A 115,343-nucleotide genomic window follows, 5' to 3' on the forward strand; every position below is an offset into this window, starting at 1 on the left:
TCCAGCGCCGCGTTGTACAGGACCCGGTGGTCCTCCAGACAGGCGGCCAGCGCGATCTGCTGGTGGCGGGTGGGGCGCAGCAGGAACTTATAGGATCTACGCACGGCCGCTCACCGGGACGCCGATCAACTCCTCACCGTTGGCCCGGAGCACCTCCGCACGGCGCACCGTGACGCGCTCCCCCAGGACCGGGCGGCGGCACCTGGGGCGGTACGCGCCGCGGCATTCGAGGGCAGACGCCGTGCTGGAAAAGGGACGCACCCGAGGAGCCACCCGGTCAATGTAACGGCATTGCCCGCCTCAGGTCCGGGGAAAGACCGGAAAGACATCCCGGCGGGGACGGCATTCCCCCGCCGCCTGAAGGCGACGGCCCCCTGCCGAGGCTTTGATAGAGATCTTTGATCTGATCCGGACCTGATCATTGCCCGGCGGGGGAATCACCCCTCACATGAGAACCGTCAAGATCGTGTCCGCGGTCGCGGCATTCGCCTTCGGGACCGCGCTGCCCACGACCGGAGCCCCGGCCTCGAAAAGCTCCCCCGTCCCCGGCGGCGGGTCTTCTCTGACGCTCACCCTCTCGGTCGGCGGCGGCCCGGCCAGGAGCGTCTCCCTCCAGTGCGACCAGGAAGGCGGCAGCCACCCGGACCTGTCCACGGCCTGCGGCCTGGTCCGCAAGGTCGACGGCGACCTGTCGAAGCTCACCTATGACATCGACATGATCTGTCCCGACGAGCACGTCCCCCACACGGTGGGCGCCCGGGGCACCTGGCAGGGCAGGCCCGTCTGGTTCGACAAGACCTACGACAACCGCTGCGAGATGACCGCCCTCACCGGCTCCCTGTTCTATTTCTGAGGCCCCTCCAGGTTCTGCTCTTCCAAGGTCCGAGGCCTTTCCGGGCCGTGACGGCCGGTGCGCCGTCTTCCCGCACTCCGGCCCCGCTCACGCGGGCTACACGCCCCGGGCCGATCCGGCCTCCCACCCGCCGTCCATGGCCGGATGCGTCAGCCGGCTGTGGCTGTAGCCGTACGTGGCGTAGACCACGACACCGATGATCATCCATATGACGAACCTGAGCCAGGTCTCCACCGGGAGGTTGAGCATCAGGTAGAGGCAGGCCAGCACCGACAGGATCGGGATCAGCGGCACCAGCGGGGTGCGGAAGGAACGCGGGAGATCGGGACGGGTGCGGCGTAGGATGACGACCGCGATCGAGACGATCACGAACGCGAAGAGCGTGCCGATGTTGACCAGCTCGGCGATCGTCGACAGCGGCACCAGCCCGGCCAGGAGTGCCACCACGAGGCCCATCAGGATGGTGATCCGGTACGGCGTGCCGAACTTCGGGTGGACTATCGACAGCCAGCGCGGCAGCAGGCTGTCCCGGGACATCGCGAACACCACCCTCGACATGCCCAGCATGAGGATCATCACGACGGTGGTGAGACCCGCCAGCGCGCCGATGCTGATGAGCGTCGCCGCCCAGTTCTGGCCGACCGCCTTGAAGGCGTCCGCCAGCGGCGCGGCCTCGCTGAGCTGTGAGTAGGGCTGCATGCCGACGACGACCAGGGAGACCGCGACGTACAGCACGGTGCAGATGGCGAGCGAGGCGATGATGCCGATCGGCAGGTCACGCTGCGGGTTGCGGGTCTCCTCGGCGGCGGTGGCGACCACGTCGAAACCGATGTAGGCGAAGAACACGATCGCCGCGGCGCTGAAGATGCCCAGCACGCCGTACGCGACGGGGGAGACCCCGAACAGCACCTGGATCAGCGGCGCTGACAGGCCCGCCACGGCGGGGGTCTGCTTCGCGGGCGGGATGAACGGGGTGTAGTTGTCGGGGCTGATGAAGAACAACCCCGCCGCGATGACCAGGAGGACCACCGCGACCTTGATGGTGACGATGATCAGGTTGAATCGGGAGGAGAGCTTGATCCCGGCGACCAGGACCGCGGTGAGGGCCAGCACGACCAGCGCCGCGGGCAGGTTGAAGACCGAGCCCTCCCCGGCGATCGCGGCAGGCAGTTTGATCCCCATGGTCGACAGCAACGAGTTCAGGTAGCCCGACCAGCCGACCGCGACGACCGCGGCGCCGAGCATCATCTCCAGCATCAGGTCCCAGCCGATGATCCAGGCGGGGAACTCACCGAGCGTGGCGAAGGCGAAGGTATAGGCCGACCCCGCCACCGGCACGGTGGAGGCGAACTCCGCGTAGCAGAGCGCGGCCAGCGCGCAGACGATTCCGGCGGCCACGAACGACAGGGCCACCGCCGGTCCCGCCAGGTCCCTGGCGACCCTGCCGGTGAGCACGAAGATGCCGGTGCCCACGATGACGCCGATGCCGAAGACGGTCAGGTCGAGCGCGGAGAGTTCCCTGCGCAGCCGATGCTCGGGCTCTTCGGTGTCCCGGACCGATTGTTCTACCGACTTGACCCGGAAAACGCTCATGGGATCCCCCTTGACCAGCCGGAGTCGCTATCCCCCATGGCTCAGGTCATGCCCACCCGATCTACTGCTGAACGGCGAAGTAGGGGTTCTTTCGGGGAAAGTCCCGATGTCCTTGCCACCGCCGGGCGACAGCATGGAGCAATGCTCTTGGACATGCTGGGCCAGCTGGACCCATATCTGGTCGGCGCGGTGCTGCTGACGGTGCTCGCGCTGGACGGTTCCCTGCTGATCGGGGTCGTGCTCCCCGGGGACGCGACGATCGCCGTGGCGGGAGCCGCGTTGACGGGACCCGCCGAGATCGCGGTGACGGCGGTGGGCGGGGTGATCGGGTGCTGGCTGGGCGCCACCGGCGGGTGGCTGATCGGCCGCCGGTACGGCTCACGCGTGCGCCACAGCAAGGTCGGCCGGTGGATCGGCGAACACCGCTGGGCCCGGGCCGAGCGGATCGCCACGGGCACGGGCAGCGGCCCCGCCCTCGCCGCCGCCTACTTCCTGCCTGTGATCAACTCGCTGACCCCGGTCATCGCCGGGACCTTCGGCATGCCCTACAGCCGGTTCATCCGCTGGGCGCTGGCCGGCAGCGCGGCCTGGGTGACCACCTATCTGACGCTCGGCTCCTACGCGGGCGAGTTTCTCCGGCGCAACGAGCACCTGATCGTGCCGATCGCCGGTTGCGTCGCCCTTCTGGCCGCGGGGCTCATCATGATCAATATGCGGGCCCGCGCGGCCAGGAGGGCGGCGATCAGCGAGCCGGGTGGTTCTCGAGCACCGGAGACCGCTTCGCCACCGCTTCGGTGATCTCTCGGGCGATGTCCTGCGCGGTCAGGCCGATCTCGCTGAGGATCTTCGCCCGCTTGGCGTGGTCCAGGAACCGCTGCGGGATGCCGTAGGTGCGGATCGGAACGTCCACGTCGGCGTCGCGCAGCATCCGGGCGACCGCGTCACCGACGCCGCCCACCCGGCCGTTGTCCTCGACCACAACGACGAGCTTGTGCGCGCCGGCGGCCAGTACCAGCGCCTCGTCCAGCGGCTTGACCCAGCGCGGGTCCACCACGGTCGTCGAGATCCCCTGGGCGTCCAGCAGCCCGGCGGCCTCCAGGCACAGCTCGGCCATCGGGCCGACGGACACGAGCAGCACGTCGGCGTCGCCCGCGCGCAGCACGTCCATCCCGCCGAGCTGCCCGACCGCCTCGATCTCCGCGGCCACCGGCCCCTTGGGGTAGCGGACGACGGTGGGGCCGTCGTCGACCTCCACGGCCTCGGCCAGCAGCTCGCGCAGGCGCGGCTCGTCACGCGGGACCGCGACGGACAGGCCCGGGATGACCTGCAGGATCGAAAGGTCCCACATGCCGTTGTGGCTGGCGCCGTCGTCACCGGTGACGCCCGCGCGGTCGAGCACGACCGTGACCGGCAGCCTGTGCAGGGCGACGTCCATCAGGAGCTGGTCGAAGGCGCGGTTGAGGAAGGTCGCGTAGACCGCCACCACGGGGTGGAGCCCGCCAAGCGCCAGACCGGCGGCGCTGGTCAGGGCGTGCTGCTCGGCGATGCCGACGTCATAGAGGCGGTCGGGATAGGCCTCGGAGAACGGGATCAGGCCGGTCGGGCCGAGCATCGCGGCGGTGATCGCCACGATGTCCTGCCGCTCGGCGCCCAGCCGTACGATCTCCTCGCTGAACACGTTGGTCCAGCCGTGCGGCTTGGGCTTCTCCTCGCCGGTCAGCGGGTCGAAGACGCCGGGCGAGTGGAAGCAGTCCTCGTTGTGGTTCTCGGCGAAGGAGTAGCCGAAGCCCTTCTTGGTGAGCACGTGCACGATGACCGGGCGGCGGAACGCGCGGGCCTTGCGCAGCGCCGTCTCCACGGCCTGCTCGTCGTGCCCGTCGACCAGCCCGATGTATTTCAGGCCGAGGTCCTCGAACATGACCTGCGGGGCCAGGATGTCCTTGAGACCCTTCTTCACGCCGTGCAGCGCGTCGTAGACCGGCGGGCCGATCACCGGCACCTTCGCCAGGTTGTCCTTGACGAACTCCAGCACGTCCTCGTAGCGCTGGGTGGCGCGCAGCGAGGACAGGTGTGAGGCGAGCCCGCCGATGGTCGGCGAGTAGGAGCGGCCGTTGTCGTTGACCACGATGATGAGCGGCAGGTCCTTGTGGGCCGCGATGTTGTTGAGCGCCTCCCAGGCCATGCCCCCGGTGAGCGCTCCGTCGCCGATCACCGCGACGACCGTGCGGTCGCTCTCGCGGCGCAGCTTGTAGGCCTTGGCCAGGCCGTCGGCGTACGACAGCGCGGTGGAGGCGTGGGAGTTCTCGATGATGTCGTGCTCGGACTCGGCCTGGCTGGGATAACCCGAGAGGCCGCCCTCCTGGCGGAGCATGTCGAACTGCCCGGCGCGCCCGGTGAGCATCTTGTGGACGTAGGCCTGGTGGCCGGTGTCCCACAGGATCCGGTCGCGCGGCGAGTCGAAGACCCGGTGCAGGGCGATCGTCAGCTCGACCACACCGAGGTTGGGCCCCAGGTGGCCACCGTTGCGTGCCGTGGAGCTGACCAGCAGGTCCCGGATCTCGGCGGCGAGCCGTGGCAGCTCGTCCACCCCCAGCAGCTTGAGGTCCCGTGGTCCCTTGACCGACTCCAGAAGACTCTCAGGCCGCCCGGTCCGCTCGCTCACGGATTCATCCCCTCTGTCCAGTCAGCATCAGCCCGAGTCTAGTTCGCGGGACGGGCGCCCCTTTCAAGGAAGGAGATTCCGCACGTTTTATTAACACTTGCACTAACCTTTGCCACACCATGAGCACTCTCCCCTTTAGACAACTTTCGTCACTCGCTGTTGCTTCTCTGGCGTTCTCCCTGATGACGGGCGTCGGCGCCGCCGACGCCGCCACTCCGTCGACCGCCGGGGTCGCCGCCTCGGCGTCCACGGCCTCTGTGACGGCCTCCGCCACGAACTCCGTCTCGAACTCCGTCTCGAAGCAGGCGCCACCGCGCGGCCGCCTCGCCGCGACGGCCAGCCCCCTCTACCGGACCGGGACGCTCAACGCGTCGTGCGCGGCCGGACAGATCCGCGCGGGGAGCGCGGCCTCCTACCGGAACTTCATGACCCAGGTCAACCGCTGCCTCAACCTGGCGTGGAAGACCCAGTTCAGGAAGGCCAAGCTGCCCTTCGCCCAGCCCGTTCTCCGCTTCACCACCACCAAGGTGGGCAGCCCCTGCGGCCGCTGGCCCAGCGGCGCGGGCGGTTACTACTGCTCCACCAACCGCACCATCTACATCGGCGTCTTCCGCGACGTCCTGAAGAACCCGTTCGGCCCCAACCACGTCCAGTTCATGGCCCACGAGTACGCACACCACGTGCAGCAGCTCGGCGGCATCATGAGCTACTACGGCCAGAGCACGTGGCGCGCCAGGACCTCCACCAAGCTCGCCTTCTCCCGCCGCATCGAGTTGCAGGCCGACTGCCTGGGCTCCGCCTTCCTGCGCCAGGTCGCCGACGACGTGTCGCTGGAGCAGGAGCAGTGGGACTCGATGGTCGAGTGGACCGCCCGCAACGGCCACAAGACCTGGCCCACCAACGACCACGGCAAGGGCCCCAGCCAGGCCTACTGGATGAACCGCGGCTTCAACTCGGGCTCGCCGTCCGCGTGCAACACCTGGACCGCCTCCGCCCGCTCCGTCGCCTGACCTTTTTCCACCGGCTCCATCAAGCTCTTTCCACCGGTTCCATCAGGCTCGCCATATGCGGCCGTGCCCTCAGGGCACGGCCGCATATCGGCTTTACCCCGGCTTTACACCTCTATAGGGTGCGTAATCATGATCATGCGTACCCCTCTCGCCGCGCTGCTGTCCGGCGTGCTCGCGAGCCTGCTGTTCGCCGGTACGGCCGGCGCGAGCGTCACCGGCACGGGCGCCGGCCGTACCGAGGCGGGCGCCGGCCATACCGGGGCGGGCGTCACCGGGGCGGGCGTCACTGGCACTGGCGCGGGTGTCACCGGCGCGGGCAGCGTCGGCGCGGGCGCGACCCGGCAGGCCGGGCCGGTGCCCACGGGCAACGCGGCCCTGACCGACAACCCGATCTACAAGACGGGGAAGCTGGAACTCAGGACCTGCGAGGAGCAGCCCACCATCCCCGACGACCTCGACAGCTCACGCGTCTACCTCGAGTTCGTGATGGAGTGCCTCGACCAGAGCTGGCGGGACCAGTTCTCCAAGGCGAAGCTCCCGTTCTCCAAGCCCAGACTTGTGACGACCTCTCGCATCGGCGTCCCCACAGGCTGCGGCAAGTTCCCCAAGGGCGCCCAGGCGGTCTACTGCCCGTACAACAAGAAGATCACCTTCCTCCTCGACCAGGGGATCCTCTCCGAGTCGACCGAGCTGTTCCTGCTCGAGGTGATCGCCCACGAGTACGGTCACCACGTGCAGCAGCTCTCCGGGATCATGGATGCCGTCGACGGCCGGAAGTACAAGAACGAGAAGGCCTACCTCCCCGAGCTCCGCAAGATCGAACTCCAGGCCGAGTGCTTCAGCGGCGCCTTCATCGGCAGCATCTGGCAGTCCCTGAACCGTCGCCAGTCCGACTTCACCTACGTCCTGCGCGCCGCCTACGACACCTCCAGCCACGGCAAGGCCAAGAACATCGCCTACTGGCTGACCCAGGGCTTCAACCAGGAGGGCCCCGGCGCCTGCAACACCTTCTCCGCCCCCAAGTCCAAGGTCTCCTGACCCCGCCCGCTCCCGTGGGCCGCTCTTAGCCACTGAAGGCCATCTGTAGCCGCTGAGAGCCACCTGTCGCCGCCCCACAGCCGCGCGACAGGTGGCTCTTTTCATCTGACAGGACGGCCCGCTTTCTCCCGGGGAGAACGGTCCTCCCCCGCCCGGGGCGACGACCGCCATTCACAGCTTGAACACAAGTGGCGACAGATCATCGACTCTGCGTAGTGTGATCTCACCACCTGGCCCTCCACGCCTCACACCAGGACTGGTCCCCCACTCAACGGCGAGGAGAAGAACGCGTTGAACACGACAGACATACGCATGAAGGCCCTGGAAGCCGATGTGGCCGTGCTCAACATACGCACCAAGGAGAACAGGACGATGAACTCGGCGATGTTCGAGGTGCTCGACGATCTGCGCACGATGACGGCAGAGCTCCGAACGGAGATGACGGAGCTCCGGGCAAGCACTGCGGTACTGCACGAGGGTCAAGCCGAACTACGCAAGGGGCAGGAGGAGCTCCGGATCATCACCACCAAGCTATGGGCCGGGCAGGACGAACTCCGTATGGACATGGCCTCGGTCAAGCGATCCACCGGAAACCTGGAGACCTCTATGAAGCGGGTCGAAGGTGACGTGGCCGAACTCAAAGCAGGCCACATCGAACTCCGCAACCTGGTCGCCGGCCTGATCAAGTAACCCCCGAAGACCGTCGGCGCCCTCGGGCCCAGGGCGCCGACGGTTTCCTTCCCACCTCCACGTGTCCCACGTGAGAGCAGGCTCAAGCCGTCCGTCGCCACCCACGACCATACGACGGGTGGTCCTTCTCACCCAGAGAGACAGTTGCCCCCTCCCCGGGATGACAGTCGCCATGCCGAACCCGAATGCGAGTGGCGACAGATCATCGACTCTGCGTAATGTGATCCCACCACCTGGCCCTCCACGCCTCACACCAGGACTGGTCCCCCGCACTCAACGGCGAGGAGAAGAACGCGTTGAACACGAAGCCGGAAACACGGATGCAGGTCCTGGAGCGTGACGTCGCCGTCCTCCGCGCGGAATCCCTGGAGCACAAAGCCACTTCGGCGGCGATCCTCGTCGTCCTCGACGACCTCCGGACGATCACGCGCGAACTCCAAAAGGGCCAAGCCGAGCTCAGTGTCGGACAGGAGGAGCTCCGGGCCGGGCAAGACGAGCTGCGGGCCGAGATCCGAGCAGGCCAGGCCGAGCTGCGGGGAGAAATCGCCATAGTCAAGCGCTCCGTCGGAAACCTGGAGACCTCGATGAAGCGGGTCGAAGGTGACGTGGCCGAACTCAAGGCCGGCCACATCGAGCTGCGCAACCTGGTCTCCGGCCTGATCAAGTAACCCCCGAAGACCGTCGGCGCCCTCAGAGCCCGGGGGCGCCGACACTTTCCCCTTTTCCGTTTCTCACGCAAGAGCCAACTCAAGCCGCCCGTCACTCCACAGATGCATAACGGCGAGCCACTTCTGTTCCGCTTGGCCCACGGCCTCGGGGCATCCACCACTGTCTCGATAACCTTCGGCAATCCGCTCACGGGACCGCGGAGCACGTTCGAAGACTGGCCTGGCCAAGCGCCCAGGCCAGAGAAGAAGGCGCCATCGGATGAACGCAACCTCATGCTTCCGCCATGTTCCTAAAAGGATCGTTGACCAGCCACATCCGATCGATTAGAGCAGGCAGCTGGAGGGTGCCTAATCTGGGGAGATGGCATTCATCCCACGCCACGTAACGGCCACAACAGCACTGGCTCTGCTCAGCGTGACCGGTGTCGGCATGGCAACGGCTGCGGCGTCCCCGTCGGCGGACCCCTCCCCCAGCCCATCGCAAGCGTTCACCGCCACGGTGACGCCGGTGTCCCCGGATCAGCTGCGCCATTCCTGGCGCCGAGGATGCCCGGTGCACCCCGACAACCTCAGAATGATCAAGATGACCTACTGGGGTTTCGACGACAGGCCCCACATGGGAGAGCTGGTGGTCAACAAGTCAGTGACCGACCAGGTCGTCTCGGTCTTCAAGAAGCTGTACGGCCAGCGCTTCCCGATACGGCAGATGCGGCTGGTGGACGTCTACAAGGGCAGCGACGACGCCTCCATGGCGGCGGACAACACCTCGGCCTTCAACTGCCGGAACGTCAAGACCACCGGCTCATGGTCACAGCACGCCTACGGCCTGGCGATCGATGTCAACCCCCGGGAGAATCCCTACATCCATCCCTATCCAGGCGGCACCATCGAGCCCCCGAACGGCAAGGACTATGTCCGGCGGCCTCTGAACCGGCAGGGGGTCATCAACCCCGGTGACGACGTGGTGAGCGCGTTCAAGAAGGCCGGCTGGGGCTGGGGTGGCTCCTGGTCGAGCGAGAAGGACTACCAGCACTTCTCCACGAACGCACGGTGACGCCTTCGTCATGAGATCTCCCGATGCCGTGCCACGGAGGGAACCACTGATGACCGCTTCGACGGCATGGGACCCCGCCTCCCGACGAGCTCAGCCGGACACGAACCTGGGCTGAACCTCACCGAATGACGCGTCAAGCGTGTCTAACGTGGGTGACGCTCTGACCTGGCGCTGAGCTGCGCTGCGACCTCCGCCGGACGGAGTGGGGCACTATGCCGACCTGCATCTCGCCTGGTTAGCGTGAGCTGTATGAACAACATGGACAACGCTGATCGGAGAGCGGCTGCGGACCCGAGAATGGCTTCCGTCCGTGTGAGTGCCGTTCTGCTTACACTCATCATGACTTTCAGCGGGCCTTCCAGTGCCCTCGCCATGTCCTCCCCTGAGGCTGCTCTGCCACCCCCGTCGCCGGACCGACAGCTCATCACCGTGACAGCCGACTCCTACGGGGAGACCACCGCCACACTGATCGCCTACACCGCAGAGAACGACCGCTGGGTGAAGACCTACGGGCCATGGACAGCGAACCTCGGCAAGAGCGGCATCGCCCCGCCAGGCCAGAAGCGAGAGGGCGACGGGCGCACCCCGTCAGGCACGTACGGGTTCGACTTCATGTTCGGAGTCAAGCCCGACCCCGGCGTGAAATTCCCCTACCGGCAGGCGTTCTCCTACGACAAGTGGAGTGACGACCCCACCAGCCCTCTCTACAACCAGTGGGTGGACTCCCGCCACGCCAATCCGGGGGCCAGTTCCGAGAACATGATGAACCCCCCTGCCTACGACTACGGCGCCGTGATCGACTACAACACCAAGAACCGCACCCCCCACCTGGGCAGCGCGATCTTCCTCCACGTCAGCACCGGCGGCCCCACCGCCGGCTGCGTCAGCCTGCCGGTCGACGAACTACTGCAGCTGCTGCGCTGGATGGACCCGAAACACTCCCCACAGATAGACATCAAAGTCGCATAACGCAGGAGCGATGACTCATCACACGTCAACGGAAGCTTCGAGCGTAGTTACTGTCGTACACCTTGGCGCCTCAGCGGAGGACAGGCAGCTCTTGATCGAAGCTCTCCCGGGTCCGGCCTCTGGCCGCCCAGTTCGACACGTTGCGGTCCTACGTGCTGCCACAAACCACCTCGGCAGCGCCGATCGAGAAGAGAATGAGAGCCGTATGGACCTGACCGGCGCCCAATAGCGCAAGAGCAGCCTCAGCAACGGCAACGGCGACAACTGAGTCAAGGCTGCCCTCAGCCTCCCCGGCGTCATAGCCATCCACGACAGCAAAACCCACAGGCCCCCTCTTCATCCCCGAGATCTGAGCCGACTTCCTAACCAAATCAAAACCAATACTGTTTAAGAACGCCTGCTGCAGGACCCCGCGTGACCTGCCAAGCCGAGAAGACCGCAGCGTACTTAGAACTGATCAGAAACACTCAAGTCAGCTGGGCGCACGGCAGCAAATCCCGATATCATCGCCGATTGGAATGAAGAGCAATATAGATCAAAGCACCCCGCGGGTTAGAGGGTTACCTTGTAACCGAGCATCTGAAGCCAGCAGACCGGTTGGCTAGCGCAACAACAGGCATCAATATAGCGATACAGAAATAGATGTGAACCTATCCGTGATCAAGGAGTTGCTCGGCCACGCCTTCGTCGACCGTCCCGAACCGTAGCCGTCAGAAAACGATCATGACTGCTATAGCCGTCAACTTAGCCGTCAAACAAGGTTCGGCACCCCGAGTGAGAGCGTCATCAACCCTCGACAAGTCACATCCAAGCAGGCCGGAAGGCACCTCTTCCCGTAATCTCACATTCCGTCACCGAACTCGCTGCCGCCGATGAAACGCTCAAGCCGGCCCCGGCTGTGGCCCGACAACCCCTACTGCCCGAATCCGGCATGCCGAGAAAACGTTATTTGGTCAGGAGGACTCTTTAATAAGCTCAAGGGCCTCACTTAAGCCACTCTCTGCGATAATTTTTCGCTCTCCAGTAGAGGCGACAACTTCACGCTCAAGGATTTCAGACACAATTGGACAAAATTCCGCCATCCCTCCCAACAGGAAAACAATTCCCCGAAATTCTTCTCCCATAGCACCCGTCGCAGCATCTTCAATAAGTGAAAGCGTCCCTATTATCCTATTGCGACAATAGTCATCAATTTTTAACTCATCCCCATCGATGAATACTGTACGACCATGCGATGCTCCCCTGAATATTGCATCGAGCAAGTACCACGCTTCAGCCGAAAGATCTCCCCTTCTTTCGAGTTCGATAAGGATAACGTCCACAACTCCTGCGGCGGCAGAGTACAGGCTGCCTTGATTCACCACTTCGCAATACAGACTACCGTGAGCCGACCTGCGCTCCTCGGGTCGCGCGGAAAAGATCCCATCGATCAATATGGGCACCATTTTTCCATCCCCCGTCAATGTGCCCAACCGTGACCAATCCCACTCCACTAGCGCCCCCATGGACCATTCTCTTGAGCTGGAACGTTATCGGGAAACTGACTTTCGTCGATCCGCCCTTGACATCTAGAGCAAACTTTCGCATCTTGGCGCCTGTTTGGCCATTGTGGATGACCGTATCGAATGTCCGCGGGATCAGATCCTTGGCGAACTAGAGCATCACGAGCAATGTCTTCTGCACAAAAGTTACCAGCCTTCGACTGCTTCTTTCCTACGGCCCAACGCCCAGTATTGCAGTCAACCGCACCTACGATCATTGCATATTTATTGATCTGGCTCTTCGTCTTTCCGCCGTTGTGCCAATCATCTAGAACCGCATCACGTCGTCGGTCTGCTTCGTCGAAGCATTCCTGGTCACTGAGGCCTCCATCGTTGTGGACCAGGACGGCTTGGTCGCCTGCTACCACATGGTAGGTGTGGAGGTCCTCGACTGTCAGGTTGTGGACGCGTTGGGTGGCGGTCCACTTCTTGGTGGCGGTGATCTGCACGAAGGTGCCAGCACTGGTCCGCAAGACCATGCCAGGCAGAAGCTTGCTCGCCTTGACCCATGTGCGGAGGTTGGCGACCCAGAACGGATGACCGTCGGTCGCGACCACGGCTGCGCCGTCGTCGGCTGACCCGTCAGCGGCGCTGACGACGATCCGGACAAGGTGCTTCTTCCCGTTACCGGTGATCAGATGACTGACGCGCTTCGCGGCGGTCCGGCCGGTGTCCGCGTCACCGGCGATCACTTGATCGCCGATCTCCACATCCTCGATCGGCTTCGTGGTCCCGTCGGCCATGAGCACCTTGGTGCCCGGGACGAAGCTGTTGCGAGGATTGCACGACACAGGAGGAGGCGGGGGGACATCCGGATATCCATCGGGATCGATATCGGCATCCGGGAAGGGGAAGGTTTGGGGACGCGCCGTACCGTTACCTAGAGATTTATCAGAACCAGGCACGCACCCGAACACCGATGTGGAGTAAAGAAAGCCAACGGTGCTGCAGGTGTCTCCGCTGCCACAGCTGCCGGGATTCCACTGTTCGCAAGGAATTCCCGTGTTGCTGTTATCGCCGACGTCAACGACATCAACTCCCACATGGCCCTTGTTGCTCTTAGTGCAGGGACCGTATGTGCATTGGAAGTCGATAATTTCCTGTGGCGGATCCAGATCATTCGTTATGTTGTTCGGATCGTTTTTGAATTCTTTGCTGTTCGGGTCAAAGTCTGGCTTATATGGCGGCGGCTTCGGCTTCGGCTTCGGCGGAGGGCCACAATTCACTCGGCATGGACTTGGGTTAGTACCCGTAGTGGAGTTGGTGTTCGTGGAGGGCTTGGTGTTCGTGGGAGGCTTGGTGTTCGTGGGAGGCTTGGTGTTCGCGGGAGGCTTGGTGTTCGGGGAAGGCTTGGTATTCGGGGAAGGCTTGGTGCCACCCGGGTCTTTATCTTTACTTGACCCTACAGGGGGCGGCGGCCCAGGCACCTTCTTAGGCTTAGGAGGGGAAGCGGGGGGTGCTGCCGAGGGCTTGCGGGACTCATAGGCATTCTTCGCCGCAGTCGCAGCCGCTCCAACTGCGAGCACACCCGTGGCGACCAACAGCCCCTCGGCGATTCCTGCAAGCGGGATAACCAGTAGGAACACGAGATGTCCGCTGGGGTCGATGCCGGTGAGAGGGCTGGCGTTAGCGTAGGTGTAGCGGTTGGCTTGGATGGACGGACTGGGGCTGAGGGTCCAGTCGTCGCGGGAGGTGAAGGCGCCAGTACCAGGCTGGTACCAGCGGGCGTGCATGTTGACCTTGCCGGTGTCCGGGTCGGTGTACTCGCCCTGGTAGCCCAGGGTGCGCTGGGTGCCGGAGCGGTGGGTGACCTCGCCGAACGGGTCGTAGGCGACCGAGTCGGCCAGTGCGGTGCCGGAGAAGGTGGCGACCATATCCCCGTGCAGGTCGGACATCACGCCAAGCGCGGGGCCGCCGCCTTCCTGCAGACTGAGCAGGCCACCGAAGGGGTCGCGGCCGTACTTGGCCTGGACGGCGCCGACGGCGTCGGTAACGGCAACGATGTCATTCTCCAGCCCGGAGTAGACGAACCGCTGCTGGCTTGCTCCCCTGGTGCGCGAGGTCATCCGACCGAGCGCGTCGTAACCATAAGTGGCATCGCCGTCGGAGACGAGGCGGTCGAAAGCGTCGAAGGCGAGGCCTCGAGTGACGCCGCCCCTGGTCTCCGAAGCCAGGGTGCCCCGGGGGTGTAGGTGTAGTCGACACCACCGCCGGACAGCAGCCGGTTGCGCTCGTCATAGACGAAGGTCTTGCTCCCGGCCTTGATCCGGTTGCCGGCGTCGTCCCAGGCGTAGTCGGTGGTCGTGCCATCCGGGCCGGTCCAGGAGGTCAGCCGTCCGGCGTGGTCGTAGCCGTAGGTGTTGCTGCCCGCCCCGGCCGTGCCGAAGGTGGTCTTGGAGGTGAGGTTGTCGTCCTTGTCCCACCCATAGACGATCTTCGATAGCTCGGTACCGCTGCTGTTCTTCAGCGTCTGTGAGGTGAGCCGGTCGACGGCGTCGTAGGCGTACGACTGAGCATTGGTCGGGCTGGCCGAGGTCCGGCTGGTGAGCCGGTCGGCGTTGTCATAGCCGTAGGTCCAGGTGCGCCCCGTCACCGGGTCGGTGGCGGTCTTGAGCCGGCTGGCGTCGTCCCAGGTGTAGTCCGCCGTGCCGCCCGAGTCGATACGCCGGGTGGGATTACCCAACCCGTCATAGGTATAGGCGGCGACCTGGTTGGTCGCCTTGGACACCTTGGTCAGCAGGCTGCGGTCGTTGTAGTCCAGGGTGTAGTCACCGATCGCGGCCGGGCGGCCCGCCGCGTCGTAGCTGTAGATGCGCTCGGGGGTGGCCACCGACGCGCCGGTGCCGGTCTCCTTGACCATTCGGCCCAGGTGGTCGAAGGTGCGGTCGATGCGCACCCCGCCGGGCTGCAATGTGGAGAGTGTATTGCCCGCCGCGTCGTAGACATTCGTCCAAGTTCGGTCGGCGGCACTGGGATGAGCGGTGGTGACCGGTTCGATGACCGATTCGACCAGGCCGAGGGTGTTGTAGGTGGTCCAGACGGGATTGCCTCGGCCGTCGGTGGTTCGGGTGCGCGCGCCGGTGGCGTCGTAGCCGAACGTGGTGGTGATCGACGTGGTCGCGGAGACCGGCTCGATGAGCGAGGTCATCCGGCCTAGCGCGTCAAACGTGCGCCGGGTGATGTGCCCCTCGCCGGAAGTGTGGCTGGTCGGGTTACCCGCCGGGTCGTAGCCGAACCCGAATGTCCGAACGGTGGCCCCGGCGCTGTCGAAGTCCTTGGCAGCGATCTGCCGTCCGGCGAGGTCGTAGTCAGCCTCGGTGGCGTTGCCCAGTGGGTCGGTCACCTTCGCCGTACGACCGAGGAAGTCATAGCCAACGGTGGACGTGTGTGTGAGTGGGTCGGTGATGGCGGTGACCTGCCCGGCAGCGTTGACCGTGTAGCTGGTGGTCTTGTTACCGGGAGCGATGCTCTTGGTCAGGTTGTCCGCGGTGTCGTAGGTGAATGTGGCGATGAACGTCGCGGTGGTGGGTTTGCGCTCGATCTGCGTTTCGGTGATCATGCGGCCGAGGTCGTCGTAGGTCGCCTCAACCCGGGCGCCGGTCGGATCGATCGCGGCGAGCTTCTCACCCAGTAGGTCGTATTCCGACACCCACTGACCGCCCGGCCCGTCCGGGCCGGGGTCGGTCACCCGCACCGCGTTGCCAAGCGCGTCATACTCCAGCGAGGTGACGTAACCTCGCTGGTCAGTGACCTTGGTTGTGCGGCCGGCCACGTCGTAATCGAAGCTGACCTTGGGAGTGACCGCGTCGCCGCCTGGCGGAGTATAGGAGGGGAAGGTGGCAGAAGTCAGATGTCCGGCCTTGTCGAAGGCTGAGGTGACCGTCCGTCCTTCCGCATCCATGACCTGGGTGAGAAGGCCTGCGCTGTTGTAGCCGTATGTCACCATGGGCCGGCCGTCGGCAGCGGATCCAGCCTTTTCGATCTTCACCTGCGGGGACTTCGTCTCCACGAGCCTGCCCGTGATGTCGTAGCGCATCGTGGTGGTGAAGTCGGATGCGATAGCGCCAGAGGCGTTGCCTCGGGGGTCGGTCGTCGCGGTGGGTATGCCGCGGTCGTCGTAGGCCCAGGTGGAGATCAGGTCCTCGTCACCGTTCTCCACGGTCTGCCTGGTCACCTGGTTCAGGGTGTTGTAGGCATACGAGGTGGACTCGGTCCGGGTGCTGCCCGCACCGGTGAAGGTCTCCTTGGTGACGTTTCCGGCCGCGTCGTACTCGAAGGCGGTCTTGCGCTTGAGTGTCACCGGGTCGAACGTGGTAGAGGTCAGGCGGCCGGCGGCGTCGTAGACATAGTCGGCGGTGGCCTTGCCGCCACCCGTCACCTGCTTGGTGATGTTGCCAGCCGCGTCGTAGGTGTTGGCCTCGACCACCACATCGGCCGGGGTGGTCGAGCCGTTCAGCCGCACGTCGTCGGCGATCGTCTGTGACAGGCGGTTGTCGGTGAAGTATGTATAGGAGGTCTTACGACCCATCGCGTCGGCCTGGGTGGCCAACCGACCTGCTGGGTCATAAGAGCGGGACTCCAGCACCACATCCTTGGCGGCCTGCGGGTTGACCGGGCTGCCGGTCCAGTTCTTGAGCGTCGTGGAGGTCAGCTCGCCGCGCTTGGTGTAGCCGTAAGTGAAGACGGTCCCCACCGGATCGGTCGTCGACGTCAGAGCGCCGGTGGCGTCCCAGACAGAGCGGGCCACCCCGCCCTCCGGGCCGGCGACCGTCTCCACCCGGCCAGAGGTGTCGTAGGTGTAGGTGGTCGTGCGCATGGGATCGCCGCCGGTCAGGTCGGCCAGGCTCTCGGTGAGCATGTTGCCGTCGGCGTCATAGGTGTAAGTCGCCTTGGCGGTGTGGGTGACGTTGGTGATCTCGTTCTTCACCCCGGGGCCGGTCTGCGTGAGCCGGCGTCCGACGCCGTCGTAGGTGAAGGTCGAGGTCACCCCATTGGGGTTGGCCTCGGAGACCTCCGTACGGGAGGTCACCCGGCCCAGTGCGTCATGGGCGAACTTGACGGTCAGCCCGGCCGGGTTGGTCTGCTCGGCCAGGTCCCCGGCCGCGCTGTAGCGGTAGGTGGTCTCGTTGCCCTTGGCGTCCTTTTGCGACTTCACCAGCCCGGCCGGGGTGGTCCCGCCGCCGATCGCGGGCTCGGTGCCGTCGGTGTATGTGAAGGTGGCCGAGCGGCCGCTGGGGAAGTCCGGGGTCGCCGGAGTGCTCACCTTCGCCATATCACCGCGGGTGGTGTGCTCCCACGTTGTCGCGTAGGTGTTGTCGGTGGCATTGGCCGAACGCGCGTCCCGGGAAGTGACCATCTGGTCGTTGCGCGGGTCGAACTCGTCAGCGCTGTTGCGGTAGAACGCCTGGTAGCTGGTCTGGCAGTTGCCCGCCGCCCGGCAGGTCTTGACCGCGGTGACGTTGCCCCGGGTGTCGTTGACCTTCTCGGTGACGTTGTTGTTCGGGTCGGTGACCTTGGCCAGGAACCCACCGGTGTCGTATTCGAACGAGGTGACCTTGCCGAGCTGGTCGGTCTGGCTCACGGGCCGGTAGCCGCGCCAGGCATCGTGGACGTAGCTGAGCGTGTTGGTGTTCGGGTCGGTCACGGTGACCGTCGACTTGCCCGTGGACGGGGCGTACACCGGGGCGCCGATCTTCCAGGTGCCACCGTGCTGGTCGACATGGGTGGTGATCCGCTCGGTGCCCGCGTCGTAGGTGTTGGTCGCCCACACCCGCCCGGACGGGAGCGTGATCTTCGTGAGCTTGTTCGGGGCCTCGGCCCGTGCCGCATAGTGCAGCGCGACCTCGGCCGCGGTAAGGGGTTTGTCGTAGATCGCCACCTCATCAAGGAGGCCGCGGAACGGGAATTCCTGCGTGCCGGTCCCGGTAGGCAGGCCCGGAGCCGACCCTCGCGTGATGATGCCGTTGCCGACCTCGGCGTATGGACGCCAGGTGTCCACCTGCTCGGTCAGCGTGCCGATCTGCTGGCCATCCAGATAAAGGATCTGCTTGTCTCCCGCAACGGTCATCGTCACGTGGTGCCATTGGTTGTCGTTCACCGCACCCGATGAGGACATGGGGGAGCCAGCCGCTTTGAACGAGCCATGCAGCTTGCCGTCGACGCCGACATACAGCATCGGTCCCTCAAGCAGGTACTGGTCGTCCATCGATGAGGCCGACATCAGCACACCGGAGCCGGTGGTCTTGAACCACATCTCCAGCGACACCTGATCCCCCACACGCGCCAGAGCATGATCCGGCAGGCTCACCACTGCGCCGTTGAGCTCCACCGCCGTATCGGTGGTTCCCGCCAGAGCGCCGGGCTTGCCGTACAGCACCTGCCCGTTGGACCCGATCACCTCATACGACGCGTTGCCTGCCCCCGTCCCGAGGGAAGCCGCAACCGGCGTTCCCGTTGTCTCGCCCAGCCGCCAGTACCCGTATGGCTCGGTGTCCTGGGCAATGCCGCGATACAGCGAGCCGCTGTCATAGGCATACCGGGTGCAGTTGGGCGCGGTCACCGGCGCGCACACCGCCGTCAGCTTGTCACCGTCATAGTGATAGGTCCACGTCACCGGGGCCCCGTCCACCAGGTCGCTGGACACGCTCGCCACGTGCGCGCCGTTCCAGGTGAACGTCAGCGACCGGCCACCCGATGCTGTGATCTTCTCCAGCTTGCCGCCTGTCCCATAGGTGAGATCCTGTGCGCGACCATGCTGGTCCGTCACCTTGGTCAGGCGGCCCTGGGCATCGAACACATACGACACCGACGCCTTGTCCATCAACCGCCAGCCCCCGCCGGCCACCTCGGCCAGGGTGGCGTACATGCCCGGTGGCGGCTGGAAGCTGCCCTCGCCGTTGGCGGCGAACCGCACCCGGCGTCCGTCGGGGTAGGTCACCAGCGCCGACACCAGTTCCCCGCGCACCTCCCGGAGGAGCTTCATGTCCCAGCGGGTCGACCAGCCCGCACCGAAGATCCCATCGGTGCGCGGATCCATGCTGTTGTAGGAGCGCGTCACCGCCAGCGGCGGCCCGGCCGTGGCCACCGACAAATCGGTGGCCGAGGTGGTGTAGTTGCCCGCCAGCTGGTGGAACTCCTGGCCGTTGACCCCGCGCGCGGCCAGCTGCGAGCCGATCACCGGCTGGCGCACCCCGGTCGTGAAGGAGATCGCCGGTGAGGTCGTCTTCAGGCCGTTGGAGGTGTCGGTGACGGTCACCGTCCACCAGTACTGCTTGCTCCAGGCCAGCTTGCCTGCCGGAACCTTCCAGGCTTTCTTGTTGATCCAGTCACCGGGTAGCACACCGGAAGAGGCGCAGCCGGTCCCGGTCATTCCCTCGTTGTCACAGATCTTGAAGTCGAAGTTGATCGGCGTGCTGTACGAGTCGTTGCTGCGTGCGTCCGCCCGAAGCGTCGGCGTCCGCGACTCCACCAGCGCCTCGTCAGCCGGGATCACGTCATAAACCGACGGGGACTGGTGGTATGAGCACGGCCCCTGGTTCGTCCACGCCCTATCCCAGTCCGGCGGCGTCCCTATCGTGCTGTTGAAGCCGGTGACCTTCCACAATTGCGCGTCGTAGTAGACGACGTCCCCGTAGCCGTAGCGCCGGGTCGAATCCCAATGCGGATAGTTCTCACACCAGACGGTCGACGTCGACACCGCGGCACTACCTGTGGCGTCGACCACCCCTTGGCGCTCGGCCCGCTGCGCATCCGACGGCACCGAGCCATCGTCCTTAGTCGTCACGGTTCGGGCGCCCTGGCCGGTGAAACGCTTCTCGACCGGCAGAGCACCTTTACGCTGCCGAGGATCCTGCTCGGGCTCTTTGGGCACCTCCACCGACGTCGCCGTCGCCGCGGAATCGACCAGCGACGCAAGCCCCTCCGCCGACCCGGTCAGCTGCTTCGGAGAGTCAGGACTGCCTTGAGCCAACGCGACCGGCCGTACGGCAGCGGTGACCGGAACCGCTTGAAACAGAAGTAAGCCTGGCATCAGAGCCGTAGTGAGTGCCACCGTCAGCCAGGTCTTCCGGCCTGACGAACGCGTCCACGACAAACTACGGCGCATACGCCGTCGCCCTCCGAACAAGTCAGCGCGACGGCGAACGCCTTCGCATTGCCCGTCCCACGAGGCCCGGAGAGGCCGGAACCAGCGGTTCAGGGCGTGCTACTCACAAACGATCAGAAGGTACACATAGAACGCTCCAAACCACAAGATCCACATAAATGACAAATAAAGCAATTTACGGAATGAGTATTCGTAAATTTACATTCCGTGCACAATATTACCGACAGTGACCAGGTGGAAGATTAGTGCGATCGTGACATAAATGGCTGACCTTCCAAGCTCTCCTTCTGACATTCCGGCGGCGGGGTGGTGGCGGGACTTGCGCGGCCGTTCCCGGAAATGGCTGCGAGTGGTCTTTCAGGAGGTGACGTGGAGGACCAGTTTGCCGCGGGTACGGCCCTGCTCTCCGCGCTGGTGTGCCACCGCCGCCTGGGCCAGGGGAAGGACGTCTTCGACTTCGACCGTGACCTCGCCCTGGTCGATAAGGCTTGCGATCCGGGTCAGCGCGGGGCCGTCGGGTTCGACCAGGAACGGGGTGGCGTTCAGGCCGCGCGTGTGGGCGTGGTCGAGCAGTTCGGGTGAGACGCCGGAGGGGACGGCCACGAGCAGGCCGCCGGGGCGCAGGACGTCGAGGGAGCGGGTGCTGGTGGCGTCGTGCTCGTCGCCGACCAGGTCGATGACGACGTCGACGTCCCGGACGGCGTCCTCGAAGCGGCCGGTGGTGTAGTCGATCAGCTCGTCGGCGCCGAGATCGCGCAGCCACTCGTGCTTGGCGGCGCTGGCGGTGCCGATCACATGGGCGCCCAGGTGGCGGGCGAACTGGACGGCCAGGTGGCCGACCCCGCCTGCGGCGGCGTGGATCAGCACCCGCTGGCCGGGCTGGACCTGCGCGGTGTCGACCAGGGCCTGCCAGGCGGTCAGCGCGGCCAGCGGCACACCACCGGCCTGGTCGTGGCCGATGCCCGCGGGCTTGCGGGCGAACTGCCGGGCCGGGGCGGTGACGTACTCGGCGTAGGCTCCGGCCTGGCGGGGGAACCACGGCATGCCGTACACCTCGTCGCCGGGTTTGAAGACGGTCACACCGAACCCGATCTCCTCCACCACCCCCGACACGTCCCAGCCGAGAACGAACGGGGGCTCGCCCAGCACCCCGGCCATGCCTCCACCGGCGCGGGTCTTCCAGTCGACCGGGTTGACCCCGGCCGAGTGCACCCGCACCAGGATCTCGGTCGGCAGCGGCCGGGGCCGGGGAAGCTCGACCAGATGCAGGACCTCCGATCCGCCGAAGGTGTCCTGACTGATCGCGCGCATGGTGGGCGTAGACGTGGACATGATGCTCCCTTGGTTTCAGGTGCTCGTAGAACCTTGGTTCCAGGTGCTCACAGGACCTGGTTTCAGGTGCTCGCAGGGCCGTGGAATGGCCTGCCGAGCCGGACGACCTGCAAGCTATCTGCAGGGAGGTACTAACTTGCAAGAGCTATTACTATCTTTTGGGTAGTACGAGCGAGGGCAGAGGAAGTGCCGTTCATGGTCATGAGCTGTGCCACGGGCAATCACGATCACCACGATGTCTACGCCGCGCAGTGCCCCTGCCGGGACGTTCTCGACCTGCTGGCCAACAAGTGGTCGGCGCTGGCGATCGGCGCACTGGAGGACGGCCCGCAACGTTTCGGCGCGCTGCAGCGGCAGCTGCAGGGGGTTAGTCCCAAGGTGCTGACCCAGACCCTGCGCCGTCTTGAGGACAGCGGTTTCGTCGACCGCACCATCTACCCTGCCGTTCCCCTGCACGTGGAGTACTCGCTCACCGAGTTGGGGCGCGGCGTCGCCATCCCGCTGGCCCAGCTTCGCACCTGGGTTGAGGAGCACCTCGACGAGATTCAGCCCGCCTAGCGAGCCTGATCGCGCCACTCCCCTTCCGGCGTGCTGCGGCTCGCGGGGCCTCTTCCGGCGCACTGTGGCTTGTGGTCCTCTTCCGGGGGTGCGCCTTGTGGGACTCTTCCAAGGTTGTGACTCGGGGGAAGCCGGAGGCGGCGGGGTTGATCTCGCGCTTGTGGTGACAGGCTCGAAAATGAGAACAGCTCGGCCCGTTTGTTCTCCTTGCTTCCCGCTCGACCTGAGAATTGGAGCACTCCTATGTCGTTGGATCTCGGCCGTTTTCCGCGAACCTCCTTGGGCACCTGGCCCACGCCGCTGGAGGAGGCGCCTCGGCTCAGTGAGCGGCTGGGCCGGCGGGTGCTGCTCAAACGCGACGACGTCAACGGGCTCGGCGGCGGGGGGAACAAGCTTCGCAAGCTGGAGTTTCTGCTCGGGCGTGCCCTCGCCGACGGCGTGGACACCGTCATCACCTTCGGCGCGCTGCAGACCAACCACGGGCGCCAGACCGCGGCCGCCTGCGCCCGCCTGGGCCTGCGCTGCCTGCTCATCCTGGTCACGTCGGTTCCGCGCACCGGCGAGGCGTACGAACGCTCCGGAAACATCCTGCTCGACGAGCTCCTCGGCGCGGAGGTGCACATCTGCCCCGACAAGGACGCGGCGGCCGAGGCCTATTTCCGCCTGCTCCAGGCGGAGGAAGCGGAGGGCAGGCGGGTGGCCACGTTCCCGATCGGCGGATCCGACGCGCTGGGCAGTCTCGGCTACGTCGCCGCCGCCGAGGAACTGATCGGCCAGCTCCGGGGAGCCGGTGTCGACACCGCGCGGATCGTCGTCCCCCTCGGCAGCGCGGGCACCGCCGCGGGCCTGATCGTGGGCGCCGGCGCCCTGGGGTGGCCGGGTGTCATCGAGCCGGTCTGCGTGCTGCAGCCCGCCCCGGCCGCCGAGGCCGAGCTACGCACGCTGGCCGCCGACGCCGCGGCGCTGCTGGAGATCGCGCCGCCCGCCTTCGACCGGGTCGACGTCCACGATCGCATGCTGGGCCCGGGGTACGGTGTCCCGACCGATCAGGTGTGGCAGGCCCTGAAGCTGTTCGCCCGCGCTGAGGGCGTCATGCTCGATCCCGTCTACACCGGCAAGGCCGCGGCCGCCTTGCTGAGCCTCCCCCCAAGCGACCAGTCTGACGAACCCATCGTCTTCATTCACACCGGCGGCCTGCCCGGCCTGTTCGGCTATGCACCCGAACTGCGAAAGGAGCTTCACAGCTGACGGCCACCAGCTCGATTCCACCCGGCCGGCCGGCCGAACCGGATGCCGGTGTGGGTGGCATGGCGGACGCGCACCAGTGGCATGGCGGACGCGCACCAGTGGCATGGCGGACGCGCGCCGGTGGCATGGCGCATGCGCGCCGGTCTCGCCGAGACGGCCCTATCGGAGGCTTCCGATCAGCAGGGAATCTCGGTGAACGTCAGATAGCCGCTCCGCACACCCCAGGTGGAGGCGTTGCCGTCGCAGTCTTCGTACTTGCCGCCGACCACTGTGGTGTGAGCGGAGTCGGAGTAGTACGTGGTGTTGCAGGTGTAGCCGAGCTGGCAGACCCTGGCCTGCGCGGGCGCGCCGGGGATGACGGCGAAGGCGGTGACGGCGAGGGTTGCGGCGAGGAGCGCGCGACGAATCATGAGGGAGCCTTCCTGATCGCGGAAGCGGTGTGGGGGGCTCTCGCCCGCCGGGCGAGAGCGGCGCGACACCCGGATCATCCGTCGCCGCAGGCAGAGACGCAAGAAGTGCTCGCATTCGCCGCAGAACGCCGATGAGCGGCCCCGCCCCTGCCGCTTTTCCAGCGGAAGCCGTACACCACGACCATGGGCGTGAGCCGGTTCCCTGATGCCCGAGATGAAGCCCCTCCACAGGCGGGTGAGGGCCGTCTACGAGGCGATCGCCGCGCGGGCGCGGGCCGCCCGGACCGCGGCGGACAGCGTGGCGATGTCGTAGGCGCCGTGGTGGCGGCGTCCGTTGAGGAAGAACGTCGGCGTGCCGGATACGCCGCTCAGGTCGGCGGAGTCGACGTCCTCGGCGATCCGGGGGGCGGTGGCGCGGGTCCGCAGGTCGCGGCGGAAGCGTTCGACGTCGAGGCCGAGAGCTTCGGCGTGGCGGACCAGGTCGGGCGGCCGGAGAGCACCCTGGTGTTCCAGCAACCGGTCGTGCATCGGCCAGAACGCCCCCTGTACGGCCGCCGCCTCGGCTGCCTCGGCGGCCAGCTGCGCGTTCGGGTGGACGTCGTTGAGCGGAAGATGCCGCCAGACGTAGCGGAGGTCGCCGAAGTCGGCGAGCAGGTCGCGGATGACGGATTCCGCCCGGCCGCAGTGGGGGCATTCGAAGTCGCCGTACTCGACCATCGTCACGGGCGCGTCCGCGGGCCCGCGCACGTGGTCGCGGCGTGGGTCCACCGGCGCGGCCAGGTCGATGATGGCCTCGGCCGTACCGAACAGCGCGCGGATCCGCAGGCGCTTCGGCAGAAGCGCGGTCACCCGGGCGACCACCCAGGTCACGGCGGACGCGCAGGCCGCCGCACCGAGCACGCCGATCTTCGCCTCTTCGAGCTGGGCGCCGCCGAAGGCCTTGCTCGCGATGAGCAGGGACACGGTGAACCCCACACCGGAGATCGCGCCGCCGGCCGCGACGGCGGCCCAGCCCACCGGCGGGCGCAGCCGTCCGCGGCTCAGCCGGGTGACGAGCCATGAGGTGCCGGCGATCCCGATCGGCTTGCCCAGGACGTAGCCGAACAGGATCCCGAGCGTGATCGGCGAGGTGAGCGCGCGTGCGAGGAGGTCGCCGTTGATCTCGATCCCGGCGTTGGAGAGTGCGAACAGCGGCACGATCACGTAGCTGGTCCACGGATGGTAGAGCTGTTGCAGCCGCTCGTTCGGCGAGATCGCCGACGCGAGCCCCAGCCGCGCCGAACGCTCGAGCTCCGGGGTCGGCTGCTCGCGGAACAACCGGAACAGGCCGCTCGCGCGTTCGAGGTCGGCGCGTGCCGCCGGGTAGGCGTAGGTCAGCAGTCCCATCGCCAGGCCGACGACGAGCGGATCGACTCCGGACTTGAACAGCGCCACCCACGTGACAGCGCCGAGCAGCGCGTACACCAGCCCGCGGTGCACGCCGGCCGCGCGCACGAGCAGGACCACGCCGAAGATCCCGAGCGCGGCCATGAGCGCCGGCAGCTCGATGTGACCGCTATAGACGATCACGATGACCATGAGCGCGACGATGTCGTCGACGACGGTGACGGTGAGCATGAAGACGCGCAGGCGCTCCGGGAAGTGCGATCCGACGAGCGCGAGCAGCCCGAGCGCGAACGCCGTGTCGGTCGACATCGCCGTGCCCCAGCCGTGCGCGGAGGGGAGACCGGCGTTCACCCCGAGGTAGATCGCGACGGGGACGGCCATCCCGCCGACGCCCGCGAGGACCGGCAGCGCGGCCCGCCGCCGCTCGCGCAGCTCGCCCATGTCGAACTCGCGGCGGGCCTCAAGCCCGATGACGAAGAAGAAGAACGTCATCAGCCCGTTGTTCACCCACTCGCGCAGCTCCTGCGACACACCGGAACCGCCGACGCTGATCGACAGCCGTGTCCGCCAGACGGCCTCGTAGGACGACGGATCGATGTTCACCCATGCCAGCGCGGTGAGCGCGGCGGCCAGCAGCACCGCCGCGCTGCCGGTCTCGGTGCGGAGGAACTCGCGCAGCGGCGTCTGGAGACTGCGCGTCCACGCGGTCCGCCCGGAAAAGGACCCGGAACCGGAAAAGGATGGGCCGGGCGCCTGCGGTTCCGTCATTCCGCAATTGTGTCCCACCTGCGAGAACATCCCCGCGGGGCCCTGCCGTCATGAGTCCCGGCCGGGCACCTGGGAGAGGCTCAGGAGCCCGCGCGGGTGAGGACTTCCAGGGGGTCGGCGAGGACCTGGGCGAAGGCCAGTTCGGCGGCGCCCACCAGGGTGGCGTCGTCGCCGAGGGCCGAGGTGCGCAGGCGCAGGTCGGCGCGTGACGGGGGAAGGGCGTCGACGGCGAGGCGGCTGCGGACCTGGGCGGCGGAGCCGAGGTAGACCTCCCTGAGCATGCCGCCGAAGACGACCATCTCGGGGTTGAAGACGTTGACGAGGTTGGCGACGCCCAGGCCGAGCCAGTCGCCGACGCGGCTCAGCGCCGCCTGGGCGACGATGTCGCCCCGGTCGGCGGCGTCGACCACGGCGCGGACGGCCTCCCGGCCCGTCTGGGAGCCGATCCGTCCGGCGGCGTCCAGCACGGCCCGCTCCCCCACCTCGGCCTCCAGGCAGCCGAGCGAGCCGCATCCGCAGGGGCGGCCCTTGGGGTTGACGACCATGTGGCCGACCTCGCCGCCGAAGCCCTGGTGCCCGCCGAGCAGCTGGCCGTTGACGATCACGCCGCCGCCGATGCCCACGTCTCCGTGGAGGTAGACGAGGTCGCGGCAGCCGACGCCGACCCCGCGGCTGTGTTCGGCGAGGGCAGCGAGGTTGGCGTCGTTTCCCACCGCCACCGGCAGGCCGAGGCCCAGCCGCTTGGTCATCTCCTCGGCGAACGGCACGTCCACCGAGCCCATGTTCGGCCCGAACCTGATGACGCCGTCGCCTCGGCCCACTCCCCCGGAGAAGGCCGCGCCCACTCCGACGCACACCGTGTCCGGCCGTGTCTTGCGGTGCATCTGCCGGGCGAAACCGGCGAGCGGCCCGACGATCTCGTCCAGTGAGAAGGGGCCGCGGCGCCGTACGGTCTCCCGCCGGTCCAGGACCACGCCGCCCAGGCCGACGCGGGCGGCGATCATCCGGTCGACGCCCACGTCGAAGGCGAAGACGTAGACCCGCGCCGATTCCGGGCGCACGACGAGGGACGGGCGCCCGGCCCTGCCGGTCTCCTTGGGAAGCTCCTCCCGCACCAGGCCGGCCGCGGTCAGGTCGGCGGTCAGGGCCATGATGGTGCTGCGGTTGAGCCCCATCCGGCTGGTGAGCTCGGCCCGCGAGGTCGGACCGCCCAGGTGCACATGGCGGAGCAAGGCGCCGAGGTTGTGGCGCCTGATCTCCTCTTGAGAGGGGCCAGCCCGCATCGCTTGGGGTTCCTTCGAGGGTCGGGATCACAGACGGAGAGTCAGGGTCGCAGATTACCTAACCCCTGCGGTGCGCTGACCCTGCCTTTGACCGCGGACGGGAGGGGCGGGGCATGCGACGGCCGCGCGGGGAGGCTCCGGGGCGCCGGGGCCGGTGAACCGCGAACCTCAATCTGACCTCCTTTCCGCGGAGGAACGGGGGTAAAGTCCCCCGCCGTTCGGGCGGGGGAGGATGTCATCTCATACCGGTGGCCGCCGCCCGCCTGCGGGACAGGGCGTCCACGCCCGCCGCCAGCAGCAGGACCGATCCGGTCACCATGAACTTCACCCCGGAGCTGTAGCCCATCAGGCCCATGCCGTTCTCGATGACCGCGACCACCGCGCCGCCGAGGACCGCGTCCAGTACCCGGCCCTTGCCGCCGAACAGGCTGGTCCCGCCGATCACGGCCGCGCCCACGGCGTAGAGGAGCACGTTGCTTCCGCCGGTGTTGGGGTCGACCGAGCTGGCCCGGGAGGCCGCGATGATGCCGCCGACGGCCGCCATGGTGGAGCAGATCATGAACGCGCTGACCTTCATCCGGTCCACGTTGATGCCCGCCCGGCGCGCCGCCTCGGCGTTGCCGCCGACCGCGTACAGGTGGCGTCCGAAGGCCGTACGGCGCAGCACGAACGTCCAGACGAGCAGGAGCACGACGATGATCGGCACGACGATCGGCACGCCCTTGAGCGAGACGACGGCCACGTTGCGGCTGCGCTCCAGGTTGAGGAAGTAGACGGCGAGCCCGCCGAGCAGCGCGAGGGCGCCCACCCGGACGGCGATCAGCGAGATCGGGTCGGCGGCCAGGCCGCGCGCGGCCCGCTTGCGTGCCCGCAGCAGTTGCAGGCCGGCGTAGACGGCGACTCCGATGGCCAGCAGTGCCCAGCCCAGGGCGGGCGGCAGGTTCTTGTTGGCGATCGCCAGGATCGTCTCGTCGCGGATGGAGATGTTGGTGCCGCCCTTGACCAGCAGCAGCACCAGGCCCTGGAAGGCGAGGAAGGCCGCCAGCGTCACCACGAAGGACGGGATGCCGACCTTGGCGACGAGCAGTCCGAGGACCGTGCCGATCACCAGCCCGGTGAGGAGCGCGGCGCCCGTCGCCACGTACCAGGGCAGGCCTTGGTAGGTGAGCAGGATCGCGAGCACGGCCGCGCAGACGCCGCTGGTGTAGCCCGCCGACAGGTCGATCTCGCCGAGCAGGAGCACGAACACCAGGCCCATGGCGATCACGGTGACCGCGGCGCCCTGGGTGAACAGGTTGGCGAAGTTGCCCGCGGTGAGGAAGGAGGGCCGCAGGACGGCGAAGACCGTGCAGAGCACGATCAGGCCGAACACGGCGGGCAGCGCGCCCATGTCGCCGCCGCGCACGCGCTCGGCGTAGCTGCGGACGTTCGCGCTGATCGAGGGTGCCTCGGACGCGCGTTCCGGGGAAATCGTGGCGCTCATACCGTGGCTCCGACTCCGTTGGTGAGGCCGAGGTCCCCGCTCCGGCCAGAGGTGATCAGTTCGACGACCTGCGCGTGGGTGACGTCGGAGGCCTTCACCTCGGCCGCCATCCGGCCGAGGTAGAGCGCGGCGATCCGGTCGGACACGGCGAAAACGTCGTTCATGTTGTGCGAGATCAGCACGACCGCCAGGCCCTTGTCGGCGAGACGTCGGACCAGTTCCAGCACCTGCGCCGTCTGGGCGACGCCGAGCGCGGCGGTCGGCTCGTCGAGGATGACGACCTTGCTGTTCCAGAGCACGGCCTTGGCGATGGCCACGGTCTGCCGCTGGCCGCCGGAGAGGCTGGAGACGTGCTGGCGGATGGACTTGACGGTCCTGACCGACAGGTTCTCCAGGGTCTTGGCCGCCATCTCCTCCATCGTGTCCTCGTCGAGGATCACGCCGTTCTTGTGCTCGCGGCCGAGGAACATGTTCTGGACGATGTCGAGGTTGTCGCAGAGGGCGAGGTCCTGGTAGACGATCTCGATGCCCAGCGCGGCGGCGTCACGCGGGCTGTGGACGTGCACGGGTTTGCCGTCGAAGAGATAGTCGCCCGAGTCGATCGGGTGGATGCCGCCGACGCACTTGACCAGGGTGGACTTGCCCGCGCCGTTGTCTCCGACCAGCGCGGTCACCTCCCCGGCGTAGGCGGTGAAGTCGACGTTGTGCAGAACCTGTACGGGACCGAAGCTCTTGTCGATTCCGCGGAGTTCCAGTGCGGGTGTCATCTGGGGCTGGCTTCCTGTGTTCATTGCGCTCCCTTCGCCCGAGCGCGGTGGCACGGCCGGCCGGAGGGGCCGGCCGTGCCCCCGGCGCGTTACTGGATTCCGGCCTCGGTGCACTTGGCGGCGAACTCGCCGGTGCACAGCTCGTCCTTGGTCACGAAGCCGTCGGCCACGACGTCCTTGACGTTGTCGATGAAGATGGGCTGCGGGTCGAGCAGGATCGCGGGCACGTCCTTACCGCTCTCGGTGTCCTTGACCGAGGCGGTCGCCGCGGGCTTCTCGCCCTTGGCCAGCGCGATGGCGAGCTTGGCCGCCGCGTCGGCCTCCTTCTTGATCGCCTTGTAGACCGTCATGCACTGGTCGCCGGCGAGGATGTTCTGCAGGCCCTGCACGGTGGCGTCCTGGCCGGTGACCGGGACCTTGCCGTTGAGGCTGTTCTTCCGCAGCACGGTGATGGCCGCGTTGCCCAGGCCGTCGTTGGCGGCCAGCACGCCGGCGATCTTCGGCTGCTCGGTGAGCATCTGCTCGAAGATGGTGCCCGCCTGGGCGTTGTCCCAGTCCGGAACCGACTGGTCCGGGCCCTTGACGTACTCCTTGGAGTCGTACTTGGGCTTGAGCACGCTGTCGTAGCCGTTCTTGAACAGCGTGGCGTTGTTGTCGGTGGCCGAGCCGTTGAGCTCGGCCACGATCGGCTTGGCTGCCTTCTTCTCGGTCAGGCACTTCACCAGGCCCTCGCCCTGCAGGACGCCGACCTTGGTGTTGTCGAAGCTGACGTAGTAGGAGGCGCCGCCGTTGAGAGTGAGCCGGTCGTAGTCGATGGTGGCGACGCCCTGGGACTTGGCCTTGTCGAGTACGGCCTTGCCGGTGCCGCTGTCCAGGTTGACGATCATCAGCACGGTCGCGCCGTTGGTGATCATCTGGTCGGCGATGGTCTGGAACTGGTTCTTGTCACCCTGGGCGTTCTGGATGTCGTAGGCGACGCCCGCGGCCTTGAAGGCCTCCTCCAGGTATTTGCGGTCCGCGGTCTCCCAGCGGGCGGAGGACTTGCTGTCCGGCAGGATGACGCCGACCTTGCCGGTGGCGGCCTTGCCTTCGGCCGGGGCGGCGGTGTCCTGAGTAGCAGTGGTGGTGCCACCGTCTCCGCCCCCGCAGGCGGCGAGGCCGAGGGTCATGGCCGCGGCGGCGGTGGTCAGGCTGAGGATCCCCTTGCGCATCGTGCATGGGTCCTTTCTTCGAAGTGGGGGGTCTGGACTGCGGCATGCCGAATTCGCGGGTACGGCCGGTCGGGACCGGATCGCCGTTCCGTTGAATGTTGTTTGCCGCAACGTATTCCCCAGTTGGCCTGAGCACCAGCCCTTCAATAGGTAAAGTTTGTTGTGGGCGGTAACAATCCAGAAACGCGTGCTTAACCGACGGCGCGCTGCGCGATCAGCGATGGGGCGGATGCCGCGGTCGGCCGTACCGCCATGAAACATAAAACCGCCCGGCGGGATGATGTCCCGCCGGGCGGCCTCGTCTGGGGTGTTCCCCCTGTTGTGGGCGGGGCTTACGTGCGGCGCCCGCCCCCCTGGCTCAGCTCTTGGCGAGCAGGGAGCGCAGAACGTACTGCATGATGCCGCCGTGGCGGTAGTAGTCCGCCTCTCCGGGGGTGTCGATGCGCACGACCGCCTGGAATTCCTTCTCCCCCGCCCGGACCGTCACGGTCTGCGGGATACCGCCCTTGTTGAGCTCCTCGACCCCGATGATGTCGAAGGTCTCCTCGCCGGTCAGGCCCAGCGACTGCGCCGTCTCCCCCTCGGGGAACTGCAGCGGCAGCACGCCCATGCCGATCAGGTTGGAGCGGTGGATGCGCTCGTAGGACTCGGCGATCACGGCGCGGACGCCGAGCAGCGCGGTGCCCTTGGCCGCCCAGTCGCGCGAGGAGCCGGAGCCGTACTCCTTGCCCGCCAGGACGACGAGCGGGATGCCCGCGGCCTGGTAGTTGACCGAGGCGTCGTAGATGAAGGCCTGCGGGCCGCCCTCAAGGGTGAAGTCACGGGTGTAGCCGCCCTCCACGCCGTCGAGCAGCAGGTTCTTCAGCCGGATGTTGGCGAAGGTGCCGCGGATCATCACCTCGTGGTTGCCTCGGCGGGAGCCGTAGGAGTTGAAGTCCTTGACCGCGACGCCGTTCTCACGGAGGTATTCCGCGGCCGGGGTGCCGGGCTTGATGGAACCGGCCGGCGAGATGTGGTCGGTGGTGACCGAGTCGCCCAGCTTGGCGAGAACCCGGGCGCCGGAGATGTCCGTCACCGGCTCCGGAGAGGCGGGCATGCCGTCGAAGTACGGTGCCTTGCGGACGTAGGTCGAGGCCGGGTCCCACTCGAAGGTGTTGCCGGTCGGGACCGGCAGCGACTGCCAGGTCTCGTCGCCCTTGAACACGTCGGCGTAGTCGCTCAGGAACATGTCCTGGTCGATGGAGGAGGCGACGACCGCCGAGACCTCCTCAGGCGAGGGCCAGATGTCGGCGAGGAAGACCGGCTTGCCGTCCGCGCCGGTGCCCAGCGGCTCGGTGTTCAGGTCGATGTCCATGGTGCCCGCGAGGGCGTAGGCGACGACCAGCGGCGGCGAGGCCAGGTAGTTCATCTTGACGTCGGGGTTGATCCGGCCTTCGAAGTTACGGTTGCCGGACAGCACCGCGGTGACCGCGAGGTCGTTGGCCTGGATGGCGGCGGAGATCTCCTCCTGCAGCGGGCCGGAGTTGCCGATGCAGGTGGTGCAGCCGTAGCCGACCAGGTTGAAGCCGATCTTGTCGAGGTACGGCTGCAGGCCGGAGCGCTCGAAGTAGCCGGTGACGACCTGCGAGCCCGGGGCGAGGGAGGTCTTGACCCACGGCTTGCGGGTCAGGCCCTTCTCCACCGCGTTCTTGGCGAGCAGCGCGGCGCCCATCATGACGTAGGGGTTGGAGGTGTTCGTGCAACTGGTGATGGCCGCGATCGTCACCACACCGTGGTCGATCTCGAAGCTGGTGCCGTCGGACAGGGTGACCGGGACCGCCTTGTGCGGGCGGCCGCCGTTGGCCCGGGCGTTGTGCGCGGGGGCGTCGGAGGCCGGGAAGGACTCCTCACCCTCCTCGTCCACGCCGTCACCGTCGAAGTCGGCGACGTAGTTGCGCACGTCGCGACGCCAGGTCTCCTTGGCCGCCGACAGCGCGATGCGGTCCTGGGGACGCTTGGGACCGGCGATGGACGGGACGACCGTGCCCAGGTCCAGCTCGATGTATTCGGAGAAGACCGGCTCCTCGGCCGCCGGGTCGAGCCACAGGCCCTGGGCCTTGGCGTACGCCTCCACCAGGGCGACCTGCTCCTCGGAGCGGCCGGTGAGGCGGAGGTAGCTGATCGTCTCGCCGTCGATCGGGAAGATCGCGCAGGTCGAGCCGAACTCGGGGCTCATGTTGCCGATCGTCGCCCGGTTGGCCAGCGGAACGCTGGACACGCCCTCGCCGTAGAACTCGACGAACTTGCCGACGACGCCGTGCTTGCGCAGCATCTCGGTGATCGTGAGCACCAGGTCGGTGGCGGTGGCCCCGGCGGGGAGCTTGCCGGTCAGCTTGAAGCCGACCACGCGCGGGATCAGCATGGAGATCGGCTGGCCGAGCATCGCGGCCTCGGCCTCGATGCCGCCGACGCCCCAGCCGAGAACGCCGATGCCGTTCTCCATCGTGGTGTGCGAGTCGGTGCCGACGCAGGTGTCGGGGTAGGCCTTGCCGTCGCGGATCATCACGACACGGGCCAGGTGCTCGATGTTCACCTGGTGCACGATGCCGGTGCCCGGCGGGACGACCTTGAACTCGTCGAACGCGGTCTGGCCCCAGCGCAGGAACTGGTAGCGCTCGCGGTTGCGTTCGTACTCCCGCTCGACGTTGCGCTGGAAGGCGTCCGGCCCGCCGAAGAAGTCGACGATGACGGAGTGGTCGATGACCATCTCGGCCGGTGCGAGCGGGTTGATCCTGGCGGGGTCGCCGCCGAGGTCGCGGACGGCCTCACGCATGGTGGCCAGGTCCACCACGCAGGGGACGCCGGTGAAGTCCTGCATGATCACGCGGGCCGGGGTGAACTGGATCTCCACACTCGGCGCGGCGCTGGGGTCCCACTGACCGAGCGCGCGGATGTGGTCGGCGGTGATGTTCGCGCCGTCCTCGGTGCGGAGCAGGTTCTCCAGAAGGATCTTCAGGCTGTACGGGAGGCGCCCCGACCCCTCGACGGCGTCCAGCCGGTAGATCTCGTATCCCGCGTCCCCGACGCGGAGCGTGTCACGGCTGCCGAAGCTGTTCGCGGACACGGTTCGCCTCCCTCATCACCATGTTGTCCGACGCACCCGTTTGAGGGCGCAACTGAATCCTGCCGCACCATCGGAGTGCCCAGGCCAGTTAGGTATGCCTAACCGGGGGTTCACCCACGGGTTGCAGCGGATGTCTCGATATCAAGATATCCCCATAGATATCTCGACATCAAGTTACCTACCAGTATGGTCAGAGCGGCACGAGGCGGAAGTACAGCAGCCCGATAACGACGACCGAAAGTACCGGGGCGAGAAACTTCTGCTCGAAGGCGCGGCCCGTCTTGATCCCGATCTTCCATGGCAGCAGCCATCGCTGCCTCATCGGCCACAGCACCGGACAGCCCTTCTCCGTGCAGCAGTCGCCCACGACGTGCGCCATGCAGCCGACCGCGACCGCCAGCCCCAGCCAGGCATAACCCACGTTGTCGCTGCGGAACACCGCGAACAGCCCGACCGTCAGGCCGACGTTGACCATGGCGGAGGCGAGCTTCTTGCCCGGGATGCCGATCCCGATCGCCCTCAGCGCCAGGCCGATGAGCAGGACGACCAGGATGTCCCGGCCGATCGGATAGGTGTTGGCCAGATAATGGGCGCCGAACCCGGCGGCGACCGCGAACAACAGCGAGTGGGTGGCGTTGCGATGCCCGCCACTCAGCCACGCGACGGCCTTGCTCAGCATCCACGTGACCGGGCCGAAGGTCTGGGCGATCGTCGCGCTGGGATGGTCGAGGTCCGGCAGCATCGCGGCCCCGGCGCAGATCAGCGCCCCGGCGACGAACTCGGACGGGGTGAGCGCGCTCGCCATGACACCGGTCTCCACGAAGCGGGAGGACTCGGTGAGCAGCGGCAGGGCGGCCAGTGACGGCGCCACTCCCAGCCAGGCGATCGCCCCCGTCAGCGCATGCGTGTGCCCCATCATCGACCGAACACCTCAATCAAGATCACGCTAAGCGACTGTACGGCAAAGCCCGCCCCAAGTAGAGGACCGCCCCATTTTGCATCACCGGCGCGTCGGGGCGGTGAAACCAATCCGATATATGAGGCTGTTCATCTTTTTCGGGTTTTGGGTTACCTGGTGCGCCGCCTGCCCAAGGTCGCCCTGCCGGCCCTGGTCAACTCGCTCAAGGGCGTCTCGGCCCGGCTGCTGCGCAAGGAGCACGGCGACCATGTCCGCAGACACCTGTGGGCGGACACCTTGCTCCCCGTCCTGCTTCGCCGCTTCCCGCGGCGGGGCTCTCCTGTCGGTCGTCAAGGAGTCCATCGAGAATCAAAAGCGCCCGGACTAGCGTCCGGTCGGAGAGAGGGAGGCGATTCTTCCCGGGCGTGAACGCCCGGGGTTCCTCGCTAGACAGCGCCGAGAGGATGGCGAGGACTCCGCGGAGACAGGCGATCCCGCCGCGGGGACGATCGGTGGCTCCCAGGAAACCGGAGGACAGGAAGACGAGTGATCCGCCGGAGATTCTCCGGCGGATCACCGTCAGATCCCGGAAACGACAGACGGGACCGTTCCGCACCGAAAGCACCCCCCAGCCCTTCCGGCACGGAACGAATCCCGTCTATGTCATTTGTAACGCGTAGGTCTCGGTGCTTGTTCCGAAATCAGGCGAGAATTAGGTGATCTTTCTCACTTTCTCGTTGCGCGATCGAGATCTCACTTTCGGTGACGACCTTCAGGAACGGCACGATCGGCAGGGCCGCCGCCACTGCGAAGATCGCGAATGCCCCCGTCAGGCCCACCGTCTCGGCCAGCAGCCCAGCCAGGCCCGCGCCGATCGGGAGGGTCCCCCAGCTCAGCAGGCGGGCGGCTGAGCCGTACCGGCCGAGAAGCCGGTCCGGGACGACCAGCTGGGCCAGGGTGCGGCTGTTGACCGTCCAGAGCGTGCCTCCCATGCCGCCGAGAAGCGCGGCCGCCCCGACCGCCCAGGCCTGCGGGAACACGGCAGGGACGATCATCATGACGACCGTGGTGACGAGGTCGGCGAACAGCGCCCAGCGCACGCCCAGCAGGCGGTTGACCGCGGTGACGAGTATGGCGCCGAGCAGCCCGCCCACGCCGATCGAGCCGAGCAGCAGGCCGTATCCGGCCGGGTCGAGATCGAGCACCTGGACGGCGTAGGAGGGCAGCAGCGCCAGCCACGCGCTCCAGCAGGCCACCAGCGCGGCGATGGTCAGCGACATCGTGCGGAGCAGGCGCCGGCGCCAGAGGAAGGCCAGTCCCTCGACCATCTCCGCCCGCACCCGTCCCGGCTCACGCCCCTGCCCGGCGTCCTGTTCGGGAAGGGCGGCGCGGAACCGGCCGGCGAGCAGCGCGAGCAGGACCGCCCCGAGGGCGAAGGCGCCCGCCGACGACCCCAGGGCGAGAACGGCGCCGGCGGCGACCAGAAGGCCCCCGATCGCCGGACCGGCGAACTCGTTGGCGACGGTCTCGGCGCCGGCGACCCAGGCGTTGACCCGGCCGAGCCGCTCCCGCGGCACGGCCGCCGGCACCAGGGCCCCGACGGCGGAGTCCGCCACCACCTCGGCCAGGCCTATGGCGGCACCCGCGAGATAGAGCAGGGGGAGGGACAGCGCACCGGCGGCGAAGGCCGCCAGCAGGCCCAGCGCGACCGCGAGCCTGACCAGGTTGGCCATGGCCGCCAGCCGCCTGCGATCGCCCCGGTCGACGAACATTCCCACATGGAGCGAGGCCAGCAACCACGGCAGCGTCAGGGTGAGGCCCACCCCGGCGACCAGGCCGGGCGAGTCGGTCAGCCGGACCGCGAGCAGGGGAAGCACGATCTTGATCACCCCGTCGGCCAGGTTGGTCGCCACGGTGAATCCGACCAGGACCGCCTCGTTCCGCCGCACTCTCACACCATCCATCCGTTCGCCACGACTTCGAAACACCACCTAAAGCCTTTAGATGGTCACACTAGCTTTTTGGGCAGCCGGACGGAAGACATGAGCGCGCCAGAAACCGGCCGCATGAAGTCCACGCGGCAAACCCCCCATATCCACATAGACTTGTCGTCAGAATGTTCTCGATATATCTTTGAAGCATCGAGAGCGATCGAAGGAAGGAAGGAAAGGAAGGAACGACATGACTTCCACGCACGCGATGGGCGGCCCCTGGGCCGGCGGCAACCCGCGGGAGATCAGGCGAGAGATGAGGCGCGCCGCCAGGGAGGCCTGGCGAAACATGGCCGCCGGTTGGCACGAGGGCGAAAACCACCACGGGGGGCCCGGCCCGCACGAGCACGGCCCCCACGAGCACCGGCATCGCGGCCACCGCGGTGGCCACTTCCCGGGAGGCTTCCCCTGGGACTTCGGCAGGGGCGGCCCGAGGCGCGGCGGCCCGTTCGGCGGCGGCCCGTTCGGGGGCCCGTTCGGCCGGGGGCGCAAGGCGAAGCGCGGTGACGTCCGGGCCGCGATCCTCACGCTCCTCTCGGAGGAGCCGCGCAACGGCTACCAGATCATCCAGGAGATCGCCCAGCGCAGCCAGGGCGGCTGGAAGCCCAGTCCCGGCGCGGTCTACCCGGCGCTGCAGCAGCTCACCGACGAGGGCCTGGTCCTGTCGGAGGAGAACGACGGCCGCAAGTCCTTCCGCCTCACCGAGGCCGGTCAGGCCTACGTGGCCGAGCACGCAGACGAGATACGCAGCCCCTGGGAGGAGATGACCCCCGACGTCGGCGACAGCACCTGGGAGCTGATGGACGTGGCGCGCCAGACGGGGTTCGCCATGCTCCAGGTCCTGCAGACCGGCAGCGAGGCGCAGATCCGTCAGGCCAAGCAGATCATGATCGAGACGCGTCGCCGGCTCTACCAGATCCTGGCCGACGGCGACCCCGGCGAGGAGTGATCAGAGGGTGGCTTCCTCCCCAGACCAGGGTCTCCCCACGCAAGGAGTTGCGATGACGCCCCGAGACGATCTCCGCATCGGAGACGCCGAGCGCGACGCGGCGGTGACGGCCCTGCGCGAGCACTACGCGCAGGGCCGCCTGACCCACGAGGAACTCGACGAGCGCATCGGCCTGGCCCTGTCCGCGCGCACCGGCCACGACCTGGCCCTGACCCACGCCGACCTCCCCGACCTGTACGGCTCCCGCCCCGAAGGCCACGGCGGACGGCGGCATCGGCACGCAGGGCCCGCCTGGGCCGCACCGGAGGCCATGCGGTGGCACGGGGGACCCCCCTGGGCCGGGCCGCGCGCCGTACGGCGGCACGGGGGCCGCCGGCACGGCCCGGATCTGCCCGGCTTCCACCCCGCGAACCGGCGCCATCGCCGGGGCGGGCCGCCGGTCGCACTGTTCCTGGGCCTGGCGCTGGTAATCATGGTCGCGACCACCGGCCTGGGGGCGTTGAAGTTCCTTTTCCTCGCCTGGCTGGTGATGACCGTGCTGGGCGTGCTCCACCGCAGGAGCCACCGGAGATGGCGTCTGCGGGCCGAAGCCCACGCCCGCCGGCTCGGCTATCCGGGCGCTCTCTGAGAGGCACCCGGAGCCGGGAAACGGGCTCCGGGTGCCTGCGTCCGGGCGTCTGTGTCCGGGTGCCTGTGTCCGAGCGCGAGGCCGTGCGGACGACGCGAGGGCCGCGTTACCGCACGGACTCCCGGAGCCGCCGCATCTCCCCCGCGATCCGGTCCAGCGTCCAGTGGGCGTTCAGCCCGCTCGGGTTGGGCAGCACCCACACAGCCGTGTCGCCGATCCTGGTCTCCAGCGGCCCGATCGCCGCCTTCGGCTGTCCGAACGCCACCCGGTAGGCGGTCACCCCCGCCACCGCCAGCACCCGTGGCCGGATCTCGGCGACCAGCCTCTCCAGCCGCGCTCCGCCCTCGCGGAACTCCTGAGGTGTCAGCTCCGCCGCCTGCGCGGTCGCCCGCGCCACGACGTTGGTGATGCCCAGCCCGAAGGAGGGAAGCAGTCCCTGCTCTTCCGGGGCCAGCAGGCGGGGCGTGAAACCGGACCGGTGCAGCGCCGCCCAAAAGCGGTTGCCCGGCCGGGCGAAATGGTGCCCGGTGGCCGCCGAGTACAGGCCCGGGTTGATGCCGCAGAACAGCACGTCCAGCGACGGCCCGAGGACGTCGTCGACCGTACGGCCCCTGGCGGCCTCAAGCTCGGCCTTCGTGGGCGGCACGGGCTTCGCCGGTGGACCGGCGCTTCGCGGGACCGCGGGCTCGGGCTCTCGCTCGGACACGGCCACGAATCTAGCCCATCTCCTCCAGCTTGCGCCCCTTGGTCTCTTTCACCTCGAACAGCACGAAGGCGAGGGACAGGGCGGCGAAGAAGGCGTAGCCCACATAGGCGCCGGCCAGGCTCCACGACGCCAGGGACGGGAACGAGACGGTGATCATCCAGTTGGCCAGCCACTGGGCGGCGGCGGCCACCGAGAGCGCGGCGGCCCTGATCCGGTTGGGGAACATCTCGCCGAGCAGCACCCAGACGACGACACCCCATGACAGGGCGAAGAACAGCACGAAGACGTGCGCGGCGACCAGGGCGACGACGGCCTGCGTCTCCGGCAGCCTCACGGTCTCACCGCTGGGGACACCCGAGCTGAACGCCCACGCGGCCGTGGCGAGCGCGATCGCCATGCCCGCGGAGCCGATCATCAGCAGCGGCCTGCGGCCGATCCGGTCGACCAGCGCCATGGCGATGAACGTGCCGACGATGTTGATGATCGAGGTGGAGAAGCTGATCAGCAGCGATTCGCTCTGGTTGATGCCGACCGACTGCCACATCGCCGACGAGTAGTAGAAGATGACGTTGATGCCGACGAACTGCTGGAAGACCGAGAGCAGGATGCCCGTCCAGACGATCGGCAGCAGTCCGAACCTGGGGCCGCGCAGGTCGCGCAGCCGGGGCCGGCGCTCGCTGTGCAGCAGGGCGTCGATCTCCGCCACCCGCGCGTCCAGATCGGCCTCGTCGCCCTCGACCTCCCTGAGCACCTTGCGAGCCTCGGCGATCTTTCCCGACGCGATGAGGAATCTCGGCGACTCGGGAATGATCGACGCGAAGATCAGATAGAGCACGGCCGGGAGCAGGCAGGCGCCGAGCATCCACTGCCAGGCCTGCAAGCCGAGCAGCTCGTTGTTGACCCTGCCCCCGGCCATCTGCGCGATCGCGTAGTTGACCAGCTGGGAGACCGCGATGCCGAGCACGATCGCGAGCTGCTGGAAGGACCCCAGGCGCCCCCGGTAGGCGGGCGGCGCGACCTCGGCGATGTAGGCGGGGCCGATCACCGAGGCCATGCCGATCCCGACGCCGGCGAGCAGCCGCCAGAAGGCCAGGTCCACGATCGAGAACGGCAGGGCCTGGCCGATGGAGCTGACCGCGAACACGATCGCGGCCACCTGCATGGTCCTGGTGCGCCCCCAGTGGTCGGCCAGGTTGCCGGCGATCCACGCGCCGAGCGCCGAACCCAGCAGCGCGATCGCCACCACGATCCCGATCCGGACCGGGCCGACGGCGAAGTGCTTCTGGATGCCGGTGACGGCGCCGTTGATGACAGCGCTGTCATAACCGAAGAGAAAACCGCCGATCGCCGCCGCGGCGGTGATGAAGACAACGTGTCCAAGATTTTCACTGGAAGTGCCCGAAGAGGCGGTACCGACCATGACGGTCCTTTCCCCCGAAGAACGCAGACATTCATAGATCGGCCGCGAGAGATCGCGTCCGGTCTCGTCCCGGGGGTCGCTTCACGTCATGAACTGCGAAAACCAATCCAGCTGATAGAAAGTGTCTCACGGGGTCGCGCTGTGGATCAGCCTGGGTCACCGGTTGTGGCCCACCCGCTCACCGAACGCGTCCGGCTGCGGCCGAGAAGTCCCCGGCCCCGTGAGGGGCGGTAGGCCGCCGGACGGCGACGGCTCTCCTACCAGCGCAGGATCGCGGCGACTCCGTCGAAGTCGGCGATGACCTCGGATGCCTTCGCGTCCAGAACGATCACCTCGGCGTCGATGTCCAGGGTTCGCTCGATCATGCGCTCACCCATCCTGGGCTCCTCGACGGGATCCTGCGCCGTCGGCGGGACCTCGCCGGGCGGGTGGAGCAACCCGTCGGCCGTACGGCTGCCGCCCCACTCGCGGGATTCGTCCAGCAGCAGCTGCGCCACCCGTCTCTCGTTCAGCGCGTTGAGCGTGTCGCGCAGCCCGAGGCACCCGCGCCCTCCTCCGAGGGCGAGGGCGGCGTCCTTGGCCCGGTTCGCCAGCCCCGTGCCACGGCGGCTCCGGGCGGCCCGCAGCTGCGGCTCCACATACTCGGCGATCTTCGCCGAGGTCAGCGGGTCCACCACCGCGTCGACCTGGATGACGTCGCCGTTCAGTTCTCCCGCCAGGGGCTCGACCAGCTGGATGTCACCGATCACCACGACCGCGGTCCATTCGCGGCCCTCGGCCTGCTCGGTGACACGCGGCGCCTGCGCGCGCAGGAGCCTGAGGATGTTGTCCTCGACCCGCCGCTCGAACCTGTCCCGGTGCGCCGAGCCCTGCTGGGCGAGCTCCGAGGGCGCGGGACCGCGCATCTCCCGCCAGCGCTCCGGATCGATGTCGATGTGCGCCCTGTCGATCTCCTCGACCCGGCCGTACCGGCAGTCGATCATGCGCAGGCCGTCCCTGGAGACGACCACGATCCCGGCCGGCGGCGCGGCCTCGACCGCGTTGACCAGCGGGCGGACGTAGGCCGTCCGCTCCAGCACGACCTGGTCGGGGACCGGCAGCTGGAAGGCGAAGGCCCACTCCTCGTCGCTGCTGACCGGGGCGAACATCACCCGCCCCATCCCGGACTCGTCCGGGTTGCGCATGATCTGGGTGTCCAGTTGCAGGCCGTCCAGCCGTTTGAGGACGGCCATCCGCCGCTGCCGGTCCGGATCGGCGGCGACCCGCTCCCGCAACCGGTCCAGCTCGTTGCCGAGGCGAATCCGCCACGCGGGCCTGGCGCTCGCGTCCTCACGCGGGTTCGCCGTCAGATAGAACGACAGCACCCCCACGTCGTCGCTGATGGAGACGACATCCCGCAAAGCCTCGCGATCGAATTTCACGACGTCCCCCTCTGACCGGCAGTCCGGATCTCAGCCTATGGACACACGCAGAGAGGGCCATCGTCACAATCGGGAAAATGCCTTCCTTCTTCACCTGTCTTTACCTATAGATCACAAACGCGGGTCCACCGGCTCCGACTCCAGCGCCAGGATCGCGAAGACCGGCTCGTGCACCCGCCACAGCGGCTCGCCCTCGACCAGCCTGGACAGCGCCTCCAGGCCGAGGGCGTGCTCGCGCAGGGCCAGCGAGCGCTTGCGGCCCAGGAACCGCTGGCGCAGGACGTCCAGATTCTCGGTGTAGTCGGGGCCGTAGATGATCCGCAGGTACTCCCGCCCGCGCACCTTGACGCCCGGCTGCACCCGGCCCGCGGGCACCGCCGAACCCGCTCGGGTCCCTGCGGGCTCTGCGGCCTCCAAGAGCTCCGAGGACTGCGAGGGATCGGGTGAACCCGTCTCGCCTCCCGGCCCGTTCGTCCCCGCCTCGCTCACCCACTCCAGCGGTTTGACCACCATGCCCTCCCCGCCGTCGGCGGTCAGTGCCGACCACCAGGCGGTCGCCGCGTCTCTGGACTCCCGAGAGGCCAGATCGACGAACACGTGCCGGGTGGGTGCGATCAGCGGATCGGCGAGCCGGGAAAGCATCTCCAGGTGCCAGGAGTGCGGCTCCCGCACGGCGGTCGCGCGGCCCTCACAGGCGAGGATCTGGAACGGTGCCAGCCGTACCCCGTCCAGGCCGGAAACCGGCCAGCAGTAGCGCGCGTAGGCGTCCCTGAACCGGGCAGCGTTGGTGGAGCGGCGGCGGGTGCGGTTCAGCAGATCGCCCACATCCAGCCCGCGCCCCGCCGCCGTCTCCAGCACGGTGATCGCCTCCGGCAGAACCGCGCGTGCCGCGGCCCCCACCGACGCGTACTGGTCGCGGATCAGCCCCTCCGCCTTGGCCGACCACGGCAGCAGCTCGCAGTCGAGTGCGAGCCAGTCCGTGCCGAGCTCGTCCATGAGCGGAGCGCACGCCGTCCTGAGCCGATCCACCAGTTCGGCGGTGTCGTCGAAGAACGGCCTGCCGGTCCGGGTGTAGACCGCCCCGGCGCTTCCGTCCGTCACCCCGAACCGCGCCGCCGCCACCCGCGGGTTCCTGGCCAGTACGGCCACCGCCCGCGACCCCATGTGCTTCTCCTCGCACACGACCCGGGTGACCCCGGCCGCCGCGAACTCCGCGAACGCCTCGTCCGGATGCTCCAGGTAGCCGTCGAGCCGTGAGGTCTCCGGCGGCGCCATCGTCGGCGGCAGGTAGACCAGCCAGCGCGGATCGACCGCGAACCGGCTCATGATCTCCAGCGCGGCGGCCGAGTTCTCCTCCCTGACCTTGATACGGCCTCCGCCATGGCGCACCTCGATGTGCCTGGTGCCCCGGACGTCCTCGATGGACAGCATTTCCGGCTCGCGGTGGCCAGGGGCGGCGAACGGCCTGACCGACTCGTACCAGACCCTCTCGGCGGGCACCGAGACGATCTCCCGGGTCGGGTAGCGCAGCGCGGTCAGCTTCCCGCCGAACACGGCACCGGTGTCCAGGCAGATCGTGTTGTTGATCCACTCGACCTCGGGGACCGGGGTGTGACCGTAGACGACCATGGCCCGCCCCCGGTACTCCCGCGCCCAGGGGTAGCGCACCGGCAGGCCGTACTCGTCGGTCTCGCCGGTGGTGTCGCCGTACAGCGCGAAGGAGCGCACCCGGCCCGACGCTCGGCCGTGGTAGGCCTCCTTCAGCCCGGCGTGCGCGACGACGAGCCTGCCCCCGTCGAGCTGGTAGTGGCTGATCAGCCCGTCCATGAACGCCAGGGCCGCCTTCCGGAACTCCTCGGGCTCGGCGGCGAGCTGGTCCAGCGACTCCTGCAGCCCGTGGGCGACCCTGACCTTGCGGCCGTTGAGCGCGCGGGCCAGCTTCTGCTCGTGGTTGCCCGACACGCACAGCGCGGTCCCCGCCGCGACCATGCCCATGACCAGCCGGAGCACGCCCGGGGAGTCCGGTCCCCGGTCCACCAGGTCACCGACGAACACCGCCGTCCTGCCCTCCGGATGGGTCGCGCCCGTCCCGCCGGGGTGGATCTCCCATCCCAGGGTGCGCAGCAGCGTCTCCAGCTCGGCACGGCATCCGTGCACGTCACCGATGATGTCGAACGGTCCGGTCAGCTCGCGCCGGTCGGTCCACGCCTTCTCCGTGACGATCGTGGCGGCCTCGATCTCGCCGGTTCCGCGCAGCACGTGAACGCGGCGGAAGCCGTCCCGGGCGATCTTCCCCATGGAGCGCCGCAGGTCCTTGCGCTGCCTCCGGACCACCTGGGGCCCGAAGTCCCTGTCGGGCCTGATCTCGTTGCGCTCGATCGCCACCTCCTCCGGCACGTCCAGGACGATCGCGTCGACCAGCACGTCATGGGACCTGGCGAGCTCGATCAGCTGCCTGCGCGCCTCCCACTGGACGTTGGTGGCGTCCACGACCGTGAGCAGGCCCCGCCTGAGCCGGGTGCCGACGATGTAGTGGAGCACGTCGAAGGCGTCGGGGGTGGCGGCCTGGTCGTTCTCGTCGTCGGCCACCAGGCCGCGACAGAAGTCCGAGGAGACCACCTGGGTCGGCTTGAAGTGCTTGCGGGCGAAGGTCGACTTGCCGCTGCCCGAAATCCCGACGAGCACCACCAGCGACATCTCCGGCACGGCGATCTCAGTCATCTCCGCCTCCCGCGTTCTCGACACTGAACAGGGCCATCTGGGTGGGCGGCCCCACCTCGGGGTCGTCGTCGCCGACCGGCCGGAACACGACGCGATAGCCGTACTCGCCGCCCACCCTCTCCGCCCACTCCCGGAACTCGGCGCGGGTCCACTCGAAGCGGTGGTCGGGGTGGCGCATGCCCTCCAGGAAGTCGTAGCGCACGTTGTACTCGGCGTTGGGCGTCGTCACGATCACGTGCCCGGGCCGGGCGGTGCCGAAGACCACCCGCTCCAGCGCGCCCAGCCGTGGCGGATCGACGTGCTCGACGACCTCCATGAGCACGGCGGCGTCGTATCCCGCGAACCGGTCGTCGGTGTAGGTCAGCGCTCCCTGGAACAGCTCCAGCCGCTCCCGTTGCCGGTCGGGCATCCGGTCGAGCTTCAACCGCCTGGCCGCGAACGTCAGCGCCTGCGACGACACGTCCACCCCGGTCACCTTGGTGAACCCCGGCCTGTCCAGCAGCGCCCCGACCAGCTGCCCCGAGCCGCACCCCAGGTCGATGACCTTGCGCGCCCCCAGCTCCTCCAGCGCGCCGAGCACCGCCTCCCGGCGCAGGACGTTCAGGGGGCGCCTGGACGCCTGCGCGTCCCCTTCAGGCACGGGCGGCGTATCCCCCTGCGCGTCCCCCTCGGTCGCGGGCGGCGTGTCCCCCTGCCCCTCCCCCGCTGCGGGATCCTCCTCGACGGGCGGTTCGAGATCCTCCTCCACGTCGTCGCCGAGTTCGGCCAGGCGGGCGAAGGCGGTGCGGGCCAGGGCCTGGCGGCGGCCGAGGTAACGGCGGGTGATCAGGTTCTTCTCGGGGTGGGCGGCCAGCCAGGATCCGCCCGCCCGGATCAGCTTGTCGACCTCGTCGGGGGCGACCCAGTAGTGCTTGGAGTCGTCGAGCACCGGAAGCAGCACGTAGAGCTGGTTGAGCGCGTCGGCCAGCCGGACCTCGCCGCGCAGCGACAGCCGTACGTAACGGGAGTCGCCCCACTCGGGAAACCCCTCATCCAGCGGTACGGCCCGCGCCTCGACCTCCCAGCCCAGCGGTTCGAACAACCGGTGCGCCAGGCCGGGACCGCCCCGGCAGGGCAGCACGGGCAGCGTGATCTCCAGCGGGATCGGCCCGGCGGCCAGTTCGGGACGGCTGTGGCAGCGTCCGGTGCGGGCCGTGCGGAACACGTCCGCCAGCGCCACGGCCAGCAGCGACGAGGCGGCGTAGGGCCGGTCGTTCACATACTGGCCCAGCGCGTAGTCGGGCGTGGACCGGCCCCGCGAGCGCACCAGGCGGACCGGGTCGACGTCGAGCATCAGCGCCGCCGTGCACCGCTCCTCGCCCGCTTCCGGGTAGAAGACGCGGGCCATGCCGTACGACTGGCTGAACTCCTGAACCCGGTCGGGGTGCTTGTGGAGCAGGAATCCCAGGTCGGTGGCGGGCCGTACGGTCGTGGAGATCGTGAGCAACACCCGGCTCAGTTTGCCGCATACCCGACCAACTGGACCATCGGTTAATACCTCGCCCGGCGCGGCCCCGGAGTCCCCGGAGCCGCCCGGCCGGGTTCCCGCGCTCGCCTGCGCGGGAGTCCCCGGGTTTACACGTGGGGAAGCACCTCGGCGGCGATGAGCTCCAGGTGGTCCAGATCCGACAGGTCCATCACCTGAAGGTAGATCCGCTCGGCTCCCAGCTCGGCGAACCGCCCGATCTTCTCGACCACCTCGGCGGGGGTTCCGGCCAGCCCGCTCTCGCGCAGCACGGCGAGGTCCTGCCCGGCGGCCTCGGCCCGGCGCGCGATCTCGGCGTCGTCCGTGCCGACGGCGACCGTCTGGGCTGCCGAGAGCGTGATCCGCGCGCGGCCCTCCGCCTCGCACGCCTCCCGGACCCGGCCGAAGGCCGACCCGGTGTCGGCGAGGGTGTGGAACGGCACGTTGTACTCGTCGGCGAACCGCGCGGCCAGCCGCGGGGTGCGCCTGGCGCCGAACCCGCCGATGATGATCGGCGGCCGGGGGCTCTGCGCGGGCTTGGGCAGCGCGGGCGAGTCCGCCAGCCGGTAGTGGGCGCCCTCGAAGGAGAAGGCCTTCCCCGCGGGGGTGGTCCATAGCCCGATGAGGATCTCCAGCTGCTCCTCGAACCGGCCGAACCGCTCACCGATCGGCGGGAAGGGGATGCCGTAGGCGGTGTGCTCGGCGTCCAGCCACCCGGTGCCGAGGCCCAGCTCGACCCGGCCGCCGCTCATCTGGTCCACCTGGGCCACGCTGATCGCCAGCGGGCCCGGCAGCCGGAAGGTGGACGGGGTGACCAGGGTGCCGAGCCTGATCGTGGAGGTCTCCCTGGCCAGACCCGCGAGGGTCACCCAGGCGTCGGTGGAGCCGGGACCGGGGTCTCCCGGCCCGATGCGCATGTAGTGATCGGAACGGAAGAAGGCGTCGAACCCCAGCCGTTCCGCGGTCTGCGCGACCGTCAGCAGCTCGTCGTAGGTGGCGCCCTGCTGCGGTTCAGTGAAGATCCTCAACTTCATGAGCACCATTATCCGGGCACTCCGGACGGCATCCACAGAAAGCCCGCGCCGTGTCGGGGACCCTTGCTAACCTTCAAGCTTTCGGTGCGCCGGGTAACGACACGGATACCCAGCGCGAGCACTCTGTGCCGTCGAGAAGGTGGACCCCATGTCTGTGGCGACAGACCGTCCCGCCGCTCGCCGCTCCCGCGAGCCGGGCAACCCGCCCCGATTCCTCGTCGCGCTCGCGTCCGTCGCGCTCGTGACCGGAACCGGCTTCGCGGTCTGGCTCCTGCCCACCGGCACCGGCGGCTGGGCCAAGCCTGGCCCGGCGGCCCGGCCCGGGACCGCGACTCCCCCGCTGACCACCCGGCCCGCCGCCGACCAGGCGTCCCCCCTCGAACCGGCCCGCCCGTCGGGCTTCGTGACGTTCGTGGACACCATCCAGGATCCGTTGTTCAACCTGGCCAAGGCCGCCAGGCAGAACAACGCCCACTGGTTCACCCTCGGCCACCTGACCGCCGGCCGCAACGACTGCACACCCAAGTGGGGCGGCCGGCAGGAGCAGGGCGACAACCCGGTCGCCAACCGCCTGGGCCGCCTTCGCGCGGCCGGCGGCGACGCCGGCCTCGTCTTCGGCGGCCCCACCGGCCGCGAGCTGGCCGCCGCCTGCACCGACCCCGACCGCCTCACCGCCGCCTACCGTCAGGCGGTCGGCGCCTTCGGTGCCACCTACATCGACTTCGAGGTTCGGGGTCCGGCCGATCGCGAGATCATCCTGCGCCGGGCCAACGCGATCACGGCCCTTCAGCGTGAGGCCACCGCGCAGGGCCGCCCCCTCGCCGTGAGCTTCACCCTGCCGGTGACCGAGACGGGCCTGTCCCCGCTCGACCAGGCGATGCTCCGGTCCACCCGGGAGGCCGGCGTCGAGATCACCGCCGTCAACCTCCTCACCCCGATCGATCACGACTCCACCGGCGAGACCGATCTGCGCCCCATCGCCTCGGCCGTCCGCTCCGCCCACCCGCAGATCGCCCGGTCCCTGGGCGAGTTCCCCGCCTGGCACAGGATCGCCCTCACCCCCGTCCTGGCCAACCCCTGGGACCTCACCGAGACCGACGCCCGCAAGCTCACCGCCTTCACCACCCGCAACAGGCTGGCCTGGCTCTCCACCCGGGGCGCCACCCCCGCCGCCGAGATCACCCGGCTCCTCACGACCCCCTCCCGCTAGGGGATACCCCTCGCAGGGTGAAACGGCCGAAGAAAACCCCGGCCAGGCGCGGAGAGAACGGGCCGGCTCGCAGCAATCACCCGCGAGACCGGGTCAGTCCCTGACCAGCAGGGCCACGCACTCCACGTGGTGGGTCATCGGGAAGGCGTCGAAGGCCCGCATGCCCGCGAGGCTGTAGCCGCGGTCACCGAACCAGGCGATGTCGCGGGCGAGGGTGGCCGGGTCACAGGAGACGTAGACGACTCGGCCGGCCTCGAGGGTCGCGATGCGGTTGATGACGTCGCGGCCGACGCCCGCCCGGGGCGGGTCGACGACGACCAGGTCGGCGCGCTCGATGTCGTAGCGGTCGAGGGCGTCCTCGACGCGGCCCCGGGCGAAGCGCGCCTGGGGGAGGTCCCTGAGGTTGCGCTCGGCGTCGCGCACGGCGACGGCCTCGGACTCGATGCCGAACACGGCACCCTCGGGACCGACGGCCTCGGCCAGGCCGGCGGCGAACAGGCCGACACCGCAGTAGAGGTCCAGGGCCCACTCCCCCGGTTGCGGGTCGGCGAACTCCAGGACCGCGGCGAGCAGCGTGGCGGCGGTGCCGGGGTGGACCTGCCAGAAACCACTCCCGGTGACCTGGAAGTCCCGCTCGCCCACGCGCTCGACGAGGTGGTGGCGGCCGTGGACCGTCCGGGTCCGGCCCTTGCCCTCGTCCACGAAGACGGCCACGCTCGCGTCGAGATCGGGCACGGCCACCGTACGGCGGGGCCTGGGGGCGATCACGACGGCCTGGTCCCCGGTGCTGGAGGCGATGACCTCGACCGAGGAGGCGTTGCGCCAGTTCATGACCTCGGCGCCGACGTTCTCCACCTCGGGGTGGGCGATCAGGCAGGCGTCCACCGGCTCGATGTCGTGGGAGCGGTGGCGGCGCAGGCCGAGGACGCCGTCGCGGTCGACGGCGAACTGGACGCGGGTGCGCCAGCCGAGGCCGTCGGGGGCGCCGGGGACCTCCTCGACGACGCCCGTCCAGCCGACGCCGGCCAGGCGTTTGAGCTGCTCGGCGACCACGTCGGCCTTCAGCCTGCGCTGGGCGTCGAGCGAGGCGTGCTGCCAGTCGCAGCCGCCGCAGCGGCCGGGGCCGGCGAACGGGCACGGCGGGGTCACCCGGTCGGGGGAGGCCTCCAGGATCTCGACCGCGTCGGCCCTCAGGAAGCGGGTGGTCTCCTCGGTGATCTCCGCGAGGACGCGTTCGCCGGGGAGCGCGTGCCGTACGAAGACCACCCGGCCGTCATGGCGGGCGACGCACCAGCCGCCGTGCGCGACCGATCCCACCGTCAGTTCAATCGCCATCGCCATGCCCCCAAGTCCGTCGTCGCTCATGCCTCCCTGTGATCAGAGGTCCATACGAAAGGTTATGCCTTGGCGTCATCGTCTCGGGCCACCTCATACCGGACCGAGCCCTGCCCGGCCACGCCGCGCCCCGCCGCCTCGGGCTGGGCACCGCGGACGGCACTGCGGACGTAGCGCTCGGGGCGGCCCTTGAGACGGTCGGAGGAGTGAAGCTGCCAGGGCACGCTGGTGACCATGACACCGGGCTGGAAGAGCAGGCGCCCCTTGAGCCGCAGCGCGCTCTGGTTGTGCAGCAGGTGCTCCCACCAGTGGCCGACGACGTATTCCGGGATGTAGACGGTCACCACGTCGCGGGGCGAGCGGCGGCGCAGCGACTTGACGTACTCCAGGATCGGCCGGGTGATCTCGCGGTAGGGCGAGTCGAGCATCTTCAGGGGCACCGGGATGCCCCGCCGCTCCCACTCCTCCTGCAGTGCCCGGGCCTCCTCGCCCTCCACACCCACGGTGACCGCCTCCAGCGTGGAGGGCCGGGTGGCGCGGGCGTAGGAGAGGGCGCGCAGGGTCGGCTTGTGGATTTTGGAGACCAGGACGATGGCGTGGTTGCGCGCGGGGAGCATCGCCTCCTCCACATGGGCGTCCTCCGCCACGGCGAGTTCGCGGGCCACGTTCTCGTAGTGACGGTGGATGGCCTTCATCATCAGGAAGAGCACCGGCATGGCCACGCAGACGATCCACGCGCCGTGGGTGAACTTGGTGAGCAGCACGACCACCAGCACCACGCCGGTCATGACGGCGCCGAAGAAGTTGATGACCCGCGAACGCTGCATCCGCATCCGGGTCTTGGGGTCGCTCTCGGTCTTCAGATGCCGGGTCCAGTGCCGGACCATGCCGATCTGGCTCAGCGTGAACGACACGAAGACGCCCACGATGTAGAGGTTGAGCAGGCGGCTGACGTCGGCCTGGAACCCCCACAGCAGCAGGCACGCGCCGGCGGCCAGGATGATGATGCCGTTGGAGAAGGCCAGCCGGTCGCCCCGGGTGTGGAGCTGGCGGGGCAGGAACCGGTCCTGGGCCAGGATGGAGCCGAGCACCGGGAAGCCGTTGAAGGCGGTGTTGGCCGCGAGGAACAGGATCAGCGCGGTGACGGCGGCGATGACGAAGAAGAACAGCGACCCGTTGCCGAAGACCGCCTCGGCGACCTGGGCGATGATCGGCGGCTGGTAGTAGTCGGGACCGGCGGGTCGGCCGTTGATGAGCACGTTGTGGGCGGCGACGGCCGGGTCGGCCAGTTTGACGCCGGAGGCCAGGCCGAGCGCGATGATGCCGACGAACATCGTCACCGAGATCAGACCCATCATCAGCAGCGTGGTCGCGGCGTTCTTGCTCTTGGGTTTACGGAAGGCGGGCACGCCGTTGCTGATGGCCTCCACGCCGGTGAGCGCGGCACAGCCGGAGGAGAACGCCCGCAGGACCAGGAAGGCCGCCGCGAAGGAGGCCAGGTTGACCTGTTCGGGGATGATCTCGTAGTCGGCGGTGGGCGCGCGCAGCTCGTCGCCGAGGACGAGCAGCCGGAATCCGCCCCACGCGACCAGGCCGATGACCGCGAACATGAAGGCGTAGGTGGGAATCGCGAAGGCCACGCCGGACTCGCGGATGCCGCGGAGGTTGACCAGCGTCAGGAAGACGACGATGGTGATCGCGACCGTCGGCTTGTGCTCGGCGACGTACGGGATCGTGGCGCCCACGTAGTCGACGCCGTTGGCCACCGACACCGCGACGGTGAGGACGTAGTCGACCATGAGGGCGCTGGCGACGGTGAGACCGGCGTTCTGGCCCAGATTGACCGTGGCCACCTCGTAGTCGCCGCCGCCGCTGGGGTAGGCGTGCACGTTCTGCCGGTAGGACGCCACCACCGTGAGCATCACCAGGACGACGGCGGCCGCCACCCACGGGGCGAAGTGGTAGAACGAGATTCCCGCGATGGAGAGAATGACAAGGATCTCCTGTGGCGCGTAGGCCACCGAGGAGAGCGCGTCGCTCGCGAAAACAGGCAGCGCGATACGCTTAGGTAGCAGTTGCTCATGCAACTGCGTACTGCGCAGTGCACGCCCAATGAAAAGGCGCTTGACGAGGTCTGTCACCTTTGGCACGTCTGCCGATGCTAGTCCCCATCTATACGCCCCGCTGACGCGGCACTCCCAAAGCGAGCCATACTGGCTAAGTACATCGGCAACAAGATCCGCCTCAACGCGACCGGCGGGGGAGCATGCATATCGTGATCATGGGATGTGGCCGGGTGGGTTCGACCCTGGCGCACATCCTGGAGGACAGCGGCCACTCGGTCGCGATCATCGACCGGGATCCGCAGGCGTTCCGCCGTCTGCGGGCCGGCTTCCGGGGCCGCCGGGTGACCGGCATCGGCTTCGACCGGGACGTCCTGGAAGAGGCCGGCATCGAGTCCGCGGGCGCCTACGTGGCGGTGAGCAGCGGCGACAACTCCAACATCATCTCCGCCCGGGTCGCCCGTGAGACCTTCGGTGTGGACAACGTGGTGGCCCGGATCTACGACTCCCGGCGAGCCGAGGTCTACCAGCGGCTGGGCATCCCCACCGTGGCCACGGTCCGCTGGACCGCCGACCAGATCCTGCGCCGCGTCCTTCCCGAGGGCGCCGAGCCGCTGTGGCGCGACCCGACCGGGGCCGTCGTGCTGGCCGAGGTGGCCTACCACCCCGGCTGGATCGGCACCCGGACCAAGGATCTGGAAGAGGCCGTGAGCACCCGCCTGGCGTTCATCAACCGGATGGGCGAGACGTTGCTGCCCAAGAACGACTCCATGGTGCAGGAGGGTGACATCCTGCACGTCATGGCGGTCGAAAACGACATGGATCGCATCAACAAGGTGCTGTCCGCGGCGCCGGAGGAGAGTCACTGATGCGTGTCACCATCGCCGGTGCGGGTGCCGTCGGCCGCTCCATCGCCGCCGAGCTCCTGGAGAACGGCCACGAGGTCCTGCTCATCGACATCGACCCCCGGGCCATCAAGATCGACACGGTGCCGCGCGCCGAGTGGCTGCTCGCCGACGCCTGTGAGATCTCCTCGCTGGACGAGGCGGGCCTGGCCAACTGCCACGTGGTCGTCGCCGCCAGCGGCGACGACAAGGTCAACCTCGTCGTGTCGCTGCTCGCCAAGACCGAGTACGGCGTGCCGCGCGTGGTCGCCCGGATCAACCACCCCAAGAACGAGTGGCTGTTCAACGAGTCGTGGGGCGTGGACGTGGCCGTCTCGACCCCGCGCCTGCTGAGCGCGCTGGTCGAGGAGGCGGTGAGCGTCGGCGACCTGGTCCGGCTGATGACCTTCCGTCAGGGCCAGGCCAACCTGGTCGAGCTCACCCTGCCCGACGACGCGCCGGTCGTCGGCCAGCGCGCCGGTTCGGTGCCGTGGCCGACCGACACCGCCCTGGTCGCGATCCTTCGCGAGGGCCGGGTGCTGGTGCCCACCGACGACGACCCGCTGGAGGCCGGGGACGAGCTGATGTTCGTGGCCAGCCAGGAGGTCGAGCAGGAGCTGGCACAGCTCCTGTCCCCGCATCGAGCCGCGCACTGACACGCGCGCCCGCGGGCGCGAACCATCCGCTGGACGACATCGGTCCCGCAGGGTTTGCCCTGCGGGACCGATGTCGTCAGGAGACGGCGGCCTGGACCGGGGTCCGGCCTCTGGCCAGCAGCCACACCATGGCGGCAAGGCTCGCGACCTGGAGCGGCCAGCCCATCGCGATCTTGAGAATGCCCAGCTCGGCGACGGCGTCGTCCCCGCCGATCAGATACACCGGCAGTTGCACGGCCACCCGGATCACGCACGGGAGCATCAGCATCCAGGTGAGCTTGGAACAGAGCCTGACGACGGCCGGATCGCCGCGCCAGGACGTCGGATCGCCGGTCACGGATCCGATCAGGAAGCCCACCACCGGCCACCGTACGACGATGGACAGCAGCATCACCACGGCATAGCCCGCGTTGTAGAGGATGCCGGGCAGGAAGACGTCCTTCGCGTTGCCGGTGCGGGAGGCGAAGAACGCGCCGATGCCGATGCCGATCAGACTGTTGATCACGAACTGGGGCGTCGAGCGCTGCACCAGCCGCACGGCCAGCAGCACCACCGCGGCCGAGATGCTGACCAGCAGGGACATCTTCAGGTCCGAGGTGCCGATCCACATCCCGGTAAAGGTGATCGTGGGCACGGCCGCCTCGATGATGCCTCGCACTCCGCCGAAGGCCTTGGCGAGCTGGCCGCGCATCGCGGCCTCCACCGTGTCGTGCGCGACGGTCTCATCAGCACCGGTCATCTTCTCGCTCACCGCTTTGTGGTCATCGATCTCAGGCACCGCTTGCCGGACGCAGTTCGTATCGGGGATTGAACATCACCTTGCGTCCATCTTGCACGCTGACCAGCCCTTCGGCCAGGATCATCCGGCCCGGCTCGATTCCGATGATCTTCCGGCGGCCCAGCCAGATCAGGTCGATCACATCCGACCCGTCGTAAAGCTCGGCCTCAAGCGCGGGCGCGCCCCCACGGGGCCGCAGCGTCACAGTACGGAGCGTACCGGTGACGCAGAACCTGCGGCGACCGCCACAGGAGACGATGGGGGTGGCACCGTGCCGATCGAGATCCTGCTGGAGTTCGCTGGCCTCCAGCTCGGCCTGACTTGTCGTCAGCCGCCGGAAGAAACCTCGAAATCCGCCCTGTTTATGCGGTTCCTGAGAACCCACGGTTTCTCCTTCACATACGTGTTGAATCAGCGTACGCGATTCCCCACGTCAGCGAATCTCGGCTATCTCCGGACCGCGCTCGAACGGGTTGAGGTCGGGCACGGGGCGGGAGTCGGCCTGCTGCTCCATGGCCTGTCTGGCCTCCGGAGGGAGCCTCAGCTCGATCGCCTCCTTGGGAGCCATCGGCTCGTCCCCGCGCACCACCACGATGTCGCGGATGACGTCCTCCAGCGTGGCGGCGACCTCGGCGTCCGTGGCGGCACGCCCGCTGATCACCGCGCGGAGGAACCAGCGCGGGCCGTCGACGCCGATGTAGCGAACCGGCTGGACGCCTCCCTCGGCCGGGATCCGGGCGGCCAGCTCGACGCCGAACGGCCCCTCCTGCTCCTCGACCGTCCCATCGGCGCTCCTCACCCCCTCGGCCAGCTCGCCGCGAACCTCCTCCCAGATGCCGTTGCGCTTGGGCGCCGCGAACGCGTGCACCTGGAGGGCGCTCTCCTTGAATATGATGACCGCTCCGACGATGTGGTCACCGGCCAGGTTGAGCTGCACCTCGAATCCGGGATCGACCGGGAGGCGCATGCCCCCGAGGTCGACTCGCTCCCGTTCCGAGTGCGGCTCGCCCGCGTCCCACGGGCCGGACTCACGCGCCTGGACCGGCTCGGTCTCCTCGGCCACAGCCGGGGACTCCTCGCGACGGCGACGATTGAACACTTCTCTCACGCTCCCTAAAGATTCGCTGGTCGCCCATTGCGTCGGGCCCACTCGCCTACCACTTCGCTCATCTCCCGGCCGGCTCGCCCGCCTGCCCCACCGGCCGCCCATCTGGCCGGGTTCGCTCCCCCACGTGCCGCTCAGCGGCCGGTCGACCCGAACCCGTTGGCTCCTCGCGCCGATCCGGGCAACCGGTCCACCTCGTAGAACGCGGCCTTCTCCACCCGCTGGATCACGAGCTGCGCGATGCGGTCTCCCCTGCGCAGCCGTACCGCGTCCTTCGTGTCGGTGTTGAGCAGTGTCACCTTGATCTCCCCCCGGTAGCCCGCGTCCACGGTGCCGGGCGCGTTCACGAGCGTCAGGCCGTGTTTGGCGGCCAGGCCGGAACGCGGGTGGACGAACGCGGCGTACCCGTCAGGCAGGGCGATCGCCACCCCGGTGCCCACCATGACCCGTTCTCCGGGGAGCAGCTCGACGTCCTCGGCCGTGTAGAGGTCCGCTCCCGCGTCGCCCGGGTGGGCGTAGGACGGCAGCGGCAACTCGGCGTCCAGCCGGTGGATCAGCACCTCGACGTTGTTGGTCACGGGTTCACCTCATACTCGTGGTGCTCGTCCATGATGGCCTGGGCGTCGCCGTGCTTGGCGAAGTGCTCCATGTCCACCTCGATGAATAGCGCGGCGGCCCGCACGGCGACCGGGCCGTCCGGCGAACCGATCCGTCCCTCAGCCTCAAGGTACGCCTTCCGGCCCGACATTCCGTTGCACCAGGCGCGCAGATGCAGCGTGGTGCCGACCGGGACCGGCGCCAGGTAGTCGGTCTCCAGCCGCCCGGTGACGTAGGGACGCTGGAACAGCCAGACGGACATGCCGATGACCTCGTCCATCGCCGCGGCCAGCACTCCGCCGTGCGCGAGGCCCGGTGCGCCCTGATGCGCCTCCCCCACGGTGAACTCGGCGACCACCGTCATCCCGTCGGGGGTGGTGGCCTTCAGATGCAGGCCGGTCGAGTGCTGGTCCCCGCAGCCGAAGCAGCGGCTGTAGTGCGAGCCGAGCGCGGTGCCGGGGGTGGGGGCGCCGGGAGCCGGGAGCATCCGGGCCGCCCCTGGCGGAGGGGTTGTCATGGTGGAACGGGTCACGGGGCAGAACGTTACCCCCTGGGCTGCGGGGATTCCTCATTCACCGGCTCATCGGGCTCAACGGGTCCGAGCTCGGGTCCTGACCCGAGCTCGGGCACCGGCTCCGGTCCCGGCTCCGGCTGAGGTCCGCTCCCGGGCTCCGGTTGGGATCCGTTCCCCGGCCCCGGCTTCGGTTCCGGCGCGGACCTCGGCCCCGGCTCCGTTCCGGGCTCCGGCACCGGCTCCGGTGGGGGCAGGGGGAGCCGATCGTTGACGAGCTCGGGCAGTGCCCGGTAGAGAACCGCGGCGATCGGCACCGCCACCGCGGCCCCGGCGATGCCCGCCAGGATGCCGCCCACGGCCAGCACCAGGATGATCGCCAGCGGGTGGAAGTGCAGCGCCCTGCCGACGATCAGCGGCTGGAGCACGTGATTCTCCAGCTGCTGCTCCACCACCAGGATGCCGAGGAAGATCAGGGCGTAGATGGGGCCCTGGGCGCCGAGGGTGACCAGCGTGGCCAGGGCACCGGCGAAGAAGATGCCGACGATGGGGATGAAGCTGGCCAGGAAGATCAGGACGGCGAGCGGCGCCCAGAGCGGCACCCCCATCCCGGCGAGCACGATACCCATGATCACGCCGTGCACGGCGGCCACCGCCACCGTGCCCTGCACGTAGTGCGAGAGCGTCACCCAGGCGGTCCGCCCGGCCCGGTCGACGCGGGGCGCGGCCGATCCGAACGCTCCCAGGAACCACGACCAGATCCGGTCGCCGTCCTTGAGCAGGAAGAACGTGACGAAGAGCAGCAGAACGATGGCGGCCAGCACCTCCAGCGCCACCGTGGCTCCGGTGAGAACGGTCTGGGTGACCTGTCTCTGCTGCGTGGTGACCTGCGTGGCGATCTCGTCGATCCACTTGCCGATCTGGTTGGGCTGCAGGTGCAGCGGCCCGGTGTAAAGCCAGTTCTCCACGGTCTTGGAGGTCGCCTTCACCTGGTCGACCAGCCGGGGGAACTCGTCGTTGGCCCGCACCCCGACGATCCAGCCCGTGCCGCCCAGCACCGTGAGCGCGACGAGCATGGTGATCCACGTGGCGTAGATCGGCCGTATGCCCATCGCCCGGAGCCTTCGGGTGATCGGGAACAGCAACGCCGTCAGCAGCAGCGCGATGGCGACCGGCAGCGCCACGATGTACAGCGTCGCGATGAACTGGGCGAAGTAGAAGACGGCCCAGCCGACGATGATCAGGCACAGGCTCCACGCGGCCAGGCGGAGCAGCGTGCGCGGCACCAACTGCGTCAGACGTTCCCGATCGGAGATCACGCTTTCCAGACTGTCATGTCCCGGCCAGGAACGCGCGCGGTTATCCTCCTGGCAGATTAAAGGAAAGGCCCGGTCACCTGGACCGGACCTCTCCGCATGTGGTTCGGATCACCGCGCCGGAGCGGCGCGGATCAGCGCTCCTCCGGCGGCCGAGAGATCACCCGATCATCGAGGTAGCAGCTGCAGTTGCCGCACCCTGGGGGCATGACCTGTCCTCCCCTCACTTTGGTCCCTCGACCGTACGGCAGGCGCCCGATCCGTGTGAAGGGTGGAGCTCCCTCACGTCAAGGTCCGGGGTCCTTCCCGGGAGGGAACAACCCCGAACCCCTGCGCGCGGAGCGCGGCGAGCGTGAGGGACCACAGGTCAAGCGTCCCCGGTGGCTCCGATCAGGCGAGGGTGACCTCCACCAGCAGGTCGCCCTCACCCGGCCGGAGCACGAACTCCTCGACGACGCCCGCGCCGCACAGGTCGTCCTGTGCCTGCCGTACGAGGTCGGCCTGGGCGCCGGCGACGGTCAGCCGGGAGACCTCGCCGCGCATCGAGAGCTTGGCGTCGGACTTGGCCTTGCGGACACGGCCGAGGACCGCGGCCACCACCGGGAGCAGCTCCGGCTCGCCGTTCACGTCGGGGGCCGTGGGCCAGGCCGTCCGGTGCACCGAACCCTCACGCCACCAGGACCAGACCTCCTCGGTGACGAACGGAAGGAACGGGGCGAACAGCCGGAGCATGACGTCCAGCGCCTCGCGCAGCGCCGCGTGGGCCGAGCGCGCGGCCGGGCCCTCGTCGTAGGCCCTGACCTTGACCAGCTCCAGGTAGTCGTCGCAGAACTCCCAGAAGAACCGCTCGGTCCGCTCCAGGGCGCGGGTGTAGTCGTAGTCCTCGAACGCCTCGGTGGCCTCGCGGACCACCTCCGACAACCGGGCCAGCATCGACAGGTCGATCGGCTCGGTGACCTCGCCGCCGTCCTCGCCCAGCCCCAGGACGAACCGGGAGGCGTTAAGGATCTTGATCGCCAGGCGGCGGCCGACCTTGATCTGACCGGTGTCGAACGCGGTGTCGGTGCCCGGACGGCCGTTGGCCGCCCAGTAGCGGACCGCGTCCGAGCCGTACTGCTCCAGCAGTCCGAGCGGGGTGACCACGTTGCCCACGGACTTCGACATCTTCTTGCGGTCCGGGTCGAGGATCCACCCGGAGATGGCGGCGTGGCGCCAGGGCAGGGTGCCCTCCTCCAGGTAGGACCGGACCACGGTCGAGAACAGCCAGGTCCGGATGATCTCGTGGGCCTGCGGGCGCAGGTCCATCGGGAAGACCTTGTCGAACAGTTCCTTGTCCCGCTCCCAGCCGCCGGAGATCTGCGGGGTCAGCGAGGAGGTGGCCCAGGTGTCCATGACGTCCGGGTCGCCGATGAAGCCGCCCGCCTTGCCCCGCTGGTCCTCGGTGTAGCCGGGCGGCACGTCGGTGGAGGGGTCCATGGGCAGCATGGACTCCTCCGGCAGGATCGGCGAGGAGTGGTCGGGCTCGCCCGCGTCGTCCAGCGGGTACCAGACCGGGATCGGCACGCCGAAGAACCGCTGCCGGGAGATCAGCCAGTCACCCGCCAGGCCCTCCACCCAGTTGTCGTAGCGGACCTTCATGTGGGGCGGGTGCCAGGACAGCTCCTCGCCGCGCGCCAGGAAGGTCTCCCTGAGCTCGCGGTCCCGCCCGCCGTTGCGGATGTACCACTGGCGGGTGGTGACGATCTCCAGGGGCCGGTCGCCCTTCTCGTAGAACTTCACCGCGCGCTCCACCCGCCGCGGCTCGCCCTCCATGTCGCCGGACTCGCGCAGCAGCTCCACGATCCGCTCCCGGGCGCTGTGCACGGTCTTGCCCGCCAGCTCGGCGTACGGCTCGGCCGGGACGCCCTCGGGCGCCTCGGGGAGCATCCGGCCGTCCCAGCCGATGACGGCCCGGGTGGGCAGGTTCAGCTCACGCCACCAGGTGACGTCGGTGATGTCGCCGAAGGTGCAGATCATCGCGATGCCGGAACCCTTGTCGGGCTCCGCCAGATGATGGGCCAGCACCGGCACCTCGACGCCGAACAGCGGCGTCCTCACCGTGGTGCCGAACAGCGGCTGGTAGCGCTCGTCGTCCGGGTGGGCGACCAGCGCCACGCAGGCGGGCATCAGCTCGGGACGGGTCGTCTCGATCCAGACGCGGTCGCCGAACCCCTTGGCCTGCTGTTCCCCCGACAGCCTGAACCCGAGCCGATGGAAGGCGCCGGGCCACTCCCGGTCCTCCAGCTCGGCCTGGGCGACGGCCGTACGGAAGGTGACGTCCCAGAGTGTGGGCGCCTCCGCCATGTAGGCCTCGCCTCGGGTCAGGTTGCGCAGGAACGCCCGCTGGGAGGCGGCCCGCGCGCCGCCGTCGATGGTGGCGTAGGTCAGCGACCAGTCCACCGACAGGCCCAGCCGTCGCCACAGCTCCTCGAACGCCTTCTCGTCCTCAAGCGTGAGCCGCTCGCACAGCTCGATGAAGTTTCTGCGCGAGATCGGGACCTGACGCCGGGCGTCGGGCTTGGCCGGCGGCTGGAACTCCGTGTCGTAGGGGATCGAGGGGTCGCAGCGCACGCCGAAGTGGTTCTGCACCCGGCGCTCGGTGGGCAGGCCGTTGTCGTCCCAGCCCATGGGGTAGAAGACCTCGCGCCCGCGCATGCGCTGGAAGCGGGCGATCGTGTCGGTGTGGGTGTAGGAGAAGACATGGCCGACGTGCAGGGATCCGGAGACGGTCGGGGGCGGGGTGTCGATCGAGTAGATCTCGTCTCGCGTGCGCGACCTGTCGAAACGGTAGGTGCCGTCGGCCTCCCAGCGGGCTACCCATACGGTTTCCAGCCCGTCGAGAGTCGGTTTCTCGGGCATGGGCGCATGGCGCAGTCGCTGTTGTGTCATGCCTCCCTATGGTATGGCTTCGCGCGATGTTGTGCTGAAGGAGACTAGTGTTCTGGTGCGGAGCGAAAGGAGAGCAACCATATGGCCGACAAGACCGAAAAGCAGGACATGATGTGGCGGGCCATCGGCGGCCTGGTGGGCCTGGTGACGGCTTGGGCTGCCAGGAAGGTCATCGGGTTCGCCTGGGAGAAGGCGACCGGCAAGAAGCCGCCGGCCGACCATGAGTCGCTGGACATCAGCCTCGGCGAGGCGATCGGCTATGCCGTGGTGATGGGGGTGGGCATGCAGGTCGCGCAGATCGTGGTGACCCGCACCGCCAGGAAGCGCTACGACGCCTGGAGGACCCTGAGGGACACGGCCAAGGAAGTCGCCTCCTGACGGCGGGACGCCCGTACGCGGCGTGAAGATCAGGATTCGAGGGCGGCGAGAAACTCCTTCGCCCAGCGGTCCACGTCGTAGGTCGCCACACGCCGGCGCAGCGAGCGCATCCGGCGGGACAGGTCGTGTGGCGTGGCCCGCATGGCGGCCAGCATCGTCCGCTTGAGGCCGTCGATGTCGTAGGGATTGACCATGAACGCCTGCCGCAGCTCGTCGGCCGCCCCGGCGAACTCGCTGAGCACAAGCGCGCCGCGAAGGTCGTTGCGGCAGGCGATGTACTCCTTCGCGACCAGGTTCATCCCGTCGCGCAGCGGCGTCACCACCATCACGTCCGCCGCCAGGTAGAGCGCGGCCAGCTCGTCGCGGCCGTAGGACTGGTGCATGTACTGCACCGGCTGCTGGCCCAGCTCTCCCTGCTCCCCGTTGATCCGGCCGACCTGCAGCTCGATCGAGTCGCGCAGCCGCATGTATTCCTCGACCCGCTCCCGGCTCGGCGTCGCGATCTGCACGAACGCCGCCTCCCCCGGCTTGACCGAGCCCTCGCAGAGCAGCTCCTCGAACGCCTGCAGCCGCTGGCCGATGCCCTTGGTGTAGTCGAGCCTGTCCACGCCGAGCAGCATGCACTCGGGGTCGCCCAGCTCCGCGCGGATCGCCTTGGCCCGTTCGATGATGTGCGGCTCGCGGACCAGGGAGTCCAGCTCGCCGAAGTCGACCGAAATGGGGAACGCCGCGGCCCGCACGATCCGGTCCCCCACCAGGATCTCGTTCTTCTGGTGCTGGAGGCCGAGCAGGCGGCGGCAGAGCCGGATGAAGTTGGACGCGCCGCCGGGTCGCTGGAAGCCGACCAGGTCGGCGCCGAGAAGACCCTCCACGATCTCCCGCCGCCAGGGGAGCTGCCAGAACAGCTCGACCGGGGGGAAGGGGATGTGCAGGAAGAAACCGATGCGCAGGTCGGGGCGGAGCTCGCGCAGCATGGCCGGGACCAGCTGGAGCTGGTAGTCCTGGACCCACACGACGGCGTCCTGCGCCGCCTCCTCGGCGGCGGCGCGGGCGAAGCGCTCGTTGACCGTACGGTAGGCCTCCCACGTGACGCGCGAGTAGACCGGAGGGGCGACCACGTCGTGGTAGAGGGGCCAGAGGGTGGCGTTGGAGAAGCCCTCGTAGTAGAGCTCCACCTCCGACTCCGACAGCGGCACGGGGATGAGCTGCATGCCATCGTGTTCGAAGGCCTCCACGTGCTCGCCGGAGGCCCCGTGCCAGCCGATCCACGCGCCCTCACGGCGTTGCAGGACGGGCGCTATCGCTGTGACCAGCCCGCCGGGGCTGCGCCGCCACATGTCCTGACCCACCCGATCAACCGGAAGGCGATTCGCCACGATCAGAAACGAACTGCGGCCCTGCACAAAATCCTCCAGGTAGTTGGTTTCCTAGTACAACTACCCAATTCAGGCTTTTCTATGACTTTCCGGGTGGAAGTGCCTCTTGATGCCTCAGATCAGCCCGAACGAGGTCGGCGAGCTTCTTGGTGGCCGCGCGGTTGAGCGCTCCACCGGCCACGGCTCCGGTGAGGAAGGGGCCGAGCGTGGTCAGGTGACGCCCGAGGGTGCGCATCAACCGGTTGCGCAGCGCGGTCTTGGTGGCGGTGCCCAGGGCGATGGTGACGGTGGAGGGGGACATGGGGTCCACACCGCGCTGTCTGGACCAGGCGTTCGCGAACGCCATCGCCCGCTGGGTGCCGCTGCCCGGCACCTGGACGCCGTACACTTCGTGAAGCTCCGCGATGAGCTTGACCTCGATCGCCGCGACCACGAGAGTCTCGGCCACGAGCTGGGCGGGAGCCGACAGCAGGAGCGGCGGGGCGGCGAACTCGGCCGCCGCGAGGGCTCCGCCGATGGCACCGACCGTCATGGTGGCCTTGGCGGCGGTGCGCGCCAGGTCGTCGGCCAGCGCCTCAGAGGTGAGCCCGTGGTGATGCTCGGAGAGGGTGGCCAGATCACGGATGGGGATGCGGGGCGCCACGCTCATGAACACGTCGGCCAGCCATCGGCCCCGGCCGATCTTTGACTCTTTGGCCTTCTTCGCGCCCGAGGCCAGCGTCGCCGACAGGCGGCCGAGCAGCTTTCGCCGCTCGGCGCCATTCATGTCGCCAGGCTCCACCAGCCTGCCGACGATCTCCGCTACTTCCCGGCCCGATGCGCCGGCCGACTCCTCGGTGGTGGAGTCGTCCGGCTCGGCACCGGTCTGTTTGTTCTCTGACGTCATGTCGCGGAACCTCCTCAAGGCCGTCCTTGAGGCCCTACCCTTGCATGGCGGGGCACACATCGGACAAGCCATCGGAACGATCGTCAGGCCGCGCACTCCCGGCAGATCTGCTGGCCGTTGCGCTCAACGGCGAGCTGGCTGCGGTGATGCACCAAGAAGCAGCGCGCGCAGGTGAACTCGTCGGCCTGACGAGGAATCACCCGGAGCGAAAGCTCCTCGTTGGACAAGTCCGCGCCCGGCAGTTCGAGCGACTCGGCGAGATCCGTCTCGTCGATGTCGATGCTGCCCGAGGACTTGTCGGTACGGCGTGCCTGCAGTTCCTGAAGACTGTCCTCATTGAGGTCGTCGTCGGTCTTGCGTGGGCTGTCGTAATCGGTAGCCATCGGTCTGCTCCATCCCCCTCATCTATCTGGTTGCGCTTGTCAGTCTGTCTGCGCTCGCTGGCGCGTGTAACGTTTGAGAGGCACAACTTGTGCCCGATCCGACAGATAGATTCCTGCTTCGGTACCCCGCCGGAATGGTCACTGAACCTCCCTACACGTGAGGGACTTACCGCCAATGGCGCTGGTTAGCCAAATATGGCGTAAACCACAGCATTGGCGGCATGAGCCACCGTGTTCGACGGCACATCCAACCACATGTACGGCGTGAGCGAGACGCCCCCCGCCGGATCAACGTGGCTGGAGTCTCACGGTTACCACGAGACCTCCTCCGTCCCTGGGGACGGCGGTCACGTTGCCCCCATGAGCGCGCACGACCGCACGGACGATGGACAGCCCGAGACCCGCTCCCTTGGACGAATCGACCCGGTCGGCGTTGAGCCTCCGGAACGGCTCGAACAGACTGTTCACTTCATATGCGGGCACATGCGGCCCTGTGTTGGCCACCTGAACAACCAAGGCACCCTCCGCCATTCCCGTACGCACCCACAAACGCCCGGAATCGAGAAGGTTGTGTTTGATGGCGTTCTCCACCAGGTTCGCCACACAGCGTTCCAGGAGCACCGGATCGCCTACGGTCTCGGCGCTCCGCAGCTCCGTGATAACGGTGACACCCGCCTCCTCCGCGCGCGAGGAGAGCTGGTCGACGGCCGTCTCGGCCACGTCCTTCATGTCCACCGGCTGGCGCACGCTCAGCTCACGCTCGCTGCGGGCCAGCAGCAACAGGCCCTCGATGAGGCGCTCGTTGCGGGCGTTGACCTCCAGGAGGGTACGGCCCAGCGCCTTGAGATCCTCCGACGCCTCGGGGTCGCCCAGAGCGATCTCCAGGACCGTCCGGTTGATCGTCAACGGGGTGCGGAGCTCGTGCGAGGCGTTGGCCACAAATCTTCGTTGTGTGTCGAACGCCACATTGAGTCTGGTCAGCATGGCGTCGAAGGTGTCGGCCAGTTCCTTGAGCTCGTCGTCGGGACCCTGGAGGTCGATCCGCTCGTGGGCGAGCGTGGTGCCGGAGAGTTTGCGGGCCGTCGCGGTCATCTGCTGGATCGGCTTGAGCGCCCGGTCCGCGACGAGATAGCCGATGATGATCGCCAGGATGCCCACCCCCGCCAGGGCCAGCAGCGACCGGCTGAGCAGAGCCTTGCGCGCCTCGTAGACCGCGGCTTCCTGGGCCCAGTGCCATTTGTCCTGGAATTCCCTCTGGACCTCGGATGAGGCGTCCGAGAAGGTGACGACCGGCCAGGCCTCGTTGATGGCCCAGCTCACCAGTATGTAGATCACGAACAGGAACAGCATTCCCGCCACGAAGAACAGCACGCCGTACGTGATGGTGAGCCGCCACCGGATGCTGACCCGGCTGACGACGGCCCGCAACTGGTCCAGGGGCGAGGACCGGACCGGGGAGGCCCCCACGGGGGGCGGGCCGTCCCACACCGGCGGGCCGGTCGGCGGCGGCGGGACCTTCCCCGCGAGGGTCTTCCCCGCGGGGGCGGACTTCCCGTCCTTCCCGGCGCCCCGCTCGGAGTGCGGGCTGATCATCGGATGGGTCGGCAGGGAGTCGCGCGGCTCATCCGCCGGAACGATCGTGGGCCGCTCCTCTTCCCCGCCCGCTGGAACTTCCCCGCCCGCTGGAACGCTCACAACCTGTATCCGACCCCGGGCACCGTCTCGATCACCTGAGGCTCGCCCAGCTTCTTCCTCAGGGTCATCATGGTGACGCGCACCACGTTGGTGAACGGGTCGATGTTCTCGTCCCACGCCTTGTCCAGCAGGTCCTCCTGGCTGACGACGGCGCCCTCGGCGCGCATCAGCTCCTCAAGAACCGCGAACTCCTTCTTGGTGAGCGAGATCTCCTCCCCGTTCCTGGTCACGAGCCGCTTACCCGGGTCCAGGCAGACCCCGCCCCGCTCCAGCACCGGCGGCAGCGCCGGAGCCGAGCGCCGTCCCAGAGCCCGCACCCGCGCGACCAGCTCGATGAACACGAAGGGCTTGGCCAGGTAGTCGTCGGCGCCCAGCCCCAGCCCCTCCACCTTGTCGTCGACGTCGCCAGACGCGGTCAGCATCAGGATCCGCGACGCGACCCGGTCGGCGACCAGGCGGCGGCAGACCTCGTCCCCGTGGACCTTCGGCAGGTCCCGGTCCAGGACGATCACGTCGTAGTCGATGTAGTCGGTCCGCTCCAGCGCGGCGGCGCCGTCATAGGCCACGTCAACCGCCATGGCCTCGCGCCGGAGCCCGGTCGCGATCGCGTCTGCAAGCACCCGCTCGTCTTCAACCACAAGCACCCGCACAGCCCTGGCACCTCCTGTGAAATATGGAATCAACCGCTGGAACGGCTCCTCATTCTCGCCACATTCCCCGTAAGCCGGTGGTAAGGCCGGGGCCACGATAAACACTCAGCGTGATGTGGGCCACATCCAGGTTTAGCCGCCGCCTCTTGCTGGGTACAGCACAAAGCCAGTCCCCGCAGCCATCCCTCAAGCCCGCCCCCGTGAGAAAGAAGGTGAGATGGGCGAGTTCACGACCACGATCAAACACCGCCTCGACCAGGCCTACAAGAACCTGCAGGAGGCCAGGTCAACCGGCGACGACTACCTCGCCGACACCCTCACCGCCGAGATCGAGGATCTCCACCGTCTGGCCACAGACAACGGCATCCCCATCCAGGGTTGACGCGGAAAGAGCCCCCAGGCCCCGAGCCTGGGGGCTCTTTTCACGTCTCAGGCGTCGCGTTCGGGATCCAGCGGCGCCAGCAGGTCGTGCAGCTCCTCGAACAGCTCCGGCGCCGCGCAGAGCGTCAGCCCCGGGTTGTACGGCTTGCCGTTGAGCCCCCCGATCCTGGCCCCGGCCTCGGCGGCGATGAGACCTCCGGCCGCGTAGTCCCAATACTGCGGGCCACGCTCGTAGAAGCCGTCCACCCGGCCGGCGGCCACCGAGCACAGATCGGAGGCCGCGGAGCCGCCCCTGCGGATGTCACGCACGCGCGGCAGCACGTGGGCGAGCACCTCCGCCTGGACCTTCCGCCGCCCGGTCTCGTAGCCGAACCCGGTGGCGATCAGGGCCCGGTCCAGCGGCACACCGGTGTTGCAGCGCAACCGCTCGCCCGCCAGCCACGCGCCCCCGCCCTTGACCGCGGTGAAGACCTCGCCGCGCGGCACGACGTTGACCACACCCGCGACGATCTCACCGTCGACCTCCACCCCGATGCTGACCGCCCACTCGGGCAGGCCGTACAGGAAGTTGACGGTCCCGTCGATCGGATCCACGATCCAGCGGACCCGGCCGTCGCCGGTCGAGCCGCCCTCCTCCCCGAGGATCGCGTCGCCGGGCCTGACCGCCCTGATCCTGCGGCGGATCAGCTCCTCCGACGCCTTGTCCAGCGCTGTCACCACGTCGGTGGGGCTGGACTTGGTGGCCAGGACCTCGGGCCTGGCCGGCCGTTTGGCCAGGAGCATCTCCCCGGCCTCTCTGGCGATCTCCTCGGCCAGCCGGGCGAAGGTCACAGAAGTCTCCACGATCCCTCACCGCCTCTCACGACAGTGCTCATGGTCGCTCACCCTTCCTCACTCGCTCCGCGGACCGCTCGTCCCTCGCGGCCCACTCCGCTCGCTCGATCGGGTTCACGACAGCGACTCCGGCCGCTTCCACTGCTGGCCCAGGACGTGCTGGGCCAGGAAGGCGAGCACGGTCTCGTACCAGACCACGACGTTGCCGGGCTTGAGCACCCAGTGGTTCTCGTCGGGGAAGTACAGGAACTTCGACTCCACATCCGAGCGCTGCAGGTCCCACCACAGCCGCAGGCCCTCGCCGATCGGCACCCGGTAGTCCTTGTCCCCGTGGATGACCAGCATCGGCGTGGAGATCTTCTCCAGCGCTGAGTGAGGGGAGAGCTTCTGGTAAAGCTCGTTGCCCGGGGTGCCGAACTCGCGCTGCCAGTACATGGAGGCGTCGGTGGTGCCGGCGAACTGGTCGAGGTTCCACAGCGAGGCATGGGTGACGATCGCCTTGAACCGGTCGGTGTGCCCGGCGATCCAGTTGGCCATGTAACCGCCGAACGAGCCGCCCATGGCGGCGGTCCTGGTGGCGTCGATCTCCGGCAGCTCCAGTGCGGCGTCGGTGAGCGCCATCAGGTCGGCGTGGGTACGCGGACCCCAGTCGGCCCAGCCACGCCGGATCATCTCGGGCCCGTAACCGGTGGACAGGCACGGGTCCGGCAGCAGTACGGCGTAGCCGTGCTGAGCCATGATCCACGGATTCCACCGCCAGGACCAGTCGTTCCAGCTGGACAGCGGGCCGCCGTGGATCCAGAGCAGGAACGGCGCCGGATTGTCCGCCGAGGCGTCCTCCGGCAGCACGAGCCAGGCCCGGACCGTCGCGCCGTCGTCGGCCGTCGCGGTGACCTCGGTGAGGGTTCCGGGCAGCTCCAGCGCGGGGGCCGGGGAGTCCAGTTCCTCGATCGTGCCGTCGGCGGTGACGCGGACCGGTCCCGCCGCCAGGTTCACGGCGCTGCGCAGCGCGTACACGGTGCCGTCGGGCGCGACGTTGAGTGACAGGTAGGCGGCGTCGTCGGGCGTGAGCCGTACCGGCTCGGAGCCGTCGGCCGGAACCCGGAAGATCGGGCGGCGGCCCTGGTCGTCGGCGGCCACGTAGAGGGAGCGGGAGTCGGGCGACCAGACGACGTCCATGGGCCACAGCGCCCCGCCCGCGGCGTGCCCCTCGCCGGTGGCCAGGTCCACGATCCACAGGGTGCTCTCGGGGATCGCGACGGTGTCGGCGTGGTTGCCCCGCACGCACGCGACCAGGCGCCCGTCGGGAGAGATCTTGACCGGCCCCTCGAAGTCGTAGCCCTCCTGCTCGGCCAGGATCCGCTGGGCCCCGGCGTCGGCCGTCTCGATCGCCACCAGCCTGGTGCGGAGCTCGCCCGCCGGCAGCGGCACCGCCCAGGTCGTCACGACCGTGGCGCCGTCCGGGCTCACGTCGTAGGAGGCGTTGGTCAGCGCCTTGCCCGGCTGCGGGCTGAGGTCCCTGATCTCGGTCAGCCGTTCGTCCCCGAGGATCCCGGAGAACAGCCGGGGCTCGCCGGGGCCGAGGTCGTGATCCCAGTAACGCACCGGGTAGCTCTCGTGCAGGATCGCGCTGACCCCGGCTTCCTTGCGCGCCTTGCGCCGCTCCTCCTCGGTGGCCTCGTCGCCGGGGAGCACGTCGGAGCCGAAGACCACGGTCCGGCCACCGGTCGCGAACCCGGTCACACCACCGGGCCTGGAGGCGACCTGCCTGGCTTCGCCTCCGGCGGCGGGCAGCAGCCAGAGCGCCGGCACCTCCTCCTCGGCGTCCTTGACCGTCGGGTCGGGGCGGCGCGAGCCGAAGAGCAGGTCGCCTCCGGCCGTGAACTCCGCCCCGGCCTCGCCCTTGACCGACCTGGTCAGCCGGTACGGCCTGCGCCCGTCGAGAGGGATCTCCCACAGGGAGGTTCCGTAGGACTTGCCGTCGGGGTTCAGCGCCTGCACCACGCTGACCAGGCGATTTCCGTCGGGGGCGAGCCGCAGGGACACCAGCCGGGGGACGCCGACATAGTCACGAATATCGTTAAAAGGGGTCACCGTTCGAACCTACCTCGACCGTTGTCCCCGATCACGCATCCGTGAACAGGTGCCCCGAATCAATCACCTGGAGTGACCGTGCATGAGAACGTCCCGCCATGCGGTTGGATGAATGACATGGGGACTTACGACGCGCTGCTCGTCGTCTCGTTCGGGGGCCCGGAGAAGCCGGACGACGTGATGCCGTTTCTTGAGAACGTGGTGCGGGGCCGGGAGATCCCGCGCGAACGACTGCTGGAGGTCGAGGCGCACTACCAGCGCTTCGGCGGGGCCAGCCCGATCAACCAGCAGTGCCGCGACCTGATCGCGGCCGTCGAGCCGACCGTCGACGTGCCGGTCTACTGGGGCAACCGCAACTGGCATCCCTATCTGGAAGACACTCTCCGTCAGATGGCCGCCGACGGCGTGCGCCGGGCGGCGGCCTTCGTCACGGCGGCCTACAGCTCGTACTCGGCCTGCCGGCAGTACATCGACGACATCACGTTCGCCAGGGCGGCGGTCGAGGGCGCTCCGGAGATCGTCAAGCTCCGGCACTACTTCAACCATCCCGGTTTCGTCGCGGCCATGGCCGACCACACCCGCGAGGCCCTGGACCGGCTGCCCGCCGCGCACAGGGACGCCGCGCGCCTGGTGTTCACCGCGCACAGCATCCCGGTCTCGATGGCCAACACGGCCGGACCGCACGGCGGGGCGTACGAGGCGCAGCTTCGCGAGGCGGCTTCGCTGATCATCGCCGAGCTGGGCGGTGAGCGGCAGTGGGACCTGGTCTGGCAGAGCCGCAGCGGCGCCCCGCACATCCCATGGCTGGAGCCCGACGTCTGCGACCACCTGCGCGAGATCGACGCCCCGGCGGTGGTGCTGGTGCCGATCGGGTTCGTCTCCGATCACATGGAGGTCGTCTACGACCTCGACGTGGAGGCCTCCGACCTGGCCAGGGAGATCGGCCTGCCGCTGGCCCGGGCCGCCACCGCGGGCACCCACCCACGGTTCGTGTCGATGATCGGTGAGCTGCTGGCCGAGCCGGAGCCGGCCATGTGCCTTGCCACCTGTTGCCCGGCCCCGCCTCGCCGTCACGGATAGGCGGGGACGCAGGCCGGGAGACTGTCACGGGTGCGCGGACATAGGCCCGGAGGCCGTCACGGATGCGCGGACGCAGGCCCGGAGGCTGTCACGGATAGGTGCGGGCGTAGGCCTGGGAGATGGACATGACCTTGCTGACGTACGACCAGGAGTGGTTGTAGAACCAGATGGCCTTCTCCAGCTTCTTCCCGCCCCGCCCCGCGCCGTTGGCGCACAGGTAGTTGGCCGCCGAAGGGACGGCGTCGTAGGGGCTCCAGATGTCCGCGACGCCGTCGCCGTCGCCGTCCACGCCGTAGACCTTCCACGTGGCGGGCATGAACTGCATCGGGCCCTGGGCGCCCGCCGACGACGGCCCGTTGTTACGCCCGTGCGAGCTCTCCACCTGGCCGATCGCAGCCAGGACCGTCCATGACAGACCCGGGCAGATCCCGGCTGACTTGCGATACAGCTCCAGGTAGCTGCCGGGCCGTCCGACCGTCGCCCGCCTGATCGCCCGCGGCTGTGTCCCGGTGGTGGTCCTGCCTGTGGTGGTCTTGCCCGTGGTGGTCCTGCCTGTGGAGTTCTTCGCCGTGGCGGTCGTCACGGCACGGTTCCGGCCCACCGTGATCACCTGCGCGCCCGAGCTCAGCAGCTTGCGCACTCCGGCGTTCAAGGTGGTCACCGCCTTCTCCGGGCCGTTCACCAGCAGCGCCACGCCCGGCAGCAGCCCGAGCCGCCGCCCGGTCTCCTCCCCCACCAGGCCGTCCACCCCGGGCAGCCCGAACGAGGCGGACGCCGCGACCCGCAGCTGAGGCCCGCCGTCCACCTGGTACTCCGCACCGAGGACCAGCCCGAAGCGGTTCACCGCCGCGCTCTCGGCGACGAGCTCTCCCTTGACCAGCGCGTTCCACACCGCGGGCTGGTCGGCCACGGCCTTCGGCGCCCAGGCGCGGAACCGGGCCGGGTCGACCGCGAGCAGGTTGAGCCCTACCCCGGACACCCTGACCGCCCCGCCGTCGAAAGAGTCGATCTTCTGGACGTGCCTGAGCCGGGAGATGTCTTCCTTGGTCTGCTGGGGCAGGGTCGACTGGGAGATCACGAGCAGCCGAGGCGGGGTGAGGGTGACTCCGGGCCCGCCGGTGAACGTGGCCGCCGGAGTCGGACTGGCCGCAGGGGAGCCGGTCGGGGGCGCCGAGGGGCGGGCCAGGAGAGCCGGAGGGCTGGCCGGCGGCGCCGAGGGACCGTTCAGGTCTCGGACGTCGGACTCGGCGGCGGTGGCCGAAAGGGAGTCGGCGGGGCGGACGACGAGGAACACCGCACCGCCGATGACCGCGAGGGCGGTCACGACGGCCAGCACCGCAGCGAATGCCCGCAAACCGGGAAGATGCGACACTGCGCTCACGTTAGCCCCAAGTTGCAGGGGTGTGTGCCGTTGCACGGAAAATGACTTGCTGGGCACCGGTTTGGTGCGAAATCGTCGCTACGATCTACGCCTGAAACAGGTGGGAGGGGACTGTCAGTGGTCGGGCCGTATCGGGGACTTTTCAGTACGCCCGGCGTCAAGGGGTTCGTCATCGCCGGTTTCTTCGGGCGGATGCCGATGTCGATGCTCGGCCTCGGCATCGTGTTGCTCATCGAGGCGCTCACCGACTCCTATGCCATGGCAGGCGCGATCGCGGCCACCGTCAATGTCTCCTACGCCGTCGCCACGCCCCTGAACGGGCGCCTGGTGGACAGGTTCGGCCAAGCCAGGGTAATCGTCCCCCTCACCCTGGCGCACGGCACCGCGCTGACGGGCCTGATGCTCTGTGCGAGGTTCCAGGCCCCTTTGTGGACCATGTTCGCCACCGCCGTCGTGGTCGGCACCACCGCGGTGTCGCTCGGCTCGCTCGTGCGGGCCCGCTGGTCGCACCTGCTGGCCGGGTCGGCCAAGCTCCACACCGCGTTCTCCTTCGAGTCGGTCGCCGACGAGGTCATCTTCGTCGCCGGACCCGCGTCGGTCACCGCCCTGGCCACCATGGTCAACCCCTACGCCGGCCTGGTCACCGCCCTGACCTGCACGGTCGTGGGCACCCTTGCCTTCGCGATGCAGCGCGGCACCGAGCCGCCGGTCAGGTGGACCGGCAAGCGCTCCGGCAGCCCGATCACCATCCCCGGGATCGCCCTGCTGTCATGTGTCTTCCTGGCGATGGGCGCGGTGTTCGGCTCGGTCGACCTGATCACGGTGGCGTTCGCCGAGGAACACGGCGCCAAGCACGTCTCCGGGCTGCTGCTCGCCGCGTTCGCGGGCGGAAGCCTGGTCTCCGGGCTCTGGTACGGCGCGCGGCAGTGGAAGATCTCCCTGCGCAGCCGGTTCCTGCGCGCCCTGGGGGTGTTCGCGGCCGGGCTGACCCCGATCATGCTGATCGGCGACATCAGGATCATGGCTCCGATGCTGTTCCTCGCCGGGCTGGCCATCTCTCCGACGATCATCACCGGTTACACGCTGATCGAGCGGCTGGTCCCGGCCCATCTGCTCACCGAGGGCATGTCGTGGGTCTCCACCTCGGTCGGGTTCGGCGTGGCGCTCGGTGCCTGGGCGGGCGGCCGGCTCACCGACGTGTTCGGCGCCTCCAACGCCTACGGGTTCTCCTTCACCTGCGCGGTCCTGGCCGTGCTCATCGGCGCCGCCGGCTCCGCCTGGCTGCGGACCCCTGTTCCCCAGAAGCAATCATGAGTATTGTTCACATTTGCGGGCGAAGCGAGACGGAGCCGGTGACCGCGGCGTGATCCATGCGTGCTTCGCGACGCCGATCGGCAAGGAGCATGCATGAGCGAGGTCTTTCACAACTGGGCGGGGAACCAGTCGGTCACGCCCGTCGAGGTCCGCACACCCTCCTCGGTGGAGGAGGTGGCGCAGGCCGTACGGGACGCCGCCGCCTCGGGACGCCGGGTGCGCATGGTCGGCACCGGGCACTCCTTCACCGGCGTCGCCCTGACCGACGGCCTGCTGCTGCGGCCGGACGCGCTGACGGGGATCCGCGAGGTCGGCGACGGCTGGGTGAAGGCGGCGGCCGGGACACCCCTCCACGTGCTCAACGAAGAGCTCGACCGGATGGGCCTGGCGCTGGCGAACATGGGCGACATCACCGCCCAGACCCTGGCCGGAGCCATCCAGACCGGCACCCACGGCACCGGCCGGGCGGTCGGCGGGCTGGCCGACCAGGTGCTCGGGCTGGAGCTGGTGCTCGCCGACGGCGAGGTCGTCACCGTGTCCGGCGGCGGCCAGGGGAAGATCCGCGACGGGGTGAGCGAGCAGGACCTCTTCGACGCGGCCCGGGTGGGCCTGGGCGCGCTCGGCGTGGTGACCGCGGTGACCTTCCGGGTGGAGCCGTCGTTCCTGCTGCGCAGCACCCGGCAGCCGATGTCGCTGACCGAGATCCTCGACTCGCTCGACGCGATCACCTCGGAAAACGAGCACCTGGACTTCTTCTGGCTGCCGCACACCGACACCTGCCTGACCAAGCGGAACAACCGGAGCGAGGGGCCGGCCGACCCGCCGAGCGCGTTCAAGCACTGGCTGGACAACAAGTTCCTGGAGAACACCCTGTTCGGCGCGGTGTGCGCGCTCGGCGGGCGTCTCCCCGGCATCATCCCCCGGCTCAACGCGATCTCGGCGGCGGCGCTGTCGGCCTCGACCCACACCGACACCTCGTACAAGATCTTCACGAGCGTGCGGGACGTGCGGTTCCTGGAGATGGAGTACGCCATCCCGCGCGAGCACCTCGGGCAGGCTCTCCGCGAGACCCGCGACCTCGTGGAACGGCGGGACTGGAAGATCACCTTCCCGATCGAGGTGCGCGTCACCCCGGCCAGCGAGGCCTGGCTGTCCACGGCGTATGGCAGAGACTCGGCCTACATCGCCTGCCACATCTACCGGCCGACGCCGAACCCGGCCTACTTCGAGGGCGTCGAGGAGATCATGACCAGGCTCGGCGGCCGCCCGCACTGGGGCAAGCTCCACACCCGTGACGCCGCCTACCTGGCCACGGTCTACCCGCGCTTCGCCGACTTCCAGGCGCTACGGGACCGGCTGGACCCGCGGCGCGTGTTCGCCAACGACTACCTGGACACCGTCCTGGGCTGACCGGCCCCACGGCCGCCGTCCTGTGACCCGGGTGCCCAGGACGTCACGGCGCCGTACGGCACGGGCCTCACGGCGACGTGCGGCGTGCGCCCCTCACTCGACGCCGGAGTCGGGCTGCCGGCTGGGCCCGCCGCCAGGGGAGTCTTCCTGGTCGGGAACCCCCGTCTCATCCGGAAGCGGGTCGGTCTGCTCCTCGCTGGGCTCCGGCGACGGGGCATCCTGGGTCGGGCTGGACGACGGGCTCGGGGCCGGGGTCGGCGTCCGCGTGGACGGAGGCGTGGGGGTGGGCTCCGGCTTCTCCTCCCGCTCGGGCTCCGGGCTCGTCACCGGGCCGGAGGTCGCCCTGTCCGGGGTCGACGGCAGTGGCACGGCCGGCCGGGACGGCTTGGACGGCCTGACCGGCTCGGGGCTCGTGTCCCGCTCTCCGGCACCGGGGTTGAGGCTGGTGCCCGAGCCTTTCTCACCCTTGAGAGTGCTCGACACGGGCTGCCCGCTGAGCTTCTCGAATCCCAGGATGGCGCCCATGCTCAGCACGAACGTCACGAGTGCCGTCACCGCCAGCATCCACACCTTGACGCGGGGACCGTCGTTGGCATGGGGGCCGCCGGAGCCCCGGGGGCCGTCGGCGATCCGGGGCAGCTCGGCAGTGACGGGGCCGTCGACGATCTTGGGCAGCTCGTCAGTGGGAGAATCGCCGGTGATCCGGGGCAGCTCTGCCGTGGCGGAACCGTCGACGACCCTCGGCAGCTCGACCGTCGCCGGGTTCGTCTCCACGACCAGGCCGTCCAGGCCGTCGGCGCTCTCCACCGCGGCGGCGAGGACCGGGATCACCGAGGTCGGCGCGTCCGGGTCCACCGGAGCGAGCCTCCCGGCCCCTTCCGCCCGGGCCTCCTCTCGTGCCGCGACCCGGACGGTGGCCCGCGCGGCCGTCGCCAGCTCGCCCTCGCCTTCCACCTTCCTGGGATGATCGTCTTGGGTCTCGTTTCCCACCATGAGGGTGATCTGGTCACCGGTGCGTCTGAGGTAGTGGGTGTAGACGGCCCCGCCGACCGTGCTCCCCACGCTCATCACGGCCGCGCCGATCACCGTTCCGGCGACCCCCAGATATGACGCGGCCACCGCCGCCGTCATCGTGGCCAGCGCGCCCCCCACGATTTGCGGCAGGTTCAGATCGAACCTTCGTTCGCCGCCCATTCCCCGAATCAGTCCCTTCTCACGAGCTTTCGGTAAAGGGGTACGCAAAGGCTCCCTCGAAGAATGACGCATCGGCGTGTCCTGTTGTTCCTGTGACTTGTGCGACAGGCAGATTCGCAGACGCCCCGCGCCGCTCAACCCCGAGGGAGTCCGCTGGAGATGACCTTCTCCCGCCGTTCAGACCCGTCGCCGCTCCACGTCGCCCTGGCGGTCACGACCGCCACCGGCGGCGGGGACACGGACCGTACCAGCTCACCTCCGCACGCTTCCGGGGTCCCCGCACCCCGCAGGACCGGGGGGCCGGCCTCAGTGTCGTCTCCCGTCACTTGTCTCAAGTCCACAGCGGCACCCGGCGTTATTCGGAAGAATCCGTCGAGGACCTCGGGCGTGCTGCTCCACACCGGTGCCTGATAGATAGATGAATGGAGCAAATGTGACCGGCGTCACATCGCTGCGAGCCCCATCCAGGAAGGCGATGTTCGGACATGCCGGGTACGGTGCTGGCAGGCAACCGGCACACGCGAGAGACTCAAGGGTCCGGGGGAAGATTGAGCACGACGACGAAGGGACTCGCATGCAGGAGCTCCGACTCGTCGCGGTGAGTGAGGACGGGACCTATCTCGTGCTGGCGACAGCCGGCCGAGGCACCCGGTTCACGCTGCCCGTCGACGACCGGCTCCGTGCTGCCGTCCGCGGCAACTTCTCCCGTCTCGGCCAGTACGAGATCGAAGTGGAGAGTCCGTTGCGCCCCAAGGAGATCCAGGCCCGGATCCGTGCCGGCGAGACCGCGGAGGAGATCGCCGCCACGGCGGGAATCCCGGTCGAGCGCGTGCGGTGGTTCGAGGGCCCCGTACTCCAGGAACGTGAGTACATGGCTCAGCAGGCGCAACGCTGCGCCGTACGGCTGCCGGGCGACTCCGCTCCCGGTCCCACCCTCGGCGACCTGGTCGCCGAGCGGCTGACCCGTCGCGGCGTGCCCGCCGACGAGATCGACTGGGACTCCGCCAAGCGGGACGACAACCTGTGGCGGATCAAGCTCGGTTTCGTCTGGAACGGCCACAGCCGCCACGCTGAGTGGATCTTCGATCCGCGCCGGCGCCACATCACGCCGCACGACGACGAGGCCATGCGCCTGTCCTCGGGCGACTACGTCGAGCCGGTCGAAGACTCCACGGTCACGCCGTTCGTGCCGCGCGTGGCCAAGCTCGCACCGGTGCCGCCGCTCGCACCCGAGCCGCTGAACCAGCCTCCGGTGTCCTTCCCCTCGGTGGTACGGCAGCAGGAGCCGCAGACCCCGCCCCTGCCCGAGGCTCCGGCGGCCCACGCCCAGCCGGAGGCTCCGGCGGTCTACGAGCATCCGCCGATGCCGCCGATCCCGGAAGGATTCGAGGCCCCGAGGCCGACGGTGCCACCGCTGCGCGCGCCGAGCCCGGTCCCCTACGAGCCGGTCAGGGTCGCGGAGCCGGTCAGGACACCCGAATCGGCGTCGGCCGCCTCCGAGCCCGTTCCGCTGGGCACGGCGCCCGAGCCCCTCACCCAGGCCCGGGCCCCGGAAACGGCCAGGGCACCCGAACCCGTCGCGCCTGCCGCGACCGCCGAGCCCGCGCCCGAGCAGGTCGTGGTGAAGGTTCCGGGGGTCGTCGAGATCCCGGAGGCTCCCCAGACCGCCCCCGCCGTGGCCGAGGTCACGCCCGAGCCGGTCAAGGTGAAGCCCGAGCCCGCCCTGGAGCGGTCTCCCGCTCCCGAGGCGGCGGGCACCGTGCCCGAGGCGAAGGCGACCCCCGTGACGGAGCCGGAACCCGTCCCGGAAACGCCGATAGCGGTCCCCGCGGCACGCCGGCCCCAGGCCGGGCAGCCCAGGGAGGATGCGCCCGCGGACACGGGGGCGGCCAAGGAGGCCGTGGCCGACAAAGTGGCCGACAAACCCGTGGAGCCACCGAAGCCGGCCCCGACGCGACCGGCGAAGAAGGCGCGGGGACGGCGTGCCTCGGTGCCGACCTGGGACGAGATCATGTTCGGCGCCCGCCGCCAGGACTGACCGCACCGCGAGAACCGAGAGCGTCGCGAGAGGCGGGGGTGACCGGCTATCCGGTCGCCCCCGCCTCGCCGTATGTGGAGGTCAGCCGTACGGGGAGGTCATTCGGCGGCGTCGGCCGAGATGAACGGGGTGAGCCAGCCGGGGGTGACCTCGGCGGCGAAGGCCACGCCCTCGGCCTCTCCGACGTCGAGCGCGGCGTATCCCCCCGTTCCCGCCCCCACCCCGGCGATCACGGTCAGCAGGCCGGCGCGCCGCTGGAACCAGGTCTGGCGCAGCGTCCAGCCGACCACCGCCCGTTCCTCCACCACGGCCTGGGAGCGGCGCAGCGACCCCGACCGGACCGACAGGCGCGCCCCGTCGTAGGCGTGGCCGAGAGACCGGTAGCGGTCGAGGCCGAGCGGGATGCCCAGCGCCGCGAGGATCGCGGCCGGCACCGCGAGCCCCCACCAGAGCGGAGACCACGTCAGGGCCGCCCACGCCGCGCCGGCGGCGACCACCAGCCACGGGAAGATCGCCCGGAACAGCCGGCGCCTGCGCGCCGCCACCGGATGGGCCCGCAGCCCGGTGGTGATCGGGCCGATCGCCTCACTCACCACGTCGAGCACGATGGCGCGCGGCGCCACGGGCATCAGCTGCCCTCGGGTCTCCGAGTCGCCCAGACCGGTCACGATCGCCCACGCGCGGGCGACCCCCGCCCAGCGCTCGACCAGGCCCTCGACCAGCTCGAACCCGCGCACCCTGCGCCGCTCCAGTGACACGCTCCTGCGCGTGAGCAGGCCACGCTCGGCGATGAGGTAGCCCTCCCTGGCCCGCAGGGTGAAGTTCCAGTTGAACACCCCGTACATGACCTCGCCGACGATCGGCATGGCGAGGACCAGCAGCACCAGGGCGCCGACGAGGGCGGGAGGATGCTCCAAGAGCCACTCCCCCGCGTCCACCACGATCCGCTTGTCGACCCTGAACTCCGTGCCCCACTGGAACAGCACGCCCACGGCACCCGCCGCCAGCGCGAACGGGGTCAGCAGGTAGGAGCCCGACAGCGGCCCGTACAGAAGCCACTTGCGCGGCAGCACGAAGAACACCCGCTCGGGGGTCGTCTCGCCGACCTCGTGACGGCCCGCCGGGGGAACCGCCGCCTCGGGCGGGGCGGCGGGGACGGAGGGAAGCCCCGTGACGGCCTCGGTCACCGCCGCCCGGAGACCGGGCTCCGTGGCCGCCGAAGCGGCTCCGCGCGCCTGGGCGCGCCGCGCCATCCGGGCGCGGGCGTGCCAGAGCAGCACGGCTTTGAGCCGCTCCGCCTCGGCGACGGTCACCCCGTCGAGCTCACCCTCCTGCTTGTCGTCGCCGCCCGCCCCGGTGTCGATCCTGAGCACCGCGATGCCGAGCAGGCGGTGCAACGGGGGGTTGCTGACGTCGACGCCGCGGATCCGCTCCAGCGGGATCGTCCGCACCGACCTGCTGACCAGTGCCCGGGTGAGCTCCAGCCTGTCGTCGATCACCTGGTAGGTGAAGGTGGCCCAGCGGAGGGCGGCGTAGACGACCGAACCGGCGACGCCGAAGGCCGCCCACCCGAACGAACTCGGCGAGAACCCGCCGAGGAACAGGACGCCGACCAGTGGCAGGAGGAGCGAGGGCAGCATCCGGATCGGATCCGTCAGCAGCACTTTGGGGCTGAGCCGCAGCGGCGGGCCGACCGGCGGCAGGCCGTACGCCTGATCGCCGGGTCCGCCCCGCGGATCCGGGTCCGGTACGGGCGGCGAGGCCCATGGCCCACCCTCCGGGCCCCGCTGTACGGCCCGCGGATCGCCGGCGGGGCGCCGGCCGGGACCGGACCCCTCCTCGGCGCCTTCCGGCCCCTGCCGTACGGCCTGCGGGCCCGGCAGGGGGTCTTCGGAGGGCGTCTCGGGACGCCGGTGCCCGGGAACGCCTGGGTGCTCGGGAGGCTCGGTCACGTCGCGTCGTCTCTCAGCTCCTCGGCCCGCCGGGCGAGCCCCTCGGCCAGGGCCGCGGCGACGCCGTAGTCGAGGCCTCTGATGGTCGACGACCCCGCGTGGGATGCGGTACGGATCTCGACCGTGGCCAGACCCAGCACCCGCTCCAGCGTGCCCTGCGCCTTGTCCACCGTCTGGATCCGGCTGACCGGGACGAACGTCCACTCCCTGTCGATCCATCCGGAGCGCGCGTAGACCACGTCGCCGCTGAACTCCCACCGGTGCACGGCGTAGCGCCAGAACGGCTCGACGATCGCCGCCGGCACGACGAGCACCCCCACCACCACCGGCAGCCACCAGATGTTGTCGACCACCCAGCCGGGCAGCCAGGACCACCGGTCACCGTCGATCCACCGGGCCAGCAGGAAAGCGCCGCCGACCAGGATGACGGCCCAGAACAGCTGCTCCACCAGCCACAGCGCGACGGCCTTGCGGGAGACCGGGTTGGCCGGGTCGCGCAACGGGACACGGCCGGGTCCGGTGGACCGCCCGTCGCGCCCGCCCACGCGGCCTGCCGGGATCCCGCTCGTGGCATCCCTGTGCTCATCGGCTTGGTCGCTCACGCTGCCAGCCTAAACGGTCATGACCCGGCGGACGGCCCGCCGTGTCAGCCATCTGTCAGCGGGACGCCTCCCGCGTCAGCTCGGGCTCAGGGATGTGTCAGCGGGGCGGTCCATTCTGGGGCGGGATGACGAGAAAGGTGTCGAACATGCAATACGCCATTCAGGCGGAGGGCCTGGTGAAGCGTTATGGGGAGACCCGCGCACTCGATGGCGTGGATCTCGCCGTGCCCCAGGGACGCCTGCTCGGCGTGCTGGGGCCGAACGGGGCGGGCAAGACCACCGCCGTGCGGATTCTGGCGACGCTGCTGCGGCCCGACGAGGGCACGGCCTCGATCGGCGGTTTCGACGTGACGGGACAGGCCCACCAGGTGCGGTCGCTGATCGGCCTCACGGGGCAGTACGCCGGGGTCGACGAGACGCTCACCGGCGTGGAGAACCTGGTGATGATCGGCCGCCTGCTCGGCCTGTCGCGGACCGGTGCCAGGTCGAGGGCCGCCGAGCTGCTGGAGCGGTTCGAGCTGACCCACGCCGGAGGCCGGGCGGCCAAGACCTATTCGGGCGGCATGCGGCGCCGCCTCGACCTGGCGGCCAGCCTGGTCGGGCGACCGCAGGTGCTGTTCCTCGACGAGCCGACCACCGGTCTCGACCCGCGCAGCCGTACGGAGCTGTGGAGCGTGGTGCGCGATCTGATGGCCGACGGGGTGACGGTGCTGCTCACCACCCAGTACCTGGAGGAGGCCGACCAGCTCGCCGACGACATCGTGGTGTTCGACCACGGCAGGGTGATCGCCTCGGGCACCTCCGACGAGCTGAAGGCGACCACGGGCGCGCAAATCTTGGAGGTGCGGCCGCTCCAGGCCGGTCATGTCGATCTGGTCGCCAAGGTCGTCGCCGACGTCACCGGCGAGAGCCCCGACCTGGGCGGCGGGAAGGTCATGGCGGCCGTGCGCGACCCCGCGGTGGTGCCGGTGGTCGTGAGGAGGCTGGACGACCTCGGGATCGTCGCCTCCGAGCTCTCCCTGCGCAAGTCCAGCCTCGACGAGGTGTTCCTGGCCCTGACCGGCCACCCCGCCGAGGACGAACCCGCCGACGCCAAGGAAGAGGCCTTCGCGTGACCACGATGACCGCCCCCGCCCCGGTGGCCCTGACCGGGAGGGTCAGCCCGGCCGCGGGGTTCCGCCAGACGATGACGCTCGCCTGGCGCAGTCTGGTGCAGATCAAGCACAACCCGATGGAGCTGCTCGACCTGAGCGTGCAGCCGGTGATGTTCCTGCTGCTGTTCACCTACGTGTTCGGCGGCGCCATCGCCGGGAGCACCGGAGACTACCTGCAGTTCGCGCTGCCCGGCCTGATCGTGCAGAACGCGTTGTTCGCCACGTTGACGACCGCGATCGGCCTCAACACCGACATCACCAAGGGTGTCTTCGACCGGCTGCGCAGCCTGCCGATCGCCCGTACGGCGCCGCTGGCCGGACGGATCATCGCCGACACCGCCAAGCAGCTCTGGGCGCTGTTCCTGTTCCTCGGGATCGGCACGATCCTCGGCTTCCGGGTCCAGACCGGGGTGGCCGGCGTGCTGGGGGCGGTGGCCCTGCTGCTGGCCTTCGCCCTGGCGATGTCCTGGATGTCGGTGCTCATCGGCCTGAAGGCCAAGGACCCGGAGAAGGTGCAGATCTTCGGCTTCTCCCTGATGATGCCGTTGACCTTCACCAGCAACGCGTTCGTGCCGAGCGACACGATGCCCGGGTGGCTGCAGGTGTGGGTGGACGTCAACCCGGTGACCCAGCTCGCCGACGCCGTCCGGGGACTGCTGAACGGCGGCGAGGTCGCCGGACCGGCGCTCACCTCCATGCTCTGGGCGGTCGCGCTGGTGGTGGTCTTCGCCCCCCTGGCGATCCACGCCTTCCGGCGCCGGGCCTAGTGTGTCGGGATCGAAATAGGGGAACGGCGGTCCGGCCGCCGTGAGAACAGGTGACGACGAGAACCGAGGTGATTGCGTGCTGATGGTCCACGGCGGCTGGGTGGACGGACGGTTGGGGGTCTGGGCGGAGGACACCGCCCGGCCCCCCGATTCCGCCCCCGTTTCGCGCGCCGCGCTCCGCCCTCATCCGTTCGCCGCCTCCGCGGACATGCTGGCCGCCGCCCTCGGCGCGGCCACCGCGGGCGAGGCGGCTTCCGGAGAGGCCTTCATGAGTGCCGTTGCCGGGGCCGAAAGACGCGAGCTGACCCTGCGGCTTCCCGGCTCGGCCAGAGGGCCGCTGCCGTCGCCCGAGTCAGGCCTGGCGAGTCCGGTGCGGAGCCCGAAGATCTCCGCCTGGCACGTCCCGGCGCTGCTGTTCCGCCCTGCCGAGGCGCTCCTCCTGCTCGACTCGCTGTCCGGCATGGACTTCGGCGCGGGCTCGTCCGGTTTCGACTCCGGCGACGTGCGTGCCGGCGGGCTCGAATGGGGGCCCGGTCTCTCCCTCCGCTATCTCGCCGTGCTCGCCGAGCACGCGTGGGATCTGGTGCGGCGCGGGCGGATCCTGCCCCAGCTCGTCGTGGAGGACGACAAGCATGCGGCTCGCTGGCGGCCCGTGCTCACCGGCGCGGACCTGGCCGCGTTCCGCGACCTCGCCGCCGCGATGCCACCGGTCTGCAGGGCGGTGCCCGAGGAGCGGCCGTCGGCGGAGGTACTGCACGAGGCGCTGAACGGCCTGGTCGACGGCGCGGCCCGGCGGTCGCTGCCCGATCGCCTGATCGTCGGCGGCCGGCCGAGGCTCAAGACGGCGCTGGCCGATCGCTGGCTTTACGGACTGACCGCCGAGAACGCCTCGTTGCCGGGCGCGAAGCCCGCCGAAGCGGCGGCGCTCGGTGCCGCCCTGCACGACTGGTTCGTCGCGGCGCACGGGCTGGACGGGCCGGTCCGGGCCTGTTTCCGGCTGGTCGAGCCCGCGGAGGAGGGCGGCCCGTGGAGGGTGGAGTTCGGTCTCGCCCCGGCCGCCGTCCCCAACCGCTCCGCCGCCGCCCATGCGGAGCCGGGCGAGCCGGACTACCTGTCCGCCGACCGGATCCGGGCCGGGGAACGGGCCTCCTGGCTGCCCGAACGGCCCGAGGAGGTTCTCCGCGCCGACCTGGGCCGTGCCGTCCGCCTCCATCCCGATCTCCACATCGCGCTGCGCGACCCCGAACCGTCGAGTCTCTCGGTCGAGACGGCCTGGGCGTTCTCCTTCCTGCGCAACGGCGCGCCCGTGCTCGCGGCCGCCGGGTACGGCGTGCGGCTCCCCGCCTGGGCGGGACGCCAGGGCCTGGGGCTGAAGCTGACCACGCGCACGATCACCGGTGAGGGGTTCGGCCTGGACCGGCGGGTGAGCGTCCGGCTGGATGTGGCCATCGGCGACCACACGATCAGCCGGGAGGAACTGGCCGAGCTGGCCGAGCTCAGGATTCCCCTGGTCCAGGTCAGGGGCCAGTGGGTCGAACTGGACGACCGGCAACTCAAGGAGGCGCTGAAGGTCGTCGAGCGGCGGGGCGGCGACGAGAGGACCGTCGGCGAGGTGATCCGCGAGGTCGTGGACGGCGGCGACGAAGAGCTGCCGCTGGTCGCGGTGGACGCCGACGGCCCCCTCGGCGATCTCCTCTCCGGCGAGGCCGAGCGCCGCCTCACCCCGGTCGGCGCGCCCCGGGACCTGAAGGGGACGCTGCGCCCCTACCAGGAGCGTGGCCTGTCGTGGCTGAGCTTCCTGTCCGGGCTGGGCCTCGGCGGTGTCCTCGCCGACGACATGGGGCTCGGCAAGACCATATCCACCCTCTCCCTGCTGCTGTCCGAACGCGAGAACGGCACGCCCGGGCCGACACTGCTGGTCTGCCCGATGTCGCTGGTCGGCAACTGGCAGAAGGAGGCGGCCCGGTTCGCCCCCTCGCTGCGGGTCTACGTCCACCACGGCGGAACGCGCAAGCGGGACGACGAGCTGGCCGCGGCCGTGCGGGAGGCCGATCTGGTCGTGACCACGTACGGCACGGCGCTGCGGGACCTGGGAGCGCTGGCGGCCCTGGAGTGGGACAGGGTGGTCTGCGACGAGGCCCAGGCGATCAAGAACAGCGCGGCACAGCAGTCCCGGGCGATGCGCTTCATTCCGGCCCGCACCCGGCTGGCGCTGACCGGCACCCCCGTGGAGAACCACCTCTCCGAGCTCTGGTCGATCATGGAGTTCTGCAACCCCGGCCTGCTCGGCCCGGCCAAGCGCTTCCGAAAGCGCTACCAGGAGCCGATCGAGGCGCGAGGCGACGAGGACGCCACCAGGGCGCTGAAGCGGGCTACCGGGCCGTTCGTGCTGCGGCGCCTCAAGACCGACCGGTCGATCATCTCCGATCTGCCGGAGAAGCTGGAGATGAAGGTCTGGTGCACGCTCACCCAGGAGCAGGCGGAGCTGTACAAGGCCGTGGTGAACGACATGCTGGACAAGATCGACCGTTCCGAGGGAATCGAGCGGCGCGGCAACGTGCTGGCCACGATGACCCGGCTCAAGCAGATCTGCAACCACCCTGTCCACCTGCTCAGGGACGGCTCGCGGCTGGCCGGCAGGTCGGGGAAGCTGGCCCGGCTGGAGGAGCTGGCCGAGGAGATCACCGACGAGGGCGACAAGGCTCTCGTCTTCACCCAGTACGCCGAGTTCGGCTCTCTCCTGCAGCCCTACCTGGCCGCCCACCTGGACCGGCCGGTGCTGTGGCTGCACGGCGGGCTGACCAAGCACAAACGTGAGGAGCTGGTGGAACGGTTCCAGCGCGACGACGAGCCGATGCTGTTCCTGCTGTCGCTGAAGGCGGCCGGAACCGGCCTGAACCTGACCGCCGCGAACCACGTGATCCACGTGGACCGGTGGTGGAACCCCGCGGTGGAGGACCAGGCGACCGACCGAGCCTTCCGGATCGGCCAGACGAAGAATGTCCAGGTCAGAAAGTTCATCTGTGTGGACACCCTGGAGGAGCGGATCGACGAGATGATCGAGCGGAAGAAGTCGCTCGCCGAGAGCGTGGTCGGCACCGGAGAAGACTGGATCGCCGGCCTGTCCACCGAGCAGCTGCGTGAGCTGTTCCGGCTCGGCCCCGGGGCGGTGAGCTGACATGACCCACGACCACGACCACGACCACGACGTGACGTCCCCGGCCGGGCAGGGTCAGGTGACGGCCGAGGAGGCGGACGTGTCGTTCGACGAGCGGCTGGCCGACTTCTACGCCCCCGCCGTCTCGCTGAACCGGCTGCGGCCGCGGCCTGGCGCCGCGACGGCCCCCGCGGACCTGCTGCTGCGGGCGCTGGAACCGCCGCCGGTCAAGGTCCGGCACATCCCGCTCATCGACCTGCTCAGGAGGCCCTACCGGGAACTGGGCGACGACTAGGGTGCGGGAGGCACGTCCCCGGCCGCCAGGGCGATGACCTCCTCGCGGGACAGGGCACGGCCGCGCTCGTACCACCGGAGATATTCCTCCCGGCTGAGCGCGGCCGTCGCGCGGTCGGTGATCCGCACGTGGTCGAAGTCGACCACCGCGTCGATGCCCCGGGCCGTGGCGGCCCCGCCGAGAAGCATGGCCGCCCTGTCCGGGGCACCGTCCGCCAGCATCAGCGCGGCGAAGCCGATCAGCGCCAGGCCGAGCATGGTCGCCTCCCCGGTCGCCTCCGCCTGTTCCAGCGCGGAGCCGAGCAGCCTCCGGGCGCGGGGCAGGTCGCCTTCCTGCTCGGCCAGCAGTCCCAGCGACGCGTTCAGCAGCGCCCGCGGATGCGGCACGACGCCGGGGGTCTCATCGATCATGCGCATGGCGTCGGCGTAGTGGCGCCTGGCCTCGTCCAGCTCGCCGTCCTCGCGGGCGAAGTCGCCCCGGGCGCTGAGCAGGTTCATCGCGGTGACCCGGTCCCCGTTCTGGACGGCCCTGCGAAGGGTCTCCTCCAGGATCTTCTCGGCCGCCGCCCGATCTCCGGCGAGGTTGAGCCCGAGCGCGAGACGGCTGCGCATGTAGGCGACCTCGTCGGCCGCGCCCATCTCCTTCAGCAGGGCGATGGCCTCGTGCATCTTCTCCAGCGCCCGTTTCGGTTCGCCGTGGAGGAGGTCCGCGTCCGCGAGGGCGGCCAGCACGTTGCCGACGCCCCAGCGGTCACCGACCTCCTGGAAGCCCCGCATGGCGATCGCCAGCTCCGTCCCGCTCTCGGAGATACGGCCCGCCGCCATGTGCGCGAACCCCTGGAACAGATGAGCCGAGGCGACCACCCAGGGGTCGGGGTGGGTGAGCATCTCACCCAGAGAGGGGTCGTCGTTCCCGGACTGGCCGCCGAACACCGCGACGACCGGCCCCGCCATCGCGACCATCGGGTGCCAGGGCCGGGGCAGCCTCTCTTCGGCCAGCCGTACCACCTCGGACAGCTCGGCCCGCGCCGTGTCGAGTTCGATCCCGGCGCCCACCGCGTTGGACCCGTAGGCCGCGCGGGCCAGGGAGAGCGCCCCGGGGTCGGCGTCGTCTCCGGCGAGCCGGAGCACCTCGCGCGCGCGACGGGCGCCCTCGGCCCGGTAGCCGCTCAGCCACCAGTACCACCCCAGGGCGCCGACCAGCCGCAGCGCCAGGTCGGCCCTGGCCACCTCGACGGTCCAGCGCAACGCGGCCGACAGGTTGTCGTGCTCGGCGGCCATCTCGGTGACTGCTGCGATCTGCCGGCGGTCGCGGAGTTCGGGGTCGGACCTTTCCGCCAGCTCGGTGAAGAACGTCGCGTGTGCCAGCCGTACGCGCCCCTGCTCGCCCGACTCGGCCAGCCGCTCGGCCGCGTAGGCGCGAATGGTCTCCAGCATCCGGTAGCGGACGGCGCTGCCGTGGTCGTCGGCCGCCAGCAGGGATTTGTCCACCAGCCGGGCCAGCACGTCGAGCACGTCGGCGGCGTCCAGGCCGTGCCCTGCGCAGACCCGCTCGACGCAGTCGAGGGCGGCGCCCCCGGCGAAGACGGACAGGCGGCGGGCGAGCGTCCGCTCCTGCTCGTCCAGCAGGTCCCAGCTCCACCCGACCACCGCGCGGAGCGTCTGGTGGCGGGGCAGCGCCGTACGGCTGCCGCCGGTCAGCAGGCGGAAGCGGTCGTCGAGCCGGTCCGCGATCTGCTCGGCTGACAGCGAGCGGAGACGGGCGGCCGCGAGCTCGATGGCGAGCGGCATGCCGTCGAGCTCACGGCAGATCCGCACGACCGCGGCGGCCTCGCCCGCGGGCCGGTAACCGGGACGGACGGCCTCGGCGCGTTCGGCGAACAGGCGCACGGCCGGGTAGCCGAGGGCCTCTCGCGGATCGCCGTCGCCGGGTGGAAGGCCCAGCGGCGGCACCGGCCAGGCCGTCTCGCCGGTGATGCCGAGCGGTTCGCGGCTGGTGGCCAGGATCCGCACCTCCGGACAGCTCCCGAGCACCTGGTCGGCGAGCGTCGCCGCCGCCTCGATCACGTGCTCGCAGTTGTCCAGGACGATCAGCAGCCGTTTCCCGGCGAGGCTCGCGCTCAGGCGGGTCAGCGGGTCACGGGCGGTGGGCACGGGGATCCCGCCGGGCGCGGAGGAACGTGCCGGCGCGGGGACGTCACGCAGCTCCAGCGCCGAGAACACGGCCTGCGGGACCTCGGACGGCTCGGCCACCGGGGCGAGCTCGACCAGCCACGTCCCGTCGGGCATCCGGCCGGCGATCGCCTCGGCCGACTCGATCGCCAGCCTGGTCTTGCCCGCACCGCCGGGGCCGAGCAGGGTGACCAGCCGGTGGGCGGCGAGGAGCTCGGCCGTTCGGGCCATGTCGCGCTCCCTGCCGACGAAGCTGGTGAGCCTGGCCCGCAGGTTTCCCCGCCGCGGAACCGGAACCTCGGCGGGTGACGGGATCCCGGCGGATGACGGAACCTCGGCGGGTGACGGGACCCCGGCGGGTGACGGAACCTCAGTGGAGGGCGGGAGCCGTACGGCGGCGCCCTCGGCCCACTCCCGGCGCAGCATCGACAGGTGGAGGGCGACCAGTTCGGGTGAGGGATCCGCGCCGAGCTCGTCGGCGAAGGCCGCGCGGGCGTCCTCGTAGGAGGCCAGGGCCTCGACCTGGCGGCCCGAGCCGTACAGAGCGCGCATGAGCTGACCTCGGAGCCGCTCGCGCAGCGGGTGGGCGGTGATCAGCGCGGGCAGCTCGGCGGCCACCTCTGCGTGCCGCCCGAGCAGCAGGTCGGCCTCGACGCGGTCTTCGACGGTGGCCAGGCGGAGCGTGTCCAGCCTGGTGATCGCGGCGGCGACGGCGTCGTTTCCCGCCAGGTCGGCCAGGGCGGGCCCGCGCCAGAGCCCGAGCGCGGCGCGGAACGCGGTCGCGGCGTCGGCCGGGGCGCCCGCCGCCAGGGCCGCGCGGCCCTCGGCGGCCAGCCGGGCGAACCGGTGGGCGTCCACCCGGTCGGGATCGACGGCCAGCCGGTAGCCGGCGGCGTCGGCCTCGACGAGCCCCCGCCGATCGGCCAGCGTGGCCCGCAGCCGGGAGACCAGGGCCTGCAGCGCGTTTCCGACCGCGTTCGGAGGGCGCTCCTCCCACACCCCGGCAACCAGCCGGTCGATCGGCACGACCCGGCCGGCGTCGAGGAGAAGCAGGCCGAGGAGGGTGCGCAGACGTTGCCCGGCGATCTCCACAGCCTCGTCACCACGGCGAATCTCCAGGGGGCCGAGAATGGTGAAGCTGATCTCGGTGTCCAACCTCACCCCCTCCACGCTTTGATTCTGTCCGATTACCGAGTATTTCCGCGCCATGGAACCTCGCGATCCGGTCTGCGCATCTTCCAGACCCGCGTAGCATCATCGGGCATGGGGCAGCCGAATACGTCTACGCACCGCCCGCGGCAGGCCGTCGGAACGGCACTCGCCGCGGCGTTCGTCGTCGTTTCCTCAGGCTGTGGGATAGTGAGCAACTCCGCCTCCGCCGATCGGCTGCAGCTGAAGCCGATCAGCGTCTCCAGCCCCCTGCTGCGGGACGGCGCTCCTCTGCCCTCCGACTACTCGTGCAGGGGTTCGGCCGGTAACCCGCCGCTGCGCTGGTCGGGGGTGCCGGAAAGCGCGAAGTCCGTCGCGATCGTGGCCGACAGCAACTCACGCACCGGTGGCGAGGTGAACTGGGTCGTGTTCGACATCGACCCGCGCACCAACGAACTGGCTGAGAACAGTGTGCCCGTGGGAGCCGTGGAGGGAAGCACGACAAGCGGCAAGGTGGGCTACGCCTCCCCATGCCGCGCCCAGGAGAACTATCGTTTCACTGTCTACGCGCTCAACGCCAAGGTCCATCTCCACAAGGGCGCCCCCCTCAGCGAGACCTTGAAGAGCATCGCGGACAAAACGATCGCCTGGGGACGAATCACCACGGCGCACATCGAGTGACATGCCAAACACCGGAGGTAGTAATGGTTACCGAATCTTCACTTAGGGTGTGACAACGCTCATAGTGGTCCGACACAATCAGATCCAATGTCCGAGCGCAGGTGATGCAAGGGGGCAGGTCGCGTCGATGGCCGCGCGACCTCACCGGCGCCGCTGGAAGGCCATGGCCTTGAGGGTGGTGCAATGATCGCGGTCATAGTGAGCCTGGTCGCCGTCGTGCTCCTCGTGCTCGTCGTCGTGGCACTGGGAATGCGGTCGATGAACCGCAGGGAGAGCGCGCTCCCGGCGGAGCGCCTGCGGGAGATGGCCGAGAAAGAGGCGCAGACGCCTACCGTGTCCATCGACGACTTCGCGACGCGCGAGCCGAAGATGACCCACTACTCCCCCGACCTGACCCCGTTCGACGAGCCGAAGCCGCCGCGCCCCCCGCGCCCGGCGGGTGCACGCGGCAAGCGCGGCGTCACCGAGTTCGGCGAGACCGACGACTACGACGACGACTACTGGACACGCCTCCAGGCCGACGACGGCGGTTTCGGCGGATCCCTGGCAGCCCGGATGGGCACGAGCCGTCCCCTTCCCGCCGATCACGACCAGCCCGGCCAGCCTCCCCGGGTGGACGCCGACGCGGTGACCATGCAGGCGCCGCTGCCGGTCAGGCAGCCGCCCCGGCCCGCCCCGGCTCCCGACCCCGAGCCCGCCATCGCCTCGGCCTCCCTGCCGTCGGGCCTGTCCGACCTGACCGGTCCGGTCCAGCCGAACCCGGCTCCCACCGCCGCCGCGCTCGCCGAGCAGAAGACCGTCACCTTCGCGGCCCCCACGCCCGGCACCTTCCCCGAAGCCCGCACCCCGCGGTCGAGTTCCCGCCGGAGCAGCCGCGCCGCCGCCGGCGGCGCCTCCTCCCGCGCCACGAGCGGCGGTGTCCCCTCCCGCGCTCCGGGTGGCGGTGCCCCCTCCCGGCCCGACCCGTTGAGCGACCCGCTGGGCGGCTCCTACCCGCGCGGCGCGGGCCCGGCGACCGCCGGCGGCCCGGCGCCCGCGACCGGCGGTACGCGCGGCTCCGACCCCGGCAACAGGCCGATGCCCCCGATGGGCCCCACGACCAGCGGCGGCTTCCCCGCCGCGCCGAGCACGAACCCGTCGGCGGCGCCGTACGGCACCGCGAACGAACCTCCCAAGGACATCTCCGACAACCCCTGGGCGCGGGCCACGTCTCCGACCTCCGGAGGCTGGCCGGCCGCGCCCACCGCCGACATACTCGACGACCCGGCCCCGTCCTACGACTCGTACCAGATGCCGGTGTACAGCGCCCCGCCCACCGCCTCCTACGAGGTGAGTTCCGGCTGGGCCACGATCGACGAGGACACGGTCACCGGCCCGAGCCCGGCGGTCTCGACCCCGACCGGTCCCTCCCGGACCGTCTCCCCCTACGACGACCGCACGGTCGACACGCGGTCGGGTTCCATGCAGGGCGGCGGCTACGGCTATGAGACCAACCGGCACACCCCGGCGTCCCCCGCCGCCTGGCCGGAGCCCACGCCCGGCGGCGGTGACGGCGCCGGCGGGAGCTGGCCGGGCTACAGCACCGGTTCCGCCGCCACCCCCGACGAGCAGGGCCACGCGGGATCGCGAGGCGGCCGCCGCCGGGTGCAGGAGCCGGACTACCCCGACTATTACCGCTGATTTCCTTCTCCCTCCGTAAAGGCCTCCGATAACGGCTTAACCAGCGAGAGCTGGACGCATAAGGTCTGTCCCATGGGGACGGACACGAAGAGTGACACAAACTTCACAAAAAGTAACATTGCCTCCGTGCTGCGGCACGACCTGCCCGCCTCCCTGGTGGTCTTCCTGGTGGCGGTGCCCCTCTCGCTGGGCATCGCGGTCGCCTCGGGAGCACCGCTGGCGGCCGGGCTCGTCGCCGCCGTGGTGGGCGGTGTGGTGGCGGGTTACCTGGGCGGCTCGGCCGTCCAGGTAAGCGGACCCGCCGCCGGGCTCTCGCTGGTGGTCGCGGAGCTGGTCACGACGTACGGCTGGCGCGCCACCTGCATGATCACCTTCCTCGCGGGCGCACTGCAACTCCTCCTGGGGGTGTTCCGGGTCGCCCGTGCGGCGCTGGCGGTCTCCCCCGCCGTGGTGCACGGCATGCTCGCCGGGGTCGGCGTGGTGATCGCCCTGTCCCAGTTACACGTGGTGCTCGGCGGCAGCCCGCAACGGTCCGCGATCGAGAACCTGGTGGAGCTGCCCCAGCAGATCATCGACAACCACAACCACGCGGTCTTCACCGGCCTGCTCACCGTCGCGGTCCTGGTGGGCTGGACCCGGCTGCCGCAGCGGCTCCGGATCGTCCCGGCACCGCTGGCGGCCCTGTTCGTCGCCTCGGCGACCGCCGGGGTGCTCGACTGGAACATCACCCAGGTCGACCTCTCCCAGAGCCTGGGCGAGTGGGCCGCACCGGCCTGGCCGAAGGGCGACTGGCACGGCATCAGCGCGGCGGTGCTGCTCGTGGCCCTGCTGGCCGGGGTGGAGTCCCTGCTCTGCTCCGTGGCCACCGACAAACTGCACGACGGCAGACGGTCCGACCTGGACAGGGAACTCACCGCCCAGGGCGTGGCCAACATGGTGACCGGCGCGCTGGGCGGCCTGCCCGTGGCCGGGGTGATCGTGCGCAGCACCACCAACGTCCGCGCCGGGGCCCGCAGCCGCTGGTCCGCGATCATGCACGGCGTGTGGATCCTGGTCTTCGCCGTCTGGCTGGGATGGATGATCAAGCTCATCCCGATGCCGGCGCTGGCGGCGCTGCTCGTCTTCATCGGCGTCCAGATGGTCAACATGGGGCATCTGCGCAACCTGCGCGGTCACAGCGAGGTGCCGGTCTACGTCGTCACCATGGCCGGGGTCGTGCTGCTCGGCCTCGCCGAAGGCGTGCTGTTCGGTCTCGGCCTCGCCGCCCTGTCGGCGCTGCGCCGTCTCACCTGGGTCACCGTACGGGCCACGCCCGAGGCCGACGGCCGCTGGCACGTGCTGATCGCCGGCTCGCTGACCTTCCTCGGCGTGCCCAGGCTCACCTCGGAGCTCCACGCCATCCCGGCCGGAGCGGCCGTGGAGCTCGACCTGAACATCGACTTCATGGACAACGCGGCCTTCGAGGCCATCCACGCCTGGCGGCACAACCACGAGCGCGGCGGCGGCACCGTGGACATCGACGAGATCCACGACGAGTGGTACTCCATGGCCGCGAGCGGCGCCCGGATGTTCCCGGCCAAGACCCCTCCCCGGGCGCCGGACCGCTGGTGGCTGCCCTGGGCCCACCGGCGGCGCAGCCGGCCCCGGCCGGCGCCCGCGAGCCTCCCGGTGATCCCGGCCCAGCACACTCCGGGAGGGAGCAGCCCCGCCGTACCGGATCTACTCGCGGGCGCCCGGGAGTTCCACCGCCGCACGGCCCCGCTGATCCGCCCGTTCCTGCACGCGATGGCCCGCAAGCAGGAGCCCTCGCACCTGTTCATCACCTGTGCGGACTCGCGGATCGTGCCGAATCTGATCACCGCCAGCGGGCCCGGTGACCTGTTCACCCTCCGCAACATCGGCAATCTGATCCCCCGCTGGGGCTCGGTGCCCGCTGACGACTCGGTGGCGGCCGCGATCGAGTACGCGACCCGGGCGCTCAACATCCGGACCATCACGGTCTGCGGCCACTCCGGTTGCGGAGCCATGGCCGCGCTGCTCGGCGGCGGCGAGAAGACGTCCGACCTGCCCGCGCTCGGCCGCTGGCTGCGCCATGGCAACCACACCCTGGCCCGGTTCGTCGCCACCGAGAGCGACGGCACCGACTGCGGCCCGCTGGACCGCCTCTGCCGGGTCAACGTGATCCAGCAGCTGGAGAATCTGCGGACCTACCCCCAGGTGGACCAGCTCGTCCGCGCGGGGCGCCTGCAGCTGGTGGGCCTCTACTTCGACATCGGCACGGCCCGGGTCCACGTCCTCGAACAGCCGCCGGTCACCGCCAGTCCGCTCTGAGCGGACGGCTTGCGCCAGGGGTGAAAGCGCATGGCCCCGTTCCCGAGGAAGGCGAACAATGAAGCGCCATGAGAACTTTGATCATCGGCGGCTCCGTCTTCCTCGGCCGGGCGGTCCTCGAGGAGGCGCTGCGGCGCGGGCATGAGGTCACGACCTTCAACCGAGGCCGGAGCGGGGCCGACCTGCCCGGTGTCGAAGTGGTCCGGGGCGACCGCGAGGTGGCCGAGGACCTGGCGCGTCTGGCCGACGGCCGGGAGTGGGACGCGGTCGTCGACGTCTGCGGGTACGTCCCCCGGGTCGTCGGCGAGTCGGTGCGCGCGCTCAACGGCAGGGCGGCCACCTACTCGTTCGTCTCCAGCATCTCGGCCTGCTCCGCCTGGCCGGAAACGACGGGAGCCGACGAGAGCTCGCCCCGGTTCGAATGCGCCCCGGACGCCGGGCCCGGCGACGGCGACTACGGCACGCTCAAGGCGGGCTGCGAGCGTGCCGTGGAGCAGGGCTTCGACGGCAACGTCCTGATCATCGAGCCGGGTCTCATCCTCGGCCCGCACGAGGACGTCGGCCGCCTGCCCTGGTGGCTCACCCGGATCGCCCGGGGCGGGCAGGTCCTCGCCCCGGGCGACCCGGACGTGGCGATGCAGGTCATCGACGCCCGCGACATCGCCGCCTTCACCCTGGACCAGGCCGAGGCGGGGACCGACGACCGCTTCTTCACCACCGCGGCCCCGGGCAACATCACCTACGGTGACTGGCTGGCCGAGTGCCGCGCGGTGACGGGCTCGGACGCGGAGTTCGTCTGGGTGAAGGACCGGTTCCTGCTCGACCGGGAGGTCGGGCCGTGGGTCGAGCTGCCGCTCTGGGCTCCGGAGGGTCCCGACCTGGCCGGGATCTGGCTGACTTCGTCCGCGAAGGCCATCGCGGCCGGGCTGCGCTGCCGTCCCGTCGCCGAGACCGTCCGCGACACCTGGGCCTGGCTGCGCGACATCCCCGTGGAGGAGCGCTCCTTCGGCAAACACGGCATCGATCCGGAGAAGGAGACCCGGATCCTCGCCGAGTGGGCATAGAGAACCGGCTCGACCGGCCCAGTCAGCTCGATCGGCTCATCGGCCGGGGATCCGCCCGGGTGCGGGGGCGGATCCCCGGCCTCGACGACGGAGCCGCCTGCCGGGCCCGTGGCGCCGCGTGCGGCTCTTTTCTGGCAGGCTATGTGATCGCCGGAAAGTAGGAGAAAGACATGGTTACCGACGTGGAGAGCGCGGCGGCCCGGTTCGCCGAGCCGGCCGGGGGACGACCCGTCGGAGCCGGAGGAGACGCACGATGAGTTCACTGTCCGTCCCTGGGCCCCTGGTCACCGTCGACTGGCTCGCGGAGCGGCTGGGCCATCCCGACCTGGTGGTGCTCGATGCCAGCGTGGGCAGCCATCGCGGTGAGGAACCGCGGATCCCGGGTGCGCGGCTCTTCGACATCGACGGGGCGATGTCCGACCAGTCGAGCCCGTTGCCCCACACGATGCCCGGCGCGGAGCGCTTCACGCAGGAGATGCGCGCGCTCGGGGTGAACGACGACAGCACCGTCGTGGTCTACGACGGCGCCGGCATCTACTCCAGCGCCCGCGCGTGGTGGATGCTGCGGGCGATGGGTTTCGACCGGGTCGGCGTGCTCGACGGCGGCATGCCCGCCTGGGTCGCCGCCGGGCTGCCCCGGCAGCCCTCCGGGGTGGAGGAGCCTTCGCCCGGAGACTTCACGGCGAGGCCGCGCGAGGGGCTGATCGTCGGCAGCGACGTGGTGACGGCGGCGCTGCCGGACGCCGCCGTGGCGGTGCTCGACGCCCGTACCCGGGAGCGCTTCACGGGGCGGGCCGAGGAGCCACGGCCGGGGCTGCGGGGCGGGCACATGCCCGGGGCGATGAACCTGCCGTTCGGCGACCTCCAGGTGGACGGCCGCATGCGTCCCACCGGCGAGCTCCGGGCCCTCTTCTCCGACCTCGCCGGACAGCGTGAGCGACTGGTCTTCAGCTGCGGCTCAGGGGTCACCGCCTGCGTCCTGGCGCTGGGGGCCGAGCTGGCCGGGTACCGTGACCTCTCCGTCTATGACGGATCGTGGAGCGAGTGGGGGCTTCCCTCCGACCTGCCCGTGGTGACGGGCTGAATCGAGGGGGCGGTGTTCCTCCTCCAGGTGAACGCGTCATTGCAAGGAGTCCCAAGCCATCTGCAAGCCTGCTGGCCTATCCCTTGGTGCGTAGAAGTTCCAGCACCTCCGGGAGAGAAACTCATGCGTGGCGATCTTCGCTTCCTGCTCGGGCTCACCACCGCCGCCGCTCTGGCGTTCGGCCTGCCGACGGCCGCGACGGCGGCCGTCGTCCCGGGCGTCGTCCCGGGCGTCTCGGTGGCGTCCGTCGCGACGGCCGGATCGGCCTCGGCCGAGACCTGGCACTGGGGGCCGACGGCCTCCTCCGACACGAAAGGCTGGGCGGGCGGCGTCGTCCGGAGCACCGGCTCCGGTTTACGGATCTCCGGCGACCTGTACGACGGCGCGGGTGCGCGCACCTGCTCGTGGCTGAAGATCAAGTGGCTTACGGACAGGGGCAAGTATCGCACCGCGACCTTCAAGAACTGCTCGCAGTCGGAGACCCTCGCCTTCCGGGTGAACGCCGGATACATGTTGTCTTCCGAGGCCAAGGTCTGCCGGGGCACCTCCACCGGGATCACCGGCAAATGCTCCGCCTGGGAAGGCCTCTGGTCCCAGGCCGGCTGAGCAGGTCACCGGACGGCTGAGCAGGTCACCGGACGGCTGAGCGGGGACGGACGGCTGAGCGGGCGGCCGGGCGACGGACGGGCTGGGGCCGGCGAAAACCAATGGACGGGCCGATCGAGTGGTGGAATAGTCCCCGGCGTGATCGCGACTGCCACTTCCCTGCCCGTCTCACTGGCTGATGGTCTCATCCTGAGAGAGGCACGCCCCGCGGACCTGGAGCAGATCAGCACGCTCCTCGCCGAAAGAGGCGAGGAGCCCGACGCCCTCGATCACCGGCTGGTCGTGACGGACCCCGACGCCGGCTGGTCCGCCTGCGCCGTGGTGGTCGACGGCGATCGGGTCGTCTCCACCGCGACGCTCCTCGACGAGGAGCTGCGCATCGGCGACGTACGGCTCCCGGCGGGCCAGATCGAGCTGGTCGCCACCGACCGGGAGTACGAAGGGCGCGGGCTCGTGCGAGCGCTCATGCGGTGGGCGCACGACCGCTCCGCCGCCCGGGGCCATGTCCTGCAGATAATGATCGGAATCCCGTACTTCTACCGGCTGTTCGGCTACGAGTACACCATCGACATACCGCCCGCACCGGTCATGCGCACCGTACCGGCCGGCGACGGGGCACCGGCGCTACGGGCCGCCCGGCCTTCGGACATCCCGGCGATGGCGGCGCTGCAGGACATGGCGCAGAGCCGGTTCGACGTGGCGATGCCCCACTCGGCTGCGTGCTGGCGGTGGCTGCTGGCCCACGAGGCGAGCACCACCTGGGTGGTGGAGCGCGACGACACCGTCGTCGCCACCGGGCGCACCACGCCGCCGGACGACGAGATTCTCCTGGCCGAGGCCGCCGCGCTCGACGAGGCGGCGGCGCGGGAGCTGCTCCGCGGTGTCGCCGCCCTCGCCCCTGGCGGGCAGGTGCAGGTCGTCGAGCGGGCGGGCACGGTGGCCGCGGCGGCGTGGCACGGGTTTCTCGCCGATGAGCGACGGACGGAGGCGGAGCAGTACTACATCCGCGTCCCGGACGTGGCGGCGTTGCTGGACCGGCTGCGGCCGGTGCTGTGGCACCGCCTCGTGACGGCCGAAGTCGACCGCGCCGGCAAGGACATCGTCATCTCCGCCTTCCGCGCCCACTACCGGATCCCGGTCGGCGCCGACGGCCTCGGCGCGGTCACCGTCGGCGGTGCGATGCAGGGGCCCGGAGCCGTGGGCGGCGCCGGGGTGGCCCCCGACCACCTTCCCGCGCTGCTGTTCGGCCCGCACGGGATCGACGGGCTGTCCCGGATCCGGCCCGACGTCTATCCCGGCCCCGACGACGAGCTGTTCCAGGCGCTCTTCCCGCCGCTCACCGCCGACGTGCTCAGCTACTACCTGCCGTACTAGGGTCACGGCCCGGAATCCGCCGGCGCGAACCGGTCGGCAGCCGCGCTCGACTCAGGGCGCAGCGGGAAGTGGCAGGCCACCTGGTGCGCGTCGCCCACCAGCGGCGGCTCGATCTCGCAGATCTGCTCGGCGAGGGGGCACCGCGTCCGGAACCGGCACCCTGTGGGTGGATTCAGCGCGCTGGGCAGCTCGCCACGAATGGTGATGCTCTCGCGCGGCGCGAGGCCGGGATCGGCGGAGGGGACGGCGTCGATCAGGGCCTGGGTGTAGGGGTGCCGGGCGGCCCTGACCACATCGTGGGCGGGACCGACCTCGACGAGCTTGCCCAGATACATGACGCCGATCCGGTCCGACATGTAGTCGACCACGGACAGGTCATGGCTGATGAACACGTACGCCAGCCCCAGCTCGTGCTGCAGGTCCCGCATGAGGTTGAGCACCTGCGCCTGGATCGACACGTCGAGCGCGCTCACCGGCTCGTCACCGACGATGAGCCGGGGCTGCAGGGCCAGCGACCGGGCCAGCCCGATGCGCTGGAGCTGGCCGCCGGAGAACTCGTGGGGGTAACGCTCCAGAACCCGCCGCGACAGGCCCACCTGGTCCAGCAGCGCCGCGACGCGGGCCCGGCGCGTGGACGGGTCGCCCACCTGCTGGATCTCCAGCGGCTCGGCGAGGATGGCGTCGATCCGCATCCGCGGGTTCATCGCCGCGTAGCTGTCCTGGAACATCAGCTGGACCTGCCGGTGCATCCGGCGGCGTGCGCGCCGGTCCAGGGTGGCGATGTCGGTGCCGTCGAGGACGATCTGCCCGCCGGTCGGCTCCTCCAGCCCGACGATCAGCCGGCCCACGGTGGACTTGCCGCACCCGGACTCGCCCACGAGCCCGAAGGTCTCACCCGGGCGGACGTCGAACGACACCCCGGCCACGGCGCTCACCTGCCCCGACACCCGTCGCAGCGCCCCGCCGACCGTCGCCTCATAGTTCTTGACCAGCCCGCGGATCGACAGGATCGCCTCCGGCGCCGGTGCGGACGGCTCGGACGGCGGCGGCGTGAGCGGCACAGGTGCCGGCTCGGACGGTTCCGGTGGCCGGGAGGCGGCCCCGGCCGTCCGGACGGCCGGGACGGCGGCCTGGACGACCGGGTGCAGGCACGCGTGCCGGTGCTCGTCGTCCGACAGGGTCACCTCCGTGGTACGGCACTCCTGCGAGGCGAACCGGCAGCGAGGAGCGAACCGGCAGCCGGTCAGCGGCCGGGACAGGTCCGGCGGCAGGCCCGGAATGCTGTAGAGCCGCCCGCGCCCGCCGGTCTCGCGGGTCGCCGACTCCGGAAGCGCCTCCATGAGAGCCTCGGTGTAGCGGTGCCGAGGCGACCGGAACAGCTCCGCGGTCGTCGCGGACTCCACCACCCGGCCGGCGTACATGACCGCGACCCGGTCGGCACGGTTGGCGATCACTCCCAGGTCGTGGGTGACGAGGATGACGGCCATCCCGAACTCCTCGCGCAGGTCGTCGATGAGTTCGAGGATCTGGCGCTGCGTGGTCACGTCGAGCGCCGTCGTCGGCTCGTCGGCGATGAGCAGGCGCGGGGAGCAGATGAGCGCCATGGCGATGACGACCCGCTGGCGCATCCCCCCGGAGAGCTGGTGCGGGTAATCGTCGACGATCTTGTCCGCGCGCGGCATCCCGACCCGGCGCAGGATCTCGATGGCACGCTCTCGCGCCTGTGCCTTGCCGACCCCCTCGTGGACGCGCAGCGGTTCGGCGACCTGGGCTCCGATACGCATCGTGGGGTTGAGCGAGGTGAGCGGGTCCTGGAACACCATGCCCATCCGGACGCCACGGATCCGGCGCGCCTCCGCGGGCGGCAGGGAGCGCAGGTCGCGGCCCTCGAAGAGGATCTGCCCGTCGACGACGGCGCCGCCCGGAGGGAGGAGACCCATGACCGACAGCGCGGTCATCGTCTTGCCGCTGCCCGACTCTCCCACGATGCCGAGGGTCTGCCCCGGCCGTACCTCCAGGTTGACGTCGTCGAGGGCGTGTACGGTGCCCCGGCGCAGCGCGATGTCGGTGCTGACATGACGCAACTGCAGCAGGGGCCGGCCGTCTTCCGTTTCACCGGGCGCCTCGCGGTGCCGGACGGTCGGGTCGATCCGTGCGCTCATGTTCCTGCTCCTGCTAGCGCCGCCGGAGGCGGACCTCGAAGACGTCCCTCAGCCCGTCGCCGATGAAGTTGAAGGCGAGGACGATGAGAATGATGGCGATTCCGGGCGGGTAGAGCAGCCACCAGTGGCCGCTGAACGTGTCCGCGAGACCGTCGGAGAGCATCCCACCCCAGTTGGCCGCGGGCGGGGGGACGCCGAGCCCGAGGAACGACAGGTAGGCCACGTAGAGGATGGCGTCGGCGACCTGGAAGGTCGCGTTGACGATCACGGTCCCGATGGCGTTGGGGACGATGTGCCGTCGCACCGCGCGGCCTCCGGTGCCCCCCATCGAACGCATGGCCTGGACATACTCGCGAGAGCGCAGGGTCAGCGCCTCGCCCCGCACGAGCCGGGCCGGTCCCAGCCAGGCGAAGGCTCCGATGATGAGGATGAGCATCGGCACACTCGGGGTGACGATGGTGGCCATGAGCATGAAGAGGAACAGCGAGGGAATCGACATCATCGCGTCGACGACCCGCATCATCCCCGCGTCCACCCACCCGCCGGCGAATCCGGCGACGGCCCCCCACAGCGTGCCCACGACGGTCGCGAGGATGCCCGCCGCGAGCCCGACGACGATGGAGGTCTGCCCGCCGAGCATGAGACGCCCCAGCTGGTCGTAGCCGACTCCGTCGGTTCCCAGCGGGTGCCCTGCCGTACCGGGGGACAGATATACCGCCGCGAGATCGGTGTGCACCTGGTCGGTGTGGTAGAAGAGCGGCCCGATGAAGCAGACCCCGGCCAGCAGGACGAACAGGGCCAGGCCCAGCAGGGCCAGGCGGTTCTCGCCGAAGACCTCCGCCCCCTGGCGCCACAGGCCCCGGACGGGCGCCTCGTCCACGTCGCCCGGCTGCGGCAGGGGGCCACCCGGCTGCCGCAGGGGGTCGCCCGGCGCACCGGTCGCCTCTGCCGGCGCGGTCACGATCGGCTCGCTCGAAGACGGGCCCTCCGGCGCGGTCACGATCGGCTCGCTCGGAGACGGACCCTGGGGTCGACGGCGGCGTAGAGCAGGTCGGCGAGCAGCGCGCCGAGCACGGTCGCGACCGAGACGATCAGGGTGACCCCGAACAGGATCGGGAAGTCGCGCTTCAGCGCCGCCTGCCAGAACAGCTGTCCCATGCCGGGGAAGTTGAACAGCGACTCCACGACCAGGGCACCGCTGAACAGCGCGGGCAGGTACATCCCGAGCAGCGTGATGACGGGGAACAACCCGTTGCGCAGGGTGTGCAGGAGGACCACGCGCCGCTCCGACAGCCCCTTGCCGCGTGCGGTGCGCACGTAGTTCTCGTTGAGGTTGTCGACCATCGAGGAGCGCACGTAACGCGAGTACACCGCGATGGTCACGATGGCGAGCGTGACGGTGGGCAGGACGAGTCCGGCCGGGTCGGCGAGCACCTCCCCCAGGGTGAACCCCTGTGGTGCCTCCGGCGGCAGGATCGGCCAGACCTGCGAGAAAAGGATGATCATCATTAGGCCCATGAAGAAGATCGGCGTGGCGTAGGCCAGCAGTGAGAGCGCGGTGATGGTGTAGTCGGGCCACCGGTTGCGCCGCACCGCCTGGACGACCCCGAGCGGGATGGCCACGACGATGGCCAGCAGTGTCGACAGCAGCGACAGCACCATGGTCTTGGGCAGCCGCTGGCCGATGGCCTCGGTGACCGACTGGTTGAGCTGGAACGAGTAGCCGAGGTCTCCCTGCAGCAGGCGCTGTACGTACATCACGTACTGCTGGGCCCAGGGGCGGTCGTAGCCCATTTCGTGGTCGAACGCCGCCAGCTGCTCCAGCGTCGCCTCCTTGCCCAGGGTGGCCCGCGCCGCGCCTCCCGGCAGGAGGTGCAGGATGACGAATGTGATCATCGTGACGAGCACGACGATGACGAGGGCCTGGCCCAGGCGCGTGATGAGATACCGGGCCACGGGGGCCCCTCCTTGTTCGGGGGGCTCCGGTGGCCCGGTCAGGCGCCACCGGAGTCCGGGACGGTCAGTGCCTCAGCTCTTCCAGGACCAGTCTTGAAAGAACATTCCGTTCATCGGGTCCTGCGGGTCGACCCCCTGCAGGCCCGACTTGTACGCCGAGATCTGGTACACGGGGTTCGGCATCCACAGCACCGGCAGGTCCTTGGCCAGGTGGTCGTTGTAGGCCTTCAGCGTGGCGTCGTCGCCGGAGAACTGCGTCGCCTCGATGAGCTTGTCGGCCTCGGGGTCGCTGTAGCTTCCCAGGTTGACCGGGGCGCCGGTGGCGAAGAGCCGCTCGCCGCTGGCGAAGGCCGGGTAGTACCAGCTGCCCTGGGAGCCGAAGAAGGACATGTCCCACGAGCAGCTCGCCTCCGACGGCTTGCACGCCGGGGTGACCGCGACCGAGTCGGGCACCTCCTTGATGGTCAGGTCGATCCCGACCTTGGCCATCTGCGACTTGATCTCGGCGAACATCTTCGTCGTCGCGGAGAAGCCGGTCTGGCTGGTGACCGTGAAGGCCAGCGGCGTGCCGGCGGCGATGCCCTCCCCGCACTGGTCCTGACCCGTGCCCGGCTTCTGGCAGGTGGTCCGCCCGTCCGGGGTCACCTTCCACCCGTGGCTTTCCAGCAGTTCCTTGGCCTTGGCGGGGTCGAACGAGTAGGCGCACCCCTCGCTTGACCCGTTGGTGCCCGGCTTGAGAGGAACGGGACCGCATGTCGGCGAGGCCATGCCGGACCAGATGACCTTGCTGATCGTCGGCTGGTCGATGAGCATCTGCATCGCCTGGCGCAGGTACGGCTGCTTGAACACGGGCCCGGACTTGGGGTTGTTGTAGTTCAGCTGCAGGTAGGTGATGGACCACCCGTACCAGGGCGAAACCGTGTAGCCCTTGGACTCGAGGTATTTCTGCTGGGACAGGTTGGCCGGGGGGACGTACCCGTAGTCGATCTCACCGGCGCGCAGCACGTTGAACTCCGAGTCGTCACCGGTGAACGGCCGCAGCACCACCTTGGACAGCTTCGGCTTGTCGCTGCCGGAGTAGTTCTCGCGAGCGGTGAGGACGACCTCTCCGTTCGGCACGTACTTCTCCAGCTTCCACGCGCCGCTGTTGACCTTCCACAGGTCGTTGGTCGCGTAGGTCTTGGGGTCCTTCGACGCCGCGGTGAGGAAGTCGAAGACCTTCTTGGCGCCGGCGGGGGTGGTGTCGAGGTCACTCACCTGCGCCGTCGCGGAGTCCTTGTCCCAGGCGTGCTGCGGGAGGGGGACGATGCGGTTGAGCTGGTTCCCGACGAACCACGCGGTGTTGTACACCTTCGTCGTCGTCAGCGAGAAGGTCTTCTCGTCCTTGACCGTGAAGTCGGCGATGTTGTCGGGGAAGCCACCGGCCCGGTAGGACGCCCACTTGTCCTTGTTCGCGGTGACGAGGTTGTACCAGAACCGCACGTCGCGGGTGGTGACGGGCTTGCCGTCCGACCAGGTGTTGTCCTTCAGCGTGATCGTCAGGGTCTTGCCGCCGTCGCTCACCTCGGGCGGTTCGGCCATCGAGCGCGCGGGATCGATGTTGTACTTCGCCGAGCCGTCCAGCCGGTATTCGTACAGGTGGCGATACTGCGCCGCGCCGAAGATGGCGTTCTCGCCCTGGGTGAAGCCGGGTGCCGAGATCGGCAGGATCCAGTTGGGGGGCCGGAAGGCGACGGTCACGGTGTCCTTGCCCTGACTTCCGCCCTGGGCGCCTTTCGGCGAACCGCCGCCGCCGCTGCAGGCGGCCAGGCCCAGCCCGATGACGGTCGCGCCGGCTAAGACCGCGGTGCCGCGGAGTGCGCGCCTGTGGAATCTCGTCCGCATGGGTCTCCTCGATTGACGTGCACGTGCCCTGCGCTTTCGGGGGCCGGGGTGCGCTCAATGCGGAGAATGTATAGATGGTTATGTTCGAAGTCAACGGAACTAATCCACTTTGTTCGATCACTTCTTTCGGATTAGAGTCGAAGTCGAACTCGACGGAGGCATCTTTCGGTGGTCTTCGCGATGGTCCATGATGGGCCTCATGCACCGCCTCGGCAGGTGAGGCAGCGCCGGAAGACCGGCCGGAGAAGGAGAGGTATGTCGGATCCGTCGATCCCCGCCAATTTGCGTGACCAGGCCCTCAACCTGCTCGCCAGCGGCGAGGCCGCCTCCCGCGCCGACCTCGTCGAGACGTTGCAGGTCGCGCCCTCGACCGTCTCCGCCGTGGTACGGCGCCTGCTGGACGAGGGCGCCATCCTGGAAGAGGGCGTGGGCCGTTCCACCGGAGGACGGCGACCACGGATCCTTCGCCTGCGCGAGGTCGAGGGCGTCTTCGCCGTGTCCGAGCTGGGCGCCCAGCACGCCCGCGTCGGCGTGTGCTCACCCGACGGGTGGCTGCTCGCGGCCGAGGAAGTGGCCATCGACATCGCCGCCGGTCCCGGCGAGGTGTTCGACGTGGTCGCCCTGGCGTTCACGCGGATCCGGGCGGCGGCCGCCCCCGGTCAGGCATTGCTGGGGGTGGGCATGGCGCTCCCGGGGCCGGTCGAGTTCCCGCGCGGACGGCTGGTCGGCCCCGCCCGCATGCCCGGCTGGAGCGGCGTCGACGCGCAGGCCGACCTCACCGAACGCTTCAACGTGCCCGTGGTCGTCGACAACGACGCCAAGGCGGCGGCGATCGGCGAGCACGCCACCCGTGGCCGGGACACCGGAGACATGATCTACGTCAAGGCCGGCACCGGTATCGGCGGCTGCCTGGTCACCGGTGGCCAGGTCTACCGCGGAGGCCGCGGGCTCAGCGGCGACGTCACCCACGTGCGCGTGGCGGACAGCGGCGAGCGCCACTGCTCCTGCGGCAGCCGCGGCTGCCTGGAGACCGTCGCCAGCGGTGCCGCGCTGGCCCACCAGCTGGAGGAGCGAGGCCTGCCGGTCACCACGACCCGCGACGTCATCGCCGCGGCCGTCGACGCCGAGCCGACCGTGGTGACGATGGTGCGCCACGCCGGTGGACTGCTCGGCGTGGCCCTGTCCGGCCTGGTCAACTTCCTCAACCCCGACGCCGTCGTCATCGGTGGAGCGTTGTCCAGCCTCGACGTCTACGTGGCGGCGGCCCGAGGGATGCTCTACGAGCGCTGCCTGCCGTCCATGACCCAGTCCCTGTCCATCGAGGCCAGCGTCGCGGGCCCGGATGCGGCCCTGGTCGGCCTCGGGCATCTGGTGCGAGCGGCGGCCGACGTCCGCCCTTCCTGAGGAACCCCACCCGTACCCCTTCCCACCGCGAGGAACCGCTCCCTTCACCAGGAGCCCCTCCCCTGTCCCGTTCCCGCCATGAGGAGCCCCGTCCCCTTCACGAGGAGCCTCCACCCGTGCCCCGTTTCCTTCGCTAGGAGCCCTCTCCCGTGTCCCGTTCCCTTCGCATCGCCATCGGCGGCGTACACATCGAGTCCAGCACCTTCTCCCCCCACCTGAGCACCTCCGACGACTTCGAGGTCACCCGCGGGGAAGCGCTCCTGGCGCGCTACGGCTGGCTCTCACCTGCCGAGCCATGGGCCGCCGACGTCGAATGGGTGCCCCTCGTGCACGCGCGGGCCCTTCCCGGCGGTGCGGTCGACCCCGCCGCCTACGACGCCTGGTCCGCCGAGATCCTCGACGGGCTGGCCCGGGCCGGCACCGTGGACGGCGTCCTGCTCGACATCCATGGCGCGATGAGCGTCGTGGGACGGGACGACACCGAAGGTGATCTCGTCACCGCCATCCGATCGGTGATCGGGCCGGAGCCGTTCGTCTCCGCGGCCATGGACCTGCACGGCAACGTCTCGCCCGCCCTGTTCGGCGGCTGCGATCTGCTCACCTGCTATCGCACCGCGCCCCACGTCGACGTGTGGGAGACCCGCGAGCGCGCGGCACGCAACCTGGTCGACGCGCTGCGTCGCGGGCAGCGCCCGCACAAGGCCCTCGTCCACGTTCCGATCCTGCTGCCCGGCGAGATGACCAGCACCCGGCTCGACCCGGCCCGGGGGCTGTATGCCCGCATCCCCGAGATCGAGGCCAGGGAGGGGGTCATCGACGCCGCGATCTGGATCGGTTTCGCCTGGGCCGACCAGCCCCGCTGCCGTGGCGCGGTCGTCGCCACCGGCACCGACGCCGCCGCCACGGCCGAGGCGGCGCGCGAGCTCGGTGAGCACTTCTGGGCCGCGCGCGACGACTTCTCGTTCGTCGCGCCCACCGGCTCCATGGACGAGTGCCTCGACACGGCGCTGGCCGCGATCGCGGACCCCTCCCGGCGCCCGTTCTTCATCAGCGACTCCGGCGACAACCCGGGCGCCGGCGGCGCCGATGACGTCACCTTCGCCCTCGAACGGATGCTGGCCCGCCCGGAGATCCGCGACGGCTCGCTCCGGGCGGTGTACGCCTCACTGGTCGACCCGGAGGCCGTGGCGCAGGTCGCGGACCAGCCGCTCGGTTCGCCGGTCAGCGTACGCGCCGGCGGCCGGATCGACCCGCGGGACCCGGGCCCGCTTCAGCTTGAGGGCGTCCTGGAGGCGGTCACCGAGGACCCCGCCGGCGGGCGGTGCGTGAGCGTGCGGGTGGGCGGCCTCAGCGTGTTCGTCACCTCCCGCCGGATGCAGTACTGCGAGCTGGCCTCCTACGCCCGTCTGGGCATCTCGGTGGACGCGGTGGACCTTGTGGTCGTGAAGATCGGCTACCTCGAACCCGAACTGTTCGACGCGGCCGGCGACTGGCTGCTCGCCCTGACACCCGGTGGCGTCGACCAGGACCTCCAGCGCCTGCCGTACAAGCACCTGCTGAGGCCGGTGTTCCCCCTGGACCGCGACTTCACCGCGGACCTCACCGTGGTCACCCGATGACCGCGCGAAGCGGCCTGACCATGATCATCATTACAAGCGGCTACGAATCCTCACGCCATATGGAATAAAAAGCCACAAATCGAACAATGCACTCAGCGGCGCTCCACGCCACCACCGCGAACGCATTCGAGCGTGCGATTCAATCCGATTTATCGACGCGACCGAAATGCCGGTATGGTTGGCCCGTCGCGGGCGGGCGCGAACGGTCTGCTGCGATATGGCCGATGCGATGCCGAGGAGATACCGTTGAGTCTCGATACCGTCCGCGAAGAAAAGGCTATGCGCCTGGTGGCCAATCGCCTGGTCGGGACATTCACCGACATCCATTCTGCCGAACACGTCGAAAGCACGGTGGAGGTGGCCCACCGCCGCTTCGACGGCCACCCCATCAGGGACTTCGTTCCCATCCTGGTAGAGCGCCTCGTCCGCCGGGAATTGGAAGCACGGACAGAGGAGACGGCGGACGCGAATACGAAGGCGACGGCCGAAAAGCGGCCGGACACAGCCTCCCATGCATTTCCGGACCCCGCCGCGAATGTTCGGCCGGAGACTTCCGAAGACACTTATCATTCAGGTGGGCGTAACCCTGCAGAAACCTCTCGATCATCGTGGGTTAAGAAATCGTGGGCTGGAAATAGAAAATCCCTTCCGGTGCTCGTGGCGGCGGTCGTCGTGGTCGCCGCCGCGGTCATTGTGATCACTACGCGCGGAGAGACCCCGCCTCCGCCCGCGATCGCGAGCAACGCGACCTCCCCCCAGCCCGTGAAGCAGAAGATCGCGCCCTCGCCCACCACGGCGACCTCCCTTCCGCTCGTCACCGTGCATGGCGTGATCGGCTCCGAGAAGCAGGCGTTCTTCGAGGACCCGAAGGTGATCAAGGCGTTCGCCGACAAGGGACTGAAGGTCGAGGTCGACCCGGCGGGCTCACGGCAGATCGCCACCTCGATCAATCTCAAGCGGTATGACTTCGCGTTCCCGTCGAGCGCACCGGCGGCCGACCGGATCCAGCGAGAGAGCAAGGTCAGTACCAAGTACACGCCGTTCTCCTCTCCGATGGCGATCGCGACGTTCCAGCCGATCGCGAAGCTGCTGACCAAGGCGGGGGTCGTGAAGAAGGCGAGCGCCGGGAAGAAGCGGGGTTCCGGAAAGAAGGGCGCAGCGAAACACAAGGCCCTCCGGACCTTCGACTTCGCCCGTTACCTCGACCTGGTCGCCAGGGGCGTGCAGTGGGACCAGCTTGGCGGGAACACCGCCTATCCCGTCCGCAAGAACATCCTGGTCTCCACGACGGATCCGCGCAGCTCGAACTCCGCGGCCATGTATCTGGCCGTCGCCAGCTACGTCGCGAACGGTCACACGATCGTGCAGGGCGCCGCAGCCGAGAAGAACGTGCTCCCCACGATGTCCCAGCTCTTCCTCGGCCAGGGCTACACCGACAACACCAGCGAGGGGCCGTTCGAGGAGTACCTCTCGGTCGGCATGGGCCCGACGCCGTTGGTCTGGATCTATGAGGCCCAGTTCCTGGAGGCCGCCGCGCGAGGGCGGACCAGGCCGGGGATGGTGCTGACGTACCCGTCGCCGACCGTGCTGTCCAAGCACACGCTGGTGCCCCTCGACGCGGACGGCGACCGCGTCGGACGCCTGCTGTCCACCGATCCGGAGCTGCAGCGCCTCGCCACCGAGCACGGGTTCCGCGCGGGTGACGCCACCCGGTTCGCCAAGGTCGCCGCCGACCACGACGTGCCCGTCCCGACCGATCTCATCGACGTGGTCGACGCACCCTCCTACGACACGCTCGAACACCTGCTCGGCAAGGTCGCCAAGTCGTACGGCTGACGCCCCGTTCCTCGAAGGCGTGACGATGCCCCTGGCCGGCCTGCCCGGCCAGGGGCATCCCGCCCGCCAGCGCATGACGGATCCCTCCGAGGAAGCCCGCATCCGCCAGCTCACCGTCACCAACGGCGAGCTCAGGGCCGAACTCCAACGTCTTCGGGCGCAAAATGCGCTACTTCTGGGCCGACTTCGAGAACACGCGGCCACCCGGCACGTCGATCACGATCACCCGCCGGAGCAGGTGAGCTGACATGCCCAACCTCCCCCCGCTCAGAGGATGGCTTCGGATCCCCTCCAACAATTTCGGGCGTGCGATCTCAGTGCGAGATCCGCGTTTACTGTCGGCGCATCAGCAGGCGGCCCTGGCGGAACCGCTCCCCCGCGTGAGGCTCGTGCAGCACCCGGCCGACTTCGACGAAGTCAGCGGCGCGTGCCAGCGCGGCCAGTTCGTCGATCGGCCACCGATATGCCAACGTCACCTTGTGGTCGAAGGGCGCCACCGGCCCTCCTTCGGACTCGAAGAAGCCGAGCAGGAGATGGCCGCCCGGGGCCAGAACGCGGCGGAACTCCCTGAAGTACGCCGGCAGCTCCTGCGGGGGCGTATGAATGACGGAGTACCAGGACACGATGCCCCGCAGCCCTCCGTCGGCCAGGTCCAGGGCGTCCATCGAACCGACCTCGAAGCCCAGCTCCGGATACGCCTCACGGGCAAGATCGATCATCACCGGCGACAGGTCAAGGCCGAAAATGTCCAGTCCCAGCTTCTGCAGGTACGCCGCCACATATCCAGGGCCACATCCGAGCTCGGCGACCGGCCCACCACCGGCGGTCCGCACGACCTCGGCGAACACACCCAGCGCCGCGCGATCCAGCGGCTGGTCATCGAACGCATCCTAAAAGAGGTCAGCGTAAAGAGCGGCGACAGCGTCGTAGGCATCGGCTGTGGCAATGAGATAGGAGGGGCGTTCGATCATGACGGGCCGCCCTACCCGATTCGCCCCAAGATCCATGAAGGGTTCGAAGAGACCTTCTCACTCTCGCCGACGAGATCAACCTCCGGCTCCGAGACATGTCTCTACCGCAACCTTGCTGGTCAAGACGTGTAGCACGCATCAAGGTGCAGGGAACTGCTGAGCCTTTACTTCCCCTAATCAGCCCATGGCCCACGGCCCGCATGGCGGTGCCCGGCGTTCTTAACGAGATCAGGTGGTCCAGCCGAGGGTCTGCTTGAACAGCCGGAAGGCGTGTTCCAGATCGAATCTGTGCAGGAACGTTTGCCGGTGCAGGTCGTAGACGGCATCGGCCACGGTGAGGATCGGCAGGTCACCGTGACCGATGCCCAGCGGTCGGGATCCCCCTTTGCGGCGACCTTCGCGACCTCGGCAGGAAGCAGCGCCGCCTGGACCTGGCGATCGTCGGCGCGCAGGCCACTGACGGCGTCCACGAAGGAGTGTCTGTTTCAACGTGAGCGAGCTCATACCGGCCACTCTAACGCACGTCACAAACATATGTTTAAAACATGTGTATGGTTGGCGGCGTGACGCAAGCAACCATTGCCAGCGACTACAGCTGCCTGTCCAGACGCATCAGGCAAGCCGGACTACTCGATCGGCGGCCGGTCTACTACTTCGCGCGCCTCAGCACCGTGGCCGGGCTGTTCGCCGCGGGACTGATCGCGTTCTTCGCACTCGGTGACTCCTGGCTGCAGATTCCCCTGGCCGCCTGCTTCGCGATCGTCTTCGCTCAGGTCGCGCTCGTCGCCCATGACCTGGCGCACCGCCAGATCTTTGTGAGGAAGGGCCCGAGCGACGCGCTCGGGCGCCTGGCGGGGAATCTTGGCATCGGCCTCGGTTACGGCTGGTGGATGAACAAGCACACCCGCCACCACGCCAACCCCAACCACGAGGACCTCGACCCCGACGTCGTGCCCGACGTACTGGTCTGGTCGCAGGAGCAGGCCAGGAACAGCAGGGGTCTGGCCAGGTTCATCGGCCGCAGGCAGGCGTTCCTGTTCTATCCGCTGCTCCTGCTGGAGGGGCTCAACCTCCATGTGAGCGGGGTGCGGGCATTGCGGCAGCCGTGGATGAAGCACCGCGTACTGGAAGGGACGCTACTGTTCGCCCACTTCGGGCTGTACCTGGCGGCGCTGGCCCTAACCCTGTCGCCGGGCAAGGCACTGGTGTTCTTCGCCGTTCATCAGGGATTGTTCGGCGTCTACATGGGCTGCGTCTTCGCCCCTGGACACAAGGGCATGCCGACGCTGACCGGCAAGGCCGACCTTGACTTCCTGCGCAAGCAGGTGTTGACCACGCGCAACGTGCGCGGCGGCTGGTTCGTCGACATCGCGATGGGCGGGCTCAACTACCAGATCGAGCACCACCTGTTCCCGAACATGCCCACCCCCGGCCTCCGCAAGGCGCAGCCGATCGTGCGCGCCTACTGCCGCCAACTCGGCCTGCCGTACTACGAGACCGGCTTCGTCTCCTCCCACGTGGAGGCCATCAGGCACCTGCACGACGCGGGTGCGCCCATTCGAAGGGAAGCGACCTCATGACCGTCGCATCGGCCCAGCGGGCCGGACGCAAGCAATGGATCGGGCTGGCCGTACTGGTCCTGCCGGTGCTGCTGATCTCCGTCGACCTGCATGTGCTGTCCTACGCGTTGCCGTTCATCAGCACGAGCCTGGCGCCGACCGCCGCGCAGTTGCTGTGGATCATCGACATGTATCCGTTCATCCTGGCCGGGCTGCTGCTGCCGATGGGCACGCTGGGCGACAGGATCGGCCGGAGGAAACTACTGATGATCGGGGCGGCCGCCTTCGGCGCCGCCTCGACCGTGGCCGCGTTCTCCCCCGACGCGGGCACCCTCATCGCCACCCGCGCCCTGCTCGGTGTCGGCGGCGCGACACTGATGCCCTCGACGCTGTCGCTGATCAGGAACATGTTCCACGACGAGCGCCAGCGCCGCGCGGCCATCGCGATCTGGACCGCCGCGTTCGCCGGTGGCGCCATGCTGGGCCCGCTCATGGGCGGCGCTCTCCTGGAGTACTTCTGGTGGGGCTCGGTGTTCCTGGTCAACCTGCCGGTGATGGCGCTCCTGCTCCTGCTAACGCCGCTGCTGCTGCCCGAGTCGCGCGACCCGCGTCCCGGCCGGTTCGACGTGTCCAGCGTGGTGCTGTCGCTGGCCGCGATCCTGCCGACGATCTACGGCATCCAGCACATCGCCGCCGACGGCCTCAGCCTGCTGTCCGTGCTCGCCGTAATAGCGGGGCTGGCGCTCGGCGCCGTGTTCATCCGCCGCCAGCGTCTGGTGCCCGACCCGCTGCTAGACGTGTCGCTGTTCCGCAGCCGCGCCTTCGCCGCCGCGATCGGCACCAACACGCTCGGCGTATTCGCGATGGTCGGCTCCAGCCTGTTCACCACCCAGTACCTGCAGATGGTCATGGGCGTGCGGCCCTTCGTGGCCGGGCTCTACGCGCTGCCGTCCGCGGGCATGGCGATGCTCACCGCGGGACTGGCACCCGCTCTGGTACGGAAGATCCGCCCCGGTCTGATGGTCTGCGCGGGCCTGCTCGTAGGCGCCTCCGGCTTCGCGTTCCTGTCCCTGCTGGACACCGGCGGGCACGCGCTGCCGCTGGTGGTAGGGATCATGCTGATGGCCGGAGGCGTCACGCTCGTGTTGACCGTTTCCTCCGACCTGATCATCGCCGCCGCCCCGCCCGAGCGCGCAGGGTCCGTCGCCGGCCTGTCGCAGGTCGCCACGGAGTTCGGCGGCGCTCTGGGCATCTCGATCCTGGGCAGCATCGGAGCCGCGGTCTTCCGCGCCCAGGCGCCTGGAAGCCAGACCCTGGGCGCCGCGCTCGAGGCCGCCAAGGATCAACCCGCCCTGGCCGCGGCAGCGCGCGAGGCGTTCGTCGCGGGGCAGCACTACGCCATGATCACCGCCGCCGTGCTATTGGTCCTGATGGCGATCCTGCTGCGAGTTCAGCGCACCTAGACCGCGGACGAGTTCCCCAGCCGTGGGCGCGTGATCGGAGTCGATCATCCACTGCACCAGCATGCCGATGACGAGGGTGAGCAGCGCCTTGGACTGCTCACCCTCATCCCCGCTCAGCGTCTCGGCCAGCTCCGCCCGAGCGCGCGCCTGGCCCTCTGCGAGTTGGCCGCGCAGCTCGGGCGAGTGCGGCGCCTGCGCCAGGGCCACAACGTTGGCTCGCCACAGCTCAGGACGCTCGCGGAAGGATCTGGTCATCCCTTCCCAGAACGTCTCCAGGTTCTGCGGCCCCTCGGGCATCGCCTTCAGGATCTCCTGGACCGCGTCGCCGGTCGTCTCGATCATTGCCTGGTTGAGCAGGGCGTCCTTCGAGCGGAAGTGATAATTGATCGCCGCCAGGTTGCTGCCCGAGATGGCGATGATGTCGCGTACGGTCGTCTTGGCATAGCCGCGCTCGGCCAGGCACTGCTTGGCTGCGGCCAGCAAATCCTCAGGAACTCCCACAGGGATACACTATCAAACACTTGTTTCAAACAGGCGTTTCGCAAGCCCTGTGATGACGGCAGCAAAGACGAAAAGCCCGGCACCTCTTCGGCGCCGGGATCATCGATTCTGCCAATCTTATGCCCGCCCCAAGCACCAGCTGCTGGGCTACGACGCCTTCGAACTCACCCGGAAGGCGCTGAGTGCGCAGCTTCCCAGCGATGCCGACGATGTGATCATCGAACGGTCAACCCACTGACGTCCCCGCGCTGCACGGCCACGAACCCATCTGGAACATGTCGTCAGCTTCTTGGACGCCTGCGATTCCTGGCTGCGAGTAGAGATCGATTCGCGCAACGAGATGCGGCACTCTTCGTTCTCATTCTCATCCTCGACAGAGACGACCAGACCCGGTGCGACGTAGAAGGATGTCGCGTAACTGGGGCTACATCCATGTTCGCGTATTTCCGCGACGTCCATGTTCATCCTCCTGGAGTGGCATCTGCGTACGTCAGTCTCCGGCGAGCGCAGCGTGGACGGACGAGACCGCGCTCGCGCCGTCGCCGACGGCCGTGGCCACGCGTTTCGTCGAACCCGAGCGCAGGTCGCCGACCGCGAAGACCCGGGGTGCGCTCGTCTGGTACGGCAAGGTCGATCCGGCGGGCAGGCCGACGTCAGTGAGCACGAACCCGTTCTCGGCCTTGGCCACGCCGGTCAGCCAGCCCGACACCGGGTCGGCGCCGACGAAGCAGAACAGCGCACGGCTGGCCAGGCATGCCGGCCGCTCGCCGGACCGTTCGACGACGACCGACGTGAGGGTGTCGTCGCCGGCCAGTTCGCTGACTGTGCTGCCGGTGTGGACTCGGATCCGGGAATTGGCCTGGATCCGGTCGGTCAGGTAGGACGACATGCGGGCTGCGAGGTCGTGGCCGCGGACGACCAGATCGACCGTCGCGCCGCGGGCGGCGAGGGACAGAGCCGCCTGCCCGGCCGAGTTGGCGCCCCCGACGACGGTCACCGGCCGGCCCTCGTAGCCCCGGACGTCCGGCTCGGTCGCGGCGTACCGGATGCAGCCGGACTGCTCGAACGCCGCCCATCCGGGGATGTCCAGACGCCGGTATCGGACGCCGGTGGCGGCGATCACCGCGCGGCACTCGACGCGGGCCCCGTCCTCCAGGACGACGACCGGCCGCCGCTCGTCGGAGAGGTCGAGGCCCTTCACAACGCAGGGCGAGTGGATGCGTACACCGAACTTGAGGGCCTGGACCATGGCCAGGCGGGTCAGGTTCACGCCGCTGATCCCGTCCGGGAAGCCCAGGTAGTTCTCGATGCGGGCGCTCTTGGCGGCCTGGCCGCCGAGCCCGCTCCGGTCCAGCAGCACGGTGACCAGGCCCTCGGACGCCCCGTACACGGCGGCGGCCAGGCCCGCGGGACCGGCGCCCACGACGACGAGGTCGACCGGACCTCCGCCGTCCCGGTACGTGAGGCCGAGCGTCTGCGCGACCGTTCCCGGCGTCGCGCGCCGCACCACCGAACCGTTGGCGATGGCCGCCGGGAGGTCGGCCTCCGTCAGCCCGGCCGAGGTCATGAGGGAACGCCCGGGGGGTGAGGTGGCGCTGCGCCAGGTGTGGGGCAGCAGCATCTGCGTCACGTAGCCGCGCAGTTCCAGGGTCTCCGCGGAGTCCGGCCGGCCGACGATCTCCAGGGTGCCGCCTGCCGCCGCGCGGAAGACCTCGCGCCGCTCCTGGAACGCCGCGAGCATCAGTCCGGCGATGTCGTCCTGCTCAGCGAGGGCCCGGCGCAGTCGCGCCGCCCCGATGCGGACGACCGTCCCGGCGGACGTCACCCGGGCGGTCAGGTAGACCTGCTGTCCGGTCAGAAGGTTGAGCTCGCCGAGGAAGTCTCCGGGGCCGCCCCGGTAGATCAGGCGTTCCGGCTCGATCGCCGTCACGTCCCGGATGATGTCCACCGTCGCCGTCCGGAGCAGGAAGAAGTCGTAGGAGTCGTCGCCGGAGGTGTACAGGTTCCGGCCGGCCTCGACGTGCTCCTCCTCTCCGTATCCGGCAAGGCGGCGGAACTGCTCGTCGTCGAGGACCGGTCCGCGCCGGGCCGGACGGTGACGCTTCGGCCGAGCGACGGTCACGACGTACAGGAGCAAACCCGCCGACGTTAAGACGAAACCGGCCCAGACAGTGGACAAGGTGCCCCAGCCGGCTTCCAGGGTGACCGCGCCGCCGATCGCGCCGAGGGAGTTGGCCAGGTTGAGGGCGGCCAGGTTGAGCGCGCCCATCAGGGTCGGGGCGTCCGGCGCGAAGCCGGTCAGCCTGACCTGGATGGTGGGGATCGCGAACATCATGGTCGCGCCGACGCCGAACAGACACGGCAGTAGGACCAGCAGATCGCTGCCCGCCACGCCGATCAGCACCAACAGCGCCAGGACGCCGCCGTACCCCCAGATCAGG

The 115,343-nt window shown here is 69.3% G+C and carries 88 protein-coding genes and 1 pseudogene (1 of these 89 running past the window's edge); 39 read left to right on the forward strand and 50 right to left on the reverse strand.

Features of this window, described 5'->3' with window-relative positions:
- Nucleotides 1-104: helix-turn-helix domain-containing protein (locus ACFY2X_RS12900; protein ID WP_389937668.1), on the reverse strand; the 104-nt coding region annotated here is incomplete at its 3' end.
- A 344-nt stretch (nucleotides 105-448) separates the two neighbouring features.
- Between ACFY2X_RS12900 and ACFY2X_RS12905 the strand changes: the two genes are divergently transcribed.
- A complete protein-coding gene (locus ACFY2X_RS12905; RefSeq protein WP_389936864.1) occupies nucleotides 449-853 on the forward strand; it encodes an SSI family serine proteinase inhibitor in 405 nt (134 codons plus the stop codon).
- Nucleotides 854-949: 96 nt separating this feature from the next.
- Here ACFY2X_RS12905 and ACFY2X_RS12910 read toward each other — a convergent pair whose 3' ends face one another.
- Nucleotides 950-2,446: an amino acid permease gene (locus ACFY2X_RS12910; protein ID WP_389936866.1), complete on the reverse strand. Its 1,497-nt coding sequence runs from the start codon at nucleotides 2,444-2,446 to the stop codon at nucleotides 950-952.
- Nucleotides 2,447-2,587: 141 nt separating this feature from the next.
- Between ACFY2X_RS12910 and ACFY2X_RS12915 the strand changes: the two genes are divergently transcribed.
- Nucleotides 2,588-3,244: a DedA family protein gene (locus ACFY2X_RS12915; RefSeq protein WP_389936869.1), complete on the forward strand. Its 657-nt coding sequence runs from the start codon at nucleotides 2,588-2,590 to the stop codon at nucleotides 3,242-3,244.
- Here the strand turns inward: ACFY2X_RS12915 and dxs are convergent.
- A complete protein-coding gene (gene dxs / locus ACFY2X_RS12920) occupies nucleotides 3,189-5,108 on the reverse strand; it encodes a 1-deoxy-D-xylulose-5-phosphate synthase (protein WP_389936872.1) in 1,920 nt (639 codons plus the stop codon). The two genes, ACFY2X_RS12915 and dxs, sit on opposite strands and share 56 nt — an antisense overlap.
- Nucleotides 5,109-5,290: 182 nt before the next feature.
- Between dxs and ACFY2X_RS12925 the strand changes: the two genes are divergently transcribed.
- The 6 genes from ACFY2X_RS12925 (at nucleotide 5,291) to ACFY2X_RS12950 (ending at nucleotide 10,537) form a co-directional block, all read left to right on the forward strand.
- Nucleotides 5,291-6,118 carry a neutral zinc metallopeptidase gene (locus ACFY2X_RS12925; protein WP_389936875.1) on the forward strand — a complete coding sequence of 276 codons (828 nt, stop codon included), beginning with the start codon at nucleotides 5,291-5,293 and terminating at the stop codon, nucleotides 6,116-6,118.
- A gap of 129 nt (nucleotides 6,119-6,247) precedes the next feature.
- The gene (locus ACFY2X_RS12930) at nucleotides 6,248-7,156 is read left to right on the forward strand and encodes a neutral zinc metallopeptidase (RefSeq protein ID WP_389936878.1); all 909 of its coding nucleotides are present in this window, start codon (nucleotides 6,248-6,250) and stop codon (nucleotides 7,154-7,156) included.
- A 291-nt stretch (nucleotides 7,157-7,447) separates the two neighbouring features.
- Nucleotides 7,448-7,846 carry a hypothetical protein gene (locus ACFY2X_RS12935; protein ID WP_389936881.1) on the forward strand — a complete coding sequence of 133 codons (399 nt, stop codon included), beginning with the start codon at nucleotides 7,448-7,450 and terminating at the stop codon, nucleotides 7,844-7,846.
- 296 nt (nucleotides 7,847-8,142) lie between these two features.
- Entirely contained in the window at nucleotides 8,143-8,514 is a 372-nt protein-coding gene (locus ACFY2X_RS12940; protein WP_389936884.1) for a hypothetical protein, read from the forward strand.
- Between the two features lie 553 nt (nucleotides 8,515-9,067).
- Nucleotides 9,068-9,568, forward strand: coding sequence for a M15 family metallopeptidase (locus ACFY2X_RS12945; RefSeq protein ID WP_389936887.1), 501 nt, complete (start codon nucleotides 9,068-9,070; stop codon nucleotides 9,566-9,568).
- A gap of 429 nt (nucleotides 9,569-9,997) precedes the next feature.
- A complete protein-coding gene (locus ACFY2X_RS12950; RefSeq protein WP_389936890.1) occupies nucleotides 9,998-10,537 on the forward strand; it encodes a L,D-transpeptidase in 540 nt (179 codons plus the stop codon).
- A 953-nt stretch (nucleotides 10,538-11,490) separates the two neighbouring features.
- Here ACFY2X_RS12950 and ACFY2X_RS12955 read toward each other — a convergent pair.
- From ACFY2X_RS12955 to ACFY2X_RS12970, 4 genes are all read right to left on the reverse strand, one after another.
- On the reverse strand, nucleotides 11,491-11,898 hold the full coding sequence (locus ACFY2X_RS12955) for a hypothetical protein (protein ID WP_389936893.1): 408 nt from the start codon (nucleotides 11,896-11,898) through the stop codon (nucleotides 11,491-11,493).
- Nucleotides 11,899-12,029: 131 nt separating this feature from the next.
- Nucleotides 12,030-14,144 carry an RHS repeat-associated core domain-containing protein gene (locus ACFY2X_RS12960; protein ID WP_389936896.1) on the reverse strand — a complete coding sequence of 705 codons (2,115 nt, stop codon included), beginning with the start codon at nucleotides 14,142-14,144 and terminating at the stop codon, nucleotides 12,030-12,032.
- Nucleotides 14,141-19,837, reverse strand: a complete 5,697-nt coding sequence (locus tag ACFY2X_RS12965; protein WP_389936899.1) for a LamG-like jellyroll fold domain-containing protein — start codon at nucleotides 19,835-19,837, stop codon at nucleotides 14,141-14,143. Before ACFY2X_RS12965 ends, ACFY2X_RS12960 begins: the two co-directional genes overlap by 4 nt.
- 702 nt (nucleotides 19,838-20,539) lie before the next feature.
- A complete protein-coding gene (locus ACFY2X_RS12970; RefSeq protein WP_389936902.1) occupies nucleotides 20,540-21,514 on the reverse strand; it encodes an NADP-dependent oxidoreductase in 975 nt (324 codons plus the stop codon).
- Nucleotides 21,515-21,715: 201 nt separating this feature from the next.
- On the opposite strand from ACFY2X_RS12970, the gene ACFY2X_RS12975 reads away from it, so the two are divergent.
- Both ACFY2X_RS12975 and ACFY2X_RS12980 read left to right on the forward strand, forming a co-directional pair.
- Entirely contained in the window at nucleotides 21,716-22,072 is a 357-nt protein-coding gene (locus ACFY2X_RS12975; protein ID WP_389936905.1) for a winged helix-turn-helix transcriptional regulator, read from the forward strand.
- 243 nt (nucleotides 22,073-22,315) lie between these two features.
- The gene (locus ACFY2X_RS12980) at nucleotides 22,316-23,320 is read left to right on the forward strand and encodes a D-cysteine desulfhydrase family protein (protein ID WP_389936908.1); all 1,005 of its coding nucleotides are present in this window, start codon (nucleotides 22,316-22,318) and stop codon (nucleotides 23,318-23,320) included.
- Between the two features lie 176 nt (nucleotides 23,321-23,496).
- On the opposite strand, the gene ACFY2X_RS12985 is transcribed toward ACFY2X_RS12980, so the two are convergent.
- The 9 genes from ACFY2X_RS12985 to ACFY2X_RS13025 all read right to left on the reverse strand — a co-directional run bounded on the left by ACFY2X_RS12985 (nucleotide 23,497) and on the right by ACFY2X_RS13025 (nucleotide 36,593).
- A complete protein-coding gene (locus tag ACFY2X_RS12985; protein ID WP_389936911.1) occupies nucleotides 23,497-23,730 on the reverse strand; it encodes a DUF6289 family protein in 234 nt (77 codons plus the stop codon).
- Between the two features lie 246 nt (nucleotides 23,731-23,976).
- The gene (nhaA, locus tag ACFY2X_RS12990) at nucleotides 23,977-25,884 is read right to left on the reverse strand and encodes a Na+/H+ antiporter NhaA (protein WP_389936914.1); all 1,908 of its coding nucleotides are present in this window, start codon (nucleotides 25,882-25,884) and stop codon (nucleotides 23,977-23,979) included.
- An 80-nt stretch (nucleotides 25,885-25,964) separates the two neighbouring features.
- Nucleotides 25,965-27,167, reverse strand: a complete 1,203-nt coding sequence (locus ACFY2X_RS12995) for an ROK family protein (protein ID WP_389936917.1) — start codon at nucleotides 27,165-27,167, stop codon at nucleotides 25,965-25,967.
- 235 nt (nucleotides 27,168-27,402) lie between these two features.
- On the reverse strand, nucleotides 27,403-28,650 hold the full coding sequence (locus ACFY2X_RS13000) for a sugar ABC transporter permease (protein WP_389936920.1): 1,248 nt from the start codon (nucleotides 28,648-28,650) through the stop codon (nucleotides 27,403-27,405).
- A complete protein-coding gene (locus ACFY2X_RS13005) occupies nucleotides 28,647-29,441 on the reverse strand; it encodes an ATP-binding cassette domain-containing protein (protein ID WP_389936922.1) in 795 nt (264 codons plus the stop codon). Before ACFY2X_RS13005 ends, ACFY2X_RS13000 begins: the two co-directional genes overlap by 4 nt.
- Nucleotides 29,442-29,506: 65 nt before the next feature.
- Nucleotides 29,507-30,628 (reverse strand): sugar ABC transporter substrate-binding protein, encoded by a 1,122-nt coding sequence (locus ACFY2X_RS13010; RefSeq protein ID WP_389936925.1) that lies wholly within the window; start codon nucleotides 30,626-30,628, stop codon nucleotides 29,507-29,509.
- A gap of 358 nt (nucleotides 30,629-30,986) precedes the next feature.
- Nucleotides 30,987-33,731, reverse strand: coding sequence for an aconitate hydratase AcnA (acnA, locus tag ACFY2X_RS13015; RefSeq protein WP_389936928.1), 2,745 nt, complete (start codon nucleotides 33,729-33,731; stop codon nucleotides 30,987-30,989).
- A gap of 190 nt (nucleotides 33,732-33,921) precedes the next feature.
- On the reverse strand, nucleotides 33,922-34,647 hold the full coding sequence (locus ACFY2X_RS13020) for a metal-dependent hydrolase (protein WP_389936931.1): 726 nt from the start codon (nucleotides 34,645-34,647) through the stop codon (nucleotides 33,922-33,924).
- Nucleotides 34,648-35,330: 683 nt separating this feature from the next.
- Entirely contained in the window at nucleotides 35,331-36,593 is a 1,263-nt protein-coding gene (locus ACFY2X_RS13025) for an MFS transporter (protein WP_389936935.1), read from the reverse strand.
- A gap of 217 nt (nucleotides 36,594-36,810) precedes the next feature.
- Here ACFY2X_RS13025 and ACFY2X_RS13030 point away from each other — a divergent pair, with 217 nt between their 5' ends.
- Complete coding sequence (locus ACFY2X_RS13030; protein WP_389936938.1) at nucleotides 36,811-37,569, forward strand: PadR family transcriptional regulator; 759 nt, start codon at nucleotides 36,811-36,813, stop codon at nucleotides 37,567-37,569.
- A gap of 52 nt (nucleotides 37,570-37,621) precedes the next feature.
- The gene (locus ACFY2X_RS13035) at nucleotides 37,622-38,197 is read left to right on the forward strand and encodes a DUF1707 domain-containing protein (protein WP_389936941.1); all 576 of its coding nucleotides are present in this window, start codon (nucleotides 37,622-37,624) and stop codon (nucleotides 38,195-38,197) included.
- A gap of 106 nt (nucleotides 38,198-38,303) precedes the next feature.
- On the opposite strand, the gene mug is transcribed toward ACFY2X_RS13035, so the two are convergent.
- The 6 genes from mug to ACFY2X_RS13065 form a co-directional block, all read right to left on the reverse strand.
- Complete coding sequence (mug, locus tag ACFY2X_RS13040; protein WP_389937671.1) at nucleotides 38,304-38,843, reverse strand: G/U mismatch-specific DNA glycosylase; 540 nt, start codon at nucleotides 38,841-38,843, stop codon at nucleotides 38,304-38,306.
- 70 nt (nucleotides 38,844-38,913) lie between these two features.
- Entirely contained in the window at nucleotides 38,914-40,323 is a 1,410-nt protein-coding gene (locus ACFY2X_RS13045; RefSeq protein WP_389936944.1) for a sugar porter family MFS transporter, read from the reverse strand.
- Between the two features lie 257 nt (nucleotides 40,324-40,580).
- Entirely contained in the window at nucleotides 40,581-41,744 is a 1,164-nt protein-coding gene (locus ACFY2X_RS13050; protein WP_389936947.1) for a VLRF1 family aeRF1-type release factor, read from the reverse strand.
- Between the two features lie 111 nt (nucleotides 41,745-41,855).
- Nucleotides 41,856-44,465 (reverse strand): polynucleotide kinase-phosphatase, encoded by a 2,610-nt coding sequence (locus ACFY2X_RS13055; protein ID WP_389936950.1) that lies wholly within the window; start codon nucleotides 44,463-44,465, stop codon nucleotides 41,856-41,858.
- The gene (locus ACFY2X_RS13060) at nucleotides 44,458-45,954 is read right to left on the reverse strand and encodes a 3' terminal RNA ribose 2'-O-methyltransferase Hen1 (protein WP_389936953.1); all 1,497 of its coding nucleotides are present in this window, start codon (nucleotides 45,952-45,954) and stop codon (nucleotides 44,458-44,460) included. Before ACFY2X_RS13060 ends, ACFY2X_RS13055 begins: the two co-directional genes overlap by 8 nt.
- A 125-nt stretch (nucleotides 45,955-46,079) precedes the next feature.
- On the reverse strand, nucleotides 46,080-47,003 hold the full coding sequence (locus ACFY2X_RS13065) for an LLM class F420-dependent oxidoreductase (RefSeq protein WP_389936956.1): 924 nt from the start codon (nucleotides 47,001-47,003) through the stop codon (nucleotides 46,080-46,082).
- A 148-nt stretch (nucleotides 47,004-47,151) separates the two neighbouring features.
- Here ACFY2X_RS13065 and ACFY2X_RS13070 point away from each other — a divergent pair, with 148 nt between their 5' ends.
- Nucleotides 47,152-48,213, forward strand: coding sequence for a hypothetical protein (locus ACFY2X_RS13070; protein WP_389936959.1), 1,062 nt, complete (start codon nucleotides 47,152-47,154; stop codon nucleotides 48,211-48,213).
- A 93-nt stretch (nucleotides 48,214-48,306) separates the two neighbouring features.
- Here the strand turns inward: ACFY2X_RS13070 and ACFY2X_RS13075 are convergent, their stop codons facing one another.
- Entirely contained in the window at nucleotides 48,307-49,578 is a 1,272-nt protein-coding gene (locus ACFY2X_RS13075; RefSeq protein WP_389936962.1) for a class I SAM-dependent RNA methyltransferase, read from the reverse strand.
- 32 nt (nucleotides 49,579-49,610) lie between these two features.
- Nucleotides 49,611-51,698, reverse strand: coding sequence for an APC family permease (locus tag ACFY2X_RS13080; RefSeq protein WP_389936965.1), 2,088 nt, complete (start codon nucleotides 51,696-51,698; stop codon nucleotides 49,611-49,613).
- A 116-nt stretch (nucleotides 51,699-51,814) separates the two neighbouring features.
- Between ACFY2X_RS13080 and ACFY2X_RS13085 the strand changes: the two genes are divergently transcribed.
- Entirely contained in the window at nucleotides 51,815-52,480 is a 666-nt protein-coding gene (locus tag ACFY2X_RS13085; protein WP_389936968.1) for a potassium channel family protein, read from the forward strand.
- Nucleotides 52,480-53,151, forward strand: coding sequence for a potassium channel family protein (locus tag ACFY2X_RS13090; protein ID WP_389936971.1), 672 nt, complete (start codon nucleotides 52,480-52,482; stop codon nucleotides 53,149-53,151). The genes ACFY2X_RS13085 and ACFY2X_RS13090 overlap by 1 nt, the downstream gene beginning before the upstream one ends.
- 76 nt (nucleotides 53,152-53,227) lie before the next feature.
- Here the strand turns inward: ACFY2X_RS13090 and ACFY2X_RS13095 are convergent, their stop codons facing one another.
- The 7 genes from ACFY2X_RS13095 to valS form a co-directional block, all read right to left on the reverse strand.
- Complete coding sequence (locus tag ACFY2X_RS13095) at nucleotides 53,228-53,890, reverse strand: DUF3159 domain-containing protein (protein WP_389936974.1); 663 nt, start codon at nucleotides 53,888-53,890, stop codon at nucleotides 53,228-53,230.
- Between the two features lie 31 nt (nucleotides 53,891-53,921).
- Nucleotides 53,922-54,314 carry an OB-fold nucleic acid binding domain-containing protein gene (locus ACFY2X_RS13100; protein WP_389936977.1) on the reverse strand — a complete coding sequence of 131 codons (393 nt, stop codon included), beginning with the start codon at nucleotides 54,312-54,314 and terminating at the stop codon, nucleotides 53,922-53,924.
- A gap of 48 nt (nucleotides 54,315-54,362) precedes the next feature.
- Nucleotides 54,363-55,028, reverse strand: coding sequence for a DUF3710 domain-containing protein (locus ACFY2X_RS13105; protein WP_389936980.1), 666 nt, complete (start codon nucleotides 55,026-55,028; stop codon nucleotides 54,363-54,365).
- Nucleotides 55,029-55,168: 140 nt separating this feature from the next.
- Complete coding sequence (dut, locus tag ACFY2X_RS13110; RefSeq protein ID WP_389936984.1) at nucleotides 55,169-55,612, reverse strand: dUTP diphosphatase; 444 nt, start codon at nucleotides 55,610-55,612, stop codon at nucleotides 55,169-55,171.
- Nucleotides 55,609-56,163: a PaaI family thioesterase gene (locus tag ACFY2X_RS13115; RefSeq protein ID WP_389936987.1), complete on the reverse strand. Its 555-nt coding sequence runs from the start codon at nucleotides 56,161-56,163 to the stop codon at nucleotides 55,609-55,611. The genes dut and ACFY2X_RS13115 overlap by 4 nt, the downstream gene beginning before the upstream one ends.
- A gap of 11 nt (nucleotides 56,164-56,174) precedes the next feature.
- Nucleotides 56,175-57,461 (reverse strand): AI-2E family transporter, encoded by a 1,287-nt coding sequence (locus tag ACFY2X_RS13120; RefSeq protein WP_389936990.1) that lies wholly within the window; start codon nucleotides 57,459-57,461, stop codon nucleotides 56,175-56,177.
- 387 nt (nucleotides 57,462-57,848) lie between these two features.
- Nucleotides 57,849-60,386, reverse strand: coding sequence for a valine--tRNA ligase (valS, locus tag ACFY2X_RS13125; RefSeq protein WP_389936993.1), 2,538 nt, complete (start codon nucleotides 60,384-60,386; stop codon nucleotides 57,849-57,851).
- 81 nt (nucleotides 60,387-60,467) lie between these two features.
- On the opposite strand from valS, the gene ACFY2X_RS13130 reads away from it, so the two are divergent.
- On the forward strand, nucleotides 60,468-60,764 hold the full coding sequence (locus ACFY2X_RS13130; protein ID WP_389936996.1) for a DUF4235 domain-containing protein: 297 nt from the start codon (nucleotides 60,468-60,470) through the stop codon (nucleotides 60,762-60,764).
- Between the two features lie 29 nt (nucleotides 60,765-60,793).
- Here ACFY2X_RS13130 and ACFY2X_RS13135 read toward each other — a convergent pair whose 3' ends face one another.
- The 5 genes from ACFY2X_RS13135 to ACFY2X_RS13155 all read right to left on the reverse strand — a co-directional run bounded on the left by ACFY2X_RS13135 (nucleotide 60,794) and on the right by ACFY2X_RS13155 (nucleotide 65,754).
- Nucleotides 60,794-62,167, reverse strand: a complete 1,374-nt coding sequence (locus tag ACFY2X_RS13135) for a trehalose-6-phosphate synthase (RefSeq protein ID WP_389936999.1) — start codon at nucleotides 62,165-62,167, stop codon at nucleotides 60,794-60,796.
- A 52-nt stretch (nucleotides 62,168-62,219) separates the two neighbouring features.
- Nucleotides 62,220-63,026, reverse strand: coding sequence for a hypothetical protein (locus tag ACFY2X_RS13140; RefSeq protein WP_389937002.1), 807 nt, complete (start codon nucleotides 63,024-63,026; stop codon nucleotides 62,220-62,222).
- Between the two features lie 83 nt (nucleotides 63,027-63,109).
- The gene (locus tag ACFY2X_RS13145; RefSeq protein WP_012893211.1) at nucleotides 63,110-63,409 is read right to left on the reverse strand and encodes a DUF4193 domain-containing protein; all 300 of its coding nucleotides are present in this window, start codon (nucleotides 63,407-63,409) and stop codon (nucleotides 63,110-63,112) included.
- 288 nt (nucleotides 63,410-63,697) lie between these two features.
- Nucleotides 63,698-65,002: a sensor histidine kinase gene (locus ACFY2X_RS13150; protein ID WP_389937674.1), complete on the reverse strand. Its 1,305-nt coding sequence runs from the start codon at nucleotides 65,000-65,002 to the stop codon at nucleotides 63,698-63,700.
- 98 nt (nucleotides 65,003-65,100) lie between these two features.
- The gene (locus ACFY2X_RS13155; protein WP_389937007.1) at nucleotides 65,101-65,754 is read right to left on the reverse strand and encodes a response regulator transcription factor; all 654 of its coding nucleotides are present in this window, start codon (nucleotides 65,752-65,754) and stop codon (nucleotides 65,101-65,103) included.
- Between the two features lie 217 nt (nucleotides 65,755-65,971).
- Here ACFY2X_RS13155 and ACFY2X_RS13160 point away from each other — a divergent pair, with 217 nt between their 5' ends.
- On the forward strand, nucleotides 65,972-66,136 hold the full coding sequence (locus ACFY2X_RS13160; RefSeq protein WP_389937011.1) for a hypothetical protein: 165 nt from the start codon (nucleotides 65,972-65,974) through the stop codon (nucleotides 66,134-66,136).
- 47 nt (nucleotides 66,137-66,183) lie between these two features.
- On the opposite strand, the gene ACFY2X_RS13165 is transcribed toward ACFY2X_RS13160, so the two are convergent.
- Nucleotides 66,184-66,978, reverse strand: coding sequence for an inositol monophosphatase family protein (locus ACFY2X_RS13165; protein WP_389937014.1), 795 nt, complete (start codon nucleotides 66,976-66,978; stop codon nucleotides 66,184-66,186).
- Between the two features lie 105 nt (nucleotides 66,979-67,083).
- Nucleotides 67,084-69,063, reverse strand: a complete 1,980-nt coding sequence (locus ACFY2X_RS13170; RefSeq protein WP_389937016.1) for a S9 family peptidase — start codon at nucleotides 69,061-69,063, stop codon at nucleotides 67,084-67,086.
- A 117-nt stretch (nucleotides 69,064-69,180) separates the two neighbouring features.
- Between ACFY2X_RS13170 and ACFY2X_RS13175 the strand changes: the two genes are divergently transcribed.
- Complete coding sequence (locus ACFY2X_RS13175; RefSeq protein ID WP_389937019.1) at nucleotides 69,181-70,143, forward strand: ferrochelatase; 963 nt, start codon at nucleotides 69,181-69,183, stop codon at nucleotides 70,141-70,143.
- A gap of 88 nt (nucleotides 70,144-70,231) precedes the next feature.
- Here the strand turns inward: ACFY2X_RS13175 and ACFY2X_RS13180 are convergent, their stop codons facing one another.
- Entirely contained in the window at nucleotides 70,232-71,497 is a 1,266-nt protein-coding gene (locus tag ACFY2X_RS13180; protein ID WP_389937022.1) for a lytic transglycosylase domain-containing protein, read from the reverse strand.
- A 144-nt stretch (nucleotides 71,498-71,641) separates the two neighbouring features.
- Between ACFY2X_RS13180 and ACFY2X_RS13185 the strand changes: the two genes are divergently transcribed.
- The gene (locus tag ACFY2X_RS13185; RefSeq protein ID WP_389937025.1) at nucleotides 71,642-72,838 is read left to right on the forward strand and encodes an MFS transporter; all 1,197 of its coding nucleotides are present in this window, start codon (nucleotides 71,642-71,644) and stop codon (nucleotides 72,836-72,838) included.
- 93 nt (nucleotides 72,839-72,931) lie between these two features.
- Complete coding sequence (locus tag ACFY2X_RS13190; RefSeq protein WP_389937028.1) at nucleotides 72,932-74,248, forward strand: D-arabinono-1,4-lactone oxidase; 1,317 nt, start codon at nucleotides 72,932-72,934, stop codon at nucleotides 74,246-74,248.
- 93 nt (nucleotides 74,249-74,341) lie between these two features.
- Here the strand turns inward: ACFY2X_RS13190 and ACFY2X_RS13195 are convergent, their stop codons facing one another.
- Nucleotides 74,342-75,442, reverse strand: coding sequence for a hypothetical protein (locus tag ACFY2X_RS13195; protein WP_389937030.1), 1,101 nt, complete (start codon nucleotides 75,440-75,442; stop codon nucleotides 74,342-74,344).
- Between the two features lie 574 nt (nucleotides 75,443-76,016).
- Here ACFY2X_RS13195 and sepH point away from each other — a divergent pair.
- Nucleotides 76,017-77,480 carry a septation protein SepH gene (sepH, locus tag ACFY2X_RS13200; RefSeq protein WP_389937033.1) on the forward strand — a complete coding sequence of 488 codons (1,464 nt, stop codon included), beginning with the start codon at nucleotides 76,017-76,019 and terminating at the stop codon, nucleotides 77,478-77,480.
- Between the two features lie 98 nt (nucleotides 77,481-77,578).
- Here sepH and ACFY2X_RS13205 read toward each other — a convergent pair whose 3' ends face one another.
- The gene (locus ACFY2X_RS13205; RefSeq protein WP_389937037.1) at nucleotides 77,579-79,432 is read right to left on the reverse strand and encodes a PH domain-containing protein; all 1,854 of its coding nucleotides are present in this window, start codon (nucleotides 79,430-79,432) and stop codon (nucleotides 77,579-77,581) included.
- On the reverse strand, nucleotides 79,429-80,034 hold the full coding sequence (locus ACFY2X_RS13210; RefSeq protein ID WP_389937041.1) for a PH domain-containing protein: 606 nt from the start codon (nucleotides 80,032-80,034) through the stop codon (nucleotides 79,429-79,431). Before ACFY2X_RS13210 ends, ACFY2X_RS13205 begins: the two co-directional genes overlap by 4 nt.
- Before the next feature lie 146 nt (nucleotides 80,035-80,180).
- On the opposite strand from ACFY2X_RS13210, the gene ACFY2X_RS13215 reads away from it, so the two are divergent.
- The 4 genes from ACFY2X_RS13215 to ACFY2X_RS13230 all read left to right on the forward strand — a co-directional run bounded on the left by ACFY2X_RS13215 (nucleotide 80,181) and on the right by ACFY2X_RS13230 (nucleotide 85,407).
- A complete protein-coding gene (locus tag ACFY2X_RS13215; protein ID WP_389937043.1) occupies nucleotides 80,181-81,149 on the forward strand; it encodes an ATP-binding cassette domain-containing protein in 969 nt (322 codons plus the stop codon).
- A 5-nt stretch (nucleotides 81,150-81,154) separates the two neighbouring features.
- Entirely contained in the window at nucleotides 81,155-81,955 is an 801-nt protein-coding gene (locus tag ACFY2X_RS13220; protein WP_389937678.1) for an ABC transporter permease, read from the forward strand.
- 82 nt (nucleotides 81,956-82,037) lie between these two features.
- Nucleotides 82,038-85,133 (forward strand): DEAD/DEAH box helicase, encoded by a 3,096-nt coding sequence (locus ACFY2X_RS13225; RefSeq protein WP_389937681.1) that lies wholly within the window; start codon nucleotides 82,038-82,040, stop codon nucleotides 85,131-85,133.
- A 1-nt stretch (nucleotide 85,134) separates the two neighbouring features.
- Complete coding sequence (locus ACFY2X_RS13230) at nucleotides 85,135-85,407, forward strand: hypothetical protein (RefSeq protein WP_389937046.1); 273 nt, start codon at nucleotides 85,135-85,137, stop codon at nucleotides 85,405-85,407.
- Here the strand turns inward: ACFY2X_RS13230 and ACFY2X_RS13235 are convergent.
- A complete protein-coding gene (locus ACFY2X_RS13235) occupies nucleotides 85,404-88,748 on the reverse strand; it encodes a BTAD domain-containing putative transcriptional regulator (protein WP_389937049.1) in 3,345 nt (1,114 codons plus the stop codon). The two genes, ACFY2X_RS13230 and ACFY2X_RS13235, sit on opposite strands and share 4 nt — an antisense overlap.
- A 93-nt stretch (nucleotides 88,749-88,841) precedes the next feature.
- Here ACFY2X_RS13235 and ACFY2X_RS13240 point away from each other — a divergent pair, with 93 nt between their 5' ends.
- The 7 genes from ACFY2X_RS13240 to ACFY2X_RS13270 all read left to right on the forward strand — a co-directional run bounded on the left by ACFY2X_RS13240 (nucleotide 88,842) and on the right by ACFY2X_RS13270 (nucleotide 97,547).
- Nucleotides 88,842-89,408, forward strand: a complete 567-nt coding sequence (locus ACFY2X_RS13240) for a YbhB/YbcL family Raf kinase inhibitor-like protein (protein ID WP_389937052.1) — start codon at nucleotides 88,842-88,844, stop codon at nucleotides 89,406-89,408.
- A 183-nt stretch (nucleotides 89,409-89,591) separates the two neighbouring features.
- Entirely contained in the window at nucleotides 89,592-91,088 is a 1,497-nt protein-coding gene (locus tag ACFY2X_RS13245; protein ID WP_389937055.1) for a hypothetical protein, read from the forward strand.
- Nucleotides 91,089-91,214: 126 nt separating this feature from the next.
- Nucleotides 91,215-93,419 (forward strand): SulP family inorganic anion transporter, encoded by a 2,205-nt coding sequence (locus tag ACFY2X_RS13250; RefSeq protein ID WP_389937058.1) that lies wholly within the window; start codon nucleotides 91,215-91,217, stop codon nucleotides 93,417-93,419.
- Nucleotides 93,420-93,487: 68 nt separating this feature from the next.
- The gene (locus tag ACFY2X_RS13255) at nucleotides 93,488-94,483 is read left to right on the forward strand and encodes an NAD-dependent epimerase/dehydratase family protein (RefSeq protein WP_389937060.1); all 996 of its coding nucleotides are present in this window, start codon (nucleotides 93,488-93,490) and stop codon (nucleotides 94,481-94,483) included.
- 253 nt (nucleotides 94,484-94,736) lie between these two features.
- Nucleotides 94,737-95,567, forward strand: coding sequence for a sulfurtransferase (locus tag ACFY2X_RS13260; RefSeq protein WP_389937063.1), 831 nt, complete (start codon nucleotides 94,737-94,739; stop codon nucleotides 95,565-95,567).
- A gap of 123 nt (nucleotides 95,568-95,690) precedes the next feature.
- Nucleotides 95,691-96,173, forward strand: a complete 483-nt coding sequence (locus ACFY2X_RS13265; RefSeq protein WP_389937066.1) for a hypothetical protein — start codon at nucleotides 95,691-95,693, stop codon at nucleotides 96,171-96,173.
- Between the two features lie 138 nt (nucleotides 96,174-96,311).
- Complete coding sequence (locus ACFY2X_RS13270; RefSeq protein WP_389937069.1) at nucleotides 96,312-97,547, forward strand: GNAT family N-acetyltransferase; 1,236 nt, start codon at nucleotides 96,312-96,314, stop codon at nucleotides 97,545-97,547.
- Nucleotides 97,548-97,549: 2 nt separating this feature from the next.
- Here the strand turns inward: ACFY2X_RS13270 and ACFY2X_RS13275 are convergent, their stop codons facing one another.
- From ACFY2X_RS13275 to ACFY2X_RS13290, 4 genes are all read right to left on the reverse strand, one after another.
- Nucleotides 97,550-99,709 (reverse strand): dipeptide ABC transporter ATP-binding protein, encoded by a 2,160-nt coding sequence (locus ACFY2X_RS13275; RefSeq protein WP_389937072.1) that lies wholly within the window; start codon nucleotides 99,707-99,709, stop codon nucleotides 97,550-97,552.
- Between the two features lie 13 nt (nucleotides 99,710-99,722).
- Complete coding sequence (locus ACFY2X_RS13280) at nucleotides 99,723-100,709, reverse strand: ABC transporter permease (RefSeq protein WP_389937074.1); 987 nt, start codon at nucleotides 100,707-100,709, stop codon at nucleotides 99,723-99,725.
- Nucleotides 100,706-101,665, reverse strand: coding sequence for an ABC transporter permease (locus ACFY2X_RS13285; protein WP_389937078.1), 960 nt, complete (start codon nucleotides 101,663-101,665; stop codon nucleotides 100,706-100,708). Before ACFY2X_RS13285 ends, ACFY2X_RS13280 begins: the two co-directional genes overlap by 4 nt.
- Nucleotides 101,666-101,737: 72 nt before the next feature.
- A complete protein-coding gene (locus ACFY2X_RS13290) occupies nucleotides 101,738-103,549 on the reverse strand; it encodes a peptide ABC transporter substrate-binding protein (protein ID WP_389937080.1) in 1,812 nt (603 codons plus the stop codon).
- Between the two features lie 255 nt (nucleotides 103,550-103,804).
- Here ACFY2X_RS13290 and ACFY2X_RS13295 point away from each other — a divergent pair, with 255 nt between their 5' ends.
- From ACFY2X_RS13295 to ACFY2X_RS13315, 5 genes and pseudogenes are all read left to right on the forward strand, one after another.
- On the forward strand, nucleotides 103,805-104,953 hold the full coding sequence (locus tag ACFY2X_RS13295) for an ROK family protein (protein ID WP_389937083.1): 1,149 nt from the start codon (nucleotides 103,805-103,807) through the stop codon (nucleotides 104,951-104,953).
- 149 nt (nucleotides 104,954-105,102) lie between these two features.
- Nucleotides 105,103-106,572, forward strand: coding sequence for a M81 family metallopeptidase (locus tag ACFY2X_RS13300; protein WP_389937085.1), 1,470 nt, complete (start codon nucleotides 105,103-105,105; stop codon nucleotides 106,570-106,572).
- A gap of 279 nt (nucleotides 106,573-106,851) precedes the next feature.
- Nucleotides 106,852-106,998, forward strand: a pseudogene (locus tag ACFY2X_RS13305) (three-helix bundle dimerization domain-containing protein); the annotation flags it as partial.
- 225 nt (nucleotides 106,999-107,223) lie between these two features.
- Nucleotides 107,224-108,408, forward strand: coding sequence for a hypothetical protein (locus ACFY2X_RS13310; RefSeq protein ID WP_389937697.1), 1,185 nt, complete (start codon nucleotides 107,224-107,226; stop codon nucleotides 108,406-108,408).
- Nucleotides 108,409-108,427: 19 nt separating this feature from the next.
- Nucleotides 108,428-108,655, forward strand: coding sequence for a hypothetical protein (locus tag ACFY2X_RS13315; RefSeq protein WP_389937088.1), 228 nt, complete (start codon nucleotides 108,428-108,430; stop codon nucleotides 108,653-108,655).
- Between the two features lie 85 nt (nucleotides 108,656-108,740).
- On the opposite strand, the gene ACFY2X_RS13320 is transcribed toward ACFY2X_RS13315, so the two are convergent.
- Nucleotides 108,741-109,256: a class I SAM-dependent methyltransferase gene (locus tag ACFY2X_RS13320; RefSeq protein ID WP_389937091.1), complete on the reverse strand. Its 516-nt coding sequence runs from the start codon at nucleotides 109,254-109,256 to the stop codon at nucleotides 108,741-108,743.
- A gap of 686 nt (nucleotides 109,257-109,942) precedes the next feature.
- Here ACFY2X_RS13320 and ACFY2X_RS13325 point away from each other — a divergent pair.
- Nucleotides 109,943-110,959: a fatty acid desaturase family protein gene (locus tag ACFY2X_RS13325; RefSeq protein WP_389937094.1), complete on the forward strand. Its 1,017-nt coding sequence runs from the start codon at nucleotides 109,943-109,945 to the stop codon at nucleotides 110,957-110,959.
- Nucleotides 110,956-112,401, forward strand: coding sequence for an MFS transporter (locus ACFY2X_RS13330; protein ID WP_389937097.1), 1,446 nt, complete (start codon nucleotides 110,956-110,958; stop codon nucleotides 112,399-112,401). Before ACFY2X_RS13325 ends, ACFY2X_RS13330 begins: the two co-directional genes overlap by 4 nt.
- On the opposite strand, the gene ACFY2X_RS13335 is transcribed toward ACFY2X_RS13330, so the two are convergent.
- Together ACFY2X_RS13335 and ACFY2X_RS13340 are read right to left on the reverse strand one after the other, a co-directional pair.
- On the reverse strand, nucleotides 112,357-112,902 hold the full coding sequence (locus ACFY2X_RS13335) for a TetR/AcrR family transcriptional regulator (protein ID WP_389937099.1): 546 nt from the start codon (nucleotides 112,900-112,902) through the stop codon (nucleotides 112,357-112,359). The genes ACFY2X_RS13330 and ACFY2X_RS13335 overlap by 45 nt on opposite strands.
- A 490-nt stretch (nucleotides 112,903-113,392) precedes the next feature.
- On the reverse strand, nucleotides 113,393-115,343 hold the 3' portion of the coding sequence (locus ACFY2X_RS13340; RefSeq protein ID WP_389937102.1) for an MFS transporter. 875 nt of this gene lie beyond the right edge of the window; 1,951 of the gene's 2,826 nt are visible here — the last part of the coding sequence; its start codon lies off the right edge, out of view; its stop codon occupies nucleotides 113,393-113,395.

This window comes from Streptosporangium sp. NPDC000396, assembly GCF_042898655.1.
GTDB lineage: Bacteria > Actinomycetota > Actinomycetes > Streptosporangiales > Streptosporangiaceae > Streptosporangium.

Excerpts from the sequence above, each read along its gene's own strand:
- ACFY2X_RS12905 (WP_389936864.1), top strand. The coding sequence starts at position 449 with ATGAGAACCGTCAAGATCGTGTCCGCGGTCGCGGCATTCGCCTTCGGG.
- ACFY2X_RS12910 (WP_389936866.1), bottom strand. The coding sequence starts at position 2,446 with ATGAGCGTTTTCCGGGTCAAGTCGGTAGAACAATCGGTCCGGGACACC.
- ACFY2X_RS12915 (WP_389936869.1), top strand. The coding sequence starts at position 2,588 with ATGCTCTTGGACATGCTGGGCCAGCTGGACCCATATCTGGTCGGCGCG.
- ACFY2X_RS12925 (WP_389936875.1), top strand. The coding sequence starts at position 5,291 with ATGACGGGCGTCGGCGCCGCCGACGCCGCCACTCCGTCGACCGCCGGG.
- ACFY2X_RS12930 (WP_389936878.1), top strand. The coding sequence starts at position 6,248 with ATGATCATGCGTACCCCTCTCGCCGCGCTGCTGTCCGGCGTGCTCGCG.
- ACFY2X_RS12960 (WP_389936896.1), bottom strand. The coding sequence starts at position 14,144 with ATGACCTCGCGCACCAGGGGAGCAAGCCAGCAGCGGTTCGTCTACTCC.
- ACFY2X_RS12970 (WP_389936902.1), bottom strand. The coding sequence starts at position 21,514 with ATGTCCACGTCTACGCCCACCATGCGCGCGATCAGTCAGGACACCTTC.
- ACFY2X_RS12975 (WP_389936905.1), top strand. The coding sequence starts at position 21,716 with ATGAGCTGTGCCACGGGCAATCACGATCACCACGATGTCTACGCCGCG.
- ACFY2X_RS12980 (WP_389936908.1), top strand. The coding sequence starts at position 22,316 with ATGTCGTTGGATCTCGGCCGTTTTCCGCGAACCTCCTTGGGCACCTGG.
- ACFY2X_RS12985 (WP_389936911.1), bottom strand. The coding sequence starts at position 23,730 with ATGATTCGTCGCGCGCTCCTCGCCGCAACCCTCGCCGTCACCGCCTTC.
- nhaA (WP_389936914.1), bottom strand. The coding sequence starts at position 25,884 with ATGACGGAACCGCAGGCGCCCGGCCCATCCTTTTCCGGTTCCGGGTCC.
- ACFY2X_RS12995 (WP_389936917.1), bottom strand. The coding sequence starts at position 27,167 with ATGCGGGCTGGCCCCTCTCAAGAGGAGATCAGGCGCCACAACCTCGGC.
- ACFY2X_RS13000 (WP_389936920.1), bottom strand. The coding sequence starts at position 28,650 with ATGAGCGCCACGATTTCCCCGGAACGCGCGTCCGAGGCACCCTCGATC.
- ACFY2X_RS13005 (WP_389936922.1), bottom strand. The coding sequence starts at position 29,441 with ATGAACACAGGAAGCCAGCCCCAGATGACACCCGCACTGGAACTCCGC.
- ACFY2X_RS13010 (WP_389936925.1), bottom strand. The coding sequence starts at position 30,628 with ATGCGCAAGGGGATCCTCAGCCTGACCACCGCCGCCGCGGCCATGACC.
- ACFY2X_RS13020 (WP_389936931.1), bottom strand. The coding sequence starts at position 34,647 with ATGGGGCACACGCATGCGCTGACGGGGGCGATCGCCTGGCTGGGAGTG.
- ACFY2X_RS13025 (WP_389936935.1), bottom strand. The coding sequence starts at position 36,593 with ATGGATGGTGTGAGAGTGCGGCGGAACGAGGCGGTCCTGGTCGGATTC.
- ACFY2X_RS13030 (WP_389936938.1), top strand. The coding sequence starts at position 36,811 with ATGACTTCCACGCACGCGATGGGCGGCCCCTGGGCCGGCGGCAACCCG.
- ACFY2X_RS13035 (WP_389936941.1), top strand. The coding sequence starts at position 37,622 with ATGACGCCCCGAGACGATCTCCGCATCGGAGACGCCGAGCGCGACGCG.
- ACFY2X_RS13045 (WP_389936944.1), bottom strand. The coding sequence starts at position 40,323 with ATGGTCGGTACCGCCTCTTCGGGCACTTCCAGTGAAAATCTTGGACAC.
- ACFY2X_RS13055 (WP_389936950.1), bottom strand. The coding sequence starts at position 44,465 with ATGACTGAGATCGCCGTGCCGGAGATGTCGCTGGTGGTGCTCGTCGGG.
- ACFY2X_RS13065 (WP_389936956.1), bottom strand. The coding sequence starts at position 47,003 with ATGAAGTTGAGGATCTTCACTGAACCGCAGCAGGGCGCCACCTACGAC.
- ACFY2X_RS13070 (WP_389936959.1), top strand. The coding sequence starts at position 47,152 with ATGTCTGTGGCGACAGACCGTCCCGCCGCTCGCCGCTCCCGCGAGCCG.
- ACFY2X_RS13075 (WP_389936962.1), bottom strand. The coding sequence starts at position 49,578 with ATGAGCGACGACGGACTTGGGGGCATGGCGATGGCGATTGAACTGACG.
- ACFY2X_RS13085 (WP_389936968.1), top strand. The coding sequence starts at position 51,815 with ATGCATATCGTGATCATGGGATGTGGCCGGGTGGGTTCGACCCTGGCG.
- ACFY2X_RS13090 (WP_389936971.1), top strand. The coding sequence starts at position 52,480 with ATGCGTGTCACCATCGCCGGTGCGGGTGCCGTCGGCCGCTCCATCGCC.
- ACFY2X_RS13095 (WP_389936974.1), bottom strand. The coding sequence starts at position 53,890 with ATGACCGGTGCTGATGAGACCGTCGCGCACGACACGGTGGAGGCCGCG.
- valS (WP_389936993.1), bottom strand. The coding sequence starts at position 60,386 with ATGACACAACAGCGACTGCGCCATGCGCCCATGCCCGAGAAACCGACT.
- ACFY2X_RS13130 (WP_389936996.1), top strand. The coding sequence starts at position 60,468 with ATGGCCGACAAGACCGAAAAGCAGGACATGATGTGGCGGGCCATCGGC.
- ACFY2X_RS13140 (WP_389937002.1), bottom strand. The coding sequence starts at position 63,026 with ATGACGTCAGAGAACAAACAGACCGGTGCCGAGCCGGACGACTCCACC.
- ACFY2X_RS13145 (WP_012893211.1), bottom strand. The coding sequence starts at position 63,409 with ATGGCTACCGATTACGACAGCCCACGCAAGACCGACGACGACCTCAAT.
- ACFY2X_RS13150 (WP_389937674.1), bottom strand. The coding sequence starts at position 65,002 with ATGATCAGCCCGCACTCCGAGCGGGGCGCCGGGAAGGACGGGAAGTCC.
- ACFY2X_RS13160 (WP_389937011.1), top strand. The coding sequence starts at position 65,972 with ATGGGCGAGTTCACGACCACGATCAAACACCGCCTCGACCAGGCCTAC.
- ACFY2X_RS13175 (WP_389937019.1), top strand. The coding sequence starts at position 69,181 with ATGGGGACTTACGACGCGCTGCTCGTCGTCTCGTTCGGGGGCCCGGAG.
- ACFY2X_RS13190 (WP_389937028.1), top strand. The coding sequence starts at position 72,932 with ATGAGCGAGGTCTTTCACAACTGGGCGGGGAACCAGTCGGTCACGCCC.
- ACFY2X_RS13195 (WP_389937030.1), bottom strand. The coding sequence starts at position 75,442 with ATGGGCGGCGAACGAAGGTTCGATCTGAACCTGCCGCAAATCGTGGGG.
- sepH (WP_389937033.1), top strand. The coding sequence starts at position 76,017 with ATGCAGGAGCTCCGACTCGTCGCGGTGAGTGAGGACGGGACCTATCTC.
- ACFY2X_RS13215 (WP_389937043.1), top strand. The coding sequence starts at position 80,181 with ATGCAATACGCCATTCAGGCGGAGGGCCTGGTGAAGCGTTATGGGGAG.
- ACFY2X_RS13220 (WP_389937678.1), top strand. The coding sequence starts at position 81,155 with ATGACCGCCCCCGCCCCGGTGGCCCTGACCGGGAGGGTCAGCCCGGCC.
- ACFY2X_RS13225 (WP_389937681.1), top strand. The coding sequence starts at position 82,038 with ATGGTCCACGGCGGCTGGGTGGACGGACGGTTGGGGGTCTGGGCGGAG.
- ACFY2X_RS13230 (WP_389937046.1), top strand. The coding sequence starts at position 85,135 with ATGACCCACGACCACGACCACGACCACGACGTGACGTCCCCGGCCGGG.
- ACFY2X_RS13240 (WP_389937052.1), top strand. The coding sequence starts at position 88,842 with ATGGGGCAGCCGAATACGTCTACGCACCGCCCGCGGCAGGCCGTCGGA.
- ACFY2X_RS13245 (WP_389937055.1), top strand. The coding sequence starts at position 89,592 with ATGATCGCGGTCATAGTGAGCCTGGTCGCCGTCGTGCTCCTCGTGCTC.
- ACFY2X_RS13255 (WP_389937060.1), top strand. The coding sequence starts at position 93,488 with ATGAGAACTTTGATCATCGGCGGCTCCGTCTTCCTCGGCCGGGCGGTC.
- ACFY2X_RS13260 (WP_389937063.1), top strand. The coding sequence starts at position 94,737 with ATGAGTTCACTGTCCGTCCCTGGGCCCCTGGTCACCGTCGACTGGCTC.
- ACFY2X_RS13265 (WP_389937066.1), top strand. The coding sequence starts at position 95,691 with ATGCGTGGCGATCTTCGCTTCCTGCTCGGGCTCACCACCGCCGCCGCT.
- ACFY2X_RS13275 (WP_389937072.1), bottom strand. The coding sequence starts at position 99,709 with ATGAGCGCACGGATCGACCCGACCGTCCGGCACCGCGAGGCGCCCGGT.
- ACFY2X_RS13290 (WP_389937080.1), bottom strand. The coding sequence starts at position 103,549 with ATGCGGACGAGATTCCACAGGCGCGCACTCCGCGGCACCGCGGTCTTA.
- ACFY2X_RS13295 (WP_389937083.1), top strand. The coding sequence starts at position 103,805 with ATGTCGGATCCGTCGATCCCCGCCAATTTGCGTGACCAGGCCCTCAAC.
- ACFY2X_RS13330 (WP_389937097.1), top strand. The coding sequence starts at position 110,956 with ATGACCGTCGCATCGGCCCAGCGGGCCGGACGCAAGCAATGGATCGGG.